The following is an 85055-nucleotide window of genomic DNA, read 5'->3' on the forward strand; positions in this document are numbered from 1 at the left end:
AGGTCCCAATAGCGTTTACCTTCAAAGGCAAATTCAATTTTACGTTCATTCATGATAGCGTTGATCATCTGGTCAGGGCTCATACCTGCGTCTAAACCGTACAGGTTATCAGCACCAGCTTCAATACCCGCGCGTTTCCTGATGGCGGCAATATTGGTATAACCGGTAGTTACGTTACCTAACGCGGCGGCACATTCGGCCTGGTTCAATAAAACTTCGGCATAACGGATCTCCATCCAATCTGTACCAACATATGGTGTATTTGCCACACTGACGTTAGGGTCAATAGCTTTGCGCAGGTAGAAACCTGAGCCTGTTGCTGATGCCGGTTCAGTGGTTTTAACACCGGAACCATCCGCTTTATTGTAATAAAAGTAAGTCCACAGACGATAAGAGCTATTGCCGTTTATAGGCCAGTTACAACCGTTGTAGGCAATAGTTTTGTTAAACCTTGGATCGCGGTTATCAAAAAACTTTGCATCATCATATGTATACTTTAACGAGGTACCTGGTGCTTTTCCGTCAAGCATCGGGTATGATTTTACAATATCCCATGTAGGTTGATTGGAGCCGCCTTTAGTACCTAAATAGGCCGGACGAGTCGCGTTATCATAGGTATTGTTATTCTGGTTTTGATCGGTTGATGATGTGTTAAAACCTGTTATCAAAATTGCTTCCGGATTGCTGCTGTTTTCGGTAAACCACATATTGTCATACGAAGGGTTTAAACCGTAGTTATTAGCGGACAATATCTGCATTGCCTTATCATTGGCATCAGCAGCTGTTTGCCAGCGGGCCGCATCATTGCTGGGGTTAAACTGAGGACTTGCATACGTTAGCAACACCCTTCCTTTAAACGCAGCAGCAGCAGCCGATGAAATACGACCGTAATCGCTGCCACTCCATTTGGCGGGCAGATATTTTATACAGCTGTCCAGATCGCTCCCAATTTGTTTAAAACATTCTGAGGTTTTGTTACGAGGCAAAAGCGCCGCGTTTTTGGCGTCCTGACCAATAGCATCAAGCGGTTTTAATACCAATGGAACACCTCCATATAACCTTACCAGGTCAAAATACCTGAAAGCCCTCCAAAAATAAGCCTGTGCTTTATACCTGTTTTTGGTAGAGGCAGGCAAGGTGCTGGCGTCGAGGTCCTGCAGGGTTTGGTTAATGTTACGGATCCGGCCGTAGTTATTGCTGATATTCACCGAGGTACCGATGTCACCAACAGTTTCGATGGTAACCGTGCCTTTTACGTATGCGTTATCGCTGTAAAATTCGTCGCATTTGTCGCCTCCGCTGCCAATAGCGCCGCCGGTATCGCCAAACCAGCCAGGCTGGTTTGCTGTATATAGGTAATTGATGTTTAAAATAGCCACCGTTGAGTCATTAAAAATCTGACCGGGGGTGCTGTGTGTAAGATCTTCCTTATCAAGCACTTTTTTACAGTTTGTAAACAGGGCTGATACGATCAAAGCTGCAAATATGGTTTTAAATAATTTCATGTCTTTCAAAGTTTAGAAGCCTAAGTTTAAACCAAAAGATACTGTGCGTAAGTTGGGATATGCCCCAAATGGTGATGAAATATCACGATAATGTTCGGGGAACGGGTTTACAAAGTTGATTGGGTTTGTAGCTACCACATACGCCCTTATGCTTGACATTCCAAGCCTTTTTGTGATGGAAGCGGGCAGGGTATAGCTTAAGTTAGCACTGGAGATATTCCAGGTGAAGGGGCTAACAAACCAAAAATCACTTGTAGCACTCACATCGTCCGAGTAATAAGGGTCGGGATATTTGGCATTTGGATTAGATGGGATCCAGTGATCGGCCCAGAATACAGGCCTGTTCTGGTTGGCAGTAGCTTGTTTAATGGCCGCGCTCTCAATTGATTGGTTACCACCCCAGCTCATTCCCATAACCACATTTAAGCTTAATGTTTTATATGCACCGCCAAAGTTCAGACCAAGATTGTAGTGGTTTGATGATTTCTTACCTAAATAAAACTGGTCGTTGAGATCGTTTTGTTTGATAATACCGTCGCCGTTTTTGTCAACGTAATTGATCATACCAGGTGAAGGTACGTAACCAAAAATCTTAACGTTTTGCGCGCCACCGGCTGCTGCTGCCCTTTCGGCAATAATCGCATCAGCATCGGCTTGTGTACGGATGATACCGAGTGATTTGTATCCCAGTGTTCCCTGATCGCTTGATTTACCGGTCAAATCCTGAATGGTACCCACCTGTGCTGCAGCGATATCATATTTAATGTATTTATTATCGCTCCAGGAAAAGAACGGGCTAAAATTATAGCTAAAATTAGAACCAATTTTGTCTTTCCAACTTACAGAGATCTCGTATCCGAAAGTATTGACGATACCATAATTTTCGGCAGATGGCGCTGCACCTATAGTTACAGGAACTGAAGTGTTCAGCGATGCAAGCATATCATAGCGGTGCTCCCAGAAATAATCGGCCGAAACTGATAAACGGTTACCCAGGAAAGCGGCATCTAAACCGTAGTTTGTTTTTAGGTCATGGTCCCAGGTTAAATTAGCGTTCGGGATAGCGATATTTAGCAGTGCGCCGAGGCCCCTGTCGCCATTGCCGCCAAAAACAGCACCGCCTTTGTTGCCGGTACCAAACTGGTAGTTAACCGCGTATAAGAATGAAGGTGTATTATCAGAACCCAACAAGCCTACCGAACCTCTGAATTTCAAAAGATCAACAAAGCTTACTGATTTAAAGAAGTTTTCTTTTGAAACCACCCAGCCTGCTGAGGCCGAAGGGAAATATCCCCACTGGTGGCCCGGTGCAAAGTTGGTATTGGCATCCGCCCTCATGGCCAATTCAACCAGGTATTTATCGGCGTAGGCATAATTTACCCTACCTGCCACAGCTTTACGGCCATATTCCTTCACCAATGTGGCCTGGTTTGACGATTGATCACCGATGGTGAATGTCTGGTTATCTTTTCCGCCTACAATTACTCCGTCGGCTTCGGCAGCTACACCTTCACTATATGACTCATATTGCTCATACAAAGCCAGTGCAGTAATTTCATGCGCCCCAAAACGTTTATGGTAAGTAAGGTTGGCGTTGAACTGGTAATTATCTGCCATTGTAGGGGTAAGGCGCACCCTATCGCCATTTTTAATAGCTTTTACGCCTACCACAGTTCCTCCCGGAATATGGTTATTGTCGCCTTCGCCCGAGTATTGGTTGTAATAAAACGTTGAGCCATATTGCTTGTTAAAGGCATTATTAAGATTACGGTTGTAGCTAACATTGGCAGTTAAGCCGCTAATACCCGGAATTTCGTAACTCAAATTGGCTAAACCATTAAATACAGTGTTATTGTTACCTGTGTAGTTGTTAGAATTTTGAACAGCAAAAAAGTTAAGGTTATCGTTATTGCTGGTTCCTAAATATACAGGGTGCCCGTCGATAAAATATTTTTGCCATGGTGGTGCCTGGTTAAGCGACAGAAAGTCGTTATCGGGGCTTTCGCTGGTACTTGATAGTTTATACCAGTAAATTTTGCTTTTGGCAAGATCTTCGCTCAATGACAATGACAGTTTTAAACCTTTCGCCACTTTTGCGTCGACACTGGCCCTGAAGCCAAAGCGGTTAGTGTTTACGCCTTTAAAGTTGGAGTTTTGGTTTACATAATTTGCGCCTGCGAAATAAGTAACCTTATCATTACCGCCGGTTATGCTCAACGCGTTCCTGCTGGTTACTGCCGGTTTAAATGCCTGCTCCAGGAAATTTTGGTTGTTATTTTTAAAGTACTCAAGCTCATCCGGCGTATAATATTTTAAGTCTTTATTGCTTAAATCGCCGTTGATATAACCTTCGGGTGTTATGGTGTGGTTATACCTGGTTTGCTCAATATCATTCAAATAAGTAGCCATCTGAAAGCCCGACATCATTTTAGGAAGCTGAATTGCGTCGGCAATACCTACTGATGAACTGAAGCTTACCTTTGGCCCGCCGGCCTGGCCGCGTTTGGTTGTTACAACGATAACGCCATTCGCGCCTAAAATACCGTATATGGCAGCGGCTGCATCTTTCAATATCGAAATGTTCTCCACCTCACTTTGATCAAGCAGGTTGAAATCTGCTTCACTACGTTGTACACCATCAATAATGTATAATGGTGTTGTACTACCGCCATTCTTTGCCAGGAAAACAGGGTTACGGATAGTGATGGTTCCGCTTTGGCCTGGCCTTGCAATACCACCGGTAACACTTACCGCGGCATTGGTACCGCGAAGTGCGGCGGCAAGGTTAGTGGTAGGGATATCCTGGATGGTTTTCATATCCACCGCGGCAACAGCACCTGTTAAGTGGACCTTCTTTTGAGTACCGTAACCTACTACCACAACCTCATCGAGGGCATTTTGTGATGGTACCATTTTAAAGTCGGCATTCATCTCGCCAATCTTCAGTGTTTTTTCCTGGTAGTTGTATCCAAGAAATTTAGCCCCAACCACAATGGCCTGTAGGTTAGTAGCCTTAATTGAATATTTACCATCGGCATTGGTGATAGTACCTGTAGTACTGCCCTTTACCTGGATGGCAACCCCTGGCAGGGGAGCACCTTTTTCGTCCGTAACCGTACCTGTTATATTACGGTCCTGGGCTTTTAGCGCGCTGCCTAAGCACAGCAACACCGAAAGTAAGAGGAAAAGTTTTCTCATAAACTTGATAATTTAATTTTCATGATCAGGTTAATTAATTAGTATAATTGGTTTGCCCGGCTAAAGCTTATTTCATGATACCGGGATATTTAGGTTAGTTCAAAAATTATTGTTTTGCTGCCTGCCGCTCTTTGATCCGTTTTTGCCACTCTTCGCCCTCCTTTTTCATATCGTAGCCCTGTGCGGATAGGTAATTATTAATGCGGCCCTTAAACTTCCCAAACCAGGCATGTTTTTTCTCTGCCGATTCGGCATCTATAGCATTCTCCCTCGCTTCCAGCAGCCATCCTTTAATTTTGTCTTTTTGCTCCCCGGTAAGGGTAGGTATTTCATCCTGGTAAGCGGTATAAGTGATGGGATAAATGCGGTAGGTCATGCCGTCTTTTATTTTATCAACCTCATCAGCGCTTAATTCCTTATTCAGCTTATTGATATATGAGGTATGTAAAACCTTAACCTGCTTAGCCACATTACTATCTACAAGGGCGATTTTGGCATTGGCACCTGCTTTATCATCGGGCATCTGGGTTTTAATATCATTTACTTTTGCTTTACGCGCATCATAAATGGTGTTCAAATCACTGTACTGGGCAACTACAATATCACGCACTTTCTTAAATTTTACCGAGTCGGTAATGCCTGCTCCTGTAACAATTTTATTTGAACGTTCGGTTATAACTTTTAGGTAGTTGTTATCCACTGGTGCCTGCGCGAAAGCCTCACTGATTGCAACTGATAATAACAATATCACTATGTATTTAAAGTGTTTCATGGTTGTTTCAATTGGTTAAATTCTTTACAGTTTTTATAAAAGCCCTTAAAAAAGTATATGGTGTCCTGCAATTTTTTTTACGCAATTAATTGTTCATATCACAATTAATTAACTGTTAAAATCTTGTCAGTTCTAAAAGCCTGATAAAAAGTATAATTAATTTTATTGGTTTATATTTCCTGGTATCCTGCAGCCTGATTTACAAGTTGCTTTAACAAATATCAATGGTTAGCCTTTGCCTTTCCTATTTGTATTTATCTATTTATTATACAATCTTATCATAACCCGCTTTTCGTATTAACGTAATTTTTTGTCAAAAGAAAATTACATTGGTGCAAATTGGGTTTGATTAAAAATTACTACTTTTAAAATATAAACCAGCGCGACGCATACTTAATTGTCCGCTCACCTGCTAATCTTTATTGATTTTTACAAAATGAAGCCCCATTTTCTCAAGGTTGCGGTTAAACCGCAAAATTCATTCAGTATCAGGCATGATATTTTGCCCACCTTCCGGGGTATCTGGCACTACCATCCCGAGCTTGAATTACACTACGTAATAAAGGGCGAAGGGGTTAGGTTTATTGGTGATAATATCAGCAATTTTTCGCCAGGCGAAATTACATTGCTGGGTGAAGCCCTCCCGCACTGCTGGCGATGCAAGGATGAATATTTTTTTCCCGAATCCGGATTGAATGTTGAGGTGATCGTGATCCATTTTTTGCCCGACTGCCTTGGTCGTTATTTGTTAAATTTACCCGAAGCGTTCATGCTGCCCAAGCTTTTTGAGAAAGCTAAAAGCGGAATGGTAATTAAGGGCAAAGCAAGAACCGAACTGGCCAAACTGATGCGGCAGGCAGCGGAAGCCACCAACCTCGACAGGATCATTATCCTGCTATCCATACTAAAAGTACTGGCCGAAAATGAAGACTTTGAACCAATAACTTTATCACACAGCGATTTTCACCAATCTAATGAGTCGGACACCATTCGCCTTAATAAAGTATGCTCCTATACGCTGGCCAACTATAAACAGGAGATCAGCCTGGAAAAAATAGCGGCCATTGGCAACCTCAGTGTCACCTCCTTTTGCCGGTATTTTAAACTGATGACCAAGAAAACGTATTTTGATTTTTTAACCGAGATCAGGATCAGTCATGCCTGCCGGTTTTTGATTGAGGACAAATTACCCACCGAGGTTTTGTGCTTTGAATGCGGTTATAACAACATCTCTAATTTTTACCGACACTTTAAACGGGTTACCGGCATGACCCCGCTTGAATATAAACGCCGTTACATTAAAGGGCAAAAACAGGCGATATCTGCTTGATTTTTGTTAAGTCTCAAGCCCTTAGTCGAAAGTCTTAAGTCAAATCATGAGTTCTTACTTAGAACTTAAGGCTTTCGACTAAGACTAATAGATACCGATCTCACTTTGAAGTGTAGTGTAATTAGCGTAAAGATCTTCTATTTTATTACGGATGGCCGGCGAGAAATAACCAACATCGCGCCGGGTGGTGGTAGATATTTTCAAACCGCGTTTGGTAAGATAATATTTTGCAATAACCGGGTACACATTGTGCATTACATCCATGTTTTCGGTTAAAAACTCCTGCACCATGGCAACCTCGTGCTGGCGTGATGCGTCGGCATAATGGTTACACAACCAAACAATCAACTCCGGAAAAAAATTACCCTGAATGCATGACAACCCGGCTGAACCTGCTTTCAGCGATTCAACCGCGTGAACCATATAAGCATCATACAGCCCAAACGCCGGATTAACTTTGCTTGCCTCCAATTTCTGTTTTACCACGTCAATTTTAAGGCAGGTATCTTTATGATATATTACCCTGCCTGTTGCTGCAAAATGATGAAGCTGTTCTGCCGATAATAACCTTTTGTATGGAACCGGGCATTCGTAAAACCCTAAAGGAATATTTTCTGTTTGATCAAAAAGATCAAAAACGCGATCATTAAGCGCAGTATCCGGCTCATTTGCATCGGCCATTAAACTGGTAATAGCAATTACCGCTGAAGTGCCGGTATCATACACCCTCTTTATAAAATCAGCTTGCTTTTCAACTGGGCCACCAAAGGTACCGGTAGCTACAACAGGAACAGCGCCATCAACAGTTTCAACCACGTGTTTGATAATTGCTAACCGCTCCTCACCGCTCAGTTCAAACATTTCGCTCGACAGGCAATTGGCAAACACACCAGCCGCACCCGCGCGCAGGTACATTTCGGTTAAGCGGGTCAGCGCTGCATAATCAATAGCACCGTTATCTTTAAAAGGCGTTAACATTACCGGGATAAAACCCTTTTTTGATTGTTCCATTTGATGATTATTAAACTGTTAACTGCCTTGTTTTGGTTAAAAATATTCCTGTTAAAAATATAGCGAGGGTACCCGCAACAATGATCATGTTGGTATTGAGCGTACTGCGAAGGGCTGCATATTGCTCGGGGATAAGGGTGGGAAAAGTAAGCCAGAGGATTACCAAAACACCTATGATACTGGCAATGATAGCCTCATGGTTACGGGTTTGCCTGCTGATAATGCCCAGCAAAAACAGACCGAGCATGCCAGCAGCAAAAATACCCGAAAGCTGCCACCACAAATCGAGGATGCTTTTTACCCCTATCATGGCTATCCCGGCTGCCATGCCTGCAAAGCCAAAGAGTACGGTACCAATGTGCAGGGCGTTCAATGTATTTTTATCATTGAGTTGCGGTTTCAAGTAGCGTTTGTAAATGTCGATGGTAAAAACGGTAGCTGATGAGTTCATGCCCGAACTGATGGTGCTCATGGCCGCCGATAAAATTGCGGCTACTATAATACCAACCAGTCCTGCCGGGATTTTGGTAACCATAAAATGCGGCATGATCTTATCGCCGTAATCGGCAGGTGTAAGTTTGCCCATAAACGCTGAAACCTCATTTGCCGAAGCTGTTGCAGGCAAGCGTTCAATAGCTACCTGGTGTTTAAGGCTTAATATGAGATCAGGATGCTGGCTATAGTAAGCATATAAGCATGAGCCTATGACAAAAAACAAGAAAGAAGCAGGCACATAAATGCCAACACAAAGCCACACTGATTTGGCAGCCTGCTTTGTTGATGTAGCCGCGTGATAACGCTGGATATAATTTTGATCCATCCCAAAATTATTGAGATTGATGAAAAAACCATAGAACAGGATCACCCAAAAAGTTGGTTCGGTGAGGTTCAATGAAAAACTGCCCAGGCTGAATTTATTGTCGGCCTTACCAATTTCTATGATCTTATCAAAGCCGCCGGGGATGCTGTTTACCACCAAATAAATGATCAGCAAGGCTCCTAAAGTTTTGATGATAGCCTGCACAACTTCTGTCCAGATCACGGCTTTAATTCCGCCGAATACTGTGTACAGGATAATAGAGATTCCCATTACCACCATAATGGACTTCATAGACAGACCGGTAAGCGCCTGCAGACTTAACGCTATACCAAAAAATACAGATCCCATGCGGGCTATCTGCGTAAGCAAAAAACAAATAACCGCATAAACCCTGGCCCATGGACCAAAGCGTTTTTCGAAATGTGTATAGGCTGAAATATTGCCGGTATTACGATAAAATGGTATAAAATATTTTACGGCTATCCAGGCTGCAAATGGCATCGATAAGCTAAACACAAAAGCGTTCCAGTTGCCGCCGTAGGCTTTGCCGGGTACCCCTAAAAAGGTGTTACTGCTTAAAAAAGTAGCATAAATTGATAAACCGATAGCCCAGCCCGGTATTAAACCAGATGCAACGGTGAACTGCTCGGCATTTTTATTTTTACGCGAAAAATAAAAACCCACCAGCACCATAGCTATAAGGTAAATACCTATAATGGTAAAATCTAACACGGGCAACACTTTCATGCGTTAATCGGGTAGTACAGTAAATTTAATGTTATGGTTTATAAATTGCATAACAAATGTAACGTACTGCTGTTAGCCTTTACTGTAATATTTTCGCCTGCTATTGTAGGATATTATCACCAACAAATAAATATACAAACAAAAAACGCCGCCGCTTGGCTCCGGCTGAGTGGCAACTATTCTCCGGCCTCCGGCCGGTATACACCACACTTGTTTACGGCGGCCAGAGGCCGCTTGATAGCTGCCACTCAGCCGGAGCCAAGCGGCGGCTGCAATTTTTTTTCACTTTTTTTTAAAGAATAAAATAATCAGACCTATTGTTATGGGGATAAGGGAAATGAAATATGTATCTAAACCGATCCTTCCAGATTCACCTTCAATTTCCGGGTCATTCAGCATTCTTAAAAAGATAAAGAAAAGAACTCCTATAATTATAAAAACTACACCTGAAACTATTTTTAAGGACTTCATATTCACTCTTTATTTTTGTAATTGTAATTTAAAAGCGATACGGTTACTTTCAATAATTAAGTGAGCCGGTTTCAGTCCACCAGCCGTAGCAGTAATGGTAATTTTCCCGGCAACAGCTTTAGATTGAATAATAGCCAATCCCAAACCATTAAACAGGTGATGCTGATCAGATACAAAAGGTTCCAGATCTGTTTGTGAGCCATTATCCACACCTTTTAGTATTCCCTGCCCGGTTACTTTAAATTTCACCAATTGATTAACATCGGGCACCGGAACGTTGTTTTTATCCAAAACAGATACGGTAATGTACGAAAGATCTTTACCATCGGCTTTAATTTTATCGCGATCTGCTTTTAGCTGTATTTTATAAGGCTCGCCCGCCGTAACCACCTGCGTGGTCATCACCACTTTGCCTTTACGGCGCGATACTGCTGTTAATACTCCCGGTTCATATTTAACGTGCCACATTACATGCAGATCATCGCTGGCTTTCTTCCTTACACCAATCGACTTGCCATTCAAAAATGCTTCTACCTCATCGGCGCTATTGTAATAAGCCCAAACATCAATCATCTGTCCGGGTTTCCAGTTCCAGTGCGGTAACAGATGTAAAACCGGCTTATTTGTCCACTCGCTTTGGTACATGTAATAAACATCTTTGGGGAAACCAGCCAGATCAACAATGCCGAAGTACGAGCTACGGGCGGGCCATGGGTATGGAGTTGGTTCGCCGATGTAATCAAAGCCCGTCCACACGAAAAGTCCAGAAAGGAAATCATGCTTTTTAATGATCTTCCAGGTCTCTTCGTGCGTTGAGCCCCAATAGGCTGACACATTATCATACGATGATACGGTGAAGTCGGCGTTACCATCCTTCAACGGGGTTTTACCGTCCTTTGGCCAGCGCCTGATACTATCCGACGGCATATCATAATGCCCCCGTGTTGCCAGGGCCGACATATTTTCGGTGCCGATAAACTTTTGACCGGGGTAGTTTTTCTTAAAATCTGCATAAACCTCCTGGTGATAGTTTAAACCCACTAAATCAAGCGCACCCGACTGGTAAATAAAATTCTTTTTAGGGTCGGCATCGCTCAGGGCCGATGTAACTAATCGTGTGTTATCTAACTGCTTTACAACTTTAACCAGCTCGCGACCAATACTTACACCTGTACTGTCAAATTGCTCCCTGATCTCGTTACCAATACTCCATGCAAAAACAGATGGGTGGTTACGATCACGTAATACCTGGTCTTGCAGGTCTTTTACATGCCATTTATCCCAATCCTCGTGGTAATCGTGTTTGCTTTTTTTCTTCTTCCACATATCAAAAGCTTCGTCCATCACCAGGAAACCCATTTTATCGCATAGGTCGAGCAGATCGGGTGCGGGCGGATTATGCGAGGTGCGGATAGCATTGCAACCCATATCCTTTAAGATCTGCAATTGCCGTTCAATGGCACGGGTATTAACAGCCGTGCCCAAAGCTCCCTGATCATGGTGCAGGCATACGCCAAGAATTTTCATCGGCTCACCATTCAGGCTGAAACCTTTATCCGCATCGAAATTAAAATACCTGATACCGGTAGTTATGACATAATCATCAATAACCTGATCTGCAGCCGTCAATTGCAGTTTCACTTTGTACAGATAAGGATGCTTTACTGACCATAGTTGAGGATTCCGAACGCTTATATTCTGCTGAATTACAGTATCGGTTATTGACGTTGTTACAACCCCTGCAACCTTTCCTTTATCATCCAAAACAGAAGCTTTGAGCTTAAACTTTGAGTCAATCGAACCTGGTAAAACCGTGCGAATATTGATCTCTGCTTTTTGATGATCAACCCGCGGCGTGGTTATAAATGACGACCATTGCGGCAGATGCGTTTTGTTGACCGTTGTTAGCCACACGTTACGATAAATACCCGACCCGGTATACCAGCGAGAATTAGGCTGATCGCTGTTATCAACCCGAACGGCAATCACATTTTGTTGTGTACCGAATTTAAGGTAAGGCGTTAAATCATATCTGAACGAGATATAGCCGTTAGGCCGTTTGCCTAAATAATGGCCATTAATCCAAACTTCGCTGTTATGAAAAACGCCGTCGAAATCAATAACAATAGTTTTAGTTTTTGACGATGCAGGGATTATAAAACTTTTACGATACCAGCCGATACCGGCAGGCAACCCACCTTCTGCCTGTGTGGTAGGGTTTTTACTGTCGAATTTACCTTCGATACTCCAGTCATGCGGCAGATCAAGCTTTTGCCAATTGCTATCATCATAGCTTACTGCGTTAGCAGTCGAATCGTCACCCAGGAAAAACTTCCAGTTAGAGTTAAAACTTTCTGTTTTGCGCACGTTTTGAGCAGATGCAAAACCAGCCACGAAAAGCGTTAAACACAGTGTATATAGATAACGGAACCTCATTTCGTTTTGCTTTTCTTTACAGGCGCCGCAACAAAGTTCAGTTCGCTTTTACCCAGATCTTTTGATACAGCTACCGCTATACCACGCTGATCGGCTTTGTTTACGGCGCAATAAAAATGGTAGACTATGCCTTTGTATTTAACCACGCATGATTTATGGGCGAACATATTATCATAAGGCTCTGATGATTGGATAAGCTTCTCCCCTGTCCAGTCTGTCCAGTGCACCAGATCATAAGAGCAGGCAAAGCGGTTAAACACACCCGAATCTCCGGTTTTCCAGAAAGCGCCGAAGTAGAACATCACATACACATTCCCTATTTGTTGAATGTATGGGTCGCCGGTGATGCCGTCGCCATGATTAAGCACCGGGTCCTTTCCGTAGCGTTTCCAGTGCAGCATATCATCAGATACGGCCATGCCAATCCGCTCGGCACCACGTTTTTTATTCACACTATCGCCATTGGCATTGTAATACATAATGAACGGGTGACCGGTTAGCTTCTTTTTATCCCAGATCACGGTTTGTTTGTATTGCGTGTGGTTATCCCACCAGCTTACATCTTTGTCAATGCTTGATAATACGGGATGATCCAAACCCCGCCACTCATGCACCGTACCCGGATCTTTATCGGTTGAAGCAACGCTTATCGATAATAACCCTTTTTCATACCCCTTACTTTGCCCGCCGAAGTACGATAACCAATATTTGCCATTATACTGCTGCAATTTGTACGAGCCACCCCATTTATAATCCTGCAAACCGACATAACCGGCTTTTTGGTTATTGTCCCATTTGGTAGTATCATCGGAAAATGAAAGGATGCGGCTTCGTGTTTTCCAGTGCAGCAGGTCCTTACTCTCGGCCAGCCAGGTTTCGTAACCGCGTCCATTGAAAATGATGTAGCTCATATACCAGTCGTCACCCTGGCGAAAAACCGTAGGGCAATCAGCCTTTTGGCTATTATCTTCGGGAGCTATCACCAGGCCATATTTGTAAGGCGTTTTAACCTGCTCGTAAATATCTTTCATCACCTTTTCGGGTACTTCCTGGGCATGTACCTTCAGTATTAAAAAAGTACAGATAAGGAATGCAGATGATTTAAAAATGTGTTTCATTTTAGTTTTAATATTATTTGGCGATAAATGTGTAATTACCCGATCCCACCTTGATTTCTGCTTTTCCATCGTGATAGCCGATAAATTTGATATCATGGCGGGTTTTGATATTTTGCCCGTCTATCGTAATAACTGCGTTATTTTTTACTGGCAAAAAGACACTTGCGATAGTATTTGCGGGGATTTTCACTTCTAATTTAAACTGCCCCTGGCCCTTCGTCCAGCTACTTAAAATATTGCCATAGGGCGATTGGTAATTAGCCTTAGCCCAGGTTACATTGCCCACAGTTTCGGGCCTGATCTCGATTTTATTAAATGCGATGGCATCATCTGCCGGGCGGATCCCGGCCAGGCCGCTGTAAAACCACTCCATCAGGTGCCCCAACATAAAGTGGTTGTTGGATACCGAAGGCAATGCCGCCCATGATTCGGTTAAGGCAGTGGCACCGTGAGCCAGCTGGTAACCATAGCCCGGTACATCCGCACGACTGTTCATATCGTAGATCACATCCGAAAGGCCTTCGTCATCCAGCACACGCAACAGGTAACGATAACCGATGTCCCCTGCGGTAAGGGCATTGCCACGGCCGCGGATATCTTTTACAATGTTGTTAACCACGGCAGTTTTGTATCGCGGCTCAACCAATCCGGCATAAAACGACATGGCATTAGCAGCCTGACTGCCTGTACCATATTGTTTGGTATCAATATTAAAAAACGTTTGGTTGTAAGCCTGCTTTACTTCAGCAGCCAGTTTTTTATATGACGCGGCATCATCATTTTTGCCAAGCAGGGTTGCTATTTTTCCGGCGATATTAAGGTCATAGTAATAGAGCGAAGTTGCCGTAATTCCTTGTGGTGTTAACTGCGAAACGCCGGGTGGTTTGGGGCCGAGGTCATACCAATCGCCCAGGCCCTGGTACAACAAATGATTTTGTGATTTTTTATCGAGATAGGCCAGGTACCGTTTGATCATATCATAGTTTTGCGCAAGCACTTCCTTATCGCCATACCACTGGTACACATACCATGGCAAAATCACCGCGTTGCTCCCCCACTCGGGCGAGTCGCGGAAGGGCTCATCAAACTTTACATATTCGGGTGAGATCTCGGGGATCAATCCATCCTCTGTTTGGGAAATGCGCATATCATTAATACACTTGCGTGCCAGGCCCACGATATCATAATTGTAATGCAGGGAGCTGCCGACTAAATGCGCTTCTTCCAGCCAGCCCAGTTTTTCGCGGTGAGGACAATCGGTAAATACGCTTGCCATGTTGCTTTTCATGGCCCAGTCAATCAGTTTAAACGTTTTGTTAAACAGCTCATTTGAGCTGGCAAAGCTTCCCACCGTTTCAGCTGAGTTACGGGTGTGCAATCCTTTGATATCAATAATTACAGGCTGTTGTTGGGCATTGGTTTCATCTTGCGGAACAGCACCCTGCACCTGCAAATACCTGAAACCGTAATAAGTAAACAGGGGATGCCAGGTTTCAATACCATCGCCCTTCAACACATAATCATAATAATGCGGACTGCCCGAGGCTTTTTGATTGGCGCTGCCATCCTCATTTACCAGTTCGGCGGGGATAATGCGCACAGTATCCCCTTTTTTACCCAGAAGACTAATCTGTGGGATTCCTGAAAAATTTTGACCCAAATCATAGATCCATGCGCCATTAGCCAGTTGCTTTTTACTTCGAGGCTTCAACACCTGCATGATCTTCAAAGGCTCCGCCATTTGCGCGCTCAGGCCGGGTATGCCGTCAACCTTGACCACATTGCGCCATTTAGAATCATCAAAGTTGTTGGTATCCCAGCCCGGTTGTTCCAAATTGGCATTATAATCCTCACCTCCATAAATACTGCTGAAAGTAACCGGCGAGGGTGCGGTTTTCCATGAACCATCACTCACCACATTGTCTATCTTTCCATTGTCATACTCCAATATTAAACGACAGATCATTTTAGGATAGCCAAAAGCACCGGTAAGCTTGCGGTAACGCCTATCCCGCGGGATGTAATAAAATCCATTGCCCAGCATTACGCCTATGGTATTTTTTCCGGCGGTAAGCTGCTTAGTTACATCAAAAGGCACATATAGTGCCTGTTTATCATATTTTGTCCACCCGGGATCAAGGAAATGATCGTCCACTTTCTTACCGTTCAGGTTCAGCTCAAAATGACCTAACCCGCACAAATAAAGCGTGGCTTCTTTCAATTTGGCCTCAACATTAAAAGCCTTGCGCATTAAAGGCAAAACATCATTGGCCACTCCCAGTTTTTTTGGTCCTTTACCATGATAAAACGGCACAATAGCAGAAGAATCCGGTAATTTATCATAGGCAATCCAGTCGGCACCGTTCCAGTCTCTTTTTGTAAGCAAGCCCATTTGCCAGCTGGCGGTATTGCTCCATGCCGACGCTTTACCATGGTTGTCCCAAACCATTACCTTCCAGTAATAAGCTTTGGCTGCCTGCATAGGTTTACCAATGCACGAAACCTGTAGCGACGCGTTTGAAAGTACCTTGCCCGAATCCCAGATATCAGCATTGTTGCTTGCCAGTTTAGCCACGTCACCGGCAACCAAAACCCTGTAAGCGGTTTGCATGGTGTTACGGGTATCGCTTTGTATTTGCCAGCTTAGCTTTGGCTTAAGCGATTCGATACCCAACGGATTGGTTTTGTACTCGCATTGCAGGTTTAAAACCTTCAGGCTTTGCGCAAAAGCGCCGAAGGGCAGTAACAAAAACAGCAGGCTGATACTTTTTTTCATGTTAATGTTTTATTGCATTTCGATACCCGAAACAGCCAACCCATCAGCCTTAATGCCCGTGATTACCAGCTTATAATTACCCGCGTTGATACTTGTGCCTGTATTGGTTGCAACCGTGCCCGATTTATTTTTGGCAACCGGTTTAAAACTCAGTTGTTCCTCCTTCATCACCGTTCCATCGGCGGCCAGTAATTGCATGTTTGCTGTAAAAGTTTGATTGCTCTGGTTATAATATTTTATGCGCAAGGCATACAGATCGGCAACACCCGGTGTTAACGCGAATGATATACTGCCGCCCGCCCTGTTGCTAAATTTAATTACTTTTTTTCCGTTCAGGGTGTCGGCTTTTAAGCCCTCGCCTTTTAATTCAGCCGTCTCTGCTTTGTAGCTTACGGTTTTACGAAGATCAGTAGCCGGTTGCAACGAGGTAACAGGCAGCACCACCACGGTGTACATGAACCTGCCTTTACTTTCGCCTAAAGTGACTACATCAGCTTTTTTGAAACGTTTCCTGTAAACGGGTAACTGATGCCCTCCATCGGCATCCGTTTTTACAAATAAGCCGGTGTTTTCATAATTGACAATCCAGGATGGTCTTTGCAAGTCGGGTACATCCATGGCAACATAAACATCGGCATCAGCATTTAAAGTAAACGAACAGGTTTGAGCCTGATTTGAATTAGCTGTACTTATCCAATCCGCACCATAAAATATTGGAGGCAGATCATTAAAAGTTACCCCGGCATCAGTATATTGTTTTTGGCCGATATCCATCCAGCTTTTTATTATCCATTTATTATTGCCCTGTAATTGGCCGATTATTCCATTACCTGCCTGTTGTGGTTTTACTGTTTTATTTAAAGTACTGATGGCTATAGCTGATATAATTGCTTCACCGGCCGCTGCGTTCGGAAAAGATATAGTTAGCATCCCGCCCGTAACATGGGCAACGATATTTTTCTTAAGCGCTTTAGCATATCCTGCTTCTTTCCAGATATCCAGATTGCGGATCATGGTTTTGCCATTCAGAGCTACATCAAACAAACGCCAGCCTGAACAATCCATCCCGCCGCCTGTGCCATACCAGAGCTCGGTAAAATATAGATCGATACGATAATCACCATCAGGTACCGGGAAATTAAATTTAAGTTTATCTAAACCATACCGAAAAGTCTGGAACAAAGCCCCATCGGCCGTGTTGCTGATCCTGTCGAAAGTGCGTTGCTGACTGGCAAAGAACTGAGGCATTCCGGGGTAATTGTCCGTCCATGATGTGGAGCCGGGTTCTTGTTTATTATCCTGATGCCTGTCGGCCATCCAGGTGTTGCCGTAGGTATCGGTGTAATCCGGTCCGCCGCAATTGAGACGGTACAAATAGTTGTAACCAGCTTCGGGTTTCAGGATAGCGGGATTCTCTTTTGGCAAATGAGGTGCTTGTGGCAGATGGTTTAACATGATCTCATCATGCGTTACCGGCTTGCCATTAACATATCCTACGGCGTACAGCACATTGTATTTGATATCTGCGCCAAGCCATTGAAAATGCGTGCCGATACCCTGTCGTTTTCGTATGCCTAAGGACTCATGGTTGAGATCATTAAAAAGCTCAACCTCGTCGCAGTTTGAATAAACAATGATACTATCCTTTTTCCCCGGAGTAAGCCAGCGGCTTGGCCAGGTGTGTGATACGATATAAACCATCGGCTCCTTATCCTTTGGTACATAATTGGCCCTGTACATGTAAAACGCATCGGTTGGCTGCCCCCAAGGTGTAAACAAACCTTTATAGTTAACAGGGCCAACCCTATCCAGTTCCCGCTGCCCTTCGCCGCCTTGTGTGCGACCAGGGTTTTCATGCGAATAGAGCAGCCACTGAAAATGCCCCACAACCTGATCTTTTACAGACCCGGCCAGGCGGACTTTAGTTTCCATCAATTGGGTCATGCGGTCTTCACTCAGGGGGCCGTTTGCATTGAAAGGGCCTTCGGTATGTAAACCTAAACTACGCCATGCGCCGTACTCCCCCACTAAAATTTGTTTTTTCAAGTCATCGCCGTAGGTGAGCGGATTACCTCCGTAAGTGCCTGTCCAGTTTTGGGGCACGTCCCAATCGGTGCCTTCTCCGCCGTTGCAGGTTGTTATTTTCCGTTGCGATGAGGCTGTGGGGTCAAGCTTGCGAATGAGATCGCTACATTCCCGGGCAAAATCGGCAGGTAATTTACTTTCGTTTTGTAAGCCCCATAATATAACTGAAGGACTGTTGCGCCGTTCCTTTACCCAATCAACCAGTAAAGCTTTGTAATTGGCCCTGAACTCCGGCGAATCATACCAGATATGTGCCGAATATTGCGGCCACCATAAAATGCTTAGCTTATCCCAATACTGCTGATAGGCGAGGTTATGAGGCTGATGAGCATCCCGAAAAGCATTAAAACCAGCTGCTTTTACCTGCATTACCCTGGCTTTGATCTCCTCGGCTTCAAAAGCCTGACTTTTACCCATCAGGTGTTCATACTCAGCAATGCCATTGATAAAAACAGGCTTGCCATTGAGATAAAAACGATTGTCCTTATTATTTCTGCCAATTGGCCAGCTAATCCACCGGATACCGTAAGAGGTTTGAGTTCTGTCAAACAATTTTCCATCGGTCCAAATTTCCGTTACTACATGATACAGGTAAGATTTTTCTAATGACCATAGTTGCACGTTTTTAACATCGGAAAATTGTTGACTTACCGTATTAACCTCACCGGCTTTTAATATTTTTTTTGCTTTTGCTTGCGCGATAGTTTTGCCAGCGGCATCAATCAGGTTGTTTGTCACGGTTATTGCAAACGGCTTACCGCTGTAGTTTTTAACTTCAGTTTCGAGATAAAGCGTAGTCGATTTTTCACGGACGGTGGTATCATTCCAGATATGTACACCAAAAGGCTCAATCCTGGCGGCATTTGTGACCATCAAATGCACCGGCCTGAAAATCCCCATCGGCTGCGAACCCTCCGAAAAACCCGGATCATCAGAGCAGGCGCCGCAAACCCAGGGCAGATCTTTAATAAATGAAGGATGATCGGCCCTAACGCATAACAGGTTTAGTTTGGCTGCTTTGATAGCATCCGTTACATCAATGGTAAAAGATGTGCGTCCGCCGGCGTGGTAGCCTACCTGCTTGCCGTTGAGCCAAACAGTAGCGTATGAGCCCACACCTTCAAACCACAGGAAATAGCGCTTATCATTTTGCTTGTTTTCAAGCCTGAATATTTTACGATACCATGCAGAGCCATGCCGGTTGCCATGTTTCAGGCGGCGATAGCCTCCGTAGGTGTCCCAGTTATGAGGAACATTTACTGTTTGCCATTGTGCATCATTAAAACCGGCTTGCTCAAAACCGGCATTCGCTTTTGGGTTGTTATCATCGGCAATACTTTTCCAGTTGGTATTTAATGAGATATCATTACGCTGTGCAAGAAGGGAACTATGAGAAAAAAGGAGCAAAAACAGCAGCGAGGCGATCAGTTTTAAAAAAGAGAAACATATGCCGCTACTCCCCTCACGAGCTACTGTGCGTACACATCTTTTCAAAAAAAGTAAAATGTCATTTCGATAGAGCTGGGGCAGGCTAAGAGGTGGAGCGAAAGAGAAATCTTTTACATCTGGCTGTACAACCATATCTGTAAAAGCTGGGCGTAGAAGATTTCTCCTCACCTCCCACGCATAAATCCCATCCTGGTTCGTTCGAAATGACATTTTTTCTATTAATGATAAAATTAAAAAGGTATGTCGGTAGCTCTTAAGGAGGAATCACACAATCCCAAAACAGATTGTTCTTTTCCAGTAATCTCTCTGTGATATTTTTGAGTTTCACCCATCTTTTATAATTGTTTCAGATCGGCGTCAAAGCGATAGCTTTTACCTTTTTGAGTTTCGACATCTATGGTCTTTCCGCCATAATTTAAGCGACAGGTCTTACCCAGTTTGGAAAGCACCCGCACATTTTTCAAGCGCACATTTTGCCATTCAAAATCAAGTACAAAACCACCTCTTGCGCAAATACCTTTGATGCTACCTTGCGGTAATGCAGTTGGCAAAGCTGGAAGCAGTTCAATAACATCACCCTGACTTTGTAAAAGCATTTCGGCCAAACCTGCGGCGCCGCCAAAATTTCCATCAATTTGGAACGGCGGGTGTGCATCGAACAGGTTATGGTAAACGCCGCCTTTCTCCTTACCCGAGGTTACATCCGCGGGCAACAGCAGTTTGCTTAGCATCAAATAAGCATGATCCCCCTCGTGCATCCGCGCCCAGATGTTTACTTTCCAGGCGATACTCCAGCCAGTGCCTTCATCGCGGCGGTATTTCATAGATTGTTCGGCAGCCTTCAACAGCTCGGGAGTTTTAAGCGAGATCTCAGTGCCGGGATAGACACCCCACATATGCGAAACATGACGATGTGTATCCGTAGTATCGTCCTTATCTTCCAGCCATTCCTGTAACTGGCCGTATCTGCCGATTTTATTAGGTGCTATCTGGCTGTATTTGAATTTGAGTGTATCGGCGAAAGCCTTATCAATATTCAACACTTTGGCAGCTTCGATACAGTTTTTAAACAGGTCGCGAATGATCTGGTGATCCATTGTTGGCCCTGCAACCAAACCCCCGTGCTCCGGTGAGTTAGATGGCGTGCTGATGAGGTAGCCTGACTTAGGATCTTTCACTAAAAAGTGCACAAAGAACTCGGCTGCACCCTTCATTTCGGGGTATGCCCGCTTTTGCAGAAACTCTTTATCGCCGGTATACAAATAATGTTCCCAAAGCTGATGGCAAAGCCAGGCAGCTCCGCTCACCCAAATGCCGTGATTGGAAGCATTGACAGGGGCAGCTCCGCGCCATAAATCTGTATTGTGATGCAGTACCCAACCCGGAGCACCGTAATGCTCAACCGCGGTTTCATGCCCGGTTCTGGAAAGGTCATCAACGATGCTAAAAAACGGCTGACTGCAAGCCGATAGGTTAAGTACCTCAGCAGGCCAGTAGTTCATTTCGAGGTTTATATTGGTGGTGAACTTACTACCCCACGGCGGCGTAAGCAGGTTATTCCATAGCCCTTGCAAATTTGCAGGACCACCGCCTGGTCGGGATGAGGAGATCAGCAAATACCTACCATATTGCGCGTACAGACTGATAAATGAAGGATCGGGCGACTGGCCAAATTTCAGGATCCTTTCATCCGTTGGCAGTTCCGCATTTTCTCCCTTGCCTAAATCGATGGAAAACGTATCGAAATATTTTTGATAATCTCTGATGTGAGCAGCTTTGATACTTGCATAACTCTTAATGGCTATAGCTGTGATTTGTTTTTTGCAGATGGCCTCCGGATTACCCGATACATCATGATAGTTTTTAAAATTGGTTGCCGCTGTAAGGTAAAATGTGGCTTCATTAGCTCCGGTAACCGATATATCTTTAGAATCCACTACAACCTTACCACCCGCCGCCTGTACATTTAGATAGCTTACGCCACGCAAAACACCATCTTTTACTTTTAAAGATAGCGCAAGGGTATGATTATCAACTTTGCGGGTAAAGTAATTTTTATGCAGACTACTTAGCAAAGCTTTGAGTGTAATTTTACCGGGTTTATCGGCAGTTAAATGCACTGCCATCACCTGATCCGGAGCACTGCTGAAATATTCGCGGGTGTAAGTAACATCATCCACTTTATAGCTCACATGGGAGGTGGCATTATTAAGATCAAGATCGCGTTTATAGTCCGTAACCTCTTGTTTTGGAAATTGCAGGTACAGATCGGCAAAGGGTTGATAATCGGCATTGTAGCGGGGATATGCGGGTGGGTTATCATCCTGTATAAAATATTTCCACTGACCGGCCAAACTAATCGCATCGCTTCCATTTCCGTCGGGATAAACCGATAAAGTTTTAGCATTGCTGGTAAATCCACCTTTATCGTAAAAATTAACTACCTGTACAGCGATCCTGTTTTCGCCGATATGTACCTTATCAGAAGGGATAATGTATTTCCTGTAAGCGTTACCCGATGTTGTGCCGATGTAATCTCCGTTAAGCCAGGTCCGGTCTATATCACGTATCCTGCCTAAACTAATTACGATATTTTTCCCTTTCCAACCGGAAGGAATATTAAAATGCTTAATAAACCAAACTGCTCCATCCAAACCTTCAAAACCGGGTGTTATTTCCCAACCCTGTTCAATTGGCAAATTGATAGTTCTGAGGTTATTATCATGAAATAACTCGTCTTGCGTTAAATGGTATGAGCTCATCATATTGAACCATTTCGCCGAATCAACCGCATAAGTTGCTTCATTGCTCTTCATCCCCATAAAATGCTGCTGGGCCATGGCTTCTGCTTCGGCCTGCTTACCTTCGGCGAGGAGTTTGCGGATAGGTTCCAGATATTTCACGGCGCCTTTGCGGTTATAGTCGCGCGGGCCGCCTGTCCATAAGCTTTGTTCGTTGTATTGGATATGGTCTTCGGTAACGCCGCCGTAAATCATGCCCCCAATGCGGCCATTGCCAATGGGTAAAGCGTCTGTCCATTTTTGAGCGGGTTGTTTATACCAAAGCTTAAGGGGCTGCTGGGCAAAAGCCTGTACAACCTCAAGAATGAATATTACAATAAATAAGCTCCTTCTGCTACTCATAGATCTCAGTTAAAAAGCCAGCGTAAATCTTTGATATTACCTTCGTTGCTCAGGCCAGCGTCATATACAGGCACATTGGCGTCAGCATCAACAATGCCTAAAACCAAGGCCGCACCTTTACCTAAAGTAAGCGTATTTGAACCTGCTTTAAAGGTATAAGTATGAATATTTACCGGCGGCAAGCCATCAATTTGAATGGCATTGGCAATCTTGATATCTGCCTGGCCATAATCATTGGCACTTGCATCTGTTTCCAGTTGTGGTTCCTGCAGGTATTGAGGCATTTTACTGTTGAAAAAACCAACCAGCACCTTCACCGGTCTATCATTTTTAAAGCTGATTGTTGTTCCATTCTTTTGCTGATCAGCCTTAGATAATTTGACACCTTTTAAACCGGCCAGTTCTTTCGCGATATTTTTGATTGCTACTGATGTATCGGCAAATACCACTTCTCCTGAATTTACCTGATAACTGCTACTGCTACTATTTTCAAACTTCACAGGTGCATCTTTCAAAACCGCCACCTCCTTTTGCTTTTGCTGTGTTTGAGGCGATTTCAGCGAATCGATATTGCGTTTAAAGTTGTCCAGTTCCTTTTGGTAAACCGGCAAAAGCTCGGCCCAGGTTTTCATTTTGGCATCATTGCCCCCTACCGGGATTTTGCGCTGCTTCGTTTGCATGCTATTGGCATACAGATAAGTATTTTCGGTTAGTTTTACCAGTTGCTTATAGTAATCCAAACTGGTTTGCAGCTCGGGTAAAGCCTTTTCCAGATCGGCGACATTATCCGAATATTTATAACGAAGTACCCACAAAGCAGCTTTTGCCTTGTAAGCATAGCTATTGGCCATTGCGTTATAGCAATACATATCATTTTTTAAGCGGGCAAACTCGGCTTTATCTTTACTAATTTTCGCAGATGCTTCGTCGATAGCCTCCACCGCTTCTTTTCCTTGCTGTATTACACTATCGATAACCTTAACCGGTGTTTCGCCTATGTGCGGCTGGTGTTTCCATTCTCTTTCAGCATATTCACTCATCATTTCGCCAACGGGCCCTTCAGAATTATATAACAGCGAAAACAAACCATATTTTTCAGGATTTACCAGCTGGCTCATCAGCATGCCCAAGGTCATGGTTTGGCGGTTGCCATCAGTGATGCCGAAACGGCGCAACAACTCGGGCGAGATATTGCCTGATTGTTCATAAGCTCTTAAAATTGCTTCGCCATGAACCTGATCGCAGCCATACTTATCGGCCAATTGCTTTGCCCAATAGCTTATTTCGCCGACCCTTTCCCTTTTGCTATCCCAGGCATAGCGCGACCATGCCTTGTACCAGATCCAATCCCTCTCTAATTGCAACAGGCGCTTACCATCCGTTTTATCTGCTGTATAAGGCCAATCCCAGTACGACGCCTGCGGATACAGGTGCAGGGCATTTGCTCCATAAACAGTATGCATGGCCTGCACACATTTCTGAATAAAATCGGCCGAGCCATAGCGAAAAGGCTCCAGGTTGGCAAGGATATGCACATTTTCTATCTGCACGGTACCGATATTACTCAAAGTACGATGCAGATCAGCCCAGGGACCATGTGGTTCATAAGTAGTAAGCGCCTCGCCGTTGTATTTGGCCATGGTGTACAGATTGTGATATAAAGGTTTGGCGTATTTCATCACTGTGGGCGCATCGGTATCATGCGCACGGAGCACAATCGGCGGCTCATCCGTGCGACCGAGGGCTTTTAACCCATCTTTTACACCCGGAATGATGGTTTGTGTAAACCAGTCGATATCATCCTGACCCGCACCTTCCATAGCCTCGCCCAGTGTAATCAACAATCCAACGTGAGGGTATTTTTGTACAAAAGCAGCAATAGATTTACGGGTATAATCGGCAATAATGGGTACAATGTGACGGTTCCTGTCCTGCGTTTTCAGGTTATTTTTTTCGGCGAAGGGTTTGGAGACGATGATGTTATAAAAACCCTGAATAAGCCAGATGCCACGTTTATCAGCTTCTTCGGCCAAAAAACTGTAGATCTCTTCATTTTTTTTGAAAGTAGCATCATCAACCTCAACAGCGTAAGGATATTCCTTTACCCGTACCAGCGAGGCAAAAGGGTGACCGTTCCACAAATACAACGAGTTCATTCGGTTATGCGCCAACGAATCCAGATAACGGATCCACAAAGCTTTATCATAAAACCATGGGAAATTTTGCGGCGTGTATGGGTACTCATAAGTACCCCGACCGGGAAGTAGCGCAGGCTTTTGCACCCCAATACAGGTACCCCGCAAAACCATTTCGGGCTGATCATGGAGGTTGATATTTACGGGAAGCTTGTTATTTAAATTGATCCTATCCGCCAGTTCAAGACAGCCATAAAGCGCACCTGAATTATCGGCACCTGCTATCAGGAGTTTATTTTTAAGGCCGCTATCACTGATGATAAAGCCCTCTTTTCGGGGTTGACTATTTGCAGCAGCCGCGAATTTCTTAACCGGAGCATCGGTAAGCAGCCCAATAACTATTGCGCTACCGGAAGGCATTGCGCCTTTATAAGTTTGTTCAGTAACTGAATATCCCGCATGCTGTAAAGCCTGAATCAACTTTTGTACGCCATAGCTTATCCTTGCATGATGCTTAGATAAGGTAACAATGGTGACTTTTTTTGACTTTCCCTGTGCGTTTAAATTTGAATGAAAACAAGAGATTAATATAAGCAACAGCAGCAGGCAACGGTTAAACATCTTCATTTTCATTGGTATTTAGACAGGCGTACGCAGAGCCGGTTTTCAATATTTGAAGCGAATTAGCTTCTTAAACCTACTCTTTAGTTTTGAACTTAATTGGTTGTATAGTATTCAAAAATATCAGTACGCTACTGCAATTTCATCTGATATTTTCTCTATCTACTATACGATATTATCATCATTAAAGCCAACAAGCCAATAAAAGGGAGAAAATGAGTCAGGATTTAACCCGGGAGTTTCACCAGTACATGTTTCAGTTGCGTACTCCGGGATATTGCCTTACCATCGGCATAAATGATAAAACCTTTGCCTTTGTGATATTTAGTACCGGTTTTATCCCAAACTACGCTGATAGTATGCCCGTGATAAAGCACATTATCCAGCGCAAACCATTTCCATTGGTTTTGGGGGATGAGCGGGAAAATTTCCAGCATATTGTCTTCACGAGGTTTCAGGCCAACGAGATTGTTGATGATCAAATCGCAAAAACCGGAGTGGTTGTAATAGCTGCTTCTTGGGTTATCCCCTTTAAGCCAGTAACCTGTTTTTTCATCCTGGTACTCACCCAAATAAGGCAGTCCGCGTTTGATGTGCGAAAGAGCATATTTATGCAGTTCATTATAAAAAATACCGGGTGTCATAGCGCCTTTATTTTGATAAGCCGTAAGCAGGTTAGCCAGGCCCTTTAATGTTTGCGTAGTGGCAAAAGGCCATACCGCACCGTCCCACTCGCAGCCGTGCCCGGTACCATGGGTACGGAATAAAGGGTGCCTGCGTTCGGCAGTGGTAATGCCCCATGGAGCGTTAAAACCTTTGATATCGGTTAGTTGATCCCATTGTTTGGCATAAACAGGTTTATCATCGGGCAGGTTAAAATACCAGGGGATAAAGCCCAATTCCTCGCGGGCGTTGGCAAAATGCCCGTCGGGTTTACGTACTTCAAAAAAGAATGCGCTGTCGTTCCACAAACTATCCTGCACCAGTTTTTTTAGGTCGATAGCTTTTTGTGTGTATTTTGTTTTTAGTGAATCATTGCCGGTTAGGGCCGCCATTTTTGATAGCGCCACAGCATTGCCATACATGTAGCTGTTAATAGTAGGCCGGATGTTTTTTATTTTGCGCCCCCCGCTGATACTTTCCTCCATCGCGTCGCGCACGTCGAACTGCCAGAACAATTTGGAAGGCAGCTGTTTTTCCTTTTCCCAAACATAATAATCAGTATTAAGCAAAGGCAAGGCTTGTTCAACAAATTTTCTATTAAGGTTTACGAGGTAATAATTGTAAACCGCGTCATCTATCCAACTGCTGAACGCATGCAAATGGGGCTTCTTTTGCTTAGGATCAACATATAGCCAAAAGTTGATATACTGATTGATGTACTGCGGATCGTGCAGCCAGCGTCCCTCATAAATTTGGTGGCCAAGGGCACTGCTCGAACTGTTGTAAACCCCGGTAAAGCTAACCGGGGTTATAAATTCGGTAAAAATGAAGCCATCGGGTGTTTGTTTCAGATGTTTCCTGAATGTCCACCAGCGGTAGTAATAGATCTTTTGAATGGCCGAATCCGGACACTCAAACAAGGGCACATTTTTGGCAAGCCATTCGTAAGCACGATCGTTGTTGATGTAGTTTTTTACCGTTTCGGTATCTGTTTTGTTGAAGCTATTGACATAGGTTTTCAGTTTATCAAAACCCAACACATGCTTTTGCTGCGCAAAAGCACTACCTATCATGCAAAAAAACAGCCCGGTAAAAAACGTCTTTTTTATCATCACCTATACCTCTACAATAGCTTTAATGACGCCATTTGCCGGGCTCAGCCAGCTTTCAAACTGATCTTTTACTTCATCAAAAGTTACCCTGTGGGTAATATAAGTTTGCGGGTTTACCAAACCATTTTTCATGGAAAGTATCACGTGTTCAAAATCCTCGCGGGTAGCGTTGCGACTGCTCATCAGCGTGCTTTCGCGTTTATGAAACTCGGGGTGACTTACAATAAGTTCGTCTCGTTGTAAACCAACCAACACATACCTGCCGCCATGCGCCAGGTACAAAAACGCGCCGTTTATAGCCTTTTGATTGCCGGTAGCATCAATCACCACGGTAGGCATATCGCCATTGGTGATCTCTTTCAGGCGCTCATTCACATCTTCGTTTTTTACGTTGATGGTATAATCAACCTTCAAATTTTCTCTGCAAAAATTAAGACGCTGTTCGTTCACATCGGCAGCAATGACTTTTGCTCCGGCAATACGGGCAAATTCCATAATACCTAAGCCGATTGGGCCTGCACCAATAACCAGTACAAATTCACCCGGCTTTACATCGGCCCGTCGTACCCCGTGAGCACCAATAGCAAGGGGCTCAACCAAGGCCAGTTCGTCAAAGCTCAAACCTTCGCCATGAACCAATAAATGTGATGGTACCTGCAGGTATTCGGCCATGCCGCCATCCGTATGTACACCACAAACCTGGATATTTACACAACAATTTGGTTTGCCCGAGCGGCAAGCGATACAATGCCCGCAATTGAAATACGGAATAAAAGTAACAGCCTCACCTTTTTCAAAACCTTCGGCATCGCCAGCTTCAACCAGTTCGGCAGCAAGTTCGTGGCCTAAAATTCGTGGATAGCTAAAAAATGGCTGAGTACCTTCAAAGGCATGCAGATCGGTACCGCAAATGCCTATACGTTTTATTTTGAGAAGTGCATTACCCGGTTTTAATTGGGGTACATCAGCAGTGCCATAATCCAATTGACCGGGTGTTGTACAGGTTAGTATTTTCATTGGTGTTAAGTTAGTAGTACTAAGTCTGAAGTTAAATTCAACTTTTTATACTTAGAAACTATTTTAAAATATATTCATTGCCGTTGGTTTTAACCAACGGTAAAAGCTAAAAGTCCTGGCTTTAGCCCAATTATACAAGCGAATTTAGGCTAAAGTCCTCTTATTGCTACACATTATTCCGTTGGTTAAAACCAAGGGCTATGATTTTATCTGTCTGTAAACTATATTCAATAAATTCAAGCCACTCTCAGAACTTATGAATTGAGACTTTTATCTTTTTACAACGAAACTCCTCTTTTCCAGGGAATAAAATCATCCTGACCGTGTCGTACAGCATGAACTTCAATTTCGCCGCTGGCTACTTTTATCACGTAGTCCAGAATGCGTTCGCCTGCCTGTTCAATGGTTTCGTCACCTTCTACAATAGTACCGGTATTGATATCGATAATATCGCTCATTCGGTTAAATAATGCAGTATTAGTGGCGATCTTTACAACCGGAGCTATTGGATTGCCGGTTGGCGTACCTAAACCGGTAGTAAACAATACGATATTAGCGCCCGACCCAACTTCGGCCGTGGTTGATTCCACATCGTTACCCGGGGTACACAACAGGTTTAGCCCCGGCTGTGTTACTTTTTCGGGATAATCCAGCACATCCGCAACCGGCGATGTGCCGCCTTTTTTGGCTGCCCCGGCAGATTTGATGGCATCAGTGATCAGGCCATCTTTAATATTACCCGGCGACGGGTTCATGTAAAAACCAGAACCTGCTTCTTCGGCACGTTGGCTATAGGTGCGTACCAGATCCGCGAAACGCTCGGCCTTAGTTTTATCCAAACAACGGTCAATCAGGTTTTGTTCCACACCGCAAAGTTCTGGAAACTCGGCTAAAATAACCGAACCGCCCATAGCTACCAGCAGATCGGAAGTATAACCAATAGCCGGGTTTGCCGAAATGCCCGAAAAACCATCCGAACCACCGCACTCTAAACCAATAGTTAGTTTGCTCAAGGGAGCAGGTTTACGTGCAGACTGATTTGCCTGCATCAAGCCTGCAAGCGTTTGCCTGATAGCCAGTTCCATCAAATCAGCCTCTTTACCTGTTTTCTGCTGATCTAAAATGTAAAGTGGTTTGTTAAACTCCGGCGAGCGTTTATTGATCTCCTCCTGCAAGGTCTTCACTTCGGCATTCTGGCAGCCAAGACTTAAAACCGTAGCCCCGGCAACGTTAGGGTGCGTTATATAACCGGCCAGCAAACCGCAAAGGGCAGTTGAATCCTGGCGGGTCCCCCCGCAACCACCTGTATGCGTTAGAAATTTAATCCCATCAACATTAGGGAAAACTTTATTACCAGCATTTTGAGCGGTGTCACTGCCTATTTCGGTATATAAAACCTCGTCTATCTCGGCGCCTGCTTTGATCTTACCGATCAACTCCTGCGCTTTGATCTCATACGTTTTTTTGCGGCCATAACCCAGTGGTTTTACCAACGCTTCCTGCAATACTTCAATATTTCGGTTTTCGCAAAAAACCATCGGTATTACCAGCCAATAGTTCGCAGTACCTACACTGCCGTCTCCGCGGTGATAGCCGTTGAATGTTTTGCCTTCCCATTTACTGATATCAGGCCTGTGCCAATCAGTATGGCTCTGGCCCGTTAAAAAGCTGTTTGCCGCATGTTTTACATTGGCGGTACTAAGCAACCCTCCTACCGGGATCAGGCTTTGCGCTTTGCCCACCAGTACGCCATACATGATAATTTCGCCGCCTTCGGGAATTTCGACAACAGCGAATTTATGCTTCGCCGGGATCAACTCTTTTACTGTATAAGTTTCGCCCTTGTAGGTAACCTGTTCATTGGCCTGCAAATCGGTAAGCGCTACAAGCACATTATCGGCAGGGTGTACTTTTAATATATTCTGTTTCATCTGTCCTCCTATTTAAATGGCGCTTATTTCCAGTTTTCCCTGTTCGTTAATAAGCTTAAACTGTGCTGTCACTGCTTCTGTAAAGCCGGGTAACGTTGTCAGATCGGTATCCCAAAGGCTTTTATTTTTAAGGATAGCTGCAATCGCTGTTTCTGCATCAACGCCGTTCCATGCTTTGCTTAAATTAGGTGCCTGGTCGTCAGTTATCGCATAGCTATCCGAATGGGCCGTTCCGGTATATTTACCATCTGCCGTCTCGGTTATCTGCATAAAGCGGATAAAAGCTGCAAAACCGAGGGCCATCATTTGAGGCGCCTTATTGTTTTGTTTGTAATAATTCAACAATAACGGAATAACCCGCATTTTAATTTTAGTGGCGTACTGCACCGAAATGCTCAGCCACTCATGCCTGATGTTGGGGTTGCGGAACCTGTCGAGCACCTTGTTACCAAAATCACGGGCTACATCTTCATCAATCTGGTATGGGATAGATGGCATAATCTCAGTAAACATCAGTTGAGTGATGAATTTGGTGAAATGCGCATCGTCCATGGCTTCCTTAACTGTTTTAAAGCCTGAAAGATAAGCTACGGCGCAACTCAAGGTATGCGTACCATTAAGCAGGCGGAGTTTCAATTCCCTGAACAGTTCAATATCAGGCGTAATTACAACACCGTTATCAGCCTGGGCAAAAGATAGCACTTTGGCTATTTTCTCATCGCCCTGGATAGCCCAAAGACTGTAGGTTTCGGACATGATACTGAGGTTATCGGTATAACCACGCTCGGTTTCCATGGCGTCAGTTAACTGCTGATCCGGCCTGCCGGGCACAATCCTGTCCACCAGCGAATTGCAGAAACTATTGCTGCTCTCCAGCCAGTCCATAAAGGCGGGCTCCAGTTTATTCAGGTGGGCAAGTTCCAATACTATGGCTTCCAGCTTTTTACCGTTGTCAATGATCAGTTCGGTTGGGATGATCACCAAACCGGTATCGGGCCTTCCGTTAAATGCCCTGTATCGTTCATATAAAATAGCCAGCAATTTGCCGGGGAATGATGCCGGCGGATGTTTACGTACATCTTCCTTCACCAATTGGATGCCAACCTCGGTTGTATTGGAGATCACTATTTGTAAATCTTTGCTGCGCGCTATCTCCAGGATCTCTTCCCACTCGCCTGAGGCTGAAAGCACCCGGCTGATCGCCGAACAGATCACCTGCTCATTAACTTCTTCGCCGTTTTCAATCCCCTTTGAATAAATGGTGTACAAACCATCCTGCATATCAAAATCGGTAGTTGAGCCTTTATCGGTTGATTTAACAACTGCCACCCTGCCATTAAAAATGCCGGCACGGTTAGCCTTGTCGATAAAATAATCGGGCAGGCCGCGCAACAGTACGCCGGTACCAAATTGCAGTACCTTTTCGGGCAAGTCAAATACGTTAGCAGGAGGTAATTCTGCCGCCGGTACGGTTGTTTTGTTGAGGTTATATCTTGATAATATCATGTTCTTTTGAATTGTAATAAGTTACTATTTTTTTGTTTGAAGAATTTGTTTCACCAGCCAGCTTACCAAATCGTTGGCTGCTTTAAAATTGTCATAGTCGGGCGGCAGTTTCCGGCCATCTGTATATTCATTATAAAACCAGGGATCGCCAACGGCAAACACAGTGCCTTTACCATATTTAGCGGTAGCCACAATGATGTCTTTGCCGTTAGTTAACCGCGGTACAGCGGGCTTAGTTAGCTGCAGGGTACTCAACTCTTTGATATAGACCTTACGCGCTGTTTTAAAGATGGAATTATCCGAAGGGATGTTTATAGCTCCCTGCTCAAAATTGCGGCCGACCACCCTGTTAACACTATTTAGGTTAAAGCTGATACCAAACTTGGCCATCAGTTTGTTCAGGTGCGTAAATTCGGCATTACCGGTATCGTTGTTTAAAACAACCAGTACACCGCCGTTTTTAACCCAGGCACTGATCGATTTAATATGTGGTTCTTCGATATATTTAGCGTCCGGGTTTTCTTTAGGAATATCAGGATCAACAATAATATAAGCAGCCGCTTTTTTCAGATTGACATCATCAGGTGCTTCGTTTAAAGTTTGGGTATGTAATCCGTGGTTATTAAAGATCTCCCCGAAAAACGAAAATCCATTATTATCCTGTTCCTCCCACTTGTAGTGGAACGGGATGTTTTTACCGGTAACATCTTTATGATATTCGTTATTAAAATAGCTATCTAAAAGTACGGTTTTGCCTTTACCTGCATTCAGATCGGCTAAACGTTCCATCTCTACACTGGCCAGCATAAATGAACCAACACCTTTGGTTTCATTGGTGACAGTCTTTACCCCGGTATAGTATTCGTAACTGCCATCGCGATATGGTTCGCCGCCTACGCCTACGGCACCTGCCGTGCCTTTCAGGTTTACCTGTCCATCGGCATCGGTTTCAATAAAGTTTTTGATGATGCCATCATAAGCCTTTCGGGCAGCAGGCAAATAGTTTTGAGGCAGATAGCCTTCTCTTACACCTTTAGCCAACGTATACACAAACATGCACGAAGCCGATGCTTCCAGGTAATTACCTTTTTTGTTACCCTTGTCGAGCACCTGGCACCACAAACCCGTGCCCTGGTCCTGGCAAGCTTGTATAGCCACCGCAAGGCGCTTTAAAATGGCAACGAGTGCCGCTCGTTTAGGATGATTGGCCGGGAAATACGACAGCACATCAACCAGTGCCATAGCGTACCAGCCATCGGCACGGGCCCATAAACTGGCCGAAAGACCGGTTTGCGGGTTAGCCCAGCGTTCTTTTTTGCTCTGATCCCAGGCATGATATAACAACCCTGTTTTAGCATCGCGCGCATGCTGCTCCATCCAGATAAACTGATCGGCTATCTGATCAAAGTCCGCATCCTCATGGTAAACGGAAGCATATTCGGCATAAAAAGGCTCGGCCATGTACAAGCCATCGAGCCACATCTGATTAGTATATCTTTTTTTATGCCAGAAACCACCTTCGGGTGTTTTTGGTTGTTCGTCCAACTGTTTGCGAAGTAACGAAGCAGCTTTGTAGTATTTTTCAGTACCTAATACTTGTTGCAAAAACAACAGGCTCCGGCCGGAAAGGATATTATCTAAAGTATAATCTTTAGCCTTGTAAGTGCGGATGGTTCCATCTGCCCCCACATACCTGTCTATCGATTTCTGGATGTAAGTAAAATATTCACTCTGGGCCGATTGCTGCCAAACGCTTTGCAGCCCCTGCAAAACAATCCCCTGGTCATACGACCAGTTGGCGCCCGGTAACGAATCTGCCCAGATATGCATAGCCGTGTTAGCCATCCGCTGTGACCATGGCAGCGTTTGCGCCCTTAGCCCCAGGCCCGCGAACAGGAAAGCACATAACAATAATATTTTCTTCATTATACAGCTCATTTTATTGACATTACATCCCAGTTATCATTCCCGGCAAGAATATTATTCAATGTATATTTTTTCATTTCGGCCTCAGTTAATTGGTGCGACCATGGCGCACGTTTGCTGATATTGGTGCCGCTGCTTTTATATTCGGCAAAAAAGGCTGTCTTTTCATTTTCCGGGTTACGCCAGTTATCCCAGCCCTGGGCGCAAATGTAGCTTCCCATTGTTGTATTGATAAAAACAGATCTGGCGTATGGCCGCCAGGGCCTGCCCAGGTAAACCTTTGTTACAGAGGTATCAGCTGCTTCAAGCCGGCAGTTTAAAAACACAAAACCAAATCGCTGTCGCGGTGTAGTTGCGGGAGCTGTAATAAAAGAGTTTCGGAGACTTTTGATCACACAGTTTTGGAAAACCGCAGTGGCTTCGCCGAAAATAAAATCGGTTGTACCTTCCATATAACAGTCTTTATAAAACTGGCGGCGGTTTTCGGTACCGGCATAAAGCGTATCCTGGTTGCCAAGCAGCCGGCAATTGATTATGGCACACCTGTCGCCCTCAACATGTAAAGCCACGGCCTGTCCTACGGGGCCTGCGGCATTTGCTATGGTTAAATTCCTGGCGATGAAATCATTTCCCTGCACCAAAACAGTGTAGGAAGTATAGGTTGTAAACTCGGCTTTTCCGAAGGCATCCCTACCCTGCGGGTTTGCTTTGCCCGAGAAATCGCTGTTGGTTATAATGGTGTTATCTTGGCCATCGCCTATCAGTTCGATATTACATTTCCAGGAGGGGATTACCAGTTTTTCGTGGTATACTCCGGCTTTTATGTAAATGCTAACCCTTTGCTGCGACAGGTCACGCACAGCATTTACAGCCTGTTGAATGGTTTTGAAATCGCCACTACCATCCCGTGCTACGGTAAAACGCTTCGGATATACAACCGCCTGCGCCAGCAATAGTGCCGGAGCAAAAACAATCCATATCAATAGCGCCGCTCTCTTCATTAATTTGAACCGGTTATTGCATTTTTGCCTGCCCCTGAAGCAAACTCAACTTTGTTCTTAGCCTTGGCGGCATCCGTATTCAGCAATTTTATTTGCCGCGATTTTTTTCCGCTGACCTTAAACAACAACTCTGTATTGCCATAGGTAATATGATCAAACGCAAGGTTGCTGCTATTTTGAATATTGATGAGTGGGTTGGTTTCTTTACTTTCGAGGTGGATATTTTTCAGAAAGATGTTCTGTGCTTCTATCACATCTGCTCCTTTAACAGTTTTGAAAGTACTGTTTTCTATATGGATGTCCTTAATCCCCATCTCGGGTAGTCCCCGAATCATAAGCGCTTTTTCAGCACCGTTGCATACTACATTATCTACATAAAACTTTCGGAACGAAGGTGTAGCTTCGGTTACCGGCACAACAACCTGGTCATTTATATCATCTGCTTCGCCGGGCGATTTACCTCCGTAGTACATATCAAAAAGAATAGCCTCATGAAGAATATCCTTCATGGCAATATCCTTGATAAAAATATTTTCTACCACGCCTCCCCTGCCGCGGGTGGTTTTAAAACGCAGGCCAATGTCAGTACCAATAAACGTACAGTTAGACACGAAAATATTACGCGCCCCGCCCGACATTTCACTGCCTATCACAAAACCGCCATGGGCACGGTAAACCACGTTATTCCGTACAATTACATTTTCAGTGGGCTTACCGCGTTTGCGGCCTTCTTCATCCCGGCCAGATTTGATGCAGATGCCATCATCGCCGGCGTCAAAAGTGCTGCCTTCAATTAACACATTCCGACATGATTCTACGTCGATTCCGTCACCGTTCTGGGCATTCCAGGGATTCCTGACCCTTGCGTTCTGTACGGTAAGATCTTCACATAGTAAAGTATGGATATCCCATGCGGGCGAATTTTGAAGTGTAACGCCCTGCAGCAATACTTTTTTACAATTGGTAAGCACCAGCATATTAGGCCTGAAAAAATCTTTATAGAGCTCGTTATCAGCAATTGTTTTACCGTTACCTATCACTCCTGCTCCGGGTGTTTTTAACCCCTTAACGTAACTTTCAGAAGGATACCATGATTTGCCGTTTTCACTCACCACCCCACCCGAGGCTACTAATTTTTTCCATTCGGCTTCGGTAAGCCTTTCTTTACTGATAGCCCGCCAAACATCGCCGTGACCATCAATGATCCCTTCGCCGGTAATAGCGATATTGGTAAGGTTGGTACCCGATATCGGCGATTCATTGCGCACAGCGGCATGGCCTTCATAGTTACCTTCAACCAGTTTATACTGAGTTTTATCATCGGTAAACTGCAACAGCGCCGCCCTGCTTACGTGCAGGTTTACATTACTCTTCATCACCAGCGGCCCGGTTAGCCACAAGCCTTGCGGAATAAGCACTACCCCGCCCCCTTTGGCGCTACAGGCGCTTATCGCTTTATTGATACTTGTTGTATTTAACGTAATGCCATCCGCTTTGGCGCCGTATTTTAAAATGTTGATGGTATCCTTTTTAAATTCAGGTTTATTTACCCGCGGCAAATGTTGCCAGGAATACTGCTGACCCTGTACCCGCGATGTGACGCAACCCGCCAAAAGCAAAACCGCTATCCCTATCCTTGTTTTTACTACCGACATGTTTTTATTTTAAAACAGCTTTTATCGCCCTATAATTGGTGAAGGAACATTAAATCCTAAACAAGATTAAAGGCTGACGGCAATAAAAAAAAGGATTTGCCCAACAAAAACCGCGCAAACGTTCCCAGAAACGTTTGCGTAAGTTTTAGCGGCTAAAAAGAGAGACCGGATTTCGTCAGTTAAACTCAAAGCAACTCCGGTTTATGGTGATTTTATTTGATACCGCGCAATTACGAAGCCGACCAGTGCACCATATCATAAGGATAATTCGGATGATTAGCGTAACCGCTATCATCAAGTCCCAATATCTTAGTTACCGCACCGGCCTCCCAGCTCCAGTAGCCTTTATATGAGCCTTCTTTTTTGTGGTTTTCATACCATGAATCGTCTTTATGCAACCTGTACCATTTGTCGAGATAAAGTTTCATTTCGCGCTCCGCATCGGCTTTAGGCATTTTTGTTAAATCATAAATATCTCTGTAAGCTTCGGTAATAAGCGTATCCGGCTGCGGGCCGCTCCCCGGCTTTTTGGTGTTGATGATATACCATAGTAAAGCATCCGGTGTCCAGATTGGGTAACTGGAACCACTATCCGACTGGCGAATATAATTAATAACGGGCTCGTATACCTCGTCGGGTACATCAAGTAGGCTGCCTAAGGCTACCATATCAATCATATCAGCATAGAACGCGTCGGCATCCCAACCTTCTCCGTAGTATCCGGCAGCTGTTATATATTCATTATAACACAGGCTGATATCATTCCCGGCAGAATAGTTTAAATAAACCAGGTCAAGATGTTCCATAGCAAGCACCCAGTTGTTTATCGGGCGAAACTTTTCCTGCTGCTTCAGGGTGACATTTTGTTCCTGGTACATTTTTATTATCGACTGCTTCTTATCAAACATTTTTTTAAAGAAAGCAGCGTCTTTATATTCTGCTCTTAACTGCGTTTCGGGTGTTGCCGTGGTTCCACCTCCGCCAAATAATTTATCAAAAAAACCCATTTTATAAACTGTTTAAATTTATGAGAACCATCCTGCAATTGATTTACCAATGCCGCTTCCGGCCAGGCCTCCGATAACCCCGCCAACAATACCGCCCACCACCGTACCAACCCCGGGGCATATAGCGGTACCTATCATTGCACCTATTTCGGCACCTGCTATACCGCCGGCAAGGCCACCGGCAGCACCGCCCACCGCTTCTTTTGTTTTTTTGCCAAAACCGCCCTCTTCTTCATACGCCGAATAGATACTTACTGCATCAAGGGCGATACCAACAACTATAAGCCCCCGGCCGGCAACTTTGCCCGCCACACTTAAAGCCGGAGAACGTGCAATTGCCTGGCTTGCCTTAAACAGGCCGTCATTTGCGCCAGTGGCAATTCTGCTATTACGTACCGCCTGTGAAAAATTAGATTCGGACAAGGCTGTAAGAGGTTTTGAATTGAGCATGGACGACCTGACACCATTCATAAAATTGCCCGCCCTGCTGGTTTTTATCTCCAAAGCCTCACTTTGCCCGCGGGTAGCTTTAAAGCCGTTGGAGTTTATAGTTTCTGACTGCATGGATCCGTCGGGCTTAACCCTGATCACCTCGCGGTTCAGGCTGCCATCTGTATTTGCCAGTCTAACCCCTGCTTCGTCTGCCGGGTTTATCGCCCCGTTATTGTCGATGTGATTTCGCGTCCATCGCTCACTTAACTCGCGGCCGGTTGTCGTATTTTGTATTGATGCTGTATTGTATTTACCGTCTGTAATTTTATACCCATTATCTTTGGCATAAGCCCCGTCAATGCCCGAAGCCGTAGGTTTATCAATATCAATTACAGGATGCTCGCTTCTTACGTCGCGAAAACCTTCCTGCCGATGATAAACGTTGTCCTTCATCTCCCCGTAATTACCGTGCCTGCGGTAATCACTTTCGCTGTTGCTCCGTACCAGGCTTATCTTGCCGTTTTCAACATCATAAATGGTACCGCGCTGCAATATATCAAGGGTGTTGGTGTACGAACCATAGTTGAACGTTCCGGCACCGGCACCCGTAACAAGCGCCCCGGCTGTGCTCATACCGCTTGGCGCATTAAAGTCAACACTTATTTTGCCGCCTTGTTTGCACAACAGGTTCGCATCTTCAAATAATAATTTGTAGCCGTTAACCTTAACACCTTTATTGGTCTTGTCCCAGTAAATAGGATCAAATTTGCAGCTGCCACCCGTTACCGAACACCTGCCCATAGGCAAAATATTTTCACCCGGCACCATGTCGGCCTCGCTGGCCAGGAACTCACCATAAATTTTCGTGTTGTTATGATGCGTTACCTTTAACCGCACAGGAGCCGACCCTTTATCGCATTTAAGGCAGCTATTGTTTGGAATATATTTTTTTGACATCGGATATTACTTTTTGTGAGTACTAAACCTTCAGCCTTATACATGCAGTATACTGTTGCTCAGCTCGTTCTTATCAACGCGTTCCTTCGGAAGCTGATGCTGTTCAATCCGCCTGCATTGATGTGCCGTTACAACGGTATAAAATGAAGGCACATGTAATTGCAAAAACAAATCGGCCTCCTGCAGTATGTTGTTTTCAAATTTGTAAATCTCTTCCATCTCGGTCTGCAGGTCAACCTTCAGGTTATAAGTGTTTGTAAGGTCTTTTAGCATCCTCACTAACACAGGTCTTTCAAACCTTTCTTCGTCAACCTCGGCTTCGTTAGTTATGGTTACGGTGTTACCATGTTGTTGGGTAAAACTGTAGATGACGAGCGGCAAGTCAATTGTGCCGAAAAAACCTTTCAGTATCAGGGAAGAGCTTTCATTGGCTTGCCATTCCCTGTAAAACGGTTGAAAAAAGCACCGGTAATGGCTGTACCCCATAAATGATTGCAGAAAGCGTTTAGGATCCTGCAGCAATTTGTCTGTTTCAGACAGCATTACATCGATACCATCTTGCTGACGATATTTTTTGGCGATTTTTGACCGGAAGCCCTGCTGCCAGCAATTAGCGATACTATTAAAATTATTGATGCCGATAAATTTCCCTTCCAGATCTGTTATGATCTGTACCGGCGACTGGAACCATTCCATATCTGCTGCCCATTCATGGATCAGCGCCGAACCATCCATATTTTGATCAAGCAGGGTATACTCATAAACCCGTTGCTTATCGTCATGGCTAATGAGTTTTATTTCAATCCACCTGTCTTGCACAAACTCAAGTACTTTTGTGCCAATTATGGTACGGTTGGATGAGCTAAGCTGGTACCATGAACTTTGAGCTGTATTTACCGGTAATATATTCATGATCATGATTGGTTAATTTCGACATCGCCTGCTATAATATGCGCCAGACTGCCGCCGTTGAGATGCATTTTGTCGGTCGAGCTGATCTCGGCCGATTTGCTGCTTGATGAAAGTTTGCCGGCCGCAGCATCAAAAGTGATGTCTTTGGCCGATGCGGAGAGTTTGATGCTTTCGGTTTCGCTGGTAAAGGCAATATCTTTTTTCGCATTTGTAGTAATACCTTCATCCTGCGCCGCTACCGCTATCGATTTTTTGGCTGTAACATTGATAACACCGTCACCCCCGCCTTCTTTGGCCGGCGATGATGTTATGTTAATGCTATTGCCCGCATTAATGTTAATATCTTTTGATACCAGCGTTAAGGTGTTTGGCGCATAAATGGTTACCGTACCGTCGCCATTAAGGGTTACCACGTTACCGCTGGGATCTTTAACGTTAATGCTGCCATTGCTATCGTCCAGTATCACGGTGTTGCCGCTTCGGGTAGTAAGCGCTTTGGTTTTATTGGTTTGACTGCCGCCTGTACCTGTTTTACCGCTAAACATGCTGCCAATAATAACCGGGCGGGCAATATTACCCTCCTCAAATGCTACCAGCACCTGGTCGCCAACTTCGGGGATAAAAACAAACCCGCGGTTCTTGCTTACTTTATCCGAGCTGCCTGCATCAGGCGAAACTACCCTAAGCCACTCGGTAACATCATTCGCGGTACATTGCCATTTAAATTTTACTTTAACGCGGCCATGTCCATCCGGGTCGGCGTTGTCGGTAACATCGGCCAGCTGCATATCCGGGTTGGGTTTTTCGGCTTCAGCAACCGGGATACGCTCCGTATCGGCAGTAACGCCTTCAAACGTATTTTGGTAATGGCCAACACCGTCGATCTGGTGATAAACAGCAGTAACCAGGAACTTGCCAAAATCCTGTAATTCAAAAGCCCCTGTACCCCTTACACTCATGCTTACATTAAGTATTTTGCCCAGGCCCACCATAGGGTTGTCACCATTGCCTACAATGGTAACCAATTCGGATATCAGCGCTTTTTGCTGGTTATTAACAAAATCATCTATTTCTTTTTTGTTATTTACCCTAACAGCCAATGGTTCATTATAAACTTTGCTGAAAACTTTGTTTGACGCGCTGATGGCATGCGAAAGATCCGGCGTGCTGCCCGAAGAGCCTTGCGGCTCTGACGAAAGCAGTTCATCCTGCTTGGGGTTGTAAGCAAACTTGTTATGCTTTAAGGGGGCTATCTGCATTGCATATTGCAGGCTGTGCAGATCACGACCGTAAATAAGAGCAACCTCCTCCAGCTTATCGGGCTTACCAAAATTCAGTTTAGCACCATCGTAATAAAACCATTCGTAATACTCGGCCGAAAGACGGTTGATAAACTCAAAATCACTTTCACGATATTGAATGATATAATCAATAGGCGAAGTATTGGTTGGTTTGATGTTGAGGTTCAGATCATTTGCCGGTGCATCCTGGGTAGCTAACTGAATAATGCTGCTCAGGCTTTTGTTAAGATACGAGCCGAGATCGGGACCCCGGTCAATCAGGATGGTCGGACTAAAGCCGCTCACCAGGATATCACCATGAAACCCATGGCTTTGCGAAAGCTCTACCTTGGTAACAATACCGCTAAATTTATTTTCGCCGCTATCAGCTGTGCCAAATTGCACGGTAATGTTTTTACCAATAAAGTCCTTTGAGTTTTCGAGCGTAACAGCGTTGTACTCTTCAACGATATCATGGTTAAACCTGAGCTGAAAAGTATGGTGCTCATTAAAACGCTGGTCAAGGTTAAAGGTAGAGAAATGGGTGATCTGGGTACCTTCAATATTGATATCTACTTTTAGTTTCTTTTCCATAATTCGGCTATAAAATCCATTAACCTTTAACAGGCCATGGGCTGTAGTAACTTATAATTTTATATTGCCCGTTAACCTTGCCAAAAACAAACCCGTACGATGTTTCCTTACCATTTTTTTGCTCATATTGTTGCTGCAACTCGTAAAGCTTACTGCCTTTATCTGTAACTTTTGCAATAACTTTATAATAATTTTCATCGGTAGCAGCGTCAATTTCCGACAGATCGTCTTCGGTACTTTTGGGTATAAGACGAAGCGCGTCAGCACTCAATATAGTAGGCTCGTACTGCGGATATTCTGCCCCGCTCACCAGTCCCTCAGCAGGGTTAACCGTAGTAGATCGTAAATCTTCGTTCGACCATTGGGGTGCTGTTTGCAGCGGGAAGTAAAACATGGCGGCCAGTTGTTTTTTGTTTTTTTGCAGGGCAGCGGCTTTAAACTGTTTCAGGCAGGCTCGGAACAACTGCTCGTCGGTAAGGGCCGACTTATGTACGGTTCGGGAGGCCGACTTAGCTATGGTTTTGACAGTATCAGCAACCGGGGCTTTAGGGTTGCCACTACAGCCCACGGCCGAACCTGCCAACCCGGTAGCAAGCAGTAATAATACCATATGTTTAACGATCCTTTTCATTGGTTAATTTCTGGGAATACTAATCAATGCCCTGTCTTCCATGCGTTTAAGGATAACTGCCGCGCCCATTTGCTGGGATACCGCTTCGGCATCAAAAACACCGTCTTTGACATATTTGCCCTTAACGTACTGGTTCGAAAAACTCCAGAGGTAAGGCGTGTGAATGCCCTTTTTGTTATAACCGAAACCATTATATCCCTCCAGCTTTTGCAAAATAAACGGCAGGCTCCAATTGGTTACCTTATCATACTTCATCAGTTTAATAGCATCAACAGCACTCTCCTCAAAAGTAAACGGAGGGCCATGACCTACCTTTGGGCGATTGGCGGGCACCTGTACCGTATAACCGGTAAGCGGATCGCCGTTGTGCAGGTGTTTTTTGAAACTGAACGAACACTCCATATAATGTACGCAGGCAATAAAATACCAGGGGATAGCTCCGCCGCCGCCAAAAAGGTTCATAAACGAAAACGGATCGTTTGGGGTAAACCTCCCGGTGTCAAAAAAATTAGCTCCCAAAAGGCCGGTTGTCATCTGCGGTTTGGTCATCATATCCAAAACACTTTCGGGTTTGGCATTAGCCGCCGTTGGGTTTAATGATAGCGGTGTGGTGTTGTAACGATCAAAAAAAGGAGTGTAGACCGATGCGAAAAGATTTTTATTTCCGGCAGCCGACGGCGCATTAGTACCAAGGCGTACCAGGTTTGAAATGCTTTCGTAACGGGGGCGGTTTACGGTTACCTTTTCATCGATGATCTTATCGACAGCAGCGATTTTTTCCTTTTTAATAACACAGGTATTAAAAAGCTGCACGTATTCCATGGGGGTTGGAACCGACGATTTTTTCACCTTTTTCTTTGTAGTGGGTAAGGCTGGGTTTATTATTCTCTTCTTTCTTTTCATAAGGTTTATAACTGAACCTAAACAAAAGCTGTAAAAAGAACACGGAGGAAAATATGTTACTATCTCCTCCGTATCTTTTTAAAAGACAGTACAAATCAATTGTACTGATATATTATTTAGGCCAGTCGTTTTCGTGCTCGGCGTTGCCTATTTTCAGCTTACGCGCCGATATCACAAAGCTTAACGACATTGGGTTGTTACCGATAATCGATATCCCCTCGTTATATTGAATGATGTAACCATCCTCAAAATTAAGCTCCTTCATTTTGGCATCTTCTTCAGATTTTTTGAAGGTAATAGTGCCGTGGATTGGTTTGTACTGACTGTTCACCATTGATTCGATAACCGAAGTATCTTCGGTTGATTCAACCTCAACCTGGATAGTACCACCATATACACCTGATGACGGACGGCCTTTTGAATCAACGTCCCTGTTTAATGAATAGCTGCATTGCAGCACATCGAATTCTTTCGATCCTAAACTAATTCTTGCTTTGAAAGCCATGATCAATAAAGTTTTAAGTAGATAAATAAATTAAGTGCCCCTTCGGCACAAACAGATAACAAAATCGGCCGGGCTTAGTTTTTACCTGGCCAATCGTTCACGTGCTCGGCGCTTCCCAGTTTCAACTTGCGGGCCGAGATCACAAACTTCAAGCTCATGGGAGTTGCGCCTGTAATGTCGATACCTTCAGAATACTTCACGATGTAGCCATCTTCAAAAGACAACTCTTTCATCTTAGCGTCTTCCTCAGATTTTTTGATCAGCAAAGTTCCGGCAATCGGTTTGTACTGGTTGTTAACCATTGATTCGATAATGGAGGTGTCTTCAGTCGACTCGATCTCGATATCGATAGTACCGCCGTAAATACCTGAGGACGGGCGTCCTTTTGAGTCTACATCGCGGTTTAATGCATAGGAGCAAGTGAGCACATCGTAGTCCTTGCCCGAAAAATTTAATCTTGCTTTGAAAGCCATAATGATAAATTTTAAGAGGTTAATAATTTAAAGTAGATGCTTTGCGCATTACTTTAATAACTACAATGTAATTAATTTATTGTTTTGAGAAAATATTAAATATTTATTTAAATAAGTTTTAACCCAAAAGAATATAATTTTTGAATCCACTTTTTACTGTACTCATTATCGAGGTTATAGAGATGCCCGATGGTACTGGTATGCACAGGCTTGATGCCGCGCTTTTCGAGGGTTAGTTTTTTTACTGCCAGATAGGTTGGCTTCATATCAACCTGCCAGTCCTGCCAGGCAGCTTCATCCAATATAGAAACCACACGTCCTGACCGGCCATTGAAATTAACCGACGAGCCGCTGATAAAAACCTGGTCGGGCATAAAAACGCGATCAAAAAAACCTTTAATTTTTGAGTTGATCGAATCTTTATAAACCGGGCAAAATATAACCACATGCGATGCCCATTTTATCGCGTTTACAGCTTGCACCAGGTCGGGTTCGGGCTCGTTATTGCTTAGCGTGAATTGCTTGTTGGGATTAAATTTAAGATCGGCGATGGCTATCTCTTTTACTACAGCTTCGGCGGCCTGGGCCCCGTCTTTATAGGCATTGATCAATGCCGCTGTTGTTGGTGTTTTATCTATATCTGCATTAATGATCAATAGCTGCCTCATCAATGCAAACATAAACCATATTTAACAATAAATAAAGTTAGGCCTTCGGTTAAATTAACCTAAAATGCACACAGCGCTGGTTTAACGGTTGAATCTCGCTTTTAAAACCCACCTCCTAACAGGAGGCACCTACGGAGCCAATATATTGTTTTGCACATATCCGATATCGCTCCAGTAGGTGCTTCCTTATTTTAAAAGGGATTCATTACCACTTCACAACGTTGTGTACCGCGATATTACTGCTGTTTATATTCGCTGTTCCACGTTGGGCTTGCATCCTCACCTTTTTGCCCGTCAAGCTTTACCACAAAGCTTTTAGCGGGAAAATATGGCGTGATATTAATATCAAGGTGAATGCGGTCCTTTTGCTGTTCATCGCGCTCAAACCTGATTATTTTAAAGCGTTCGATAAGCCTGTCGGGCCCCTGGATGTTATCCAAAAACTTCACAATTTGCGAGCGCAGGTCCTGCTCTGTTTTTGAAGTCCAGTTTTCAAAAGCTCGGCGGTTCAAAAAGTCGAATAATACTTTGGTGATATAATCAAATACCCTCACTACCGAATAGGTTTGCAAACCGATATTATCGCCGTTAAACAAAGTTTTGGCCGAGAATGCCATTACCTTGCCGTACTCATTCACCATAGGTACCAGGCCAATGCGCTCCAGGTGCGAGATCTCGCTCTTTTTAAGGTCAAAGCGTACACCATCCACCTCGTTAACCGCTCCGTGTTTTTTACCGGCGGTAACCTGCGACATCAGCGTATAATACATTTTACCCGCCAATGCTGCCGAGCCCGGGATATATAAGTCATCCTCTTCACCCGCTTCGGCAACTTTGCCGCGGCCTACCAGCCAGTTACAAGTCATGATGGTGTTTGATTTAAAGGCATCGCCGCCGGTTAAATTGGCTGATGTAAACAGGTCTATCACATCATCCGGTTGTTCAAGATCCGCAAAATCGGTCACCAGCATTACTTTATTATCATAGGCTATTTTTGACCAGCGTTCAACTACTTTGTTTGAGCCAAGGTAGCCGGGCACAACCAGGATTGAATAATTTTGACGAAGATCCAGCCTGTCATAATTTTGCTTGAGTTCATTTGCAGCATATTCAATAAAGCGCGGATTATCAAGCTCTTTCAACTGATCGATCGTGGCATTCATTAATACCACATTCTTCAGCTTATCCTGTTCGGTGTTTTTATAAAACAAATGCACTGTGCGGTAAGCCTGTTCAAGCTCGCGGGTGCTTTCCAATACATTGAGTAAATTTTTGTTCAGGTTTTCTTCAACGCTTTGCAGTTTTTCGGCGCTTTTCTGAATAGTATCGCTAACCGATTCGCCGCTTTCCAAAGCTTCTATCCATTGATTAAGCTTCAGCTTAAGTTCTTCGCGCTCCCCTTTCTTCTCATCATCAGTTAAAAAGATCTGTTTACGGGCTTTGCGTTCGGGGTTCAGGTTTTGAAGGCCATCTATAGTAGCTTCCAGCAAATCAAAACCACCAACTTTTGATAGTTTATCTAAACTGGTTGATAGAGGTGTCGCGCCGCTTCTTTCTTTTATTTTAAGAGCCTGGTCTGTTGAATTTTCATTCAGGATCTGCTCGTTTGGTGTTGCCATGATCGTGTTGTTAAATGTTTAGGATTAGCTAATTATTGGTCAAGCTCGGTTACTATATTTTTTAACGCCTCAATAAAGGCCTGTTTGGTTTCGGCGTTATCAAGGGTTGACTTCAGCGTTTTGTTGGTTTTCAGCTGCTTCATGATATTGAGGTACATCTCGCGCTGAATATTAAGTTTATGCAGGTATTTACTTTGTTGTACCAGGTTTTTGGGGGCAAAATCGCCAAGATTGTTAAAGTGCAGCGTTTCGGTAACATTTGATCCGTTTTCTCTTTCAAGCTCAACACTTACTTTTGGCTTGTAATGAGCAAAAACCTCTTCAACATTTTTAAGTCCCTCAACCTTCTCAGGTCTCAGCGGCTCATTATCAGTTAATTTTTGAATAAACAAAGTTTTATTGGGAGCTATCTCACCAAATGCTTCTGAGGAATCAACTTTTGTTTCGTTTCCCCCTATTTCGTAATTAAACATAGCTTTATTTAATAAATGATAAGTATGAAAGTGTTTATGTTATAATGCAATAACTATAAAATTGTTTTTAACAGTATGTATTTCAGTTAAATTACTTAACTAATGCTCCACAATAATTCAGTATCATCACTTTTTTTATCTATGGCGATAGTATTTCCTTTTTTCAGTTCGCCCGAAATAATATAGCGTGATATTGGCCTGCGCAATTGGTTACGGATCACCGCCGATAGCTGCCGTGCACCATATTTGGGTGTAAAACCGCTTAAAGCCAGCATATTTTTGGCTTCGGCACTTAACTGCATGTTTATGCCCATTTTTTCAAGCGCCTGTATAAGGCTTTTGAGCTGGATCTCAAAGATGCGTACTACATTTTCTTCATGTATAGGTGCAAAGGGTACAATTTCTGATAACCGCGCCAAAAACTCCGGCCTGAACTTATTGGCCATCACTTCCATCAATTGGTTTGATGTAGGCATATGCCCCCGGCTAATTTGCTCAGATACCCACTCGCTGCCAATGTTTGAGGTAAATAGCACCAGCGCGTTTGAAAAATCGCCTTGCTTGCCCAGCCTGTCGTGCATATGCCCTTCATCCAGGATCTGTAAAAAGATATCAAATACCGATGGGTGTGCCTTTTCAATTTCATCAAACAGCACAACCGAATAAGGTTGCTGCCTTATTTTGTTTACGAGCAAGCCGCCCTCTTCATACCCCACATAGCCCGGCGGCGCGCCATACAGCAATGCGGCCGAATGCTCCTCCTTAAACTCCGACATATCAAAGCGGATCATCGCTTTTTCGTCATTAAATAAAAACTCGGCTATTGATTTGGCCAGCTCCGTTTTACCGGTGCCTGTTGGGCCAAGCAAAAAGAATGAGCCGATGGGCTGCCCTTTTTTGTTCAGTCCGCTCCGCGATTCGAGTATGGCATCAGAAACGGCTTTCAACGCCTGGTCCTGCCCAACAACCCGTTTTTTCAGGAAGCCTTCCATGCCTAAAAGCCTTTCTTTCTCTTGTGCCTGGATCTTGCCTAAGGGAATGCCTGTTTTATAGGAGATAATAGCGGCAATATCATGTTTATTCACCACCTCGGTTTTATTTTGAGCCAATTCTTCAAGCCGGCTCAAATTGCGTTCAAAGTAAGCGATGTATTCATCGGGCGTTTCAAAAGTATCAACCTGGGTTTCATCTTCCAGCTGGCCTAACAACACCGCGCTTATTTTATTGCGATACAAGGTGTAAAGCCATTTGTAGGCTCCGATCAAATCGCCTGCATCATCCTGAGCTTTCAATTCGTCCAGTTCGGTGCGGAGTTCGGAAAGGGCAGTATCGGTGGTATCGTTCATTAAACGGATAGCAGCCATGGTACGGTCGAGCAGGTCGAAGGCAGAGTCGGGCAGGCGACGGTCTTTCATATACCGCTGCGCCAGTCTAACGCACTCTTCGGCAGTATTATCGTCTATCTTTAAGTTGTGGTGCTCCTCATATTGGGGCACCAGTTTTTTAAGCATTTTAATAGCTGTAGGCGTATCGGGCTCATTTACCTGCAGCACCTCAAACCGGCGGCTAAATGCCTGTTCGGGCTCAATCACTTTGCGGTATTCGTCGATGGTAGTGGCACCAATCACCGTTATTTCGCCGCGGGCAAGTTCCGGTTTCAGCAGGTTGCCAACACCGCCGCCTATCGGCCCTTTATTATCAAGCAGTGTATGGATCTCATCAATAAACAGAATAGCTTTTTCAAACTGCTTTATCTCGCGCAGGATGTTTTTTAACCGGTCTTCAATTTCTCCTTTGTAAGATGCCCCCGCGATCAATGAACCCAGATCAAGTTCAAAAAGCTGTACATTTTTAAGCGACGCCGGTACCTGTCCGTTTACAATGCTAAGCGCGAACCCGTCAACCAGGGCTGTTTTGCCAACGCCCGCGTCGCCGGTGATCATTACATTGGGCTTGGTACGCCGGCTCAGGATCTCCATCACCATCCGTGTTTCACGCTCCCGGCCTATGATGGGATCTACCTTACCCTGTTTGGCCAGGCTTGTGCGGTCTACACAGTATTTGAGTAATGCTGTTGTTTGTTTGGGTACATCGCTGCCGTTTGTGGCCTGCGCAGAGGGATTTACCGCATGGTTAACATCCTCATTACTCAAATAAATATCCAGCAACTCGCGTTCTTTTACCGGGAAAGATTTTAGCTGGTTAGCATCAAAACCCACATTGGGCTTTATTAACGCAATCAACACACAAACGGGCGTAATCAAATCCTGGCCTAATTTTATGCGCACATTATCGGCTTCTTCAAATACCTGCTTTACCTGGCTGTTACCTAACATTTCGTCGGGCACGGTTAACGCGGCCGAATAATCTTCAATGCGTACTTCGGCCCAATCGCTTATATAAGCCGTGTCCTTCCCGATGGATTGAAGCAGGTTCTTCAACCCCACTTCCTGGTGCATCAAGCCTTTTAAAAGGTGCGCCGGACCAAATTCCTTATGGTGATATTCTTTGGCTAATGACTGCGCTACCCGCACCGCCGTTTTCACCGACTCGCTTAAATTAACTATATTCATATGCTATTGCAGGTTAGCCTGGGTTATATAATAATAGGTTTTGCCGTTTGACGTAAAGTGTTGGTTGGTAATAGCAGCCTGTTTAATAACATCACTGCTATGGATCAAATAGTGGATATATGCCTCAAACTGCGCCTGCGGCATATCATCGTTGTGTTTAAGATCATTCACCTTTTTATTATAGAAATCTTTTTTGCCGGGTAAGGGCAAACTGGTAACCCGCAGAAAATAATCGGCCAGGGTCATGTCTTTAATATCACCGCCAGATAAGTTAAGTCCTAAATGCTTGGCAGCGATATCAACGTAGTTATCAACCAATTTTGAGCGGTAATCGGACGCGTCCCGCTGCAGGTTTTCGCCTATCATGAGCGACAGCAGATCTGTCAGCTGCTTATAATCCTGCTCGTTCAATATCAGCAGGTATTGCAGCTGCCCCTTGCTTTCATTTACCAGGTTCCTGGGTGCTTCGGCGCTGAGGTAATATTTGAAAGCGTTATGCGGCATATTGTTACCCAAATCGGTTGATGGCTGCCCCTGCTGCTGCATAACCAGCGGCTGTACATAACGGTTTTCGCGCCCGGTAAGCCTGAATGCGCTGTCGAGCGTATGGATCTGGTTCCGGATATCATAATCTGTTTCGCGCATCAGGCGTTCAACTGCCAAACTCATGGCCTGGTTTGATTTTACTACTCTCTTGGGCGGAAATACCACAGCGCCCTGGATCAGGCTCTTTTTGGGATAATCGAGGTAAAAGGAAACCGAATCAGACAGTGATGTATTGAATTGCTGCACGTTGGTAAGGCCTTCTCCATTCACCATGCGCTGTTTTTTATAATCGGCCAGCTTTACCGCAGATTGTGATACAATTTGTCTTGCCTGAATTACAAAATCATTGTAGATAGGGTTGTAATCGCTAAATACCTGGATAGCTAACAAGCGGGCGTTGGCGGCCGCTATCTGACTGGCCACCGTATTAACCCCTACCGAATTACGATCTAAAGCACCGGTGGCACCAATCAGGATGACCAGGTTGGTTTCGTCGGGATGATTGCCAAACAGGCTTAACCCCGTGCGGATACCGTCAAAAACAGGTTGGGAACTTATCACCGGGGCACAGTTACCTGTTACTGTTGACTGCGATTCGAGGTATTTTACCAGGTTACGATAATCGGCACTAAGCGGGGTTGACTGGATGCCCCCTGTTTGACAGCCGGACGCGTTACGGTAAACCACAGCCCCATATCTAACCTGGTTACCCCTGGCATGCGCATCAAAAATATCTTCAAATGATTGAATAGTACTGGTAATACCCGAAAAATAATTGCGCATAGGGCTGCCGCCATCAACCACAAACACAATGTTAACGTGGTGAACATTGTTGCGGATCTTGAGATAATCCTTATATGCTAAATGCCCGCCTTTGATATTGAGCACACTGTTATGGCTTTTATCATAAACATCGGTTGCGAAGCCGAGGCTAAGATTACCCGAAGCAGATGAGCTTACAGGCATGCTCAATAACAAGGGGGCATTATCGGCCAGTAAGGGGTCAAAAGCAAAATAGCCCGTACCTCCCTTGCTATTATTGGTTTTGAGGGAACTGTTGATATACTTCGCAATAGAATCATTGATCAATGGCTGGTTTTCCCTTGCCGACCCGATATATAGCCTATCGCCCCAGCTATGAACGGCGTCGGCGGCTATCCAGCCATAAACACTGCCAGCTGCATTATCGGCAATCAACTGCGGATCGGACCCTACCAATACTTTTTTTCCGTCGTCAGATTTTTTGTATACATAAACTACATTGTGCAGGGCCACTTTGGTTTTTTTCTGGCTTTGATCGGGCCCGGCAAAAATGTAAGCGGAATCAGTTTTGTCATAATAATAATCGGGCATAGTGAGCGGACCGGCACCACTTATAATGGTGATATATTTTTCGGGATAACCATTTGTGCTGGTAAAAGCCGACTGCCAGGGCAACACCTTTGAAATGCTGATCCATCCGTAACTTTGCGAGCCTTTTTTATTGGTAAGCTTTTTACCTTGTACCATGCCGGCCTGGTACTTAATTAGTTTTATAAACCCGTTTTTTTGTTCACTTACATAAAAAGGCTCCATGAAACTTATTTTTTTCATTACCAGCGTTCCGCCCGGCGAGGTATATGTATAATTTTCGGCCCTGTCCGAAAATACGATCCATGGCAGAGAAGTACGGTCGTCGGTATTGTAAATGCTGGTACGCTCATCAGGTTTTTCAAAAGCTTTGGGTAGCGTTACCACCGTTTTGCCAAGCGATACCGGCGATTGCGCCCGGGCCGCAATTACTATACAGGTTAAAAAAACGAAGCTTAATATATTTTTCATGTTGGTTGATGCAAATAGGTTTTAAAATAGATTATCTGGGCCTCTTTTCGGGAGCGGCAGTGGTTGCATGCTGCCTTACCGAAAGCATGCTTGAACAGTTTGATTTTGGCTTTAGGGTAACTTGTGCTTCGTCAACACTGATGCCACCTCCAAAAGTTAACCGCATACAGTAGGAATAAAAATCAGTCCGTTTGCTCTCGCCGTTATCTTCAAGGTTTACGGTAACTTTCTCATCTCCGCAGAAATACCTCCTAACCAGGTAATAATAATGGCGGTTAAAATCACGGCCGTTGGCTATGGCCTGCAGGTGTGCCCTGATATCATCGATTACACGGCGCTCGCTTTCACCAGGGTTTACGATCTGGTTGGCAAATGTTGAATCGGGATTGGTAATATGCATGCGGTGATAGACCGGGCGCCTGCTTTTATCCGTGCTCAGTTTGATAAAATAGGTACCGGGATTGTGAAAGGTGTAGAGTGCAGTTGGTCCTTTAACATCCACCCGGCCGGTTTCTCCAAACGACCATTCAAAAATCCGGGCGTTACCCTGCGCCTCAAGCCTTACCTGTTCATTTACAATTCCCTGTGTGGGGCCGTTAATTGTAATCAGGGTATCGACAGCTATGGTTGGGGTACTATCTTTTACGCTAACCGGGAATTGCTGCGTCAAATTGCCGTCAACTGTAAGCCGTATGATATAGTCGCCTGTTTTTTTAAAGCGGTAGCTCCCGTTTTGTTGAATTGATTTATCGCCATTGCCAAACTCCCAAAGCCAGTTTTTTGCATTGGCCGTATTATCCGAGTAAACCAGGTGCTCGTTCAGGGCTATCTCATCCTTCAGGATACGGGCGTTGATCACTCTCTTTTCAAACAATGAACTACGCAGCAGGAAAATGATACCGGCAATAACAACTACACCAGTAAAAATGTATAAAAAGGTGTAGATGTTCCGGTTAGTATCGACGGGTCTCCCGTCGTTGTAATCGTTTTTCATTTTGCTTAGGTTATATATGGTAGATGTATGATGATGCTTACCGGGCCATGCTCATGTTTTGCTGCAATTGCCGCTGTGCAATGTGGCAGTCATCAACCGATCCTTTTATGTTCCTGATATCGTTATAATTGCCCGTTAGTTCGCGCTTATCATAAAAAAGTGCCTGCAACAGTTTTGAAGCGTGGATAAAGCATTTATACCGCGCATCATATGGGCGGCGGTTGTAATATGACTTTACGGCACCTATTGAACCGCTGATATCATTCTCCAAAAAAACGGCCTGCACGTTGGGGTTAAACTTTACTATTTTATAATACGTTGTATCAACGGTTGGTAACGCTTCGGTAACAAGGCTTTCAAACTGCTCTTCTTCGTTTACTTTTTTAGCAAACTCGCTTTTTGATACTAACCCTTCGTTGCCATAATTATAAAATATAGCCACGCACAATATCACCGACGTTACTAAAAACATCCCCATGAAAAACAAGAATTTTTCTCTCCGTTCTTTTAAACTAAATTTTAACATATGGCTTATTAATGCGGATAGTGATGGTTTAACTGGTTAATAGCCGATTTATTTACCCGGCTGCACGACTCTAACTGTGAGCGAAGGCTTTCAATCTGGAAACGTGTGGTAAAAAGCGAATCTTTGATACTGGCAATGGTTTCAATATCGTTGCTGAGCTTTTTATACAACTCAAAACTTTTAAGCGGGTAAGGGTTACTTTGCAGTCGCTCACGGATATGCTGATTGCTCTCCTGGATATCATTAAGCAGTACCGTTTGGTTATTAAGCTCCTGCGAATTCATTTTTGCATACTGCGAGAGTTGCTGCATGCGCAGGAGGATCAATTCAAAGCTGTTATTGATATCGGTACGGAGCGCTATCAGCTGATCTGTTTTTTTAACGCGGGCATTTAATAATTCAAGCTCACGGCCCGAGGTTGCAAAAAAGAAGTAAACGATAATGATGGCAAAACCCAGTAATGTAATAAGGTACATCATGAATTTGCGATAAGCCCGGTTTAGGTCGCTATTGTTTACAGGTTTCATCTAATATTATAGTATCGGTTCGGTTTATTTACAGCTAAAAAAGCTGCATTTATAATATTTAGCTCATATTTATTAATTAACCAATAGTGTAATAATTATCAAAAAATCAATGCTTTATCAACTATTTGTAACCAATAAAACATATCTACAACTATTTTTGAAAATAAATGTTTATAAAAAGTTAAAATTTAACACAGACGCAATCCAATAATATCATTTATGCTAAACCCGCTTTATTCAAAACCGCTCCGCTTTAGCCATATCAATAATGGCCAGGACCTTGATAAACAAGACCTTGGTGCGTCTATATCGCAATACATCGAACTCATTATTTTTACCCGTTTTGGCGAGCACCGTTACAACCCCGAATTTGGCTGCGAGATCTGGGATATGGATTTTGAACTCATTATGAGTGAGACTATCTGGGAAGAAAAGCTGAGGCAATCGTTATTGCGCTCTATCAGCAAATTTGAAAATAGGATTTATGATATTGATATCAGCGTGAACATTACCGAGATCAACAAATTTTACCCCTTGCGCAACGTGAGCGAGATAAAAAAGAAAGTAGATATAACCATTAAAGGCAAACTGAACAAAACCGGCGAAACATATTTGTTCAAAACTGCTTTATTCCTAAGCCCGCTATCAGCATAAACCTATGAGCGATATATTTTATAACTCAAAAGAAGAGATCAGGAACCGCATGCTGAAGAACGCCACCGAGTTTTGGGGCGTTCAAAACGTAAATGATGTTGATCCGCTGGTAAAGCTTTTGATTGAAGCCCTGAGCACCGAATTGTTTAATTTAAACAACGATGTTAAAAACCTGGAGCATCGCATCCTGAACAAAATATCCAGGATCCTGGCCTCCGACTATTTAACGGCTCCCCTTCCCGCCCATGCCATATTGAAGGGTAAACCCATCGAGGCTTCAGAAATATTGAACATCGGCAATCATTTTTATTTCCGGAAACAGCTGGCAGCGGAGGTTGGCAAAACCAGCCCGGAACAACTGGACATTTATTTTACACCTGCTGGTGCTAACTCTGTATTTAATGCCGAAATAAAATACAGCTTCAACGGGGGCAGGCTGCAGGAACATATTGAAAATGGGCAGAAGAATACATTGCTAAACGTCCGCACTGGTGCTTTTGGCGAACCTAACACCCTTTGGATAGGCATTGAAACAGCAGTAGCATTGAATACTTTTAAAAATGCGGGAATTTATTTCGACTGGCCTGTTTACATCAGCAATACCGATTTTTACAGCCTGCTCCAGGTAACTAAATTTTATCTGGATGGTTCACAGCTTGATACTGAACCTGGCCTCATTTACGCTGATGAACAAGCCGACGATCAGAAACCTGTTTTTTATGATCAGCATATCATTAACCTTATAACGCGGGACATAAGGACCTATTACAACAATCATTTTATTTCGCTCACCGATGAGCGGCTAAGTAATATTACCGCCTTCAAAGCAAACTATCCGGTTGAGTTGCTGTCGTTTTTTAACGAGCAGGATCTGAAAGCGCTTAAACCCTGCTTGTGGTTCAAAATCGTATTCCCGGCGGCAATCCCGGCAAATGCCATTGATGAACTACAGTTACATTTAAACTGTTTCCCGGTAATGAGCAGGCGGCTTCACCAACAAAAATTCAGGATCAAGGAGATCAGCGATATCATCCCAATAAAACCAGGTGCTTATGATCATTTTTTATCGATCCATGAGCTGCATGACGACAATGACGTTCGGTATAACGAGATCCCGTATAGCCAGGCCGGTATTAATTATGAGGGCAGTTACTCCATCAGGAATGGCGGCGCCGAGCGTTTTGATGCACGTAACGCCAGGCAAACTATCGAATATTTGTTTGAGTTGCTTCGCGACGAAAAAGCGGCCTTTGCCGCATACGGAAGCGACTTTTTAACAACCGCCCTAAAAACACTGGAGCAAAATATCTCCGTTATCGAAAAAAAGTCCAAAAGTTCAAAAGACAATCATGAACTGGTAAATTACCTGGTACTAAAACCGGCAAACAAAGCGGCCATGTTATACCTCAGCTTTTGGACAACACTTGCCGATAATGCCAACAATATCCGCAAAGGGTCAAAGCTACAGCAGGCGGAAGCCATTAAACTTAAGCCGGATAGTTTAAGGCTTCTCACCACGACCACAGGCGGCCGAAACAGTCTTGGAGCTTCCGAGCGGATCCAGGCCTATAAATACGGCCTCACCACTAAAGACCGCATAGTTACCCTTGCCGATCTAACAAGTTTCTGCAGATATGAGCTTGGAGCAAAAATCAAAAACATCCGCGTAAGCAAAGGGGTAAGTATCTCAGCCAACCCCAAAGAAGGTTTTATTAAAACAACCGATATTTATATAACCCCGGCCAATCATGAACTTTCGGCACCGGAATGGGCCACGCTGCTTGAGCTGCTAAAATCGAAGCTGCAAAGCCGGAGCGTAATGGATGTTAATTATAGGGTGTTTACGGAGTAATGTATACATATCGATACCGTCATCGCGCCCTTGTGTTCTTTTGTTATTAGGGGACTGGGCCTGCAAATCGCGCAGAATCACGGGTTGCATTATTTTTCCCGCTTCGCTTGCTCTATCGCGACATCGTAAATAACTAATAAAGCGGGATAATTTTAAAACATCCCGCTTTTTGCGTTTTATAGAAAATCTTACAACGCCTTCTCTTTCGGCACAAAATCATTCATCACCGCCTCGCGGATCAATGCCGGCGGCAGGATCCCTTGCGACAAGATGAAATCATGGAAATGCAAAGCGTTGAATTTGTTGCCTAATGCAACCTCGGTATCTTTGCGCAAGGCAATCATTTTGGTAAAGCCATAAAAATAGCTGTTGGCCTGGCCGGGAGCGTTAATAGTATAACGCTCAACTTCCTGGCGGGCAAACGCACGCGATTGTACTACATCGTTCATCAATACATCAAGCGCCTGTTGCTGGGTTATCTTGCCAGCCTGCAATTCAGGATCAAGGAAGGCGCGGGCGGCCCTGAGCAGGCGATAATCTAACGATACCAACTGTCCTTCTAAAGGCATGTAAGGGCGGGTAATATATTCGGAATATAAGCCCCAGCCTTCCACATTAGTTGAGTTAAAAGCGTACAGGGCGCGTGCCTGTGATACCCCTTCTTCTACCATTTTATCAAACTGTAATTCGTGGCCCGGCCTTGCTTCGTGGGCAATGATGGTCCACGAGGCGGCATCAAAAGTAAAGTCATCGTACTTGTCTGTAGCTTTTTCGCCGGGTGATGCGGGCATGTTTAATGGCAGTACAAATACGCCACGCTGGCCGGTATTGTTCAGAAATGGTGGTGGCACCATGTGGGGGGCCGGGCTCTGCGCAGTTTCGGCGGCCGTAGCTAAACGGATAATAGCCGGGCGGTTTGGCAGCGTTACCAGTTGATGATCGCGAATGATGCCTTCAATATCTTTTAAATGCTGCTCGTACAGTGGAATAATAGAATCACCATGAATCTGCTCTTTTTTTAGTTCGCGGACCACAGCACGATAATCACTTGATGGCAGGTTCCTTTTTTTTGCTATCTGCTCGGCAATAGGTTGCATTTCATCCTGCAGTTGTTTAAACAGCGTATGGGCCATCTCTGCTACCTTTGCAGGTGGAATATCTATACCATAAGCTTCGAGGTTCATAGCATACTCTTCGGGTGGGAGCCTGAAATCTGTACGGGCTTTTACCAGTACATTTGCTTTTACCCATTTGTCATAATCTTCCAGCTGTTTTTTCAGGGTGGCATAAGGTTGTTCCCATCCGGTCACCTTGTATTTGGTACAAAGCTCGGCGATGCCGCTTACGATACTCGCATTGCGCGACAGATCGGTTTCCATGCGTTGCTTTGACGGATAGATCATGTTTTTGCCGTCCATCTGGTGCTGCAGACGTTCCCTGTAAATGGTTGTCAATGGTTTATAACCTTTTTCCAGTCCTGCATATTTACGGATACGCATTACCGCTGCCTGGCGACGGGCTTCGGGGGTTTGATCGTCAAGCAGTGTTTCCAGTCCGCTGTAAATGGTTGAGGACGCATTTAAAAAAGGGACCTGGCGGCTCAACTCAAAGTCCTGCTGGCGAAAACCCAGTTTGAGGTGGGTTATAATGATATTGATATCCTGTTGAATAAAAGTATTTTTTTCAGTCTTAAGGGCTTCGGTAAGTTTAGCGACAACGGTCTCTTCATCCTTGCGTTCGGCCATGATGTTTTGGAGGGTTGGTATAGCGATGTCGCTGTCATATTCTGCAAGACCTTGCGATGATCCGTATTCGGGCGAATATTTTTTATCCAGATCGATGATGATTTTGGTATACTCATTTGATTTGGCTACCCATGCTTTTGTTTCGGCTGATTGCTGCGCCCGGGCATTAATGCCGATACCAGTCAATAGCACTAACAAACCGGTGCTTTTAAGTAGATTTTTGTTCATGGTCAATTTAAATTATGAATGGCAAGTTACTTAATTTGACCGTTGATATTTTGATTACGTTGATTTCGCTGATAATAGCACATTTTAACTTTTTCGGCATTGTTGGCGACGACATCAACAACGGCACAACGATAGACGTTAAATGAAACAGCCTGTCTTTTCGTAGCGAAAAGACAGGCTGTGGAACAGATCAACGCAATAAGCGTAATCTATTAAAAAAATCAACGGTTAAAAGCGGTACCCTAAAGTAAGGAATCCATTGTTGTTAGTTTTTTTCAAATCGGCAAAAGGACTGGTCGCACCTACTTCATAAGGGAAAATGGTTTGTTTGCCGGTTACCCTGGCGTAGGTAGCGTCAACAAAATAAGCACCAAAATGAAAGCCTATGCCGCCGCTAACTGTTTTAATATTGCTGCCCAGGTCTTTCATTGGGTTACCTTGCTGGCTGTAACCGCCGCGCAGATAAACGAGGCTGTTCACGTTTACTTCGGCGCCCACATGAAGGTTCACTGTTGAGCGGTAAAGTGATTTGATATCACTGTTGTCACCATCGGCAGTATAACTGTCGTTACTGCTTAAATGAGTAGTGGTATAATCGATATATTCAACATCGCCGCTTATGAAACCATATTTGCCTATGAAAACAGACGCGCCACCTGCTAATTTTAACGGCGTACGCAGATTGTAGCTTAGCTGATATGGTTCGGATTCGTTTTGATGACTCTTGCCACCTGTGTATTGCGTGGCAAGCCCTTCGGAATATGAATCATCAATATTATAAAACGTTGGTGAGGTAAATGTAAAACCTAAACGTAAGGCCTGTATAGGTTTATAAATAATACCCAATTTGGCGTTGAAGCCCGAGCCTTTGGTACTTTGGTCTTGCGCAAAAGTGGATGAAAAGTCGGTAGGGTTGCCGCCATTGGTTATAATGGCGTTGCCATTTTCGGTAAACCTGGCGTGCGAATTATACCTGATATCGGTAATAGCCAGTCCCAAACCTAAGTAAAGCTTATTGCTGTAATTGGCACCGAACGAAAGGTTAAACTCCGACTGGCCGCCGGTACGGGTAATCCCCGCCAACTGCCTTACCGGAACATTCACCGTGCTTGAATACGAATTTGGGTCAGTTGCCGGGCCAAAATTATCGATCAGGACATGATCATATGCCCAGCCATCGAGCCCATTGGGGTTGACGCTGCCATATTGAGATACTTCGCGCTTGGCAATACCGGCATAGTAATCAGAAATAGAACTGGTTTGGTTTGTACCGCCGTAAGCAACGTTTTCATAAAAGTTATTGGTACGGCTGTAGCCCACGCCATAGTTAATACTTAACCAGCCTTTGCTTTTGTCGCGCCCACGGGTGGTTAGCTGCTGATAAAATACAATGGCAGCGTTGCTCATGTTCACATCGTTACGGTTGGCGCTTCCTGCCTGTCCAAAAAAGGTGGAGTTTATTTTAGAGTTATCATACTCAGGGGTAATACTAACCTCCGAGTGTGTAAAAAAGCCTAAGCCGGCGGGGTTGCCGCTAACTGAGCTCAAATCGCCGCCTACGGCGGTGCCGGCGTTGCCAATAGCTTTGATACGTGAGGTTGACCCGGTTTGAAAGGTTGAAAACCTGATGGCATCCTGTGAGTATTGCGCAAAACTATCTTTAGTAATTGCTACTATAGCAATTATGCTTAGTAAATACTTGATTTTCATAAAATTCAGGTAAATAAAATATAAGATTTAGGTTTATGGTCTTGATGGTCTGCCGCCACCGCCGCCACTGCTGCTGCCTGTGCTGCGTGAACTGCCGCCGCTTGAGCTTGGTGATGGTGTATATGATGGTTGCTGTGATGTACGTTCAACCTGTGGCTGTCTGTAAACCGGCTGTGCATCACGGGTAGGCGCCGCGTCCGTACGGGCCGGGCGTGCATAGCGGGTGCCATTGTTATTATTATAACTGTTATTTCCGCTATTGCTGCTGCCGTTACTGTAAGTGTTCGTTCTGCTGCCCAATGGTCTGTTACGACCTCCGGGAATGTAGCCTATACCGGAAGTGGCACTGCTGACAGGGCGACGCCCGCTGCCTGCAAAAGGATTGCCATTACCACGATAAGGACGTGCTGTACCTGACGAAGCATAGCCTCCACCATAGTAACCGCCATATCCACCGTATCCGTAACCACCACCGTAATAACCGCCGTATCCGTAGCCGCCATATCCCCAGCCACCATATCCGTAGCCTAATCCCCAACCGCCATATCCCCAGCCAAGACCGTATGCATATCCTGGTCCCCAGCCGCCGTAGCCTCCATAACCGAGGCCACCATAATAGCCGCCTAAGCCACCATAACCAAGGCCGTAGTTGTAATAAGGATAGCGATTATATGCTGAATAAAAGTCATCGTAATAACCAAATGGGGAAAAATAACTGAAACGGTTTATACGTGCCGAATAATCATCGTAGTAAAAGTAATCATCGTCGTCATCGCTATATCCATCCTCTGCAACCGGGGTTTGGTTGTAAGCCGGCTGTTGTGCATAAACAGGTTCATCGCCCGCTCGTGCATCAGAAAAATAAACGTTGTCATTACTTTGGTTTGATGCAAGCTTGGTTGTAGAGCAGGAACTCAGCGCCATGGCACCGATAATAAACATTCCTATCACGATGTTCCGTTTCATATGCAGGTAAGTAAAAAGTGCAAGGTCAAATAAGTTTTAAATTTATAAATTTGGCAGCAATATACAACAATTACAGAAGTCCAAATTCTATCCAATCAATATGAGCAAAGGTGTTATTAGTAAAGACGAAGATTATTCGCAATGGTTTAACGACTTAGTAATTAAATCTGACATGGCCGAGTATTCGCCGGTTAGAGGCTGTATGATCATTAAACCCTACGGCTATTCGATATGGGAAAAGATCCAGGCGGTGCTTGACGAGATGTTTAAAGATACAGGTCACAGTAATGCTTATTTCCCGCTTTTAATACCCAAGTCATTCTTTAGTAAGGAGGCCAGCCATGTTGACGGTTTTGCCAAGGAATGTGCTGTTGTAACCCATTACCGCCTCAAAAATGATGGAGAAGGAAATATAATTGTGGATGAGGAAGCCAAGCTTGAAGAAGAGCTCATCATCCGCCCAACATCAGAGACGATTATCTGGAACACTTACAAGGGCTGGATCCAATCATACCGCGACCTGCCTATCTTGGTTAACCAATGGGCTAACGTTATGCGCTGGGAAATGCGTACGCGTTTGTTTTTGCGTACCAGTGAATTTTTATGGCAGGAAGGCCACACAGCCCACGCAACAGCTGATGAGGCCGTAGCCGAAACCGAGCAAATGCTGAATGTATATGCCGATTTTGCCGAAAACTGGATGGCTTTGCCGGTGGTGAAAGGTCGTAAAACAGCTAACGAGCGTTTTGCAGGAGCTTTGGATACCTATTGTATTGAGGCGCTAATGCAGGATGGTAAAGCCCTGCAAGCCGGCACATCACACTTTTTGGGACAAAACTTTGCAAAAGCTTTTGACGTAAAGTTCACCAACAAAGAAAATAAAATTGAGCATGTTTGGGCCACTTCATGGGGTGTTTCAACCCGTTTGATTGGAGCGCTTATTATGGCCCATAGCGATGACGCGGGGTTAGTATTGCCTCCAAAGCTGGCACCTATTCAGGTAGTAGTTGTTCCGATTTACAAGCACCAGGAAGAGCTTGATAACATCAGCGCTTATGTTAACTCGCTAAAAAAGGAACTTAAGGCTAAAGGTATTTCGGTTAAGTTTGATAACCGCGATACCCACCGCCCGGGAGCTAAATTTGCTGAATACGAACTGAAAGGTGTTCCATTACGCGTAGCCATAGGCAGCCGTGATATGCAGAACGGAACAGTTGAACTGGCCCGCCGTGATACCAAAACAAAAGAAACCGTTAACCAGGAAGGTCTTGCTCAGGTTATAGAAAACCTGCTTGAAGAGATTCAACAAAATATCTATAAAAAAGCATTTGATTTCCGTGCCGAAAACACAACCGAGGTTGATACCTGGGACGAATTTAAACGCATGCTCGATGAAGAGCCAGGTTTTATCAGTGCACACTGGGACGGTACATCCGAAACCGAACAAAAAATAAAAGAGGAAACTAAAGCGACAATCCGTTGCATACCTTTGGATAATAAACAGGAAGAAGGTAAATGTATTTTGACAGGTAAGCCATCGACGCAGCGGGTGTTATTTGCGAGGGCGTATTAAATGTTAGTGAGTGGTTGAATGGGTTGATTAAGTGAGTGGTTGGTATTTCAATCTTCTTGTTGAGGATTAGAATTTCTTCATAACTTTATCAATCGGATAACCTAAACAACTATTCACTAACTGAATAATAATGGCTTCATTTACAGATCTTGAAACATGGAAACAAGCACGGAAAATTAGAAATATCATTTCTGGATTTGTAAAAAGCTTTCCTGTTGAAGAAAGGTATAGACTTACAGATCAAATTGTCCGTTCTTCTCGTTCTATAGGCAATAATTTAGCTGAGGGACACGGCAGGTTTCATTATCAGGATAATATTCGCTTTTGTATAATGGCCAGAGGATCCTTAACAGAAACACTCGATCATTTGATAATCGCATTAGATGAAGAGATTATAACAAACGAGACACTGCAAGCGTTTCAGGTAGAATACGATAGTTGCCTGAGATTAATAAATGGTTACATTCAGTATTTAAAGACAAAAAAAGGAACAGTTGATTAAGTGGATGGTTGATTGAGTGAGTTGTTAATTCCGAAAGCAAACCACTCACTCAATCAACCATTCAACCACTCACCACTCATGAAATTCGCAACTAAAGCAATACACGCAGGGCAGGAGCCCGATCCAACTACCGGCGCTATTATGACGCCGATATATCAAACATCAACCTACTGGCAAAAATCGCCGGGGGATAACAAAGGTTATGAGTACTCTCGTGGTACTAACCCTACCCGAAAAGCACTGGAAGATTGTTTAGCTGCTTTGGAAAACGCAAAGTTTGGCCTGGCGTTTTCGAGCGGTATGGGTGCTACTGATGCGGTGATGAAACTGCTTGCGCCCGGCGATGAGGTTATTACCGGTAATGACCTTTACGGAGGTTCGTACCGGATATTCACTAAGATCTTTGCCAATTACGGTATCAAGTTCCATTTTTTGGATCTGTCTGATCCGGAGCTTGTTCGTGCCCATGTAAATGATAAAACTAAGCTGGTTTGGATTGAAACACCTACCAACCCAACCATGCGGATTGTGGATATAGAAGCCATCGGTAAGATCACGAAAGAGAAGAATTTACTTTTTGTGGTTGATAATACTTTCGCATCGCCATACCTGCAAAACCCGATAGATATGGGTGCTGATATTGTGATGCACTCAGTTACTAAATATATTGGCGGTCACAGCGACGTGGTGATGGGTGCACTGATGCTGAACCATGAAGAACTTTATAAAAAGCTTTGGTTTATTTACAATGCCTGTGGTGCTACCCCTGGACCAATGGACAGCTTCCTGGTGCTGCGTGGCATCAAAACCCTGCACCTGCGCATGAAAGCTCATTGCGAAAACGGACGTCAGATAGCCGAGTTTTTGAAAGATCATCCAAAAGTTGAAAAAATTTACTGGCCGGGTTTTACAGATCATCCAAACCATGCCATAGCCAAAAAGCAAATGCGCGATTTTGGAGGCATGATCAGCATCGTATTGAAAGACGCCGATCTGAAGGAGACTTTCCGCATCGCGTCGTCATTTAAAGTATTTTCATTGGCCGAGTCATTAGGCGGAGTTGAATCATTGATCAATCACCCGGTAAGCATGACCCACGGATCGATCCCCAAAGCCGAGCGCGAAAAAGCAGGTGTAGTTGATAATTTGCTGCGTTTGAGTGTTGGAGTGGAAGATATTGAAGATTTGTTAGAGGATATTAAACAGGCCTTGAGTTAAGTTTTATATTAAAAAATACGCGTCATTGCGAGGTACGAAGCAATCCCCGACAGGCAGAGCCGCTCTGTATAGTTTGGGATTGCTTCGTACCTCGCAATGACGTTTTTGTAAATACCCATGACAGAAAACCTCAAAGCTTTCCTCGACGCGAAAGTTGCCCAATATAACCGCCCCGAATTTATTGAGAATGATCCGGTGACTATCCCGCACATGTTTAGCCAAAAGCAGGATATCGAGATCATGGGTTTCTGGGCTGCCACACTGGCCTGGGGACAACGGGTTACCATTATCAAAAAATGCAAAGAACTTATTACGTTGATGGATGGCGCGCCTTATGATTTCATCATCAATCATGAAGAGCCTGATCTGAAAAAGCTATTAAAGTTCAAGCACCGCACTTTTAATGATGTGGATACTTTATATTTCATCGCTTTTTTTCGGCAGCATTATGAACGGTTTGAATCGTTGGAGGATGCGTTTATGCCCCCCGGCCCCCTGAAGGGGGAGCAAAAAGTGCAGGAGGTTGAACAATATCTTAATCACTTTCGGTCGTACTTCTTTTCTTTGCCCGATTTTCCGCATCGTACTAAAAAGCATGTATCATCACCATCGCAAAAATCCACCTGCAAAAGGCTGAATATGTTTTTACGCTGGATGGTGCGGAAGGACAATAACGGCGTTGATTTTGGCATCTGGAACCGCATCAAACAAGCCGACTTGATCTGCCCGCTTGATTTGCATGTTGACAGGGTATCACGCAAACTCAATCTTATCGCCCGAAAACAAACCGACTGGCAAACCGCTGTTGAACTGACCGAAAGGCTCCGCGAGTTAGATCCTAACGATCCGGTTAAATATGATTTTGCCTTGTTTGGTTTGGGGATTGAAGAACGCTGGGGTGTGCAGTTTTAAAATATAGCGGCATTTATTTGCTCAAAACTACAATGCCTGGTTTAGGCGCATCAACAAGCTCTGTGCGGACCAATGTTCCGTTATTGAAATAATAATAATGGTACGATAATGGTTTTGATTGTGCATCCGCTGAAGCTATTCGCCTGTAAACAGCATGCTGTGAGGTTTCTTCAACTAACTCCAGGTTGTACTTTTCGGAGTTCTTAAATTCACTTTCACTCATCCCTATGGTATAGTGTTTTACGCTACAACCAGAAAGCGCCAGTAAAATGAACAGACTAAGGACTAAATTTTTTAAGGCAGACATGTGATTAAGTTTATTTTTCGTAATGTAGGTATGACTATCCCGAAAAACAAAGGTTTATTCCCTATCCGTTGTTTTTTGCGATTACGCCTCTTCCTTAAAATAAACTTTGTAATAATTCATCGCCCGGCCATCGTCAAAGCCTTTCTCAATCAGTTCCTTATCGCCGTGAATATAGATGTGGAAGTTTTTATCAAGCTTAAGCACACTTTTGTAAACCCGGGCCTGTTTCTTTACCGCATTTTCTGAAATAATGAAGTTATCAGCTATCGGGCTGTCAAATTCCTGCTCGTACTGGTTTTTAAAACTTTTGAACGATTCAATGGCTTGTTCATTACCAATAACTTCGTTCGAAAACTCTTCCATATCAAAAGTTTCCTTCTCCTTAAAATATTTCATGGAGCGATTTAGCAGGTCGATCTTGTCGGCTTTGCTCATCTCAAATTCTTCATCGATTTTTTCGGTGATGAAGTTTTTGTAAATGCCTAACGTATTGTTGGTTTGGTTGAAACTGTCATTGCGGATCTTCAACTGCAAAAAATCGTCCTTCCAGAAACGGGCGGCTTCCTGCCCGCCGTTGGTTTTATCGACAACAACTACCTTGTAGCCGTTCTCTTTTTCGATGTTGAAGATGAGTACACCCTTATCCAGTTTATTAATGTTGATAGCGTCCTGCTCATAATCAACCTGGAAACCGCCTTTATCCGGATAAACTTTAAGGTAAGTTTCCTTGTTTTCTGACTTGAAGATACCGATAGCATCCAGTGGGTTACCTTCAATTTGTACTTTGTTGAAGTAAACCACATAGAGTTCGCCGCCTTTGATATTGGGATGATTGGTAACCTTATATAAATGCTTCGCTATTTTCTCGGACGCCTCATGAAATTTGGTGTTGTCACCAAATACCTGTGTGGCAAAGTGGTGCAGTTCGTTTAGTTCCAGGTCGCCACTGCTGTGCATCAGGTGATAAACCTCGTTAGCCTTTTCAAAAGGTTTCAGAAAATATTGCATAAGCAGGTTGGGAATAATCTCATCCTTTAATTCCAATGGCTGTTCGGAAAGTGCATACATCTCTTCCTGCGATTGATTACCAACATGATGTACCGAAATAGTTTCGAGAGAAGCTTCAAAAAAAGTTACCATAATTGCCTGCGAAGGTAAAGATTTTAGTTAATGGTTCATGGATCATAGTTCATGGTGTGCCTGCGTTTTTCATGTTCAAGTCATATGGAGATGGATTAGGAGGAGTAGGTGAGAAAAATCACCACGAAATAACGACCTTTGCACTTTGGTAAATTAGGCGGGCTTAGGCTATGATCTATGAACCATTAACTATCAACTAAAAAATGACAGATAATACCGATACCATAGTTGCCCTTGCCACACCAAACGGTGTGGGCGCCATTGCTGTGATTCGCCTTTCGGGCCCTGATGCCATAAACATAGCCAACAGTGTTTTTAAAGGCAAAGACCTGGGCAAACAGGCATCGCATACTATCCATTTCGGCAGTATTACCGATGGCGATTTGATTTTGGACGAGGTGCTGGTATCATTGTTTGTTGGTCCGCGGTCATACACCCGCGAAAATGTAGTTGAGATTTCATGCCATGCTTCGGGTTATATTATTGAAAGTATCATTAAGCTGTTCATCAAAAAAGGTGCACGGTCGGCCAAACCCGGCGAATTTACCTTAAGGGCATTCCTCAATGGTCAGCTCGACCTGAGCCAGGCCGAGGCTGTTGCCGACCTGATCGCCTCCAACTCCAAAGCATCACAACAGGTGGCGCTGCAGCAGCTTCGTGGAGGTTTCAGTACCCAATTACAGGCCCTACGCGAGCAATTGGTGAATTTTGCATCGCTCATTGAACTGGAGCTTGATTTTGCCGAAGAGGATGTAGAATTTGCCAACCGTGATCAGCTGAAACAGTTGATCCACGAAATTACCAAAATTGTTGGCCGGTTAATTAATTCATTTGAGTTGGGTAATGCCATTAAAAATGGTGTAAACACGGTAATAGCAGGCAGGCCAAATGCGGGCAAATCAACCCTGCTGAATGCTCTGCTTAATGAAGAGCGTGCCATAGTGAGCCACATCCCCGGAACCACAAGAGACACGATTGAGGAGGTGTTGAATATCCAGGGCATTAATTTCAGGCTGATTGATACCGCCGGGATCCGGGAAGCTACCGACGCCATTGAACAGATAGGCGTACAGCGCACCATGGAAAAGATCAGCCAATCGGCCTTGTTGGTTTATGTTTTTGATGCTGCGGAGATTACTATCGAACAACTGAATAGTGATATAGCCAGCTTGCAAAAACCCGGGGTTACGATGTTAGTGGTAGCCAATAAAGCAGATCTGCTGAATAAGCCGGGCAGCCAGAAAGTCGGGAAGCCCGGAAAAAACTTTGCGGATTTATTTGCTAATCACGATTTTGATGAGCAGGATCTATCCACTTCTGCTACCTCCCTCCTACAGGCTTTGGGACTTCCGGACATTATTTTTATCTCCGCCAAAGAAAAACATCATATTGACGAACTGAAACACAAGATCTACTCGTCTGCCGTAAAAGACCAGCTCAGCGGTGACGAAACCCTGGTTACTAATATCCGCCACCTCGAAGCCTTACAAAAAACTGAAGAGGCGCTTGTAAGGGTATTGGGCGGTATTGATGGCAGCATAACTTCCGATTTTTTGTCGATGGATATTAAACAGGCGCTTCACTACCTCGGTGAGATCACCGGTGTTGTTACCACAGATGATTTGCTGGAGAATATATTTAGCAAGTTTTGTATCGGAAAGTAATTACGCAAATTGACAAATGTTTACTATTTAAACATTTAATTCATAAATAAGGTATTATTTCTCTTTGCTAATATTGAGGGCGTTCATTTGCTCTTGTACCTTACGCTAACCAACCCTGCCAATAAATTGGTCAAGATCGTCGTCTTTAGCTAATTTAAGTTTTTGTTTAAGCCTGTACCTGGCCATGCGGATACTTTTTGGCTCAACGCCAAGGCGGTTAGCTATTTCCTTGGTATCGAGCCCCATTAAAATATATGAGCAATATTTTAGGTCGAGGCGGGTAAGGCTGTTTTCTGCCTGTTGTTGCAGAGCATTGAAAAAACCGGGACGGCTTTGGCTTATGACCTGTTGTTCATCAATACTTTTATCCATCCGCAGGTTTTGGTTAATGATGCGGCCCATCTGCCTGGCTACAGCCGGTGAATCAGCTTTGCGCGATTTTTCTTTTAGCAACTCGAGAATAGCGTTTTTCTCTTCAATCTTCAATGAACCGGCTAGTAACTCTTTTTCCAGCCATTCAGTACGGTCCTGTAACAACTCCTGTTGGGCTTTTGCATGGGCATGTTCTTTTTCGCGCAGGGAAATCTGCAGTTCGGCTTCCTGTTTCTCGAGCATTAAGCGCTGGGCTTCGGCTTTTTGTAATTGTGCCAAAAGCTTTATCTCTTCTTTCTCCTGCTCGGTAAGCTGTTTTTGCTGCTGCGATGCTTTTAGTTTGTAATGGTAAGAGCTTAACAACAGCGCGAGTAAAATAATACTTGCCGACCCGATAGCTACATAAAGCCAGTTGAGTTGCTTATTAAAATCGGCGCGTTCGCGCAGGCGGGCAATCTCATTTTCTTTAAGTACAGATTGATATTCCTCTTCCAGTTGCTGAACGGTAGCCAGTTTCTGGCTGTCAAATACCTTGCTGTAGTAGTCGATATATTTTTTGTAATAATCGAGCGCTTTGGCCTTGTCGCCGCTTTTTTCGGCTACGTTTGCAAGTCCTAACATTAACCGCGACCGTGTGATAGCGACGCCGGGGGCAGAATCCTTTAATTCGGAGATGCCGGTGAGCAGGTATTGCTCTGCCTTTTCGGGCGACTCGTCGCGCAGCGCATATTCGCTCAATATGCCGTAGCAATTGGCAATTATTTCTTTACCGTTGGTGCGCCTGGCAATATCAAGTGCCATGTTAACATAGCTATAAGCGCTGTCTTTATAAGCGGAAGGATAGTATTTGAAATAACTGTTTGCAATATTAAGGGCAGTTGCCGAAGCATTACTTTGCAAAAGTATTTTTTCTGTATTATGCCGGTAGGTGGCTAACGCTATACGGTAATATACCATCGACGAATCAAGCAGCACACGCCTGGTCCTATTCTTTTCAAATGCGGAGAAAAAACTGTGGCCCAGCGTCATGTGACCTAACAATAAATCATCCGGATATAAGCTTCGCTTACCCGCCGAAAGGCAATCGGACGCGTATTTGCGCTGTTTAAGGGTATCGCTGCCATAAGCGTAAATACTGGCGATGTAATGATTGATGAGCGTTTTATAGCTAAATGCGCGCCGACCGTCGGCGTATTGTATTAGCTGTTCGGCTTTCAGCAAACCTGACATGGCCTTTTCATTATTTCCTTTTACCAGTTCCAGCCAGCCTTTGCGCAGCCAGGCAAAAGAAACCAGCACGTTATTTTTTGATTTTGCAGCAATCTGTACTGCACTGTCGATAAAAAGGGTAGCCCGGTGTTGCTGGTTTTTCTGCATCAGCAAATATCCTATGGTAGCATAACAAAAAGCGGTTGCACCGGCATCGGCGTTCTGTTTTGCCATGATTACAGCCTTGCCTGCGTTCGCTATAGATACATCAATGTTTTTCTCTACGGTAGCCCGTGCAAGTTCGGCCATTACAACCGGTTTTTCGTGGTTATCGGCAGTTTTTAAAACTTGCTGTAAAGAATCAGTTACGAGTGATTGGGCCTGGGCTATCGTTGTGTATGACACTAAAAAAAGGAAGGTTATTGCGGCGACTTTATTCTTCAAAGGCATAAAAGGTATTATTTCTTGCATTAGGTATTACCCGGATAGTAAGCAGATAATTAATTATCTGCATTATAACACAGAAGTTTAAGTAATTGTTGTAGATGATTTGTAGACGCTGCCAATCAAGATTGTAGACGACTTGTAGTCGCCGTTTTTTTGGGTGAGGGTATATGGGCAGCTAATTTTGGTTCACATCATTTATCGTTTAACCTTAAAAAACAAAAAGTTATGACAAACAAAAGCATGTCCATCGTGGCTTACATCACTATTATTGGTTGGATCATATCTTATCTTGAATATAAAAAACGCGTTGATAAAAGTCCTTTGGTTAATTATCACCTTGGGCAGTCGCTCGGCCTCATTATTTTATCAGTGATTCTGGGAGTTGCTCTTGCGGTATTGGCAGCTATTATCCCGGCCCTTTCGGTTGTATCGCTGGTTATCAGCATCCTTACGTTTATATTGCTGCTGCTGGGTATTATAACCGCCAATAATGAGGCTATTAAACCCTTGCCGGTGGTGGGTAAATTGTTCGAAGGCAAATTTGATTTCTCCAAATAATTCTCATCCAAAGGCAAGCAAACGGCAATGTCCTGAAAGCCATTTTTACCTTTTACCTGTCACTATATTTTAATTAACGAACCCGGACCGCCAACAAATGTCGGCTTTCCGGGTTTAAAATCAATTCAATAGGCTGTATGCTGCTACAATCATCGCAGGTGCCTCCGGACGGTGCTGAAGAGCTTTTAATTATTAACCTGATTTACCAGGGCCGTTACGCCGAAGCATATCTGCTTTTAAAAACGGAAACGCCTCAGCGGCCGGCCGGCATGTTTAACCTTGCTTTATGTTTTTACTGGCTGGGCAGTTATCGTGAAACACTGGTATGCCTTGATAAGGCTCAGATGTTACTGGCAATTGATCGGGGCGGCATAAGCCTCAACAGCGATAATTTTTACAAAGCCATCAGGGAAAAGCAAAATCTTATCGATGAATATAAACTGCCTCTTACGTCAAAATATATTGCTTTGTTTGGTGAGTTGGCGAAGGATAATATAACGCGGCTTAAAACAGATTGCTGGCTGCAGCTTGAAGTATATCAAAAGGTTATTGAGATTGCTACCCCCATTGCGCACAAAAATTATAAAAACATTGACGATGCGTTGCAGATAGCCAAAGAACGAATTTAAATATGACAAACGAATTTAACCAGATCAGGGATGCCTATCATCGCAACATGTTTAATCCGGCGCCCAATGCAATTGATGTGATGGGCATGTATCAGAATTTAACTGATATTCATATGGTAAATGAGCAGGAAGAAAACCTGTTCCACCTTGCAGCCCGTTTTACCGATCCCGAAGCCATCCGGTTTTTAGCAGGTGCGGGGTTGAAACCCACGGCCGACAAATACGGCAACACGGCTTTGCACGCACTCACTGGCACCAGGTTTGATTTGCAGGGTACTTCACATGAAAATAAGGCGAAGAAAATATTTGATACCGCCACTGCGCTGCTGGAGCTCGGTATCAACCCTAAAAAGAAAAACGATTCGGGCAAGTTAGCCTATTTTGAGGCCGGCCAGTTGTATATGTACCCTTTTATCGAAGCTATAGGCATTGCCGGCGTAAAGATGGATGCAACTGAATCGGAAGGAAAAAATCTTTTACATGTTATCTGTGATAAACTCGTCCACCGCAAAACCATACCCGGAGCCATAGATGCAGCAACGAAAACTGTAAAGATATTAATGGAAAAAAGCGGTATTGATACAGAGGATAAAGATATATTTGATACAACGCCCCTTACTTACGCGCAGCGCAGCGGGGTAAAGGAAATAGCTGCACTATTATCGGGCGATGAAACCGACATAGCTACCGGGGGGATGAGCATTCATGAGGCCGTATTAAACCGTGATGTCGCGGCCGTAGAAGCGCTTATCAAAGCCGGTGCAGACCTGGATGATTTTTCTGATCAGTACAAACGCACGCCTTTAATGCTGGCCTGCGAGTATCCCTCAGAACCAATGGTCCGTTTACTGGCCGAAGGTGGCGGAGATGTGAATTTCAGGACAGGTAATGGTGATACCGTTGTTTTTATACTGCTTACAAAGGCCGTGAGTAATTTTGGAAGGGGCATGAGCCGCGACCTGAAAGATATTGTGAAAATGCTGCGTATATTGATCAAGCACGGACTTGATCTTGACGCAGCGGTGAATAACGATGGAGACACTGCTTTAAACATAGTATGCCAGGCCGGTTACCTGGCCGATTTAAATATTATACTGGCAGAAGAATTGGTTGAAGCCGGCTGCGATATTAATAAACCTAACGTTTGGGGCAAAACACCGCTGATGAATTTTGCACAAAAAGGAAATGAAATTAAATACAATATTGCCGAACTGCTGCTTGACAATAACGCCGATACCACCTACGCCGATAAAACCGGTAACACCGCATTGATGTACGCTGCTGCAAATGGTGATAAAATGTCGGGCAAAAAGATAGTTTCGTTGTTGTTGGATAAAGACAGATCGACGGTTGAAAATGTAAATAATGCCGGTCAAACAGCGGTTGATGTAGCAGTTCAGAATAATAACGAAGCTGTTGTTAAACTGATGCTTGCATAGCCTGTAATAAATAGATACCTATGGATAATATGTTTTTAAACGCGTGTAAAAACGCACAAAAAGGGATAGTGCAAACATTCCTGAAAAAGGGAGGGATTAATGTTGACAAACGCGATAGCCTGGGTAATACGCCCTTATATTATGTATGCTTAAAAAGTGCAAAGGATATTGCCAAAATGCTTATAGATGCCGGCGCTGATGTTAACATGGGCAATAACCTAAGCGAAACACCCCTGCATTGCGCATCGCGCAGCGGCAGTAAAGACCTGATTAAATTATTAACTGATGCCGGTGCCGATGTGAATGCCGGTAATAACCATGGGCAAACACCTATTTTTTATGCTGTACTTGCGGGTAAAACAGAAACCTCGCTTTACTTGATCTCATTAGGTGCCGATATCGCCGTTAAAGACAATGCCGGTTACAGTTTGCTCGATCACGCTACAGCTAACGGCATGCGCGACCTGGTTGCAAAATTGTCGGCCTGTGAAATCGCGCAAAAGGACAACAACGGCAACACACCGCTTCACCAGGCGGTTTACAACAACCATAGCGAAACGATAAGCGCTTTGCTCAAGTCGGGCATATGGAATGTAAACGGATTAAATAACGACGGCGTTAGTCCGCTGATATTGGCAGTTAATAACTCCAATATACACGTAGCCGGACTGTTGATTAAAAATGGCGCCGATGTTAACCTGCATGTACAGAATGGTAATTCGGCACTGCACTACGCGGCGGGTATGGGCAACTATCATCTTGGCAAAATGCTGCTTGAGGCAGGGGCCGAGATCAACTCACGCAACAGCTTTAGCGAAACTCCGCTTATTGTGGCAGCACAGTGCGGATTTAATGATTTTACAGCTTTTTTAATCGAAAACAACGCTGATGTAAACGCTGTAGACAATAACGGCCGGCACGCTATGGATTTTGCCAGTGAGCGCGGTTATACCGAAATATTGGAACAACTGTTAATGGCGGGTGCCGAAAGCCGGTAATAAGATAATACTGGTTTATGATGACTGCCTGCCGCAATATATGGAAACGGCAGGCATTTATTTTATTGGAACCTTTAACTGTGCTTAATCAAGCAATGTCCAGGTACGTTTAGTTTGTATAGTTTGTATGGCTTGCTGCTCCGCAACTACAATGTTCTCTTTGCGTTGGCCTATGTATTCTAATGTACTAAGCTTATTCCACAGGGCAACAATTACCCGCATAAACTCGTCAATCGCTGTCATTGACGAGTTTATTTCATGATGATTATAAACTATTTCGATTAAACGGGCTAAAAGCTCTTCAAAGTTACCGGGTGTTACATCCTTCCATTCATAAAAATATTTAAGCAATTCTTCCCGTTCTGCTCCCGGCATGCTTTTAACGGTACTGAAAAACAGGTGTGCCATTTCTGAAAAGCAGGAAACCAGTTGGATAGGCGGTTGAAGATAGATCAGGTTTCGGTATGTAAAATAGATCCCCGCGATATAATCAAGCATTTTATCGCACAGCAGCTTCACATTTTTACCGATGGTAGATATCGAATCTTTCGAGGTGATCTTGTCAATAATACGAAACGAAAGCAGCTGAAGGTTGTTGATCTGTGCCCCAAAGTTTTCATAATAGGTCATGAGGCCGGCATGGCTTATCAGCGCAGTACATGGCGGGATATAGGTTACATTGGCCTGAAAGGAGCTTCCGCTTCGTACAAATTTACCAACCTCCATAAAATGCGCCCCGATGCTGTTGAGTTGTGACGCCGGCAAAACAGTGATACTGTAATGTTTGCTGATATCAGGATAGCGGATAGGCTGTTCTTCCGGGTCGGGTGTGCCTGAGGGTACACGTTCAAAGGGGTTTACGGTAAGCAGCACATAATAGGTTTCTGATGCTTCATTGATAGTTTCCTGGCCAAAATAATGGCTAAATGTTAACGGTTGTTCGGCACGGGTAATATCAATCCTGAAACCTTCGGCGGTGATGGCGTTACACTGGTTTAAAGTTACCTGCACCTGGCCTGATGCCCGTTCGGTGATCTGGATATCCAGCGATGAGCTTTGCCCTTGTGCGGGTGGAAGCAGCCCGAAATTATTATTGTTGAGCGGCAGCGAATTGGCATCGCGTACTATATCATGAATAAAATTATCAGTATTAACAAAATGTGCGCTGGAAATTTTCATTCCATCTATCCAGTTCACAGGTTTATGTTTTAGTGGGCTGATCATGTTTTTTTGTTTTAATCAAGTTTACAGGTAAATGGCCTGATCACCGGTACGGGCGGGTTCACTTACCACTTCCGATACACGTTTGGCAAATATGGTTACCGATTCGGTTATCCGGTTTTCTGTAATATTAAGGTCCGGGTCGATAAAGTGGCGTTGCTTAAAAAACGACGGCTTAATATAAAAGATCCACTTATAGCTTTCATTATTATTAAGCTTATACTGCACCGTTGATTTTGGAAATTTAAGATTATAATCATCAATAAACTTTTGAAACCACTGGCCAAAGTTCATATTTGGCGGTGCTTTGGCCTTTACTTTAAGCGGTTCAGGATCGTCGGTGTTTTTATACAGATCAAGCTCGAGCACCATCAGCCTGTCAAAATCCAGGTGTTCCATACTGATCTCTTCAGGCGTACGGGGATATTGCCAAACCTTGTAAATTTCGAGCGGGATGCTTAAAAAAGCGATGTACCCCCACCAAAAAACCGGCGGTAATAAAAATATCAGGATACTGGTTGAAGCCCACAGGCCATATTGCATATCATTAAGCCAGTTAAATGCCAGCTTGAAAAGAAACATCCCCAGCAAGCATGATATTAAAGAAGCCACGAGGAAAAACCATTTTTTATCAAGAAACTGATCTTCATGGTATTTGCCTGCAAGCCAGGTGTAAAATACACCCATACCTAAATATATCAGTTGGCAAAATAAGTACCCCCACGGCATAAACTGCATACCTAAAAAGCCCAAAAAACCCGGAACTCCCAATATAACAGCCGTTAAAAGTAAAGTGATGATAAGGCGCCTGTTGCTTAGGTATTTGTTTTTCTTGTTCACCACCGACATGATCAGCGCGGCAATGAAGAACAGGACAGGAGCTATCAGATAACTTATAAAAAACGATTTAAGGTTCATGAGTATTAAATATGTAGGCCGGGCAGCTATCTTATATTAATTTCAATTTAGTATAATCAATTACCGATAATATTGGTTATTGTTTTGGATAGCATCAATTATTTAAATCACAAATGAGAATAAAAAAGCCTAATCAAATTGATACCGACTTTAAAGCGGCATCTATAGCGGCCGAAATTATTGAAAATGAAATGGTTAGTACCGGTGATGTAATGATACTGCCCAAAGGCCCTAAAAAGCGTGCCTATGATAAGGAGATAGCAGGCATAACCGTTGATAAAAAAAGTGAAGATAAAAAACAAGTAACCACCATTTGGGTTAACCGCGACGGCTTTTATGATATGCTGCCCGAGGGATTGTTTCACCGGCCGCCTGCTTCGAGTGTGATGATCACCGAGGAGGACATGATCAAAGATATTAAAGCCCGCCGCGAAGAAGAAAAACAAACCCGCCGCTTTTTTGCCCCATTTGAGGCCGAGCTTAACTATTTCAGAACACTGGTCGAGCTTTATGAAAATCGGCTCGACAAAAAAAATGAATACGATGAGCTGATCAATATATTTTTAACGGAATGGCAGGAGTTTGAGTGTTTTACAAAAAAGCAGATGCTTATTTTAATACATGTTTTACCTGTAATACATGAGCAGCGCAATAATATAAATTTTGTGAGCAGTATTATTAATATGATGTTCAATGTACCCTTATCATTGCATTACAAAACGGTATACCCGAAACAAAAAAACAATACCATTACAAATGGCGGAACAGCCCTTGGCGCCGGTACTTTAGGTGTAAACTTTATTGCCGGGCAGGTTATTGAGGCCGAGCGAAAATTAATCATGAACATAGGCCCGGTGAGCGCCACCCGGATGCTGGAGTTTTTACCCGGCACATGTGCTGCAAAAGCTATTGATGTATTATTATCCTACTTTATACCTTTAGGCACCGACGTGCAATTTAACCTTCTTGCCGATCCTGCCTCGCAAAAATTGGTTATCGGCGGAGCAGGGGCCAATGCTACGCTTGGTTATACTACTTATTTGGGGTGATGATGATACGAATCTCATTTTTACACCCCAGAGTGTGTTTTGAAATGACTTTTCATATATAATTACCTCTTCGCCTGCTTCAACAGCCAGTGGGCGACATCATTCACTGCCTTGTCATTCTCATACCCGGCAGGCAACCTGCCGTTCACATATTCATTGTAAAGCCACGGATCGCCAACAGCTATTACTGTCCCCTTACCATATTTGGCAGATGCTATGATCGTAGCATCATCTTTATTTTTAAGTACAGGTACGGCAGTCCCGGCTAAACCTATCGAACAGGCATCTTTCATAAAAACCTTAGTAGCTGTTTTCAATACCGGATTGTTTTTTACATACACAGCACCATCCTCAAAATGAGCATCATCAATTACATGGTTTTGCAGATCGTTATTGAAATGCATCCCGAATTTTGCAGCAAGGTTATTGAAATGAGGCAGCTCCACATTAACGCTGTCGTTAGCCATCAGCAGCAGCACACCACCTTTTTTTACCCAGGCAGCAATTTGCTCAATATCATCTTCCTGGATATAGTTTGGGTTCGGGCTCTCCTTTTTAGTATCAGGGTCAACAATTATATAAACAGATGAACCTTTCAGGTTTTCCAATGTAGGCGCTGTGCCAAGGGTATCCAGCTTAGCGCCGCGGCGTGTAAAAGCCTCGCCAAAAATCTTGAAACCGTTGTTGTCCGTTTCATCCCACAGATAATGAAAGCGTTCCGGTTGCCCGTTTACGCCCTTGTGCACCTCGTGGTTAAAATAATAATCGAGCGTTACAGTTTGACCGCTTGCGGCAAAGCCGGCAAGAGAGAACAGGGTTATAAGGGATAATCTTAGTTTCATAGTGGGTTTATTATTTGGTTAGCCTGTGGTAGGTGTTATCACCATACATTTTAACTTTTCAGTCTATTTTCCAGGTGTTCAATTTTTTTAGGTGTAAACACTTTCGCTTGTTTTCAAAAAAAACAATACTGATAATCAACAGGTTAACTTTAGCAAAAAGCACCTTTTTAGCAAAAATAAACACGTAACCATTGATAATCAACAAGTTAATATTTTACAAGATCAAAAATTGAACACCTTGTTTTTTAAAAAATTGAACACTTTGTTTGTGCCCAATTTTACAGCCATATATCTCAGCGGTCATGCTGAACTTGTTTCAGTAACCGTCATGTATGAAGCCGGCCTTAACAATGGGATCCCGAAATAAATTCAGGATGACCTTAGTTATATTAACTCCCTAAACTCCTCCAAAAATCGAGAACCCGCCGTCGACGCAGATCATCGAACCGGTTACAAATACCGAGGCATCGCTCAGCAACCATACCAGTGCTCCTTTCAGTTCGTCGGCATGGCCAAAGCGTTTAAAAGGTGTTTGTTTGATCACCAGCTCGCCCCTTTGGGTATAACCGCCTTCGGGTTTGGTGAGCAGGTAACGATTCTGTTCGGTAAGGAAAAAACCCGGTGCCAACGCGTTCATCCTTATTGAATCACCATAACGGTTGGCCAGCTCAACCGCAAACCATTGGTTATAGCAATCAACAGCGGCCTTGCCTATATTATAGCCTAATACCTTGGTTATGGCGCGTTTTGAGTTCATTGACGATATATTAACGATGCTGCCTTTACCCGTTTTGGCAATGGCTTCGCCGAAAACCTGTGTAGGGATCAGTGTACCCCAAAGGTTCAGCTCCATTACTTTTTTCATGCCATCGATATTCATTTTAAAAATATCCTCATCGGGCTGTAAAACGCCCTCGGGCATGTTGCCGCCCGCACCGTTCACCAGGCCATCTATCCTGCCAAAAGCTGCCAGCAATTTATCTTTGGCGGCTACCAGTTCAGCCTCGTTCATTACATCGGCTACCAGTGCTATGGCTTTGCCCCCGGCTGCATTTATCGCTTTTGCGCGCTCTTCTGCTACCTGGGCATTACGACCAAGAATGCCTACCGCGCCCCCCGCCTCAACAATACCATCTATAAATGCTTTGCCTAATATGCCTGTTCCGCCGGTTACTACAATTACTTTTCCGGCTAATGAAAATTGATTCTCCACTTAAACTATATTTTTAAGGTTGATGTATAATTATTTCAGATCTGTTATAGCAATGGCGTCCATATCGGTGTAATCGAGGTTTTCGCCTGCCATACCCCAAATAAAGCTGTAATTTGCCGTACCGCTGCCCGAGTGGATGCTCCACGGCGGCGATACCACGGCATCGTAATTATCCATGGTGATATGCCTTGTTTCCTGTCCTTCGCCCATGTAATGAAAAATCTTCTGGCCTGCCGGTACGTCGAAATAAAAATATGCCTCCATACGCCTGTCGTGCACGTGGGCCGGCATGGTATTCCAAACACTGCCTTCATGTAATATGGTAAGGCCCATTACCAGCTGGCAGCTCCGTACACCTTCCAGGTGAATATATTTATTGATAGTGCGTTTGTTTGCCGTTCCTACCGAACCCAGTTCAACCTTAACCGCATCGGCGTGGGTAAGCAGGGTTGTCGGGTATACCGCGTGTGCCGGTGATGACAGCAGGTAAAATACAGCCGGCACTGATGGATCGGCACTTTCAAAAGTCACGTTTTTGGTTCCTTTACCAATGTACAGGCAATCAAGCTTATTCATTTCAAAGGCTTGTCCGTCGGCTTTTACTACACCGGCACCGGCTACGTTAATGATCCCGATCTCGCGGCGCTCTAAAAAATATTCGGCGCGCAGGTTTGGGTAATTTGGAAGCTCAAGTGTTTTACTTACCGGGTTGGCCATACCTACAATCATCCTGTCGTAATGGGTATAGGTACAATTGATCTGGTCGGGCTGAACCTGTTTATCTATCAAAAATCTTTCGCGTATGGTAGTGGTATCGTAGCTTTTAAAATCCGTTGGGTGGACGCTGTGTATTGTTTTCAAAGCAAATGTTGTTTTAGAAAATCTTTTGTTAATAAATACAATTCTACAATCTTATAAACGATTTCAAAAGCCATTTAAGCCTTATTTTCACTCCAACGTTATAGTGATAACACGATTACTAAACCATTTAAAAGCTAAACTATAACGTTAAAGTAAATATTTAACAGATCATATATCATTTTAATTAATTAAGCTTGTATAATTGATACTTAATGAGCTGCCGAACCAGGGCAACGCCAATTCAATAACCGGTAAACTATAAACTATGAAACAATTATCAGCCTATAAAAACATCGCGCTACTAACCGTCTTTTTGCTTGTTGCAGGCATTGTTAATGCCCAGCAGCAGGAGCTTACAACTAAAAGCGCAAAAACATGGGTAAAAAGCCGCATCTGGGCTAATGGCTTAAAGCTTAAATTAAACTCATCAACCAATAATCTCGAATTTGCAAAACAATATGCCGCCAATAAAGCGGCATGGGATAAGGCTTTTGAATTTCTGCGCGAACGAAATCTTGATCAGATAGCTCCCGGTAAATATCCTATAGATGGCGATAATGTTTATGCATCCGTTACTGAAGGCCCTTCTAAAGAGTTTGAACAATCGGCCTGGGAATCGCACCAAAACTATATCGACCTGCAATATGTGATCAAAGGCAAGGAAAAAATCGGTGTTGCTCCCATTGAAAGCCTTACCGTTACCAAACCCTATGACCCGGCTAAAGACGGTGCCAACTACAGCGGGGAGGGTAAATACTACACCGCCACTCCAGACGAGTTTTTCCTGTTTTTCCCCGGCGATGGCCACCGGCCTAACATCAAGGTTGATGGCTATGATAAGGTAAAGAAATTGGTTATTAAGATAAAGGAGATAAAATAAACCTCTGATCAACCCCCACTAAGGTCATTGCGAGGTACGAAGCAATCCCTAACTGTACAGGGCGGCCCTGCTCGTCGGGGATTGCTTCGTACCTCGCAATGACGCTTTTTTTATAATTTATCTACCTACACCTGCACCGTTTTCACCAGCTTCCGCACATCAAATCCCTGTCCTGCAGCCTGTACTACCAACTCATTATAGATCTGTTCATCAAGTGTTGAACGCCGGCTCAGGATCCATAAGTAATTTCTATTCGGGTGCCCTACCATGGCATAGCTGTAATCATCAGCCAAAGCAATGATCCAGTATTTACCTTTAAAGGGCCATTGAAACTGAATATCAAGTTTAGCATTACTCGTTTTATCAGCTACAACAGCGCGGCCTTCGGCAATTTTTATTTTATTCTCTTTTATACAACGGTTTTTAACAATGATACTGCCATCAGGAGCCAGGCCGTACGCGGCTGACGTAAAAGTGCATCCTGATTCAAACCATTGCGGGAAAGCGGCAATTTCAAACCAGGAACCAACATATTTTTTCAAATCGACATAAGGAACAGTTTCAAGCGGTTTGCAGCGGGTTGCCTGTAAGGCTAAAGCAGTTAAACCTAATGCTACAGAGGTTGCAATGATCTCTTTCTTCATAAACCAATAACGCCTGTTATGCCCAAAAAGTTTAAAACAAAAGCATATTAACGGCAGCCAAACACCATATCATTATTTAATTACCTTTGCGCCAAAGCATTATTTTTATAACATGCCCGGTAAAACAAAGATCAGTATTTTAGGCTGCGGCTGGTACGGCAGCGCATTGGCTAAAGGGTTAATTGCCGATGGCATGCAGGTAAAAGGCTCAACCACTTCTACCGCAAAAATGGATAACCTGGCTGCTTTGGGCATCCGGCCCTATGTAGTAAACTTTTCGCCGGGCGAGGAAATATATGATGCCGATTTTTTTGATTGCGATATTTTGTGGATATCCATTCCGCCCAAAAGCCGCAGCGGTGAGGGTGATGTTTTTTTACAGAAGGTTAAAGGCATTGTCCATGCCATAAAAAGGTTTGCTATACAGCAAGTGATTTTCGTCAGTTCCACAGGGGTTTATGCCGATAACAATAGGCACGTGAATGAAGAAACCGATCCCCAGCCCAATACCGAAGCCGGCAGGATATTATTTGAAGCTGAGAACCTTTTACGTGCCGAGGATAGTTTTAAAACAACCATTATCCGTTTTGCAGGATTGATTGGCCCCGGGCGCAATCCCGGCAGGTTTTTTGCCGGTAAAAAGGAGATCCCTAACGGTGACGCGCCAGTGAACCTCATTCATCTTGATGATTGTATCGGCATTAGCAAAGCGATATTGACGAAAGAGACATTCGGTTATCTTTTTAACGGATGCTCGCCGGTTCACCCTGCTAAGGCTGATTTTTACACACAGGCTGCTCTTGATTCGGGCTTTGAAAAGCCGGAGTTTGTTCGTGAATTGAAGGAATGGAAAATTGTGGACAGTGTAAATGTAGCAGTTGTGCTGGATTATGAATATAAGACTTTGTTGTAACAGCTATTAAAAGCGCAACAGCTACTCTTTGTACTCAATTGTCTTTTTTAACACAACATCTTCGGCCGAGCGTGCTATCATCACATCAAATGTACCGGGTTCGGTTACCTGTTTCATTTGATTATTCCAGATAGCGATATCTTCGGGCTTTACCGTAAATTTAACTGTTTTGGTTTCGCCGGGTTTAAGGTTGATCTTGTCAAAACCCTTGAGGGCCATTACAGGCGTAGTTACCGAATTTACTTTGCTGCCGAGATACATTTGCACCACTTCCTTACCCGCCATACTGCCGCTGTTGGTTACATCTACCGAAACAGATATAGCCTCATCTTTTTTGAACGATGCTGCCGATACCTGCAGGTTACTGTATTTAAATGAAGTGTAGCTCAACCCATAACCAAAAGGGAACAGCGCATCCGGCGATGAAAAAACATAGTCTTGTCCCGGTTTTTCGGATGAACCCGGATTGTGATAAAAACCTTTATTGGATGCCACATGATTATAAAAAACCGGGATATGCCCGGTTGACTGCGGGATAGATACCGTAAGCCTGCCTGATGGGTTTACCTTGCCGAACAGGATGTTGGCAATGGCATTGCCTCCCCTTTCGCCGGGATACCAGGTCTCCACAATAGCCGGGATATTCTCTTTTTCCCAACTGATGCTTTGCGGCCGACCGTGTACCAGTACCAAAATTACAGGTTTACCTGTTTTATAAACAGCCTGCAACAGTTCACGTTGTACCCCATCGGGATCAATGTCGGTTACATCATAACCTTCGCCGCAGGTGAACGGGTCTTTAGGCTCGCTTTCGGGTGCATGCCCGTTCCAACCTACGCCGGAGAATACCACGCTCGTGGTGCCCAAAACTACTATCACGGCATCACTGTTTTTTGCTGCTGTGACGGCTTCGGGAAAGCCGCTTTTGTCCGGGCCCGACAGGGCACAGCCTTTAGCATAATTGATCTTTATTTTATTGCCGGCCAACTGTTTTATGCCATCAAGCACTGTTGCGCCCGAGCGGCTGTCGCGGGTTGAACTGTAATCGCCATACTGAACCTGGTTGGCATTGGGGCCGATTACCGCCAGCGATTTCAGGCTGTTCATATTGAGCGGTAAAAGCTGTTTATCGTTTTTAAGCAGGATGATCGATTCCTCGGCTATCTGTTGGGATAAGGCGATATGATCAGCGGTGTGTACCCGTTTTTTTAGCGCTGATGTATCGGGCAATGCCTTTTCAAACAAACCTGCTTTAAATTTTATAGTAAGAATACGGGCAACAGCGCTATCAACCAACGCTTCTTTTACTTTTCCGCTTTTCACCAGGCCAATCAGTTTATTATATACATCGGGGCTTGGCGCTTCCAGGTCAACCCCGGCGTTCAGGCCGATTGGAGCGGCGCCTTCGGCGTCCTTAGCAATATGATGAAAAGTGTATAAATGTTTTAAACCTTCATAGTCCGAAAAAATATAGCCTTTAAAACCCCATTCCTCCCGCAATATGGTTTGCAGCAGGAAATGGTTGGCATGAGCAGGCACACCGTCAATTTCATTATAGGCCGGCATCACGGCGTAAATATTTGCCTTTTTCACGGCATCTTTAAATGGCGGCAAAAACATCGACCGTAGCTCCCTTTCCCCTACTGATGCCGGGGCTAAATTGATACCTGCCACAGGGATGCTGTAGGCCGCGAAATGCTTGGCCGTGCATATCACTTTGTCTTTACCAATACCGTTTATTGTTTGCGAAGAATCACCCTGCATCCCAATTACAAACGATGTACCCATCCTGCTTACGAGATATGGGTCTTCGGCATAACATTCCTCATTACGGCCATAACGCGGGTCGCGGATGAGATCGAACAAAGGTGAAAGCGCCTGGTCAACTCCTGATGAGGATGCTTCATAAGCGATTACCGAACCCATTTTTTCAATCAGCGCCGGGTTCCAGGTGCTGCCCTGCGCTATAGCCTGTGGAAAAATGGTAGCGCCTGCCGCCAGTTGCCCATGCAGGCATTCGCCTATTTGGATAGGCGGGATACCAAGTCTTGTTTTTTCTTTGGCATATTTCTTTGCGGCTACAGATAGCGAGGCGATATCATTGATATTGGTAAAAGGGCTTTCACAAACGCCATAAGCAATTGGGTTTTGCATGGAGCCTTTTAACGAGTTCATGCTCATCTGGCCCACTTTTTCTTCCAGCGTCATGCGGCTTAGCAAATCTTTCACGCGTACAGGCACAGGTGCCTTGGGGTCGTTATAAACCTGCGCGGCTGCGATGTTAATTACAAAAGCAAACGCGATCAGTAGGCATAATTTCTTTTGCATAGTATCTAGATATTTAATTTTCAAATGTAGAGACGCATCACATGCGTCTCCCACATGCAAAGCATCGTTGCTTGTCCTCCTCGCCGTTGTTGGTGTTGTCACCATAGCCGTTAACCTAAGGATTTTAAAAAAGTTTTTTTGAGGAGTTATAAATGACGGGGCTTCGCCATTGGGCAAAACCACTTAGATTTTCC

Annotated in this window: 63 protein-coding genes (1 of these 63 only partly in view); 16 read left to right on the plus strand and 47 right to left on the minus strand. The window is 44.1% G+C overall.

All coding sequences use genetic code 11. From position 1 onward, the window contains the following. The 3 genes from ABIC84_RS08280 to ABIC84_RS08290 form a co-directional block, all read right to left on the minus strand. On the minus strand, positions 1 to 1505 hold the 5' portion of the coding sequence (locus tag ABIC84_RS08280) for a RagB/SusD family nutrient uptake outer membrane protein (RefSeq protein ID WP_429263277.1). 304 nt of this gene lie to the left of the window's left edge; the window shows 1505 of its 1809 coding nt (coding positions 1-1505); its start codon is at positions 1503 to 1505; its stop codon lies off the left edge, out of view. A gap of 12 nt (positions 1506 to 1517) precedes the next feature. Then, positions 1518 to 4703, minus strand: coding sequence for a SusC/RagA family TonB-linked outer membrane protein (locus tag ABIC84_RS08285; RefSeq protein WP_429263278.1), 3186 nt, complete (start codon positions 4701 to 4703; stop codon positions 1518 to 1520). 106 nt (positions 4704 to 4809) lie between these two features. Beyond that, positions 4810 to 5475, minus strand: a complete 666-nt coding sequence (locus ABIC84_RS08290) for a DUF3826 domain-containing protein (RefSeq protein WP_188832957.1) — start codon at positions 5473 to 5475, stop codon at positions 4810 to 4812. A 436-nt stretch (positions 5476 to 5911) separates the two neighbouring features. Here ABIC84_RS08290 and ABIC84_RS08295 point away from each other — a divergent pair, with 436 nt between their 5' ends. Continuing rightward, positions 5912 to 6805, plus strand: a complete 894-nt coding sequence (locus ABIC84_RS08295) for an AraC family transcriptional regulator (RefSeq protein ID WP_429263279.1) — start codon at positions 5912 to 5914, stop codon at positions 6803 to 6805. Positions 6806 to 6889: 84 nt separating this feature from the next. Here ABIC84_RS08295 and ABIC84_RS08300 read toward each other — a convergent pair whose 3' ends face one another. The 31 genes from ABIC84_RS08300 to ABIC84_RS08450 form a co-directional block, all read right to left on the minus strand. Beyond that, positions 6890 to 7816 (minus strand): dihydrodipicolinate synthase family protein, encoded by a 927-nt coding sequence (locus ABIC84_RS08300; RefSeq protein ID WP_429263280.1) that lies wholly within the window; start codon positions 7814 to 7816, stop codon positions 6890 to 6892. 10 nt (positions 7817 to 7826) lie between these two features. Then, entirely contained in the window at positions 7827 to 9383 is a 1557-nt protein-coding gene (locus ABIC84_RS08305) for a sodium:solute symporter (protein WP_429263281.1), read from the minus strand. A gap of 480 nt (positions 9384 to 9863) precedes the next feature. Further along, positions 9864 to 12290 (minus strand): sugar-binding domain-containing protein, encoded by a 2427-nt coding sequence (locus ABIC84_RS08310; protein ID WP_429263282.1) that lies wholly within the window; start codon positions 12288 to 12290, stop codon positions 9864 to 9866. Beyond that, entirely contained in the window at positions 12287 to 13408 is a 1122-nt protein-coding gene (locus ABIC84_RS08315; protein WP_429263283.1) for a glycosylase, read from the minus strand. Before ABIC84_RS08315 ends, ABIC84_RS08310 begins: the two co-directional genes overlap by 4 nt. A 13-nt stretch (positions 13409 to 13421) precedes the next feature. After that, the gene (locus tag ABIC84_RS08320; protein ID WP_429263284.1) at positions 13422 to 16184 is read right to left on the minus strand and encodes a family 78 glycoside hydrolase catalytic domain; all 2763 of its coding nucleotides are present in this window, start codon (positions 16182 to 16184) and stop codon (positions 13422 to 13424) included. A 9-nt stretch (positions 16185 to 16193) separates the two neighbouring features. Continuing rightward, the gene (locus ABIC84_RS08325; RefSeq protein WP_429263285.1) at positions 16194 to 19928 is read right to left on the minus strand and encodes a malectin domain-containing carbohydrate-binding protein; all 3735 of its coding nucleotides are present in this window, start codon (positions 19926 to 19928) and stop codon (positions 16194 to 16196) included. A gap of 125 nt (positions 19929 to 20053) precedes the next feature. Further along, positions 20054 to 22861 (minus strand): glycosyl hydrolase family 95 catalytic domain-containing protein, encoded by a 2808-nt coding sequence (locus ABIC84_RS08330; protein WP_429263286.1) that lies wholly within the window; start codon positions 22859 to 22861, stop codon positions 20054 to 20056. Between the two features lie 5 nt (positions 22862 to 22866). Beyond that, a complete protein-coding gene (locus ABIC84_RS08335) occupies positions 22867 to 25623 on the minus strand; it encodes an alpha-d-galacturonidase (RefSeq protein WP_429263287.1) in 2757 nt (918 codons plus the stop codon). A 221-nt stretch (positions 25624 to 25844) separates the two neighbouring features. Continuing rightward, positions 25845 to 27392, minus strand: coding sequence for an MGH1-like glycoside hydrolase domain-containing protein (locus tag ABIC84_RS08340; protein ID WP_429263288.1), 1548 nt, complete (start codon positions 27390 to 27392; stop codon positions 25845 to 25847). Positions 27393 to 27395: 3 nt separating this feature from the next. Then, a complete protein-coding gene (locus ABIC84_RS08345; RefSeq protein ID WP_429263289.1) occupies positions 27396 to 28409 on the minus strand; it encodes a zinc-binding alcohol dehydrogenase family protein in 1014 nt (337 codons plus the stop codon). A gap of 278 nt (positions 28410 to 28687) precedes the next feature. After that, positions 28688 to 30340 (minus strand): UxaA family hydrolase, encoded by a 1653-nt coding sequence (locus ABIC84_RS08350; RefSeq protein ID WP_429263290.1) that lies wholly within the window; start codon positions 30338 to 30340, stop codon positions 28688 to 28690. A 12-nt stretch (positions 30341 to 30352) separates the two neighbouring features. After that, positions 30353 to 31846: a tagaturonate reductase gene (locus ABIC84_RS08355; RefSeq protein WP_429263291.1), complete on the minus strand. Its 1494-nt coding sequence runs from the start codon at positions 31844 to 31846 to the stop codon at positions 30353 to 30355. A 24-nt stretch (positions 31847 to 31870) separates the two neighbouring features. After that, a complete protein-coding gene (locus ABIC84_RS08360; protein WP_429263292.1) occupies positions 31871 to 33772 on the minus strand; it encodes a glycoside hydrolase family 88/105 protein in 1902 nt (633 codons plus the stop codon). Positions 33773 to 33780: 8 nt separating this feature from the next. Next, the gene (locus tag ABIC84_RS08365; protein WP_429263293.1) at positions 33781 to 34773 is read right to left on the minus strand and encodes a pectinesterase family protein; all 993 of its coding nucleotides are present in this window, start codon (positions 34771 to 34773) and stop codon (positions 33781 to 33783) included. Next, positions 34773 to 36428, minus strand: a complete 1656-nt coding sequence (locus ABIC84_RS08370; RefSeq protein WP_429263294.1) for a glycoside hydrolase family 28 protein — start codon at positions 36426 to 36428, stop codon at positions 34773 to 34775. Before ABIC84_RS08370 ends, ABIC84_RS08365 begins: the two co-directional genes overlap by 1 nt. A gap of 230 nt (positions 36429 to 36658) precedes the next feature. After that, a complete protein-coding gene (locus tag ABIC84_RS08375) occupies positions 36659 to 37435 on the minus strand; it encodes a PoNe immunity protein domain-containing protein (RefSeq protein ID WP_429263295.1) in 777 nt (258 codons plus the stop codon). An 18-nt stretch (positions 37436 to 37453) separates the two neighbouring features. Further along, positions 37454 to 38824: a PAAR-like protein gene (locus ABIC84_RS08380; protein ID WP_429263296.1), complete on the minus strand. Its 1371-nt coding sequence runs from the start codon at positions 38822 to 38824 to the stop codon at positions 37454 to 37456. Between the two features lie 36 nt (positions 38825 to 38860). Then, positions 38861 to 39736, minus strand: coding sequence for a hypothetical protein (locus ABIC84_RS08385; protein WP_429263297.1), 876 nt, complete (start codon positions 39734 to 39736; stop codon positions 38861 to 38863). 2 nt (positions 39737 to 39738) lie between these two features. Further along, positions 39739 to 41610 carry a type VI secretion system Vgr family protein gene (locus ABIC84_RS08390; protein ID WP_429263298.1) on the minus strand — a complete coding sequence of 624 codons (1872 nt, stop codon included), beginning with the start codon at positions 41608 to 41610 and terminating at the stop codon, positions 39739 to 39741. 19 nt (positions 41611 to 41629) lie between these two features. After that, positions 41630 to 42241 carry a hypothetical protein gene (locus ABIC84_RS08395; protein WP_429263299.1) on the minus strand — a complete coding sequence of 204 codons (612 nt, stop codon included), beginning with the start codon at positions 42239 to 42241 and terminating at the stop codon, positions 41630 to 41632. A gap of 3 nt (positions 42242 to 42244) precedes the next feature. Further along, on the minus strand, positions 42245 to 43144 hold the full coding sequence (locus ABIC84_RS08400; RefSeq protein ID WP_429263300.1) for a hypothetical protein: 900 nt from the start codon (positions 43142 to 43144) through the stop codon (positions 42245 to 42247). Positions 43145 to 43256: 112 nt separating this feature from the next. Then, on the minus strand, positions 43257 to 43649 hold the full coding sequence (tssD, locus tag ABIC84_RS08405; protein WP_090531686.1) for a type VI secretion system tube protein TssD: 393 nt from the start codon (positions 43647 to 43649) through the stop codon (positions 43257 to 43259). A gap of 74 nt (positions 43650 to 43723) precedes the next feature. Beyond that, positions 43724 to 44122, minus strand: a complete 399-nt coding sequence (gene tssD, locus ABIC84_RS08410; RefSeq protein ID WP_090531688.1) for a type VI secretion system tube protein TssD — start codon at positions 44120 to 44122, stop codon at positions 43724 to 43726. A gap of 107 nt (positions 44123 to 44229) precedes the next feature. After that, positions 44230 to 44802, minus strand: a complete 573-nt coding sequence (locus ABIC84_RS08415; RefSeq protein ID WP_090531690.1) for an NAD(P)H-dependent oxidoreductase — start codon at positions 44800 to 44802, stop codon at positions 44230 to 44232. A gap of 224 nt (positions 44803 to 45026) precedes the next feature. Further along, on the minus strand, positions 45027 to 46409 hold the full coding sequence (locus tag ABIC84_RS08420; RefSeq protein ID WP_090531692.1) for a DUF5458 family protein: 1383 nt from the start codon (positions 46407 to 46409) through the stop codon (positions 45027 to 45029). 32 nt (positions 46410 to 46441) lie between these two features. Then, on the minus strand, positions 46442 to 46882 hold the full coding sequence (locus tag ABIC84_RS08425) for a type VI secretion system contractile sheath small subunit (RefSeq protein ID WP_188832938.1): 441 nt from the start codon (positions 46880 to 46882) through the stop codon (positions 46442 to 46444). Between the two features lie 95 nt (positions 46883 to 46977). Further along, the gene (locus tag ABIC84_RS08430) at positions 46978 to 49455 is read right to left on the minus strand and encodes an ATP-dependent Clp protease ATP-binding subunit (RefSeq protein WP_429263301.1); all 2478 of its coding nucleotides are present in this window, start codon (positions 49453 to 49455) and stop codon (positions 46978 to 46980) included. A gap of 3 nt (positions 49456 to 49458) precedes the next feature. Next, positions 49459 to 51822: a type VI secretion system protein TssR domain-containing protein gene (tssR, locus tag ABIC84_RS08435; protein WP_429263302.1), complete on the minus strand. Its 2364-nt coding sequence runs from the start codon at positions 51820 to 51822 to the stop codon at positions 49459 to 49461. A gap of 31 nt (positions 51823 to 51853) precedes the next feature. Next, complete coding sequence (locus tag ABIC84_RS08440) at positions 51854 to 52816, minus strand: PKD domain-containing protein (RefSeq protein WP_429263303.1); 963 nt, start codon at positions 52814 to 52816, stop codon at positions 51854 to 51856. A 37-nt stretch (positions 52817 to 52853) separates the two neighbouring features. After that, on the minus strand, positions 52854 to 53342 hold the full coding sequence (locus ABIC84_RS08445; RefSeq protein ID WP_429263304.1) for a type VI secretion system transmembrane protein TssO: 489 nt from the start codon (positions 53340 to 53342) through the stop codon (positions 52854 to 52856). Between the two features lie 8 nt (positions 53343 to 53350). Then, entirely contained in the window at positions 53351 to 53869 is a 519-nt protein-coding gene (locus ABIC84_RS08450) for a type VI secretion system TssO (RefSeq protein WP_091172388.1), read from the minus strand. A gap of 219 nt (positions 53870 to 54088) precedes the next feature. Here ABIC84_RS08450 and ABIC84_RS08455 point away from each other — a divergent pair, with 219 nt between their 5' ends. Together ABIC84_RS08455 and ABIC84_RS08460 are read left to right on the plus strand one after the other, a co-directional pair. Further along, the gene (locus tag ABIC84_RS08455) at positions 54089 to 54523 is read left to right on the plus strand and encodes a GPW/gp25 family protein (protein ID WP_091172390.1); all 435 of its coding nucleotides are present in this window, start codon (positions 54089 to 54091) and stop codon (positions 54521 to 54523) included. 4 nt (positions 54524 to 54527) lie between these two features. After that, positions 54528 to 56375, plus strand: a complete 1848-nt coding sequence (locus ABIC84_RS08460; protein ID WP_426581222.1) for a type VI secretion system baseplate subunit TssF — start codon at positions 54528 to 54530, stop codon at positions 56373 to 56375. Between the two features lie 188 nt (positions 56376 to 56563). Here the strand turns inward: ABIC84_RS08460 and ABIC84_RS08465 are convergent, their stop codons facing one another. Continuing rightward, complete coding sequence (locus ABIC84_RS08465) at positions 56564 to 58348, minus strand: DUF885 domain-containing protein (protein ID WP_426581224.1); 1785 nt, start codon at positions 58346 to 58348, stop codon at positions 56564 to 56566. Between the two features lie 14 nt (positions 58349 to 58362). On the opposite strand from ABIC84_RS08465, the gene ABIC84_RS08470 reads away from it, so the two are divergent. Continuing rightward, on the plus strand, positions 58363 to 58494 hold the full coding sequence (locus tag ABIC84_RS08470) for a hypothetical protein (RefSeq protein WP_426581226.1): 132 nt from the start codon (positions 58363 to 58365) through the stop codon (positions 58492 to 58494). 82 nt (positions 58495 to 58576) lie between these two features. Here the strand turns inward: ABIC84_RS08470 and ABIC84_RS08475 are convergent, their stop codons facing one another. Then, complete coding sequence (locus ABIC84_RS08475) at positions 58577 to 60058, minus strand: OmpP1/FadL family transporter (RefSeq protein WP_429263305.1); 1482 nt, start codon at positions 60056 to 60058, stop codon at positions 58577 to 58579. 33 nt (positions 60059 to 60091) lie between these two features. Then, positions 60092 to 61024 (minus strand): hypothetical protein, encoded by a 933-nt coding sequence (locus tag ABIC84_RS08480; protein ID WP_429263306.1) that lies wholly within the window; start codon positions 61022 to 61024, stop codon positions 60092 to 60094. Positions 61025 to 61124: 100 nt separating this feature from the next. Between ABIC84_RS08480 and proS the strand changes: the two genes are divergently transcribed. The 4 genes from proS (at position 61125) to ABIC84_RS08500 (ending at position 65229) form a co-directional block, all read left to right on the plus strand. Next, a complete protein-coding gene (gene proS / locus ABIC84_RS08485; protein WP_426581232.1) occupies positions 61125 to 62597 on the plus strand; it encodes a proline--tRNA ligase in 1473 nt (490 codons plus the stop codon). A 130-nt stretch (positions 62598 to 62727) separates the two neighbouring features. Beyond that, a complete protein-coding gene (locus tag ABIC84_RS08490) occupies positions 62728 to 63099 on the plus strand; it encodes a four helix bundle protein (RefSeq protein WP_426581234.1) in 372 nt (123 codons plus the stop codon). A 78-nt stretch (positions 63100 to 63177) separates the two neighbouring features. Then, positions 63178 to 64317, plus strand: a complete 1140-nt coding sequence (locus ABIC84_RS08495) for a cystathionine gamma-synthase (protein WP_429263307.1) — start codon at positions 63178 to 63180, stop codon at positions 64315 to 64317. A 117-nt stretch (positions 64318 to 64434) separates the two neighbouring features. After that, positions 64435 to 65229, plus strand: coding sequence for a TIGR02757 family protein (locus ABIC84_RS08500; protein ID WP_429263308.1), 795 nt, complete (start codon positions 64435 to 64437; stop codon positions 65227 to 65229). A gap of 13 nt (positions 65230 to 65242) precedes the next feature. Here the strand turns inward: ABIC84_RS08500 and ABIC84_RS08505 are convergent, their stop codons facing one another. Together ABIC84_RS08505 and ABIC84_RS08510 are read right to left on the minus strand one after the other, a co-directional pair. Then, positions 65243 to 65536 carry a hypothetical protein gene (locus ABIC84_RS08505; RefSeq protein WP_429263309.1) on the minus strand — a complete coding sequence of 98 codons (294 nt, stop codon included), beginning with the start codon at positions 65534 to 65536 and terminating at the stop codon, positions 65243 to 65245. Positions 65537 to 65617: 81 nt separating this feature from the next. Further along, positions 65618 to 66676, minus strand: coding sequence for a nucleoid-associated protein (locus tag ABIC84_RS08510; RefSeq protein ID WP_429263310.1), 1059 nt, complete (start codon positions 66674 to 66676; stop codon positions 65618 to 65620). A 203-nt stretch (positions 66677 to 66879) separates the two neighbouring features. On the opposite strand from ABIC84_RS08510, the gene mnmE reads away from it, so the two are divergent. Next, positions 66880 to 68340 (plus strand): tRNA uridine-5-carboxymethylaminomethyl(34) synthesis GTPase MnmE, encoded by a 1461-nt coding sequence (mnmE, locus tag ABIC84_RS08515; protein WP_429263311.1) that lies wholly within the window; start codon positions 66880 to 66882, stop codon positions 68338 to 68340. Positions 68341 to 68445: 105 nt separating this feature from the next. Here the strand turns inward: mnmE and ABIC84_RS08520 are convergent, their stop codons facing one another. Beyond that, positions 68446 to 70365: a LuxR family transcriptional regulator gene (locus ABIC84_RS08520; protein ID WP_429263312.1), complete on the minus strand. Its 1920-nt coding sequence runs from the start codon at positions 70363 to 70365 to the stop codon at positions 68446 to 68448. A gap of 228 nt (positions 70366 to 70593) precedes the next feature. Here ABIC84_RS08520 and ABIC84_RS08525 point away from each other — a divergent pair, with 228 nt between their 5' ends. From ABIC84_RS08525 to ABIC84_RS08540, 4 genes are all read left to right on the plus strand, one after another. Next, complete coding sequence (locus ABIC84_RS08525; RefSeq protein WP_429263313.1) at positions 70594 to 70926, plus strand: DUF4870 domain-containing protein; 333 nt, start codon at positions 70594 to 70596, stop codon at positions 70924 to 70926. Between the two features lie 137 nt (positions 70927 to 71063). Continuing rightward, positions 71064 to 71555, plus strand: coding sequence for a hypothetical protein (locus ABIC84_RS08530; RefSeq protein WP_429263314.1), 492 nt, complete (start codon positions 71064 to 71066; stop codon positions 71553 to 71555). Positions 71556 to 71557: 2 nt separating this feature from the next. After that, positions 71558 to 72994 (plus strand): ankyrin repeat domain-containing protein, encoded by a 1437-nt coding sequence (locus ABIC84_RS08535; RefSeq protein ID WP_429263315.1) that lies wholly within the window; start codon positions 71558 to 71560, stop codon positions 72992 to 72994. A 20-nt stretch (positions 72995 to 73014) separates the two neighbouring features. After that, positions 73015 to 73992, plus strand: coding sequence for an ankyrin repeat domain-containing protein (locus ABIC84_RS08540; RefSeq protein ID WP_429263316.1), 978 nt, complete (start codon positions 73015 to 73017; stop codon positions 73990 to 73992). Between the two features lie 84 nt (positions 73993 to 74076). Here the strand turns inward: ABIC84_RS08540 and ABIC84_RS08545 are convergent, their stop codons facing one another. Beyond that, on the minus strand, positions 74077 to 75216 hold the full coding sequence (locus ABIC84_RS08545) for a hypothetical protein (protein ID WP_429263317.1): 1140 nt from the start codon (positions 75214 to 75216) through the stop codon (positions 74077 to 74079). Between the two features lie 21 nt (positions 75217 to 75237). Beyond that, positions 75238 to 76131, minus strand: coding sequence for a TssN family type VI secretion system protein (locus ABIC84_RS08550; RefSeq protein ID WP_091172409.1), 894 nt, complete (start codon positions 76129 to 76131; stop codon positions 75238 to 75240). A gap of 113 nt (positions 76132 to 76244) precedes the next feature. On the opposite strand from ABIC84_RS08550, the gene ABIC84_RS08555 reads away from it, so the two are divergent. Next, positions 76245 to 77180: a type VI secretion system baseplate subunit TssG gene (locus tag ABIC84_RS08555; RefSeq protein ID WP_429263318.1), complete on the plus strand. Its 936-nt coding sequence runs from the start codon at positions 76245 to 76247 to the stop codon at positions 77178 to 77180. Between the two features lie 62 nt (positions 77181 to 77242). On the opposite strand, the gene ABIC84_RS08560 is transcribed toward ABIC84_RS08555, so the two are convergent. The 3 genes from ABIC84_RS08560 to kduI form a co-directional block, all read right to left on the minus strand. Continuing rightward, positions 77243 to 78022, minus strand: coding sequence for a DUF4350 domain-containing protein (locus ABIC84_RS08560; protein WP_426581270.1), 780 nt, complete (start codon positions 78020 to 78022; stop codon positions 77243 to 77245). Between the two features lie 397 nt (positions 78023 to 78419). Next, positions 78420 to 79235, minus strand: coding sequence for an SDR family oxidoreductase (locus ABIC84_RS08565; protein WP_426581272.1), 816 nt, complete (start codon positions 79233 to 79235; stop codon positions 78420 to 78422). Between the two features lie 30 nt (positions 79236 to 79265). Next, complete coding sequence (gene kduI, locus ABIC84_RS08570; RefSeq protein WP_426581274.1) at positions 79266 to 80096, minus strand: 5-dehydro-4-deoxy-D-glucuronate isomerase; 831 nt, start codon at positions 80094 to 80096, stop codon at positions 79266 to 79268. A gap of 265 nt (positions 80097 to 80361) precedes the next feature. On the opposite strand from kduI, the gene ABIC84_RS08575 reads away from it, so the two are divergent. Then, positions 80362 to 80976, plus strand: coding sequence for a YhcH/YjgK/YiaL family protein (locus ABIC84_RS08575; RefSeq protein ID WP_426581276.1), 615 nt, complete (start codon positions 80362 to 80364; stop codon positions 80974 to 80976). A 125-nt stretch (positions 80977 to 81101) separates the two neighbouring features. On the opposite strand, the gene ABIC84_RS08580 is transcribed toward ABIC84_RS08575, so the two are convergent. Continuing rightward, positions 81102 to 81620, minus strand: coding sequence for a lipocalin family protein (locus tag ABIC84_RS08580; protein WP_426581278.1), 519 nt, complete (start codon positions 81618 to 81620; stop codon positions 81102 to 81104). A 112-nt stretch (positions 81621 to 81732) separates the two neighbouring features. Between ABIC84_RS08580 and ABIC84_RS08585 the strand changes: the two genes are divergently transcribed. Further along, entirely contained in the window at positions 81733 to 82533 is an 801-nt protein-coding gene (locus ABIC84_RS08585) for an SDR family oxidoreductase (RefSeq protein WP_429263319.1), read from the plus strand. 21 nt (positions 82534 to 82554) lie between these two features. On the opposite strand, the gene ABIC84_RS08590 is transcribed toward ABIC84_RS08585, so the two are convergent. Then, positions 82555 to 84861 (minus strand): glycoside hydrolase family 3 N-terminal domain-containing protein, encoded by a 2307-nt coding sequence (locus tag ABIC84_RS08590; protein ID WP_429263320.1) that lies wholly within the window; start codon positions 84859 to 84861, stop codon positions 82555 to 82557. Positions 84862 to 85055 lie beyond the last annotated feature (194 nt).

The organism is Mucilaginibacter sp. 3215, assembly GCF_050433785.1.
GTDB lineage: Bacteria > Bacteroidota > Bacteroidia > Sphingobacteriales > Sphingobacteriaceae > Mucilaginibacter.

Bases quoted from the DNA above. Each gene is read 5' to 3' on its own strand.
- ABIC84_RS08285 (WP_429263278.1), bottom strand. From the start codon at position 4,703: ATGAGAAAACTTTTCCTCTTACTTTCGGTGTTGCTGTGCTTAGGCAGC.
- ABIC84_RS08290 (WP_188832957.1), bottom strand. From the start codon at position 5,475: ATGAAACACTTTAAATACATAGTGATATTGTTATTATCAGTTGCAATC.
- ABIC84_RS08295 (WP_429263279.1), top strand. From the start codon at position 5,912: ATGAAGCCCCATTTTCTCAAGGTTGCGGTTAAACCGCAAAATTCATTC.
- ABIC84_RS08300 (WP_429263280.1), bottom strand. From the start codon at position 7,816: ATGGAACAATCAAAAAAGGGTTTTATCCCGGTAATGTTAACGCCTTTT.
- ABIC84_RS08305 (WP_429263281.1), bottom strand. From the start codon at position 9,383: ATGAAAGTGTTGCCCGTGTTAGATTTTACCATTATAGGTATTTACCTT.
- ABIC84_RS08310 (WP_429263282.1), bottom strand. From the start codon at position 12,290: ATGAGGTTCCGTTATCTATATACACTGTGTTTAACGCTTTTCGTGGCT.
- ABIC84_RS08315 (WP_429263283.1), bottom strand. From the start codon at position 13,408: ATGAAACACATTTTTAAATCATCTGCATTCCTTATCTGTACTTTTTTA.
- ABIC84_RS08320 (WP_429263284.1), bottom strand. From the start codon at position 16,184: ATGAAAAAAAGTATCAGCCTGCTGTTTTTGTTACTGCCCTTCGGCGCT.
- ABIC84_RS08325 (WP_429263285.1), bottom strand. From the start codon at position 19,928: ATGTCATTTCGAACGAACCAGGATGGGATTTATGCGTGGGAGGTGAGG.
- ABIC84_RS08330 (WP_429263286.1), bottom strand. From the start codon at position 22,861: ATGAGTAGCAGAAGGAGCTTATTTATTGTAATATTCATTCTTGAGGTT.
- ABIC84_RS08335 (WP_429263287.1), bottom strand. From the start codon at position 25,623: ATGAAGATGTTTAACCGTTGCCTGCTGCTGTTGCTTATATTAATCTCT.
- ABIC84_RS08340 (WP_429263288.1), bottom strand. From the start codon at position 27,392: ATGATAAAAAAGACGTTTTTTACCGGGCTGTTTTTTTGCATGATAGGT.
- ABIC84_RS08345 (WP_429263289.1), bottom strand. From the start codon at position 28,409: ATGAAAATACTAACCTGTACAACACCCGGTCAATTGGATTATGGCACT.
- ABIC84_RS08350 (WP_429263290.1), bottom strand. From the start codon at position 30,340: ATGAAACAGAATATATTAAAAGTACACCCTGCCGATAATGTGCTTGTA.
- ABIC84_RS08355 (WP_429263291.1), bottom strand. From the start codon at position 31,846: ATGATATTATCAAGATATAACCTCAACAAAACAACCGTACCGGCGGCA.
- ABIC84_RS08360 (WP_429263292.1), bottom strand. From the start codon at position 33,772: ATGAAGAAAATATTATTGTTATGTGCTTTCCTGTTCGCGGGCCTGGGG.
- ABIC84_RS08365 (WP_429263293.1), bottom strand. From the start codon at position 34,773: ATGAAGAGAGCGGCGCTATTGATATGGATTGTTTTTGCTCCGGCACTA.
- ABIC84_RS08370 (WP_429263294.1), bottom strand. From the start codon at position 36,428: ATGTCGGTAGTAAAAACAAGGATAGGGATAGCGGTTTTGCTTTTGGCG.
- ABIC84_RS08375 (WP_429263295.1), bottom strand. From the start codon at position 37,435: ATGGGTTTTTTTGATAAATTATTTGGCGGAGGTGGAACCACGGCAACA.
- ABIC84_RS08380 (WP_429263296.1), bottom strand. From the start codon at position 38,824: ATGTCAAAAAAATATATTCCAAACAATAGCTGCCTTAAATGCGATAAA.
- ABIC84_RS08385 (WP_429263297.1), bottom strand. From the start codon at position 39,736: ATGAATATATTACCGGTAAATACAGCTCAAAGTTCATGGTACCAGCTT.
- ABIC84_RS08390 (WP_429263298.1), bottom strand. From the start codon at position 41,610: ATGGAAAAGAAACTAAAAGTAGATATCAATATTGAAGGTACCCAGATC.
- ABIC84_RS08395 (WP_429263299.1), bottom strand. From the start codon at position 42,241: ATGAAAAGGATCGTTAAACATATGGTATTATTACTGCTTGCTACCGGG.
- ABIC84_RS08400 (WP_429263300.1), bottom strand. From the start codon at position 43,144: ATGAAAAGAAAGAAGAGAATAATAAACCCAGCCTTACCCACTACAAAG.
- tssD (WP_090531686.1), bottom strand. From the start codon at position 43,649: ATGGCTTTCAAAGCAAGAATTAGTTTAGGATCGAAAGAATTCGATGTG.
- tssD (WP_090531688.1), bottom strand. From the start codon at position 44,122: ATGGCTTTCAAAGCAAGATTAAATTTTTCGGGCAAGGACTACGATGTG.
- ABIC84_RS08415 (WP_090531690.1), bottom strand. From the start codon at position 44,802: ATGTTTGCATTGATGAGGCAGCTATTGATCATTAATGCAGATATAGAT.
- ABIC84_RS08420 (WP_090531692.1), bottom strand. From the start codon at position 46,409: ATGGCAACACCAAACGAGCAGATCCTGAATGAAAATTCAACAGACCAG.
- ABIC84_RS08425 (WP_188832938.1), bottom strand. From the start codon at position 46,882: ATGTTTAATTACGAAATAGGGGGAAACGAAACAAAAGTTGATTCCTCA.
- ABIC84_RS08430 (WP_429263301.1), bottom strand. From the start codon at position 49,455: ATGAATATAGTTAATTTAAGCGAGTCGGTGAAAACGGCGGTGCGGGTA.
- tssR (WP_429263302.1), bottom strand. From the start codon at position 51,822: ATGAAAAATATATTAAGCTTCGTTTTTTTAACCTGTATAGTAATTGCG.
- ABIC84_RS08440 (WP_429263303.1), bottom strand. From the start codon at position 52,816: ATGAAAAACGATTACAACGACGGGAGACCCGTCGATACTAACCGGAAC.
- ABIC84_RS08445 (WP_429263304.1), bottom strand. From the start codon at position 53,342: ATGTTAAAATTTAGTTTAAAAGAACGGAGAGAAAAATTCTTGTTTTTC.
- ABIC84_RS08450 (WP_091172388.1), bottom strand. From the start codon at position 53,869: ATGAAACCTGTAAACAATAGCGACCTAAACCGGGCTTATCGCAAATTC.
- ABIC84_RS08455 (WP_091172390.1), top strand. From the start codon at position 54,089: ATGCTAAACCCGCTTTATTCAAAACCGCTCCGCTTTAGCCATATCAAT.
- ABIC84_RS08460 (WP_426581222.1), top strand. From the start codon at position 54,528: ATGAGCGATATATTTTATAACTCAAAAGAAGAGATCAGGAACCGCATG.
- ABIC84_RS08465 (WP_426581224.1), bottom strand. From the start codon at position 58,348: ATGAACAAAAATCTACTTAAAAGCACCGGTTTGTTAGTGCTATTGACT.
- ABIC84_RS08470 (WP_426581226.1), top strand. From the start codon at position 58,363: ATGAATGGCAAGTTACTTAATTTGACCGTTGATATTTTGATTACGTTG.
- ABIC84_RS08475 (WP_429263305.1), bottom strand. From the start codon at position 60,058: ATGAAAATCAAGTATTTACTAAGCATAATTGCTATAGTAGCAATTACT.
- ABIC84_RS08480 (WP_429263306.1), bottom strand. From the start codon at position 61,024: ATGAAACGGAACATCGTGATAGGAATGTTTATTATCGGTGCCATGGCG.
- proS (WP_426581232.1), top strand. From the start codon at position 61,125: ATGAGCAAAGGTGTTATTAGTAAAGACGAAGATTATTCGCAATGGTTT.
- ABIC84_RS08490 (WP_426581234.1), top strand. From the start codon at position 62,728: ATGGCTTCATTTACAGATCTTGAAACATGGAAACAAGCACGGAAAATT.
- ABIC84_RS08495 (WP_429263307.1), top strand. From the start codon at position 63,178: ATGAAATTCGCAACTAAAGCAATACACGCAGGGCAGGAGCCCGATCCA.
- ABIC84_RS08500 (WP_429263308.1), top strand. From the start codon at position 64,435: ATGACAGAAAACCTCAAAGCTTTCCTCGACGCGAAAGTTGCCCAATAT.
- ABIC84_RS08505 (WP_429263309.1), bottom strand. From the start codon at position 65,536: ATGTCTGCCTTAAAAAATTTAGTCCTTAGTCTGTTCATTTTACTGGCG.
- ABIC84_RS08510 (WP_429263310.1), bottom strand. From the start codon at position 66,676: ATGGTAACTTTTTTTGAAGCTTCTCTCGAAACTATTTCGGTACATCAT.
- mnmE (WP_429263311.1), top strand. From the start codon at position 66,880: ATGACAGATAATACCGATACCATAGTTGCCCTTGCCACACCAAACGGT.
- ABIC84_RS08525 (WP_429263313.1), top strand. From the start codon at position 70,594: ATGACAAACAAAAGCATGTCCATCGTGGCTTACATCACTATTATTGGT.
- ABIC84_RS08530 (WP_429263314.1), top strand. From the start codon at position 71,064: ATGCTGCTACAATCATCGCAGGTGCCTCCGGACGGTGCTGAAGAGCTT.
- ABIC84_RS08535 (WP_429263315.1), top strand. From the start codon at position 71,558: ATGACAAACGAATTTAACCAGATCAGGGATGCCTATCATCGCAACATG.
- ABIC84_RS08540 (WP_429263316.1), top strand. From the start codon at position 73,015: ATGGATAATATGTTTTTAAACGCGTGTAAAAACGCACAAAAAGGGATA.
- ABIC84_RS08545 (WP_429263317.1), bottom strand. From the start codon at position 75,216: ATGATCAGCCCACTAAAACATAAACCTGTGAACTGGATAGATGGAATG.
- ABIC84_RS08550 (WP_091172409.1), bottom strand. From the start codon at position 76,131: ATGAACCTTAAATCGTTTTTTATAAGTTATCTGATAGCTCCTGTCCTG.
- ABIC84_RS08555 (WP_429263318.1), top strand. From the start codon at position 76,245: ATGAGAATAAAAAAGCCTAATCAAATTGATACCGACTTTAAAGCGGCA.
- ABIC84_RS08560 (WP_426581270.1), bottom strand. From the start codon at position 78,022: ATGAAACTAAGATTATCCCTTATAACCCTGTTCTCTCTTGCCGGCTTT.
- ABIC84_RS08575 (WP_426581276.1), top strand. From the start codon at position 80,362: ATGAAACAATTATCAGCCTATAAAAACATCGCGCTACTAACCGTCTTT.
- ABIC84_RS08580 (WP_426581278.1), bottom strand. From the start codon at position 81,620: ATGAAGAAAGAGATCATTGCAACCTCTGTAGCATTAGGTTTAACTGCT.
- ABIC84_RS08585 (WP_429263319.1), top strand. From the start codon at position 81,733: ATGCCCGGTAAAACAAAGATCAGTATTTTAGGCTGCGGCTGGTACGGC.
- ABIC84_RS08590 (WP_429263320.1), bottom strand. From the start codon at position 84,861: ATGCAAAAGAAATTATGCCTACTGATCGCGTTTGCTTTTGTAATTAAC.